We start from the raw sequence: 82,061 nt of genomic DNA, 5'->3' as shown, positions 1-82,061 counted from the left end.
GAACTGGCGCAGCAGGCCCTGCTCGGTCACGGCATAGGCCTGCCACACCTGGGCGTCGAGCAGCACGTAGAGGTAACCTTGGCGCAGGGTGCGCAACCGGCCCAGCCGGGCGGAGGTCACGTCGGCCTCGATGTCGCCTGCCGGCGGGGCGAAGGCAGTGCGCAGTGGCAGGATCGGCAGCCCGCTGCGCTGGCAGGTGGCGCAACGGCCGACCGGTATCGGGTCGTTCTCGGCCAGCAGGTTTTCGAGGTGGGAGTGCTGCTTCATGGCGCGGGGAACCCGTTCCGGCTGCTCGGGAGGCGCATGGGAGCATGCCGGGGGCGGGGGGGTGAATAGGCGTAGTTCTGAAATCCTCCGATAGGGACGCACTCAGTCTGCGCCGATCCATCCTCCCAACCAGACGTTTGTTAAGCCGTCCCGCAACCCCTGGCTCAATGTCATGCAGACACATGCCCTGCTTGCCGAGGAGAAAAGCACGAGGTTGGATAGCGAAGAATGTTCACTTCCAACCGCTGCCGACGCGCCCGCTGCACTTTTCACCACAAGGCGATTTCGTACGTCAGGTAGATACGGTAGTTGTCACGGTCGTCCGAGTAGGTCGACCGCGAGATCGCATGGCTCAGCTGCGTGCCGACCCCTTTGAAACGGCCGCTCTGCACGACGTATTTAAGGCTTGTATTGGTCTCGTGTTCCCGCGCTTCTATACCTTTGTAGGCCCCCTGCTCGCCTTTGTAGTACCGCGTCATCAGGGTCAGGCCCGGTAGGCCAAGGGCCGCAAAGTCATAGTCGTAACGGGCCATCCAGGTCTTCTCGCCGGCTTGGATGAACTTGCCGACACTGGCGTTGCTGAAGGAATAGACAGAACCGCCGTTGACGTAGGGTAACGCCGTATCACCGAACAATTTCTGATAGCCCAGGCCTAGCGCATGGCCGCCCAACCGGTAGGTGAACAGGCTGCTGAGCATGTCTGCATCGACCTTTCCGTTGTAGGCACGCCCGGCATCTGCGCTATCGAAGTAGCGTAAATCACTGGTCACGCTGCCGCTGCCTAGCTGCCATTTGTGCACGATGCCAAGAAACCCCTGGCGATAGAAGTCGCGCATCTCCCCGAAGTAGCCGGTGAGGCTCAGATTCGAGTTGGCCTTGTAGGTAGCGCCGGCGAAGTCGAAGTCGGTGCCCTCATTGCCACGGTAGCCTGACGGCGTCATGTCGACGCTGTCGGTGGAGTTGCGAGTTTTGTTCTTATCGAGATGGCCTGCATGCAGGTAGAGGTCAGTGATACCGGTGTATTCAACTTGCGTGCCGCGGAACGTTTGAGGCAGCAGCCGGCCGTCGTTGTAGACCAGTACCGGAATGCGCGTGAGCAACGTGCCGCTTTTGATCAGCGCATCGCCTACCCGCACCTTGGCTGTCAGGCCCAGGGTGGAAAACTCATCAGCGGCATGGCCGTTGTCATGCACCGGTATCAACCCGGTATCGGCATGCGCCGGGCTCGAGTCGAGCTTAAGCCCCACCAGCGCCAGGGCGTCCAGGCCAACGCCAATGGTGCCTGGGGTGAAGCCCGACTGCAGGTCCAGCAAGAAACCCTGGGCCCATTCCTTGCGGTCCTCGCCGCCGTCTCGATAGCCGTCGTTGAAGTAATAGTTGCGCAGTTCCAGCGTACCGTGGCTATCGGCGATAAAGCCGTCGGCGTGCGCTGGTATTGTGGTGGTCGATGCGAGGCTGGCACAGGAAACCAGGGAGGTCACAAACAGTTTTTGCATCACGCTGTCCTCATCGCAGTTGTTGGTTTTATGGCAGCGAAAAAAAAGCCGACAGCTACTTCAGCCCAGGCCTTGCCCTACTCTGGACGCTGGACGCCATGTCGCTTCGCGGCGGACACTAACCACTGGTGAAGCCCCTTACAACGTTATGCGCAGCGCGCATTGGGCTATGCGCGAATGGCTGTTTCAACAGGCCTGAACCCGCATCTGAAGGCAGGAATAATTGACGAATTTCAAACAGTTGGAAGCCTTCAAGGCAATCATGGAGACCGGGTCGACTATCGGTGCGGCGGCCAGGATGGAAGTGTCCCAGTCTGCCGTGAGCCGCTTGTTGGGCCAGCTTGAAGAGAGCCTCGGGGTAGCCCTTTTTCTTCGTCGAAACGGCCGGTTGACCGCCACGCCGGAAGCCGATGAACTGCTTGCCGACATCAGCGGCCTGCTCGACGGCATGCAGCGTGTGCAGCGCAGGGCCGATGATTTGCGACTGGGTCGGTCGAGCAAGACACTGCTCAAGCTCGGCGTACCGCCCAGCATGAGCCAGCAGTTGATCCCACGGCTGGTCGCGGCCTACCTGCGCGACCGCCAGAACGTGGTGGTAGAACTGCTCATCGGTGCCAATGCCTACCTGGAGCGTGCCGTGCTGGAGCGCTCGGCCGATCTGGCGCTCGTGCGGCTTCCCGTTGAGAACGACGGTCTGGACGTAACGCCGGTGCTGGAAGCCGAAGGGGTCTGTGTCATGCCGCTGGGGCACCCGCTGGCACTCAAGGAGGTCGTCGACATCACTGATCTGCGCGGCGTGCCGATGGTCATGCTGGGCCGCCAGCGCGCGTTGCGGGCAGAACTGGATCTGCTACTGCGCGGCGCTCGGGTTGCCCCTCAGGTGCATGTCGAAGTGCACTCGGTCGCGGCCGCCTGTGCGTTCGTGGCCGAGGGCACGGGTGTGGCCATCGTCAACGCATTTCTGGTCAGCCACTTCAGTGATCTGCCGATCGTCACTCGTCGTTTCGAACCAAGTTTGCCCCACGCTTTCGGCTTGATTTCACGCACTGGCCAGCCTCATTCCCGAGCTCTCGAACACTTTGCCCAGCACCTGCGCGAGCAGCTTTTGCAAGCGTCGCTGGCGTTTGAACAGGCCTTCGAAAACACCGGCAACAGGCAACAAATCGAATAGCTTTACCCGCTTTACGCATAACGTTGTACGCGCTCGGAGGTTGTCTTAAGTTCTGCTGCATCCGCCCCGGAACGGGCGGGTTACAGCCGATTCGAACCACCTCAAAAACAAAAACGAGAGCTTGCCATGTTGCCATCCGATCGCTTTCCCACAATGACCTCCAGCGCGTGTGAAGGGCCGTTGGCCCGCGCCCCTTTGTTTGCCTGCCGTTGAACCGCCCCGGCGGCCCTCGCCGCCTTGGCTCGACCTGAATCAAACATCTGCAGAGCACTTCACATGAACGAAAGCCTGAAACCTATTCTTCCTCTGGGTGCGCCGGGGGACGGCGTTGCCCCGGGCCTGATGCCCGGCCGGCACCGGCAGGTCAACCCAGCGGCCATTCTGCTGGTGATCGTTTTCCTGGCAATGGCGATGACCTACGTCGTGAGGTCTGGGGAATATCAACGTCACGGCATCATCGTCGTGCCTGGCTCGTACAAAACGCTGGAAAAAGACGCCTCGCCCGCGCAGTTGTTTTCCATTCCGGTACGCAAGGCCGATGACACCTTCGCGCAACCGGTCAGCCTGACCGAGGCGGTCATGGCCATTCCCCAAGGCATCGAAAAAAGCGTGGGGTTGATTTTCATGGTGCTGTTCACCGGTGGCATGCTCGGTGTGCTGAACCGTGGAGGAGCCATCAATGCCGGGCTGGAAAGGCTGCTGGGCGCGACCCGTGGCAATGTCTACGTACTGGTGCCCTGCCTGATGCTCGCCTTTTCGGCAGGCAGCACGTTCATGGGCATGGCCAAGGAATACATCGTGATCGTGCCGCTGATGGTGGCATTGGCCAACCGAATGGGCCTGCCCAACATCGTAGGCTTGGCGCTGGTAGTGGTGCCGTTGAAGATCGGCTACCTGGCCTCGGTTTCAAGCCCCGTGGCATTGTCCGTAGCACAACCGATCGTCGGGCTTCCAGTGTTCAGCGGGATGAGCATGCGCGTCGCCGCCTACGTGACCATGCTGCCGGTGGGTATCGCGTTCATGTTCCTGGTATTGCGCCGGTTCGGCTTCGATCGCTCGGTGGCGCATCAGTTCGAGAGCCGGCGCCTGTCGATTCGACACACACTGAACCTGATCCTGCTGGCGGCGGGTATCGTTTTTCTGATTTACGCCTCCAACACTTGGCACTGGCAGTACACGGCACTGTCGGCCTATTACCTGGCGTTGAGCGTGGTGTTCGCGGTCGTCGCGGGGCTTGGGGCCAGTGAAGGGTGCGCAGCATTCATCGAAGGGATGCAGAAGGTGCTGATCGCCGGGGTGATGATCGGGCTGGCCACCGCGGTGCAGATTGTCCTTTCCACTGGCGATGTGCTCGATACCGTGGTCGATGGCCTTGCCCACCTGATGGGCAGCCACGGGCCAATTCTTTCCGCGCTGGGCATGTTTTTCAGCCAACTACTGCTGGAGCTGCTGATCCCATCGACCTCCGGCCAGGCCGCGGTCACCATGCCGATCTTCGGCCCCCTGGCCCAGCTGTCCGGGGTCAGCCCGCAAACCAGCGTGTATGCCTTTCTGCTGGGCCATGGCTTGACCAACATGATCAGCCCAACGTCCAGCGGGCTGCTGGTCTTGCTGGCCGCGGCCCAGGTGGGCTGGGGCGCTTGGGCCCGCTTCATCTTCCCCCTGTTGTTGGTATTCCTGGCGCTATCCATTGCCCTGCTGATCACGGCCGTGGTCATCGGCTACTGACGGCGCTGTTTTCCACACTCTGTCTTTCATTCTCTGGTGCGACGGTGCTGCCTCGATCGGCACGCCTACGCCCTTTAAGGTTCCAGCATGAATACGCTTTCCGACCTGCCCCAGGTTTCCATGCGCATTTTGCGCAATGTGACAGTGCCCATGCGCGACGGCATCAACCTGGCAACCGATGTTTATCTGCCTACGGGCACGCTGGGACCGTGGCCGGTGGTGATCGAACGCACACCCTACGATAAAAGCGCCCCGTCGCGATCCGAGGTGCGGCTGGACGGCCATCATCTGTCCCGCGAAGAGATGGCCGCCACCTTCACCGGTGCGGGCTTCGCCCTGGTGTTCCAGGACTGTCGCGGGCGCTACGGTTCCGAAGGCGTGTTCACCAAATACACCAATGAAGGTGAGGACGGCTTCGACACGCTCGCCTGGATCATGCGCCAGGATTGGTGCGATGGGCGCATCGGCAGCATGGGGCTTTCCTATGCAGCGCACACGCAGCTTGCCATGGCGTGCCTGGCCCCCCCGGGCCTGGCCACGATGGTGCTCGATTCCGGGGGTTTCCATAACGCCTACCACTGCGGAGTGCGGCAGGGTGGTGCGTTCGAGCTCAAGCAGGCGACCTGGGCTTTTCGCCGAGCCAAGGAAAGCCCGGCCGCCAAAGCCGACCCGTCACTGCGTCAAGCGCTGGAAAACGAAGACATCCACCAGTGGTTCAAACGCATGCCATGGCGGCCCGGTCACTCGCCCCTCAGGCATCTGCCCGAATATGAGGCCTACTTGCTGGACCAGTGGTCGCGAGGCCGTTTTGATGATTACTGGCAACAACTGGGGATTTGCGCAGAGGCGTGGTTCGACCGTATACCCGACATCCCGGTGATGTTCATGTCCAGCTGGTATGACGCCTACGTCAGCTCGACACTGGCGAACTATCAAACCTTTCGCCAAGGTCGAACCGCCCCGCAACGGCTGATCATGGGGCCGTGGCTGCACGGTGACCGAAACGTTACCCGCAGCGGCGATGTGGAGTTCGGCCCGCACGCAGCATTCGATGGGCAACTGGCTCAAGACTGGCTCGCCTGCCGGTTGGGTTGGTTCAATCATCACCTCAAGGCGCCCCGCGCCCCTGAAAGCGCAGCGGCCGGCGTTCAGGTTTTCTTGATGGGCACAGGCAGCGGCCAGCGCAACGGCCAGGGGCACCTGGAACACGGTGGGCGCTGGTTGAGCGCAGCGCACTGGCCATTGCCCGGCAGCGTCGAATGGTCGCTGTATCTACAGCCGGAGGGTACCCTGAGCACCAACCCTCCCGCTCGGGGACAAGGCTCGTTGAGTTACCGCAGCGACCCGGATCATCCTGTGCCTACGCTCGGCGGGGCCCTGACCTCCGGTGCGCCGATCTTTGCCGGCGGTGCTTTCGATCAACGGGAAACCCCCGGTTTTTTCGGCGCTACAGGTGACGGCCGCACCCTGTCATCGCGCGCCGATGTGCTGAGCTTCCAGACCCCACCCTTGGAGCGCGACCTGGTAGTGGCAGGGCCTGTGCGCGTGGAGTTGTGGGTACAGACCGATGGCCCGGACACGGACTTCACCGCCAAATTGATTGACGTTTACCCCCCCAGCGATGACTACCCAGAGGGTTATTCCATGAACATCACCGATGGCATCTTTCGCTGCCGGTACCGGCAGTCCTGGGCCCACCCCACCTTGGTAACCCCCGGCGAACGCTTCCCGATCACCATCGAGCCGTTCGCAACCTGTAACCTTTTCAAACGAGGCCACCGCTTGCGGGTAGATATCGCCAGCAGCAACTTCCCCCGCTTCGACGTCAACCCCAACAGCGGCGAACCCGAGGGGCAGGCCTTAGCCAAGCGTGTGGCAACGAACACCGTGCACATGAGCGAAGGCAGTGCATCGCGAATAGTGCTGCGGATACTGGAAAACAGCGGCGAAAGCTGCGCGGTGCAAGGATGGCCCCTGGAGGGGCCGCAACAAAGCTTCTGATCGACATTGCACTGACCTGCCTGGCGTTCCCGTTCATGGGCCAGGCCGCCAGGCAGGCCTTCAACCGCGCGCACCTGGGGGGGCATGCACCCCGCCCCTTGAACCCATGGCATATAACTTGCGACACATTGGCATTCCCCAGCGCCGGATGCCCCATGCTCCACTCCCACCTCACCACCCTCAATGCCGTTTCATTGGTGCTCACCACCTTCCGCGAACAGGGCCTGCCCGACGACCTGTTGCTCACAGGCAGCGGTATTAGCACTGCGGACTTGAACCGTGCCGACACCCGCATCGGCACGCACCAGGAAATGCAGGTCTGCGCCAACGCTGTGGCCTTGCGCCGTGAGATTGGCCTGGAGCTGGGCCGGCGTATGCATGTGTCGGCCTATGGCCTGCTCGGTTACGCCCTGCTCACCAGTGCCACCTTCGGTGACGCTTTGCGCTTGGCGCTGCGCTACCCGGCGCTGCTGGGAACGGTGTTCGAGTTGAGCCTGGAGCACGAGGCCGAGCGCATCTGGCTCACCGCCACCGGCTACCAGGGCAACGCGCAATTGCAGGCCTTCAACGCCGAGTTCTGCCTGGTGTCGCTGAAGGTGATCTGCGACGACCTGCTCGGCCGCCCCCTGCCCCTGCTGGCCACCCGTTTCGAACATGAAGCGCCCGACTACCAGGCCCGCTATACCCACAGCTTCGCCTGCCCCTTGCAGTTCTCGGCCACCGCCAACGCTTTGGCCTTTGACCGCGCCTGGTTGGCCGAGCCTTTGCCCCTGGCAGACGCCATCACCCACCAGGCCATGGCCGAACGCTGCCGCAAGCAGAACCTGGAATTTACCGGGCGCCAGGCCTGGCTCGGGCGCATTCGCCAGTTGCTGGCCGCCCAGTTGCGCAGCGCGCCGGGCCTGGACGGGCTCGCCGCGCAAATGAACTGCTCGGCACGCACGCTGCGCCGGCACCTTCGCGAGTTGGGCTGCAGTTATCAGGAGTTGCTCGATGAGCTGCGCTTCGACCGGGCCAAGCAACTGCTCGCGAGTGGCGAGTGGCCCATCCACCGCATTGCCGACCAGCTGGGCTTTAGCGAAACCGCCAGCTTCCGCCATGCCTTCGTACGCTGGAGCGGCGTGAACCCCAGCCAGTTCCGCCCATGAACTGGCCTGCCATTTTGCGGTGCGGCCTGCTTCGAAACAGGGCGAAATCAGGACAGAGGTTTTGGCCGTATCGATCCCCTTTTGGCCGTTCCTGCCGTTTTCCGAACTTCGCCGGGCAACAACAATAAAGCGCATCCCCACGCCCACGGAGAACAAGAAATGCTGACGGTCTACTCAGACGATCATCACCTGCATCACGGCCGCTGCGAGCTGATTGGCGGGCAACTGATGCCCTGCTTCGAAATGCCCTCACGGGCCGATCACGTGCTCGCCCGCGTTCGCCAGCAAAGCCTGGGGCCGGTGCGCGAGCCAGAGGATTTCGGCCTTGAGCCGATCCGCCGGGTCCACGACGGCGCCTACCTTGAATTCTTCAAAGGCGCCTGGGCACGCTGGGCCGAGCTGGGCGAGGACGGCGACCTGCTGCCGTTCACCTGGCCGGCGCGCACTTTGCGCCAGGTAATGCCCCAGAGCCTGCATGGCCAGCTCGGCTACTACACCTTCGACGGCGGCGCCCCGGTCACCGCCGGCACATGGCAGGCTGCCTACAGCGCCGCCCAGGTGGCCCTCACCGCCCAGGCCGAAATCCAGAACGGCGCCCATAGCGCTTTCGCGCTCTGCCGGCCACCGGGGCACCACGCCGCCAGCGACCTCATGGGCGGCTACTGCTACCTCAACAACGCTGCCATCGCAGCCCAGGCTTTCCTCGACCAAGGCCGCTCCAAAGTGGCGATCCTCGACGTCGACTACCACCACGGCAATGGCACCCAGTCGATCTTCTATGAGCGCAGCGACGTGCTGTTCGCCTCGATCCATGGCGACCCGGCAGCCGAATTCCCGTTTTTTCTCGGCTATGCCGACGAGCCCGGCGAAGGTGCAGGCAAAGGCTTCAACTTCAACTACCCATTGCCCGCCGGCAGCGGCTGGGAGCGCTGGAGCGCAGCGTTGGAACAAGCCTGCGGCGAAATCGAGCGCTACGGCGCCGAGGTTGTCGTGGTGTCCCTCGGCGTCGACACCTTCAAGCAGGACCCGATCTCCCAGTTCAAGCTCGACAGCCCCGACTACCTGCGCATGGGCGAACGCATCGCCCGCCTGGGCAAGCCGACGCTGTTCGTGATGGAAGGCGGTTATGCGGTGGAAGAAATCGGCATCAATGCCGTGAACGTACTCGAAGGTTTCCAGAACGCCCAATGAGGAATCAGCAGCATGAAAAGACTCAAGCGTTTCATCGCCCCCGCCCTGTGCGCGGCCCTGCTCTGCGGCGCGGCCCAGGCTGAAGACCGCACCCTGCGGGTCTACAACTGGTTCGACTACATCACCCCCAAGGCGCTGGACGACTTCAAGGCGCAGAACAGCCAGGTCAAACTGGTGTACGACATCTTCGACACCAACGAAGCACTGGAGGCCAAGTTGCTCACCGGCAACTCCGGTTATGACGTGGTGGTGCCGTCCAACGTGTTCCTGGCCAAGCAGATCGAAGCCGGCGTGTTCCAGCCGCTGGACCGCAGCAAGCTGCCCAACTGGAACCACTTGGACCCCAAGCTGATGAAATTGCTGGAAGCCAACGACCCGGGCAACAAATTCGCTGTGCCCTACATGTATGGCACCATCTTGATCGGCTTCAACCCGGCCAAGGTCAAGGCCGTGCTAGGCGACAACGCACCGGTCGACAGCTGGGACCTGATCTTCAACGAAGAAAACATCAGCAAGCTCAAACAGTGCGGCGTCGCCCTCCTCGACTCGCCCTCGGAGATACTGCCGCTGGCACTGCAGCACCTGGGCCTGGACCCCAACAGCAACAACCCCAAGGACTATGAAAAGGCCGAGGCGCTGCTGCTCAAGATCCGCCCTTACATCACCTACTTCCACTCCTCCAAGTACATGGCCGACATCGCCAATGGAGACATCTGCGTCGCCGTGGGCTATTCCGGCAGCTTCTCCCAGGCCGCCAACCGTGCCAAAGACGCCAAGAACGGCGTGGTGGTAGACATGCGCCTGCCCAAGGAAGGCGCGCCTATCTGGTTCGACATGCTGGCGATTCCAAAGGGCGCTAAAGACCCGGAAGACGCCTACCGGTTCATCAACTACCTGCTGCAACCGCAGGTGATTGCGCCGATCAGCGATTTCGTGGGGTACCCGAACCCGAACAAAGACGCGACCGACCTGGTTGATCCGGCGATTCGGAACAACCCGAACCTGTATCCAAGTGAAGGCGCCATGAAAGGGCTCTATACCCTGCGGCCGTTGGATCAGAAGGCCGAGCGAGTAAGAACCCGGGTCTGGACGAGGATCAAGTCCGGGGCGTGAGCAACCTTCACCGGTGGCGGCGTTGATGCCAAGCGATGCACAACGCCGCCACGCAGCTCAGTGCGTGCGCCCCCGCAGCAGCTGGATCGTTCTGTCGTCGGGCCTGCCGGCATAGAATTGATCGAGCGCCTGCTGGTACAAACCCGCCTCAGGCTGGGCCTGATTGAACAGCGTCAGGCACGAACGCAGCTTCAGATCATCAGGCGAGCCGAAGATGTGAGAAGCACTCAGCTCGCTGTGCTCGAGCAACGCCTGCACACACTCCACAAGCCGCGGCCCGAGCAGGGGTGCGCCAGATAAGCGCGGGCCTCGTCCAGATCACCAATGCCGAAGCGCATCGCGGTGTCGCTCATGCCAAGCCCCTTCAGTTGCGGGAATACGTACCACATCCAGTGGGTTGCCTTGCGCCCTGCGTGTAGCTCATCCATCACCCGGCCGAACACCGGGCGCTGCGCTTCGACGAATCGAGACAGGTTGAAAGGGTCGTTCATGGTGCGAGTTCCTCATGATGGCATGGCCGAAGGGCCTGCACGCCGCGTGGCATCCAGCTGCATGGCTAATATGGACCGCCCGTTCTCGCCGATGGCTCAGCCCAACCTAGCCCGCTTGGCCTGTTGGTCCCTGGGCCTTGATTCAAACCCGAGCGGGCGATCGCTGCCCGGATGAGCGAGGCCCCTAGAGGAGCCCGCCAGGTACTGCGCGCGCAGAATAAGCCTGGAACGTTGTAAAGCTTCGGCGTGCCAAGCCGAAACACTACCAACGGAGAAACACCCATCGGCCAAGCTGGCCACCCTGAAAGCCATCATTGGTACATCAAACGTCGACCTCAAAGAACGTGCGGCCAATGGGTACTTCCCACCTTTTGAATGACTGAGGCCTGCCTTGCTTAGAAATGCCCCTTTGAGTACCAAGTTACTGCTTATCCTCGCCTTCCCTTTGCTCGGGTTTCTGGCCTTCTCCGGGATCTACGTGGCGGACAAGCGCGAAACGCTGAGTGAAATGAAGCGTGCCGTCAACGCCACCAACGCAGCGAGAAAACTGAGCGACGTGGTCACCACCATTCAGCGGGAGCGCGGCGCCAGCGGCGTGTTCCTGGGCAGCGGCGGCAAGGTCATGCAGAACAAACTACAGAGCCTGCGCCAGGAAACAGACCAGGCCGTGAGCGCGATGCGTACCCAATCGCTCGAAGGCCTGCCAGCGCCGGACAAAATGCTGCGCGCACTGGCCGATTTGGCTGATCTGCGCCGTAAAGTGGACACCTTGGCCATTAACAACATCGAGTCCGGTGCGCAGTTCACCGACCTGATAAAGAACCTGATCGGGTTCTCCTACACGCTGGAAACGAGCATCCAAGATCCTGAGATCCTGAGGGCTTTGAGTTCGCTCAACCAGTTCGCAGACATGAAGGAGCGTTCGGGCCGCGAGCGCGTATTGCTGGGCCTGGCGTTCAACCAGAACCGTTTCGATGCGCCGCTGCTGTCGCGCTTCAGCCGCAACATGGGTGAATTCTCCGGCTATTTCGAAGCCTTCCAGCGCTGGGCGCCCACCGCCTTCAAGGACAAGCTTGACGACGTGCTGCAACAACCTGCCTCGCAGGAAGTGGCCCGGTTGCAGAAGCTTGGTTTCGACACGCCCCTGGGTGAGCCGCTGAACATCAAACCTGAAGAGTGGTTTGACCTGGCAACCACCCGTATCGACATGATGGCGAAGGTCGAGGCGGAGCTGGGCCAGACTGTAGTGAGCCTGGCCGATGGGCAGCGCAGCGATGCCGAGCGCGGCCTGTACATGGCCAGCGCCACCGTGGTGCTGATGCTGATCGCGGTTTTGTGGCTGGCCTCAGTGATCATCCGCAATATTCGTGTCGCGGTGGTGGATGTAAACCGCACCTTGGTGTCCCTCGCTACCCGAGATCTGACCGCCAGGACCCGTTACACCGGCAAGGATGAGTTCGGAGAAATCGCGCGCAACCTGGATAACATGGCCGCCCAGATCAGTGAAGTGATTGCAGAGATCGGCAGCGCGACCGCCCAGGTCGCCACCGCTGCAGAGCAGTCTTCGGCTGTGGCGCTGCAAACCAGCAATAACGTAGCGCAGCAGCGCCACGGTACTGATCAGGTGGCCACCGCCATCAGCGAAATGAGTTCGACCGTAAAGGATGTGGCTCGCAGCACCACCGAAGCCGCCGGGATCTCCCAGCGGGTCAATACCAGCACGGTGCAAGGCAAGGCAGAGATCGAAAACACGATCAGCCTGATCAAGGGGCTGGAAGTGCAGGCTGAGCAAACAGCGACGATCATCGGTGAGCTCAAGGGCGAAAGTGACTCGATCTCCACGGTATTGGATGTGATCCGCGGTGTGGCCGAGCAAACCAACCTGCTGGCGTTGAACGCCGCGATCGAAGCGGCGCGCGCGGGTGAGCAAGGGCGTGGGTTCGCAGTGGTCGCTGATGAAGTGCGAAACCTTGCACAGAAAACCCAGGACTCCACCGTCAGCATTCAAAGCATGATTGCCAACCTGCAATCGGGCTCTCAGCGAGCTGCTTCGTCCATGCAGGAAACGTTGGACAAGGCTCAGGAAGGCGCGAGAAACATCGTGCGAGCAGGTGAGCTGCTCGAAGCGATCACCGACGGGATGAACACCATCAGCGACAGCAATATTCAGGTAGCCTCAGCCACTGAGCAGCAGAGCCAGGTCGCTGAAGAAATCCATCGCAGTGTCACCGACATCAATGCGCTGGTGATTCAGGTCAGCGCCGGAGCAGAGCAGACGGCAGCTACCAGCCAGGAGCTGGCGCGGCTGGCCGAGCAGCAGCAGCAGCTGGTGGGGCGTTTCAAAGTGAGCTGAGCCCCAACCAGCCAGGCGCCGTCCAGCGCGCCCCTTCAGAAGGGGTACTGGCGCGGCGTCGCCTGCACGCTGATCCAGTGGTCGGTGGTGAACGCTTCAATGGCCCAATCGCCGTTGAAGCGCCCAAGGCCCGAGTTTTTTTCACCGCCGAAGGGGGCATGGGCCTCGTCATTGACCGGGATGTCGTTGACGTGGGTCATGCCGGCCTTGATGCGTCGAGCCAAGCGCGCGCCGCGCTCCAGGTCGCCGGTGAACACCGCACTGGAGAGGCCGAGCTCGCTGTCGTTGGCCAATGCCAGCGCATGGGCTTCGTCTTCTGCCTGCTGAATGCCCACCAGCGGGCCGAAGATCTCTTCCCTGGCGATTTCCATGCTCGCCAGCACATCGGCGAACACGTGCGGGGGCATCAGCTGGCCGTTCGGTTCGCCGCCCACCACCTGGCGGGCGCCTTCTTCATGGGCGCGGCTGATTTTGTCGACCAGCCCCTGGAGTTGCCGGCGGTTGATGATCGGGCCAATGACCGTGTCTGCTTCATTGGGGTCGCCGACTTTAAGGGCGCGCACCCGCTCGGCATAGCGCTCGACGAACCGGTCGTACAACGGCCGCTCGACAATGATGCGATTGATCGCCATGCAGATCTGCCCCTGGTGCAGGAACTTGCCCATCACGGCTGCCGATACCGCTTGCTCCAGGTCGGCGTCCGCCAGCACCACGAACGGGCTGTTGCCACCCAGCTCCAGCGCCACGTGCTTGAGGTGCTTGCCACCGCTGGCAATGCGGCCGATCTGGGCGCCCACGGGGGTTGAGCCTGTGAAAGAGATGAACTTGGGAATCGGGTGCTCGACGAAGGCGTCACCGATCTCGGCGCCGGAGCCGACCACCACGCTGATCACGCCAGGCGGCACGCCGGCTTCCTCGAAAATGCGTGCGCAGAGCAACCCACCAGTAACGGGGGTATCACTGGCCGGCTTGATCACCACCGCATTGCCCAAGGCCAATGCCGGGGCAACAGAGCGTTGAGTGAGGTGCAAGGGGAAGTTCCAGGGGCTGATCACGCCTACCACCCCAAGCGGCTCGCGGTACACCCGGTTTTCCTTGCCGGGTATGTTCGAAGGCAGGATGCGGCCGTGAACCCGCGTAGGGAACGACGCTGCCTCCAGGGTGATGCCCTTGGCGGCGCCCCACTCGATCTGGGCCTTGATACGGGTAGAGCCCGACTCCTTGATGATCCACTCGACGATCTCCTCCTTACGCTCATCGAAGATCTGCGCAGCCCGCAGCAGGATACCGGCGCGCTGGGCCGGCGGCAGGTCGCGCCAGGTCTTCTGGGCAGCGGCAGCGGCTGCGTAGGCCTGGTCAAGGTCATCGCGGTTAGCCTGCTCAAGCGTAAGCAGGGTTTCACCGTTGTACGGGTTGGTGACCGTGAGCGCCTTGCCAGCGCGGCCGCCTCGCCATTGGCCGGCGAGGGGCAGCAGGTGCAGGTCGGTGTATCGATCGCGAGCAGGCGGGTTCATGAGGGCTCCTCCGAAGGTTGAATGGGTTTGACCACCGTTGGACAGAGGTAATCGGCCAAATCGCCATGGAAACGGCCAAACGGCCGGGCTCGCGCTGCAATCACTGCCGCAACAAGCGTTAAAAAGCCAACGGAGAACAACGTATTTGAGAAATATATGCAAATGCGATTAATGCTCTGTATCATCCCGGACGCATTTTTCCTCCCCCCCTCTGAAGAGCCTTTTCGATGCGTTACGCGTTGACCTCGTTGTGCGTCTTGAATCTTGTTACCCCCCTGGCCCTGGCCGATGAAGCGGCCTCGCTCGACCTGCCCACCCTGAACATCGAGGGCACTGCGCAGCGCAGTGAAGGCAGCTACCAGCAGCCGCGCAGCGCCAGCGCGACCAAGACCGAAGCGGACCTTCACGAAGTGCCGCAGTCGGTGTCGGTGGTGCCGCCCCAGGTGCTCGAAGACACCAACGTGACTCGCCTGCAGGACGCTCTCGATTACGGTGGCGGTATCGGCCGGGCCAACAACTTCGGCGGCCAGGGGCTGACCACCTACACCGTGCGCGGTTTCACCACCGGCGAGTTCTACCGCAACGGCTTTCCGGTGAACCGCGGCTACCCCAATGCCCCAGACGCCAACACCCTCGACCATATCGACATCCTGCGCGGGCCGGCGGCCACGCTCTACGGCCGCAGCGACCCCGGCGGCACCTTCAACGTGGTGACCAAGCAGCCGCAAGCCGAGCGCAAGACCACCATTGGCGGGCAAATGGACGACCAAGGCATGTACCGCGGCACCCTCGACACCACCGGGGCGGTGGGCAGCGGTAACACCTTGCTCTATCGCCTCAACGTGTTGGGGGAAGGCGGCGACTCGTTCCGCGACAACGTCGAAACCGAGCGCTACGACCTGGCGCCGGTGATCCAGTGGCAGGCCACCGACGCCACGCGTATCACCTTCGAAGGCGACTACATGCGCAACAACCACCCGCTCGACCGTGGCAACACCCACTACCCCGGGCAGGTCGGCGTGGGCAGCCGCGACACTTACGTATGGGAAAAAGGCTCGACCAACCTGTTGAACAACGACAACAACGTCAGCCAACTGCGCTTCGATCACCAACTCAACGACAACTGGAGCCTGAGCGGCGGTGTGCAGTGGCTCGACGGAACCTTGCATGGCAACGCAGTGGAGGCCAACGGTATCGCGGCCGATGGCCGGACACTGGGGCGCAATTTCAACTGGCGCAAGCTGGAGTGGAGCGATCGGGATTACCAGCTGAACCTGGCCGGCACCTTCAACACCGGCAGCATCGAGCACACGCTGCTGGCAGGGGTGGAATACGAGCAGTACGACTATCGCTCGATCATTCTTCGTTCCAGTGGTGCGCTCGGCGCTTACCCAGTCGACCTTTTCAATCCGGTGCTGGGGCAGGCGCGGCCGGCGCTCACGCGCACCACCACCCATGACCACGAGCAACTCGACAGTACGTCGGCCTATATCCAAGACCAGATGCAGCTGACCGAGCGCCTGAAATTGCTGGTGGGTGCGCGCCTCGAGCGCGACGAACACGATTACGACAACAAGCTGCCGAACAGCGTGGACTGGAACAAGAACGAAAACGCGGTGACGCCCCGTTACGGGCTGGTCTATGACCTGACACCGGCCGTCGCTGTCTATGGCAGCTATTCCCAATCGTTCAAGCCCAACACCGGCGCCTCCGCACAAGGCGCAGGTTTCGATGCCGAAGAAGGCAAATCCTACGAGTTGGGCGTGAAGTGGAAAGCGCTCGACGACCAGCTGACCGTCGACGCTGCCGTGTTCCACACACTCAAGGACAACGTGCTCACCCCAGACCCGGCCAACGTCAATTTCTCTGTTGCTGCCGGGCGCGTGCGCAGCCGTGGCTTGGACCTGAACATCGCCGGCAACATTACCCCGCAATGGCGGGTGATCGGCGGCTACTCGTACGTCGACGCCGAGGTGGTGAAGGACAACAGCCTGGCCACCGGCACGCGCCTGGCCAACATCCCGCGCAGCAGCTACAACCTGCTCAACGTCTACGAGTTTCACGAGGGCCGGCTCAACGGCCTGGGGCTGGGCCTCGGTGTGCGCCACGTCGCCGAACGTGCCGGGCAAACCGCCAACAGCACCTACAGCATGGCCGGGTACACCGTGGCCGATGTGCTCACCTTCTACCAGGTGACGCCGCAACTGAGGGTGAACCTGGACGTGAAGAACCTGTTCGACGAAGCGTACGAGGAAGGGGCGTTCAACCAGTATGCGTACCCGGGCGCGCCGCGCACGGTGCAGACCGGGTTCACCTATAGTTTCTGAGGTGGCCCAGGGGTGAACGCCGCTGTCCCACAGGCCAGAGCGCTGTACGGCTTTTTTCCCCAGCATCTGTATCTAACCCGGCGACACTGGCCCACCTAGGATCGATACCTCTACCGATCGATCCAGGAGCCCCTTATGCCCGAGCCCTCCCACCTCCTTGCCTTCGCGTTGATCTGCCTGGGGATGGCACTGACCCCCGGGCCCAACATGATCTACCTGATCTCCCGCTCGATCTGCCAAGGCCGCCGCGCCGGGCTGATCTCGTTAATCGGGGTGGGTTTGGGCTTCGTGACGTACATGCTTTGTGCGGCGCTGGGTATCACTGCGCTGCTGATGGCGGTGCCGTTCGCCTACGACGCACTGCGCCTGGCCGGCGCGGCGTATCTGCTCTACCTGGCCTGGCAAGCGCTCAAGCCCGGCGGGCGTGGGGTGTTCCAGGTGCGGCAACTGCCACCGGACAGCCCTCGCAAGCTGTTCACCATGGGGCTGGTGACCAGCCTGCTGAACCCCAAGATCGCCGTCATGTACCTTTCGCTGCTGCCGCAGTTCATCGACCCTACCGATCACGGCAGCGTGCTGTCGCAGTCGCTGGCACTGGGCTGCACGCAGATTCTGGTGAGTGTGAGCATCAACGCGCTGATCGCGGTGATGGCCGGCTCCATCGCCGTGTTCCTGGCTCGCAAGCCGCGCTGGCAGGCCGTACAGCGCGGGCTGATGAGCACGATGCTGGCAGGCTTGGCCGTGCGCATGGCCGTCGAAAGCCGCCGCTGAAGGCATAGCGTATAGTGGCGCGCACCTCGACCACGCAGGTGCCCTCATGCAACTGGAATGGCTGGAAGACTTCATCGAACTGGCGCGTACCCGCAGCCTCTCGCGCGCCGCCGAGAACCGCTGCGTCACCCACCCGGCCTTTGGCCGGCGGATTCGGGCGCTGGAGGACTGGGTCGGCACGGCGCTGATCGAGCGCCGGCAACCGGTGGCGCTCACCCCGGCCGGCTCGCTGTTTCTTGAAGCTGCGCGCCAGTCGATCGAGCTGCTGGGCGCTGCACGCGCGCAATTCCAGATTCTCGGCCAGGGGCGTGACGAACCACTGCGCATCGCCACAGGCCGGACCCTGGCCAGCGACTTCTTCCCCGACTGGTACGCAAGCCTGACCCCGCGCTTCGGCACCTTCGCCGTGTCGTTGGTCACCGGTGGTTCCCAGGAGGCGATCATGCGCCTGTCGGCGGGCGACGTGGACGTGCTGCTGATTTTCTCAAGCCCTCTGACCCAGGTACTGATCGACCCCGAGCGGGTCGATAGCCTGGCGCTGAGCGATGAGGAACTGGTACCGGTCAGTGCGCCCGGCATCGATGGCCAGCCGCGTTGGTGGCTGGGCCCGGAGCAAGCCGGCGGGCCGATTCCGTGGCTGGCCTTTTCACCGACCCTGGCGCTGCGCGGCGTGCTGGCTCGGCACCTGGCAGGGCTGAACTGGCGCCCTGCCCTGAAGATGGTCTACCAGGCCGACGCTTACGAGGCGATCCTGGAAATGGCCAAGCGCGGCACCGGGCTTGCCTGGCTGCCACGGCGGGTGGTGGCCCGGGCGCTGGCCAGCGGTGAGCTGTGCATCGCCGGCGACGCGCCGCTGCATGCGCACTTCCAGATCATGCTGCACAAGCTGAAATCCAACCGCCACGAGGCCCTGTTGCGTATCTGGGCAGGCCTGGGCAGCGCACCAACTCAGGGCATCTGAACACGGCACTGCCGCCGGGGGCCGGCAGGGGCTCCCACTCTTGAAGGCGCGTGCCGCCTCGGCCCGGTGTTGTGCCGAATCGGCAATTGCCTGGCGCGCCTGCGCTGGGGCACGGTGTGCGGCACAAAGCCAACACGCCGCGCCGCAGCGCAGGCGAAAGACCGGGGATACGCCATGACCAGCCACACGCTCGATGCGCCCGCCACTGGGCGGCGCAACCCTTGGAAGGAGATCGTCGCCGCCAGCTTCGGCAACGCTCTGGAGTTCTATGACCTGCTGATCTATGGCTACTTTGCCGTGGTCATCGGCCGCCTGTTCTTCCCTGCAGATAACGAAACCACCTCGCTGCTGCTCAGCGTCGGCTCCTTCGGCGTGTCATTCCTGATGCGGCCGCTGGGCGCCATGGTGCTGGGCGCCTACGCCGACCGCGCCGGCCGCAAGGCCTCGCTGACGCTGTCGATCGGCCTGATGATGATCGGTACCGCGATGATCACCTTCGTGCCCAGCTACCAGAGCATCGGCCTGGCTGCACCGGCGCTGATCCTGGTGGCGCGCATGCTCCAGGGGTTTTCCACCGGCGGCGAGTTCGGTGCCGCTACCGCGTTCATGGTCGAGCACAGTGGCAGCGATCGGCGCGGTTTCTTCGCCAGCTGGCAGCTCTCAACCCAAGGCCTGGCAACCGTGCTGGCGGCCGGGGTCAGCGCATTGCTCAGCGCGACGCTCAGCGATGCCCAGCTCAATGAGTGGGGCTGGCGGGTGGCATTCGGCCTGGGGCTGCTGATCGGCCCGGTGGGGTTGTACATTCGTGCGCAGATCGATGAAACCCCGGAATTTCGTGCCGAAGCCGCCCAAGGCCGCACCGAACGCACGCCGCTGCGCGAAGTGCTGGTACAGGCCCCGGGCCGCCTGCTGCTGGCCATCGGCGTGGTTGCCGGCGCTACCGCCTTCAACTACGTGCACAAGCTGTACATGCCCACCTACGCCATCAAGCAGCTGCAGATCCCGGCTACCTCTTCGTTTCTCGGTGCACTGGTGACAGGCGTTTCGTTGATGGTGCTGGCCCCGGTATTCGGCGGTCTGTCGGACCGCTACGGGCGCTTTCGCGTGCTGACCCTGGCGATGCTGGCGATCGGGTTGTCGTCCTGGCCGCTGTTTCTGTGGCTCAACCAGAGCCCCACGGTCGGCACCCTGCTGATGGTGCAGGCACTGGTGGGCATGCTCATCGCGGCGAGCCTAGGGCCGATCCCGGCAATGCTCTCGGACATATTCCCCACCCGGGTGCGCGGCACGGGCCTGGCCCTTAGCTACAACTTTTCGGTCACGCTGTTCGGCGGTTTCGCGCCGCTGATCGTGACCTGGCTGATCGACGCCAGCGGCAACCGCATGGCCCCCAGCGGCTACGTGATCGCCACCGCGAGCATCAGCCTGGCGGCCGTGCTACTGCTCGGCCGGCGCATGCGCCACGCCACTCACTGAATTCCTTTGCCACGCCCTTTATTGGCCACCTGCCGGAGACCTTCCATGAGCGCATCCTCACACCCTCGCCACCGCCTGGCACCCTACCCGGTGCAAGTCGCGTTCCCAGACATCACGCGTTGGCGCCAAGGCACCGACGGCGTGGACTACCTGCACCGTTTCGACAGCGGCGAGCCTGGCCCGCACGTGATGATCAGCGCACTGGTGCACGGCAACGAAGTCAGCGGTGCGCTGGCGCTCGACACCCTGCTCAGCGCTGGGCTGCGCCCACGCCGCGGGCAATTGAGCCTGGTGTTCGTCAACGTGCAGGCCTATGCCGCGTTCAACCCCGAAGACGCCGACGCCACACGGTTTCTCGATGAAGACCTGAACCGCGTATGGCTCGACCCCCGCCTGGACGGCACCGAGCACAGCCGCGAACTGGCCCGTGCCCGCGAGCTGCGGCCGTGGGTGCGCCAGGCCGACCTGTTGCTGGACATTCACTCCATGCACGAAGCCAGCGCCCCGCTGATGATGTGCGGGCCAACGGCCAAGGGCCGCGCCCTGGCTGCACGCCTCGGCGCACCGGCCACGGTGATCGTCGACGCCGGGCACGCCAATGGCAGGCGCTTGCGCGACTATGGCGACTTCGCCGATGAAGCCAGCCCGCGCAACGCCTTGCTGGTCGAAACCGGCCAGCACTTTGCCGCGCACAGCGAGGCGGTGGCGATGGACACCGCGCTGCGCTTTCTGCTGATGGCTGGCACTGTGGATGAGCAGGACGTGGCGCACTGGCCGCTATTGCCGCTGCCGGCCACCCAACGGTTCCTGGAAGTCACCCAGCCGGTGGTGGCGCGTACCGAGGACTTCCGTTTCGTCGAGGACTTCAAGGGGCTGGAAACCATCGAAAAGGCCGGCACCGTGATCGCCTACGACGGCGGCCAGCCGGTGGTGACGCCGCATGACCATTGCGTGCTCATCCAGCCCTCGCTGCGCCAACTGGCGCCGGGGGTAACCGTGGTGCGGTTGGCTCGGGAAGTTGCCCAAGCGTGAACCTTACTGCGCTTTCAGATAAGCCAGGATATCGGCCACCTTCTGCTCATCGGTCAGCCCCCAGAAGTACATCTTGGTACCCGGCACCACCTTGTCGGGGGCGGCCAGATAGGCCTTGAGCCGTGCTTCGTCCCAGGTGAACCCGGCCGCTTTCATTTGCGCCGAGTAGCTGTAGTCGGGCAAGGCACCGGCGTGGCGGCCGATGATGCCGTTGAGCTGCGGGCCGAAGCTGTTGCGCGCATCCGGGCCTGCCTTGTGGCAGCCGCCGCAAGTGCGGGTGAACAGCTTCTGCCCGTTTTCGACGTTGCCCGGGCCTGCGCTGCCGCCACCTTGGCCGCAGCCGCTGATCAATAACAGGCAAAGAATCAGAGCACGCTTCACGGCATCTCCAGAGCTGAGGCGGACGGGTTGTGGCCGAAGCAGCGTTTGTATTCACGGCTGAACTGCGAGGCGCTCTGATACCCCACCCGCAAGGCAACTTGGGCCACGCCCTCGCCGGCCATCAGGTACTGTTGCGCCTTGACCAGGCGCAGGCGCTTCCAATACTGCAGCGGCGTCACGCCAGCATGGCGCTTGAACTGCGCGTGAAAGGCCGACACGCTCAGGTGCGCCTGGCGGGCCAGGCTCTCGACGTTCAGCGGCTGGGCAAAATGCCGGTGCAGGTGGTTCAGCGGCCCGGCCAACCGGGCAAAGGGCCCGCGCTGTTCGACCAACGCCCGCAGCGCACTGCCCTGTGGGCCGCGCAAGGCCGCGAAAATCACTTCCCGCAGCCGGGCCTGGCCCAGCGCCTCGCGTTCGGGGGGGTGGTGCAGGCAACGCAGCAGCCGCTCGACTGCCTCGCGCATGGGCGCATCCAGCGGCGCACTGGCCATGCTCTGCGGCGTTTGCCGCTCATTCGGGCCGCTGACATCCGGGCCCAAGGCCTGTACCAGCTCGGACAGCAACGCCAGGTCGACCGCAATGGCCACGCCCAGCAGGGGCTGATCGGGGGTGGCGAAGGTCTCGTATTCGAACGGCACCGGCAGCGCCTGCACCAGGTAATGGCCGGCGCCGTATTCAAGGGTACGCTCGCCCAGGTAGGCGAACTTGCTGCCCTGGGCGATCACCATCAGGCTGGGGTCGTAGATCTGCGGCGAGCGAGCAACGTTCTGGTGGGCCACCACCACTTGCACTTCGGCCATGGCGGTGGGCAGAAAACCATTGCGCAGCGCCAGCGGGCGCAGCAGTTCGATCAGGGTATCTTCGGCGGGCATGGGCAGGGCAAGGCAACACACAGGGCGCCCATGATCGCAAAAAATGTCGTTGCCGTGGAGTTTTCAGCATGCCGGGCACAGTTTTCGCCATCGCCGCGCCGCCGTCTCGGCGGCACACTGCGTGCCCTGTTCAGCTTGCTTACGGAGCCCTAGATGCGCCCTACTCACGGCTATGCCGCCCTCTCCCCTACCACCCCTTTGGTGCCGTTCAGTTTCGAACGCCGCGCCCTGCGCGCCGACGACGTGGCCATCGACATCCTCTACTGCGGGGTGTGTCACTCCGACATCCACCAGGCGCGCAACGAATGGGGCATCGCCAATTACCCGCTGGTGCCAGGCCACGAGATCGTCGGCCGGGTCAGCGCGGTGGGCAGCCAGGTCACCGGCTTCAAGGTGGGCGATGCCGTGGGGGTAGGCTGCATGGTCGATGCCTGCCGCCAGTGCCCGGCGTGCGCGGCCGACCAGCAGCAATACTGCGATGAAGGCCCGACCATGACCTACACCAGTTACGACCGCCACGACGGCACCCTGACCCAGGGTGGCTACAGCGACCACATCGTGGTCAGCGATGCGTTCGTGGTGAAAATGCCCGACGGCCTGGACCTGGCGGCCGCTGCGCCCCTGCTGTGTGCCGGCATCACCACCTGGTCGCCGCTGCGCCGCCACGGCGTAGGTGCAGGCCACAAGGTCGGCGTGCTGGGCATGGGCGGCCTGGGCCACATGGGCATCAAGTTCGCCAAGGCCCTCGGCGCCCAGGTCACTGTGTTCACCCGCTCGGCCAGCAAGATCGACGAGGCCCTGCGCCTGGGCGCCGACGCGGTGGTGTTGTCCAGCGAGCCGGAGCAGATGGCTGCCGTAGCCGGGCACTTCGATTTTCTGCTCGACACCATCCCGGTGCAGCACGACCTCAACCCCTACCTGGAAACTCTGCGCTTCGGCGGCACCCACATCCTGGTGGGCCTGATCGAGCCGATCGAGCCGGCTATCCACGCCGCCAACCTGATCGGCAAGCGCCGCGCGGTGGTGGGCTCGTTGATCGGTGGCATCGGCGAAACGCAGGAGATGCTCGACTACTGCGCCGAACACGCGATCGTGTGCGACATCGAGACCCTGGCCCTCAAAGACATCAACCAAGCGTTCGAGCGCACGCTCAAGGGTGATGTGCGGTACCGGTTCGTGATCGACATGCAGGCATGAGGCTCGGGCGCGGCCAGCGGCCCGCCGCACAGGTGATCCGGCATGGCCACCCTGCCCCATAAAAAAACCGGCGCCATCACTGGCGCCGGTTTTTTTCAGCCAAGCCCGATCAGCGGGTTTCGGCCACTTTCAGGTCGTCTTGGGGAGCGGTCAGCTCCAGCGGGGCGCCGCCGGAATCCAGTTCGCTCTTGAGCTTGGCTTCGTCCAGCTCGCCGACCCACTTGGCAACCACCAGGGTGGCGACCGCGTTACCGACCAGGTTGGTCAGGGCGCGGGCTTCGGACATGAAGCGGTCGATGCCCAGGATCAGCGCCATGCCGGCGACCGGCAGGTGGCCGACGGCCGAGAGGGTGGCAGCCAGCACGATGAAGCCGCTGCCGGTCACCCCTGCAGCGCCTTTCGAAGACAGCAGCAGCACCGCCAGCAGGGTCAGCTGGTGCCAGATGTCCATGTGCGCGTTGGTAGCCTGGGCGATGAACACGGCAGCCATGGTCAGGTAGATCGAGGTGCCGTCGAGGTTGAAGGAGTAGCCGGTAGGAATCACCAAGCCAACCACCGACTTGTTGGCGCCAGCGCGCTCCATCTTGGCCAGCAGGCGTGGCAGGGCCGATTCCGAGGAGGAGGTGCCCAGTACGATCAGCAGCTCTTCACGGATGTAGCGCACCACTTTCAGAACGCTGAAGCCATGTGCACGGCAGATCGCGCCCAGCACCAGCACCACGAACAGTACGCAGGTGATGTAGAAGCAGGCCATCAGCTGGCCCAGCTGCACCAGCGAACCGACGCCGTAGGCGCCAATGGTGAACGCCATGGCACCCAGCGCGCCCAGCGGCGCGAGCTTCATGATCATGTTGATGATGTTGAACATGGCATGGGCGAAGCGATCGATCAGGTCCAGCACCGGTTTGCCATAGGCACCCAGGCGGTGCAGGGCGAAGCCGAACAGCACCGAGAACATCAGCACCTGCAGCACGTCGCCTTTGGCGAAGGCGCTGTAGATGGTGTCGGGGATGATGCCGAGGATGAAGCCGATCACGCTCTGGTCGTTACCCTGAGCTACATAGCCGGCAATCTTGGAGGCGTCGAGGGTGGCAGGGTCGATGTTCATGCCGGCGCCTGGCTGAACCAGGTTGACCACGACCAGGCCGATGATCAGCGACAGTGTGGAAACGATTTCGAAATACAGCAGTGCGTAACCGCCGGTCTTGCCGACCGATTTCATGCTCTGCATGCCCGCGATGCCGCTGACGACCGTGCAGAAGATGATGGGGGCGATGACCATCTTGATCAGTTTGATGAAACCGTCGCCCAGGGGCTTGAGGGCTTTACCGGCATCAGGATAGTAGTGGCCGATCAGGACACCGATGATGATCGCGAGGATCACCTGGAAATACAGCGATTTGTACAGAGGCTGACGAGTCGTCATAGCAGTTTCCTCAAGCGCATCGTCTGGCAATCCATTACCAAACGCTCACGACACCTTGGATTTGTAGTTGTTTGGGGGCCGGCCACGCGGCGGGCTGCCAAATGCTTCGCAAAGCGCGTGCCAGTTCGTGTGATAAGGCTTTTGGCTAGCATTGGCGGGCGGTGCAAGCGCCGGGCGGGAAAAGTAGTCGAGCAGAAATGGCGAAATTCCGCCAAGCAGGCCTAGGGAGTGGTTCTGCGTGGCGGATTTTCGCCACCTGCCGGGCCTATGCCAAGCGCAGGCGAATGTGAAACGCCGCACCACCCAAGGGCGAGTCGTCCAGCACCAGCTGGGCGTCGTAGCTGTCGATGATGTCCTTGACCACCGCCAGGCCAATGCCTTGGCCAGGGTGCTGGGTGTCGAGGCGCTCACCTCTGCGCAGAATCCGCTCACGCTGGGTGGCCGGTACACCTGGGCCATCGTCTTCCACGCTCAGTACACGCCAGCCGGCTTCATCGTGCAGGCTCACCCGCACCTGGCTGACGCACAGGCGATAGGCGTTTTCCAGAAGGTTGCCCAGCAACTCCAGCAAGGCGCCCTCCTCCATGGGCACCCAGCCTGGTTCGGCCAGCGCCGTGCTGACAGCCACCGGCTTGTCGCGGTAGACCTTGGCCAGCGTCGCGCAGAGGCTTTCCAGGAGCGGCTGCAGTATCGCGCGGTGTTGCACCAGGCCGCTCTTGCGCAGGCTGGCGCGCTGCAATTGGTAGCCGATCTGCTGGCTCATGCGCTCGATCTGCTGTTGCAGGATCAGCGCCTGGTCCAGCTCATGCTGGGCGAGGTTCTCGCTCACCCCCTGCAAGACGGCCAGTGGCGTCTTCAGGCTGTGCGCCAGGTCACCCAGCGAATCGCGGTAGCGCCCGCGCTGCTCGCGCTCGCTGCGCAGCAAGCGGTTGAGCGAACGGGTCAGGCGCAACAACTCACGTGGGTGGTCGTCCGACAGCCCTTCGCGGCGCCCGGCCTCCACGTCATCGAGCTCAACGCTCATGCGCCTGAGTGATCGCAAGGCCCAGGTAAGGCCGCCCCAGAGCAGCAGCAACAGCGCCAGCAGCGCTGCGCCAAAGCCCAGGTAGAAGTGTTCGCGCAGGTTGCGCAGGGTGTTCTGGTAATCGTCCACCGATTGCAGCGCCACGAAGCTGTAGGCGGCGCTTTGCCCACCGAGCAGCTGCACTTCGACGTCGTAGATCCAGTACTCGCGGCCATCGTCGCCGTAGGCGCGCGAGAACACGTTGCCCTGCCCATCGTAGCGGGGCGTGTACTCCACATGCTGCTCGGTGGCGGCGCGTGACCGCCAGACCAGCTTGCCATGACGGTCATAGATGTAGCCCAGCAGGCGCCCGTCCGGCAGGTTGAAGCGCTCATCAGGCAGCAAGGCCGGCATGCGTAACTGGCCGCCTTCGACCCGCGCCGAGGAAATCAGGGTAGTCACGTCCGAGGCCAGGCGCTGCTCGATCGCCTCGCGCAAGGCCAGGCTCACCGCACTTTGCAGCGCTGGCAACAGGCCCACCATGAACAGCACCGCCAGCAGCGCTGCGGCCAGCATCAAGCGCAGGCGCAGCGAGCGCATCATCGGCAGCGCTCGGTGAACAGGTAGCCCAGGCCACGCACGGTGTCGATGGGGCGAAAGCCTGGCTCGGCTTCCAGCTTGCGTCGGATACGCCCCACCAGCACCTCGATCACGTTAGGGTCGCGCTCTTCATCGCCGGGGTAGAGCTGCTCCATCAGCCGCTCCTTGGCCACTACCTGTTGGTGGTGGCGCATCAGGTATTCGAGAATCCGGTATTCGAATGCGGTCAGGCCCAGCGGCTGCTCGTTGAGGCTGGCCTGCTTGCGCCCCAAATCCAGTTGCAGCGGGCCTGCTGTGATGCTGGCCTGGGTGAAGCCACTGGAGCGGCGCAGCAGCGCGTGCAAGCGCGCTTCGAGCTCCTCGTATTGAAAGGGTTTGACCACGTAGTCATCGGCGCCGGCAGCCAGGCCTTCGACCTTGTCTTGCCAGTTGCCACGGGCGGTCAGGATCAGGATCGGGAAGCTCTTGCCCGTCGAACGCAACTGGCGGATCAGGTCCAGCCCGCCCATGCCGGGCAAGCCCAGGTCAATCACCGCAAGGTCGTGGTTGAACTGCTCAGCCTGGTACAGCGCCTCTTCGGCGTTGGCCACCGCTTCCACCACGTGGCCGCTTTCGGCCAGGCGCGTACGCAGGTGATGGCGCAGCAAGGCTTCGTCTTCAACCACCAGAATCTTCATGCATTCCCCTTGTACGAACGGCCACCCACCGGGCAGGCGGTGCCGGTGGGCGGCGGGCGTGGTTCAGAACTGGTAGTTGGCCGAAAGGTAAGGCTGGGCAGAGCTGTTCATGCGGGCCGAACCTAGCTTGTCACCGTCCTGGTCGAAGTCGACCTTGGCGTTGGTGCGCAGGTAGCGGTAGCCCGCCTCTAGCGACACATTCTGAGACACCTGCTGGAGGATACCGGCCTGCGCGCCGACCGCATAGCCAACCCCGCTGTCGTGGTCGAAACCGGCTGACTTCTGCGTCAGTTCCGTGACACCCAGGGTGCCACCGCCAAACAGCTTGGTGCCACTGGCCACCGGGTAGAAGACGTCATAGCTGCCGAGCAGGTTTTGCTGGCGCAACTTCAGGCCCTGATGGTCACCGGCGTTGTACTCGTAGGTTGCGTAGTAACGGCCTTGCTCGTTTTGCTGGCCTGCGCGCAGGCCCCAAGTGTTTTCGTGCTTGATCACGCCATTGGTGTCAGGGTTGCCGAGGCTGGCGTCCAGCGCGTTGGACTTGTCCAGTTGGTCGCTGGTCTGGCCGTAGGTGACGCCGGCGAAGTTGCGGGTGTCGGCATGGGCCAGGGTTGACGCACCGAAAAAAGCAGTGGCGATCAGCAGGCTTTGCAGGGCTTTCATGTGGCGCTCCTTATCGGGCAGTGCCCGTGGTGGGGATGGGCTCAGGTTATGAGCCTGGCCCTGAACGCCCCCTGAACCCTCCCTGAACCTGCGCTGAACCGCCCGCCGATCACACCGCAACAGCCCTCACAGCGCCTCGAAAGCCCGCCGCAGACGCGCCAGCCCCTCGTCGATGGCAGCAAGATCGGGGGCAGCGAACGACAGGCGCAACGCCTGCGGGTCTGGCTCGTCACCGAAGAACGCCTGGCCCGGCACGAAAATCACGTTGTGCGCCACCGCCTGGCTGAACAGCGCACTGGCCTGCACGCCACCGGTGCAGCGCCCCCAGACGAACATACCGCCCTGCGGGGCCGTCATTTCGAACTGCCCGCCCAACCCGGCCAGCCCCGCCAGCATGCGCTCGGCCTTGGCCTGGTAGCCGGCCACCAGCTGCGGCAGGTGCCGCTCAAGGCTGCCGGCGGCCAAGTACTCGGCGGCGATACGCTGCGCCCAAGGCGAGGTGCACAGGTCGACGGTCTGTTTGGCAATGGTGCAGCGCTGGCGCACGGGCAAGGGCGCCACCATCCACCCAACGCGCAGCCCGGGCGCGACGATCTTGGACAGGCTCGACAGGTGCACTACCCGCCCCGCTGCACCGGGCACCCGGTGTTGCAACGCCAGCAACGACGGCACCGGCTCGCCGGCGAAGCGCAGCGCGCCGTAGGGGTCGTCTTCGATGATCAGAAAGTCGTGCTCGGCCGCCAGAGAAAGCAGTGCCAGGCGCCGCGCCAGGGGCAGGCAGGCACCGGTGGGGTTGGCAAAATTCGGTACGCAATAGAGAAAGCGAAAACGCCCGCGCGGCTGGCCGGCCAGTTGATCACCCAGGGCGTCGGTGGCAAGGCCTTCGCCATCGGTGGGCACGCCCACCGCTTGCACGCCTGCAAGGCGCAGCGCCTGCAGGGTAGCCGGGTAGGTGGGGCGCTCCACCAGCACCTGGTCGCCAGGGCTGAGCAGCACCTTGATCAGCAGGTCCAGGCCCTGTTGGGAGCCAGTGGTCACCATGAGTTCGTCCAGCGCCACCTCGGCGCCACGCCGTTGCATCAGCGCCTGCAGCTGCTCGCGCAGCGCGGGCAGGCCTTCGGTGGCAGCGTATTGGAGGCAGTCTACCGGCGCCTGGCGCAGTGCACGTTCGCTTGCTTCTGCAAGGCCCTCCCGATCGAACAGGGCCGGTGGCGGATAGCCGCCAGCGAAGGAAATCATGCCGGGTTGCGAGAGGTACTTGAACAGTTCACGGATGGCGGAGCCGCTCGGCGCCTCGAAGGCAGGGGCGAAGCGGTAGGCGGGTAATTCGGCCATGAGGGCGGGCTCGTCGGTAGCTCGAAGAGCAGGCAGTATCCGAGCCGGCTGCGATGTGCCACAAGCGAGCATTACTCCCGACGTCATGCCTGCGCGGCATGACGTCGAGTGGCAGGTTACTCAATCACGCCGCAAGCGAAACGAGCGCCGCCACCGCCTAGCGGTGCCGGGTGGTCGGCGTGGTTGTCGCCGCCGACGTGAACCATCAAGGCATGGCCTTTGAGGTCGGCCAAGTGCTTGATCTTCGGCGCGAGCACCGGCTGATCAGCCTTGCCATCGGCGGTGAAGATCAACGGTGGCAGGTCGCCGCGGTGGCCCGCATCGTCCCATGGGAAGCTGTGCTTGCCAGTGTTGGCCGGGTCCCAGTGGCCGCCGGCAGCGCCGGCTGGCACTGGCTTGCCGTCAGCCTCGGTCGGCGCGCAGCTGCCGTTGGCATGTACATGGAAACCGTGCACGCCTGGCGCGACGCCCTCCAGGGCGGGGGTGAAGACCACCCCGTAAGGGCTTTCGGAGAGCGTAACGCTGCCGATGCTTTTACCTTCGCCTTGGGCGGTGGCTTGCTTGAGTTCAACCTTCAATGTGTCGGCGGCGGTCGCGGCCTGTGCCGCGCCGCTTGCCGCCAGGACCAGCGAAAGGGCAATCCAGCTTTTCATCGTGTTCAGCCTTGTTCCAGAGAGGGGCCTTGGCAGCTTAGCCCATCAGCGGCAACACCACTGCGCCAACGTCCAGCCCAAGGGCAGGCGCGGGATCAGCGTGGCCTGGTAGGCATGGTAGAGGTCGGGTTTGCCCGGCCACAGGCGCCCGGCCGGTTCGTTGGCCGGTGAGAGCTCGTGGCGCCAGCTGCCGTGTTGGCGGTCGATCAGGTGCTGGTCGATGAAGTCCCAGAACGTGCGGTACCAGCGCTCATACTCGGGCTTGCCGCTGCGCTGCAAAAGGCTGGCCGACGCAGCGCAGGCCTCGGCCATCACCCAGTGCAGGCGCTCGCGCACCACCGGGAGGCCGCTGCTGCTGACGGTGTACACAATCCCCGGGAGCCCATCGACCGCCCAGCCGCAGCTCAACGCGTGGTCGAACAGCGCTGCGGCGTCATCGGCCAGCCAGGCCGGTGCGCTCATGCCCCGGCGTTGGCGCGCACCTTCAAGCTCCAGCAGCAGGCGTGCCCATTCGAAAGCGTGGCCCGGGGTCAGGCCGTAAGGGCGAAACGGGTGCTCCGGCTGGTCGCGGTTATAGTCGGGCAGCGGCTGCCAGTTAAGGTCGAAATGCTCGATCACACCCTGCGCGGCATGGCCGTGCACCAGGCGTTGGGCGATGGCCAGGGCCCGGTCGAGCCAGCGCGGGTCATTGAGTGCCCCGGCCAACGCCAGGCAGGCTTCGACACCGTGCATATTGCTGTTGGCACCGCGGTAGGGTTCCTGCTCGCTCCAGTCCTGGCTGAACGCTTCGCGCAAGGCTTGCTCATCACCCGACCAGAAATGCGTTTCAAATACCTGCGCCGCCGCACTGAGCAGCTCAGCGGCGTCAAGGCGTTCAGCCACCGCTGCGGAGCTGGCCGCCAGGCATACGAAAGCGTGCACATAGCATTGCTTGGCGTATCCGCCCCCCTCGCACCGGGCGCTGGTGAACCAGCCGCCATGCTGCGAATCGCGCAACGCGCCGGCCAGCGCGGCGACGCCGTGGTCGACCAGCTCGCCGAAGCCGGGCAAACCTTGCAGGTGCGCCAGGGCGAAGCAGTGGGTCATGCGCGCCGTGAAGGTCGTGTCGGGCACGGCATCGGCCGCGAGCCTGCCGTGCTCATCGAGCGAACCGAAGCCGCCAGGCATGCGCGCAGCGCGGGCAAAGCCAAGCAAACGGTTGCCTTCTTCTTCGAGCCAACGGTGGTGGGCGGGCTTGAGCAGCCAGCTGCGAGCAGGCAGGTGCTGGAGGTGGGCCAAGGGCATGGGGCGTTTCCTTGTTGTTGTGATGGCCGCACCTTAGCCGGTAGGCGGGCCGCCGCCAACTGAAACGTTTTAGGGGCTGCAACGCTGGGCGACGTGACAGCTGCGTTCAGCGCACAGGCGGCTGGCTGCGCGGCATTACCCGCTGAAGGGCAGCGCCAGGGTGAGCCGGCCTCGCGCTGAGAAACGCGGTGCCGCTGCTGCTCAGGGTTTGTTGTAGGGTGGGTATTCACTGCCGGGCGCGCGACGGTCAGCCTCGGGGTCGGGCTTGCCTTCGGGCACCTCGGCGGGGCCTTCAGGGTCGGTCTGCGGGTCTTGAAGGTCAGGCGACTCCGGGTCGTGAGCCGGGGTGCGTTCATCCGGGGCATCGCCCGGCAGGTCGTTGCGAGAATGCGGCTGTTCGGGATGTTGGGCCATGGGCTCTCTCCTGTCTGTAAGGGTGCAATGGGTCTGGCACTGCGCGCCGTCGCTGCGTTCTCCCGGGCCGATCAGCGGCTGTCGGTGGGGTAAAATTCGCCTTCCAGCCCCTGAGCGGCCACGCGCTCGCGCACCTGCTGCTCGGCGCGCTCAATAGCGCCTTTGTCGCCCGGCTGCGCCAGGCGCACCCACAGGCGGCGCACGTTCTGCTCATGGGTGCCTTCGCTGAGCATGTCGTGGCTGACCACCGGCCTGCCCCGCCATAGGCAGAACTGCCCGGCACCATCGATAGGCGCGTGGGGGCCGCCGGGGCTAGTGACCCACAGCTCCAGCGCGCCACGCAGGTCGGCGCCTGAGAGTTCGGGTTCTTCGAGGATGACGTCCATCGCTGCGCTCCAGTAAACAGTGGCTGTACAGGATCGGACCACCCCTGCCTCATGCCTGTTCACACGCCGTTTCTCACAAGCCCGCGCAGGCGTTACACTTCTACCCCACTTTTTTCGACAGCGCGTTGCGCGACACTTAGGGGCTCGAAGATGACTCACAAGATTTACGTCGATGGCCAGGAAGGCACCACCGGCCTACGCCTGCTCGATTACCTGAGCAAACGTGACGACATCGAGCTGCTGCGCATCGACGACGCCAAGCGCAAAGACCCTGTCGAACGCGGCCGCCTGCTCAACGCGGCCGACCTGGCCTTTCTCTGCCTGCCCGACGCGGCCTCGCGCGAGGCGGTGAGCCTGCTGGAAAACCCCGACACCTGCGTGATCGACGCCAGTACGGCCTTTCGCACTGACCCAGCCTGGGTCTACGGCCTGCCCGAGCTCGCCCCCGGCCAGCGTGAGAAATTGCGCGCCAGCAAGCGCATCGCCAACCCCGGCTGCCACGCCACCGCGTTCATCCTGCTGGTGCGCCCGCTGGTAGACGCCGGCCTGCTGCCGGCCAGTGCGTTGCTCAGCGCCACTTCCATCACCGGCTACAGTGGCGGCGGCAAGCAGATGATCGCCGACTACCAGGCCGGTGGCGCAGCCCTGCACAGCCCGCGCCCCTATGCCCTTGGCCAGCAGCACAAGCACTTGCCGGAAATGCGTGTGCAGGCGGGCCTGGAGAACGTGCCAGTCTTCAGCCCGATCGTGGGCAATTTCCTCAAGGGCCTGGCGGTGAGCATCCCCCTGCACCGCTCGCAGCTTGCCAACGGTGCGACCCCGCAGGCGTTGCAAGCGGCACTGGCCAAGCACTATGCCGGTGAGCAGTTCATCCGCGTAATGCCGTGGGCCGACGACGCTACCAACCTTGACGGCGGTTTCTTCGACGTGCAGGGCTGCAACGACACCAACCGTGCCGACCTTTTCGTGTTCGGCAATGAAGAGCGCATCACCCTCGCCTGCCGCCTCGACAACCTGGGCAAGGGCGCTGCCGGGGCCGCCGTGCAGTGCATGAACGTGCACCTCGGGGCGGCTGAGGCAGAAGGCCTCTGAATTTCAAGCGGCGAGCTTCACACTCCAATAAAAAAGCAGATGTGCCCCAATACACACATCTGCTTTTGAAGTTGCAGCCTGAAGCTTGCCGCTAATGGCCCTGCTCAACCTTCAGCCAAACAGCCAGTAGCCGAGCAATGCCGCTACCGCTATGGCCAGCACCGGCCGGGCGATGCGATAACCCTTGGGGTGCTTGCGCTTGAACTGCTTGACCTTGCCACTGAAGCCGTCGCTGAAACGCTTGCTCCAGGCATAAGCCTGGTTGATGCCGCCGACCCGCTCATCATCGAGGTTCTGCGGCGCCGTGGCGCGGCCGAGAAAAGCGCTGACGCTGCGGTTGATCCGGCTCATCAGCGGGCTCGACAGCGGCCGCTCCACGTCGCAAAACAGGATCACGCGGGTGTGCTCGGTTTCGTTCTTGACCCAGTGCACGTAGGTTTCGTCGAACATCACGTCATCGCCGTCCCGCCAAGCGTACGGCTGGCCGTCTACGTAGATGCGGCAGGCGTCGGAGTTGGGCGTGGCCAGGCCCAGGTGATAGCGCAGTGAGCCTGCGAAGGGGTCGCGATGCGGGTTGAGGTGGCTACCACCGGGCAACAGCGCGAACATTGCGCCCTTGACGTTGGGGATCGAGTTCACCAGCTCTACGGTGCGCGGGCACAGCGCTTCGGCCGACGGCAGCGCCTTGTCGTACCATTTGAGGTAAAAGCGCTTCCAGCCTTTCTTGAAGAACGAGCCAAAGCCTGCGTCGTTGTTTTTTTCCGCGGCGCGGATGTACCCCTCGTCGAACAAGCGCATGGCTTCCTCGCGGATGTCTTGCCAGTTGTGCTTGAGCACATCGAGCTCGGGAAAGCGCGAGCGGTCCAGGTATGGCTTGGAGGGCACCCCGGAGAACAGATACATCAGGCTGTTATAAGGTGCGAACAGCGCCGAATGGTTGACGAACTGGCGCAAAACCGGCAACCGCGCCTTGCCGCGCAGGTGCACGTACAGGGTGGGCACGATAAACAGCGCCAGCACCAGGACCTTGGCGGCGAACGAAAGGGTCATGCGGGGCTCCTTGGGATAGGCAGGGCGGCATCATAAACCTGAAACCGCCCCTTGGCACCCCGTCAACCCCCGTTACTGTTGCCCGATGTCAGTGTTTTCACCTGCGCTTCAGGCTTGCAGTTCCTGCTCGGTGAACAGGTCGCTGAACAGCATGCTGGAAAGGTAGCGCTCGCCGGAGTCCGGCAGGATTACCACAATGGTCTTGCCCTGCATCTCCGGCTTCTGCGCCAGGCGTACTGCGGCCACCATCGCCGCGCCACAGGAAATCCCGCACAGGATGCCTTCCTCGCGCATCAGGCGCAGCGCCATGGCCTTGGCGTCTTCATCGGTAACCTGTTCGACGCGGTCGACCAGCGACAGGTCGAGGTTACCCGGCACGAACCCGGCACCGATGCCCTGGATCTTGTGGGGGGCCGGCTTGATTTCTTCGCCGGCCATCGCCTGGCTGATCACGGGCGAGCCGGTCGGCTCCACCGCCACTGAGAGGATGGCCTTGCCCTCGGTGTGCTTGATGTAGCGCGAAACACCGGTGATGGTGCCACCAGTGCCCACCCCGGCCACCAGCACGTCCACAGCGCCATCGGTGTCGCGCCAGATTTCAGGGCCAGTGGTTTTCTCATGGATGGCCGGGTTGGCCGGGTTGTCGAACTGCGACGGCATGAAGTACTGCTCGCTGTCGGCGGCCAGCTCCTGAGCCTTTTCGATCGCACCCTTCATGCCCTTGGCGGGCTCGGTGAGCACCAGCTCGGCGCCCAGCGCCTTGAGCACCTTGCGCCGCTCCAGGCTCATGGACGCCGGCATGGTCAACAGCAGTTTGTAGCCACGCGCGGCCGCTACGAACGCCAGGCCAATGCCGGTGTTGCCGGAAGTGGGCTCGACGATGGTCATGCCCGGCTTGAGTTTGCCGCGGCTTTCGGCGTCCCAGATCATGTTCGCGCCAATGCGGCACTTGACCGAATAGCCGGGGTTGCGCCCTTCGATCTTGGCCAGGATCGTGACCCCGCGTGGGGCGATACGGTTGATCTGCACCAGCGGCGTGTTGCCGATGGAGTGGGCGTTGTCGGCGTGGATGCGGCTCATGGAGGGGTCCTTGTGCGTGAGCGGTTCAGGGCAGAAGGTTAAGCCCGGGCTGGCGCGGGCGTCCAGTGATCAGAACGTCTGACTGCCCACGCAGTCCATTGATCCACCCCCCCGAGAAATGCCCGATGAAACGCCGCTACCGCTGGCCGCTGTGGATCGTACTGGGCCTGGCCGCCCTGCTTCTGGTGCTGCACTTGGCCCTACCGTCGCTGGTGCGTGATTACCTCAACCGAAAGCTTGCCGACATGGGCGAATATTCAGGCCACGTTGAGCGTGTGGAGCTCGCACTGTGGCGCGGCGCCTACCGCATCGAGGGCCTGAACATCGTCAAGCGCGACGGCCGGGTGCCGGTGCCGCTGCTCAATGCGCCCGGTATCGACCTCTCGGTCAGTTGGGGCGCGTTGTGGCACCAGCATGCCGTGGTAGCTGAAGTGACCTTCGAGAAACCGGAGCTGAACTTCGTCGACGGCGGCAAGGGCAACAAGCAGGCAAGCCAGACCGGCTCGGGCACCGATTGGCGGCAGCAACTGGAGAAGATCGCGCCTTTTACGCTCAACGAGGTTCGGGTCAATGACGGCACGGTGACCTTCCGTAACTTCAACTCCAAACCGCCGGTTGATCTGAAGGCGGAGCAGGTCAACGCCAGCCTGTACAACCTGACCAATATCGAAAACCCGGAGGGCGCGCGCGATGCCCGCTTCGAAGGCAAGGCGAAGCTGTTCGGCGAGGCACCGATGGACACCCGGGCCACCTTCGACCCGCTGAACAATTTCGAGGATTTCGAGTTTCGCCTGCGCGTCACAGGCATCGAACTGCGCCGGCTCAATGACTTTGCCGGGGCCTATGGCAAATTCGACTTCAACGCGGGCAGTGGCGATCTGGTGATCGAGGCCGAGGCCAAGAAGGGCCAGGTACAGGGCTACATCAAACCGTTGTTGCGCGACGTGGACGTATTCAATTGGCAGCAGGATGTTGAAGACCAGAACAAGAGCGTGTTCCGCTCGATCTGGGAGGCCCTGGTGGGCGCCTCGGAAACCGTGCTCAAGAACCAGCAGCGAAATCAGTTCGCCACCCGCGTGCCGCTGTCGGGCAACGTACACCAGCAGAATGTCGGCGCTTTCCAGGCCTTTCTAGAGATTCTGCGCAACGGTTTCATCCAGGCGTTCAACGCCCGCTACGAAAAATCACCGCCTTCGCCTTGAGCGGCAGGCGGCGCTATGATCGGTTCTTTTGTGCACGAGGCAGCCCCATGAAATTCGAAGGCACCGACCGCTATGTGGCCAGCGACGACCTGAAGCTTGCGGTGAACGCGGCGATAACTCTGCAGCGCCCGCTGCTGGTCAAGGGCGAGCCAGGCACCGGCAAGACGCTGCTGGCCGAAGAGCTGGCCGAGTCGTTGGGCTGCCGGCTGATCACCTGGCACGTGAAATCCACCACCAAGGCCCAGCAGGGGCTGTATGAGTACGATGCCGTCAGCCGCCTGCGGGATTCGCAATTGGGCGTGGACCGCGTGCATGAGGTGCGCAACTACCTCAAGAAGGGCAAGCTCTGGGAAGCGTTCGAGGCCGACGAGCGCGTGGTGCTGCTGATCGATGAAATCGACAAGGCCGACATCGAATTTCCCAATGACCTGCTCCAGGAACTGGACCGCATGGAGTTCTACGTCTATGAGACCGACGAGACCATCCGCGCGCGGCACCGGCCAATCATCATCATCACCTCCAACAACGAAAAGGAATTGCCCGACGCGTTCCTGCGCCGCTGTTTCTTCCACTACATCACCTTCCCTGACCGCGCGACCCTGCAGCGCATCGTCGACGTGCACTACCCCGGTATTCGGCAATCGCTGGTCAACGAGGCGCTGGAAGTGTTCTTCGACCTGCGCAAGGTGCCCGGCCTGAAGAAAAAGCCCTCCACCTCGGAGCTGGTCGACTGGCTCAAGCTGCTGATGGCCGACGACATCGGCGACAGCGTGCTGCGCGAGCGCAACCCGACCAAGGCTATTCCGCCGTTGGCCGGGGCTTTGGTTAAAAACGAACAGGACGTGCAGTTGCTCGAGCGCCTGGCGTTCATGAGCCGGCGCGCCGGGCGCTAACGGGGGCACTGGCATGCTGCTCGATTTTTTCAGCGCCCTGCGAGGCAGCGGTGTTCCCGTGTCGATCCGCGAATGGCTCGACCTGCACGGCGCGCTGGAGCGCAACCTGGCCGAGATGGACATGGACGCGTTCTATTTCCTCGCACGCACCTTGCTGGTCAAGGACGAGCGCCATTTCGACACCTTCGACCGCACCTTCAGTGCCTACTTCAGCGGCTTGCAGGCGGTAGCCGAGGCTTTGGAGGGCGCGATCCCCGATGACTGGCTGCGCAAGACCTTCGAGCGCTCACTTACAGCCGAAGAGCGCGCGCAGTTGCAGGGCCTGGGTGGGCTCGACAAATTGATCGAAGCCTTCCGCCAGCGGCTGGAAGAACAGAAGGGCCGCCACGCCGGCGGCAACAAATGGATCGGCACCGGCGGCACCAGCCCCTTCGGCTCAGGTGGCTATCACCCCGAAGGCATCCGGGTAGGCGATGCCGGCGAGCGCCAGGGCAAGGCAGTGAAAGTATGGGACCAGCGCCAGTACCGCGACCTGGACGACCAGGTCGAGCTGGGCACGCGCAACATCAAGCTGGCGCTGCGCCGCCTGCGCAGGTTCGCCCGCCAGGGCGCGGCCGAAGAGCTGGACCTGAGCGGCACCATCGAAAGCACCGCGCGCGACGGCGGCTTGCTGAACATCCAACTGCGCCCGGAACGGCGCAACACCATCAAGCTGCTGTTGCTGCTCGACATCGGCGGCTCGATGGATGCCCACGTGCGGGTGTGCGAGGAACTGTTTTCAGCCTGCCGCAGCGAGTTCAAGCACTTCGAGCATTTCTACTTCCACAACTGCCCCTACGAAACCCTGTGGAAGCACAACCTGCGCCGCCACAGCGAACGCATCAGCACCTTCGACCTGCTGCACACCTACGGCTCGGACTACAAAGTCGTGTTCGTCGGCGACGCGGCCATGGCCCCTTACGAGATCACCCAGGCCGGCGGCAGCGTCGAACACTGGAACGAAGAACCCGGCGCGGTGTGGCTCCATCGGCTGGCCGCGCACTTCGGCAAGCTGATCTGGCTGAACCCCTATCCGGTCGACGCCTGGCAGTACAGCACTTCCAACGCGCTGGTGCGGGAGCTCATCCAGGAGCGGATGTTCCCCATGACGCTGGCGGGGCTGGAGGATGGAATCCGCTGCTTGGGGCGTTAGGCGTCGTCTTCCACGCAATACGCCCGCAAGCAGTGCCCATCCGGGTCAAACGCGCACACGGTATAGCCGAAATCGACCTCGCTGGGAGGCTGCACGATGCGCAGGCCCAGCGCCTGCCATTGTTGGTGCACCTTCAGCACCGCCGCGCGGTCTTCGACCGTAAAGCCCAACTCGCTGCCGCCGCTGCCCTGCCCCGCCGGGCTGGCGGCCGGGCGATGCCACAGGCCGATCTTGAGGCCGCTGGGCAGGATGAACAGGACGAAACCGGGTGAAGCCTCCACAGGCTCCATATCCAGAATGCTGCGGTAGAGCGTGGTGCTGCGCGGGATATCTTCGACGTAGAACACATTGAGGTTGGGCAGGTTCATACAGGCTCCTTGAACCAGGCGGCCCCGGCGCGCCTCTCGCGCCGTGGTGGCCGGCCAGTTCAGGTAGCTTGCACGGTGCCAGTGTCAGTTTTCGGCAGCAGCCGATTCGAGCTCGATGCCCTGCTCGCGCGCCCACTGATTCAACAACTGCCGCCGAGCGGTGGGGTAGCTGCTTGCCTGCAGCGCGACTGCCAACAGCCGGTCGGCCCGAAAGTGCCGCGTGGCCTGGCGCAGCTCGCACCAGGCCACCAGCAGGCGTGCTTGCTCCATGTAGCCCAGCGCGAAAGGCCAGAGCAGGCGCTGAGTTTGATTGCCGGCCTCGTCCTGGTAGGTGACCAGCACCTTGCGCTGGGTCCGGATGGCCTCGCGCAGCACCGGCAGGTGCTCGCTGCCTTGGCGTTCGCCCCCTGTGGGCGGACCGATCAGCAGGGTGCAGCTGTCCAGCTCATGGCGCAGGCCAGGCGGCAGTACAGCGCGGATCCGCGCAAGGGCGTTGCGGGCGTCACTGGCGTGGCCAGGGTCGGTGCTGCGGGTTACCCAGCGCATGCCCAGCATCAGGGCTTCGAGCTCGCCGCTGCTGAACATCAGCGGTGGTAACTCGAAGCCGGGGCGCAACACGTAGCCCAGGCCTGCCGCACCGTCGATCTGCGCGCCCTGTGCGCGCAGGCTGGCGATGTCGCGGTACAGCGAGCGCAGGCTCACGTTGAGCTCCTCGGCCAGGGCCTGGCCGCTGACCGGGTAACGGTGGCGGCGCAGGCATTGAAGGAGTTCGAGCAGGCGTTCGGCGCGAGACATGCTGGGGGCTTTGGGTAAGTTTGGGGGCGGAAGATTGTGCCACATCCGCCGCGCGGCAAGCGGCGCGACCTGGACACTTAGCCGCTCACTTGCGCGCCCACACACCCACCGCCTGGGTATCGACCGCCTTGGGTAGCACGCCTTCCTTGAAGAATGCGTCGGCGATCTTCTGCTGTTCTCCCAGATCAGTGAGCGCCACGGGCTGCACGTCATAGGTGCGGCGGGCATTGGCCTGCTGCACGGTATCGGCATCGATGCTGCCCCAGAGCGGGCCGAGGACTTCGGCGGCGTCGGCGGGGTGCGCCTTGATCCATTTCCCGGTGTGCTGCAAGGCATCGAACACTGCCTGAAGCGCCTGCGGATGCGCCTTGGCGTAGGCGCTGGAAACCAGGTAGTACCGTTGGTAGCTCGCCAGGCCCTCACCGTCGGCCAGCACCCGTGCGCGCTGCTGGCGCTCGGCACTGGCCACGTAGGGGTCCCAGGTGACCCAGGCGTCCACATTGCCATTTTCGAAGGCGGCGCGGCCATCGGCAGGGGTCAGGTAAGCCGGCTGAATGTCGTGAAAACCCAAACCGGCCTTCTGCAACGCAGCGATGAGCAGGTAATGGCTGCCAGCGGCCCTGGTCAGCGCAACGCGCTTGCCTTTGAGGTCCGCCAAGGTTCGAAGCGCAGAGTTGTGCGGCACCAAGATCGCCTGGGCGGTCGGAGACGGCGTTTCACGGGCGAAATAGGTGATGTGCGCACCGGCCGCCTGCGCAAACACAGGCACCGTATCGGCCACGTCCGCCGTGAGGTCGATGTTGTCGACGTTCAGCGATTCAAGCAGCGGCAGGCCACTGGAGAATTCATGCCAGCTCAGTTCAATGCCCTGCTTGGCCAACGCTCGGTCGAGGGTGCCTTGGGCCTTGAGCACGGTGAACAAAGTGGAAGATTTCTGGTAGCCAATGCGCAGGGTATCGGCTTGGGTGGTGAGAGACAGTAGAGCCAGGGTTGCTAGCAGGGTTCGGCGCATTGGGGCGTTCCTGGAGGCGTTGGGATGATTGCAGAGTGTCGCGTGGCAAGCCGCCCCTCCCACAGTTCGGGAGGGAGTGGCCTAGGGGGCAGCCTGCAGCGTGAACGAGTTGTCGAAGGTCGGCGCCACGTCAAGCTTCTGGGGTATCAAGCCACTGCTGTGATAGAAGTCAGCCGTGCTTTGCTGGTCGCGGGCGGTGGCTTCGTCCAGGCCCTGCCACTGCAGTTTGCGCCGCTCGAATTGCAGCCGGGCCACTGGCTCAGGGAAGCCGATGAGCTTGGCCAACACCTGCGAATACTCGCCCAGGTGCTCGTAGGCCCACACCTGGGAGCGCGCCAGGCGTTGCAGGTAGTCCTGCAGGGCCGCACGCCGAGCAGGGTCGGCCAGAGCGTCGTCGGTGGCCGCCAAAAACGTGTTGCCCGCCGAAAGGCCACGGCCGTTGACCAGTACGCGAGCCTTGTCGACCTGCTCGGCCAGGGTGGTATAGGGCTCCCAGGTTGCCCAGGCGTCCACTGAGCCGTTCGCCAAGGCGACCTTGGCGTCGACCGGGCCGAGGAAGCGGAACTGCACGTCTTTGTCGTTCAGCCCCACCGAGGCGAGCGCCTTCAGCGCAATGTAGTGGCCGATCGAGCCTCGTCCAGTGGCGATGCGCTTGCCCTTGAGATCGGCAGCACTTTGAAGTGGGGAGCCTTGTGGCACGAGCACTGCCGTGCCCCACGGGTCGGACTTGTCGACAGCGATGGCCTTGACCCGGGCGCCGGCGGCGAGCACGAACAGCAGCGGTGCATCGCCGATGATGCCGGCGTCAACGGCGCCTGCATTGAGCGCTTCCCCCAGGGGGGCGGCGGCAGGAAATTCAAACCACTGAATGTCGTAGCCCAGGCCATCCAGCGCACCGGCGGCCTCCAGCTGCGAACGCATGCCGCCCTTCTGGTCGGCCAAGCGCAGCGTCACGCGCTCGGCAGCCAACGCCTGCCCAGCCACCAGGCCCAGCAGCGCCAGCGCTGCCCACCACCGGCGCAGCCTAAGCCCGGTCATACCGCCACCGCCGTGCGCGCCTGCTCGCGGGCGGCCACCTTCGCCCGGGTGAGCGGGATCAGTTCGCGCCCATACTCGATCGCGTCGTTGAGCGGGTCGAAGCCGCGGATCAGGATATTGCGCACACCCAGGTCGTAATAGGCCAGCAAGGCGTCAGACACCTGCTCCGGCGTGCCCACCAACGCCGTGGAATTGTGACCGCCCCCCACCAGCCGCGCGATGCCCGTCCACAGGCAACTGTCGAGCCGGTCGCCTTGGGCCACGGCGTGCAGCAAGCGCTGCGCGCCGACGCTTTGAGGCTTGGCCTTAGGGTAGGCTGCCTGGCCCTGGCGGTCGCTGGCTTTGGCCAGGATCGCTTCGGCCTTGGCCCAGGCCTGCGCTTCGGTGGCCGCGATGATGGGCCGAAACGACACGCTGAACTCCACTTCACGCTGATGGCGGCGTGCCTGCGCACGCACCGCTTCGAGGGCCTGGGCAGCCTGCGCCAAAGGTTCGCCCCAGAGCATGAACACGTCGGCTTGCTTGCCAGCCACGCTCAACGCGGCGTCGGAAGCCCCACCGAAGTAGATCGGCAGGTGTGGGCGCTGTAGCGGTTTGATCGAGGAAAACCCCTGCTCTACTTGGTAGTGCTTGCCGTGATAGTCGAACGGCGCCTCAGCAGCCCAGCTCAGTTTGAGCAGGTCGATGAATTCATCGGTGCGGGCGTAGCGTTCGTCGTGGCCGAGGGTGTCGCCGTCCTTGCGCTGGTCGGCATCGTTGCCGCCGCTGATGATATGCACCGCCAGGCGCCCATCCAGCAGGTGCTCAAGCGTGGCCAGCTTGCGTGCCGCCACGGTAGGGGCCACGAAGCCGGGGCGGTGCGCCAGGAGAAATGTGAGCCTGTCGGTGGCAAGGCCGGCTGTGGCGGCCACCAGAAAGCCGTCGGGCTGGTCGGACCAGTAGCCCACCAACACGCGGTCGAACCCTGCCTGCTCATGGGCCTGGGCAAAGCGGGTGATGTAGGCCTTGTCGAAGATCGGGCCGCTCGGTGGGAGGATTTCCGAGCTGAGGCGATGGCCGATCATGCCGAGAAACTGAATGCTCATGGGAGGCTCCGTTAGAATCGAAACGCCTTTCGCGGCGATTTTTTAGAAGCTAACGCGAACCCCATCACTATGGAAATTCATTTTTGGCATATCTTAATATGCGTAAAACGCATTTTATTTGGCGCTAGATAATCTGAATTGCGCATATTAGCTTATGACTAATTTGCATTTACCGAATAACCCAGCCCTTTGCTACCGTGAGTGCAGACCCTACCGGAGCCCTGCCCTTGCCCGCCCAGCCTAACTTCGCTCGCCTACGCCAGTTCATCGGCGAATTGGCAAGCCTGATCGACACTCCTGCTACCGAGGCTTCTCTGTTGAGCCAAGCCCGCCCGTTGCTCGCCGAATTGGTTCGCCAGGACGACTGGCTGCCCGATGATTTCGCCCAGCCCCACCCCGAGCGCTACCAGCAGTTCCTGCTGCATGCCGATGCGCGCCAGCGCTTTTCAGTGGTCAGTTTCGTGTGGGGCCCCGGCCAGCGCACCCCGGTGCACGACCACCGGGTATGGGGCCTGATCGGGATGCTGCGCGGCGCCGAAGATTCCCAGGGCTTTGCCTTCGACCCCGCGGGCCGGCTGCGACCTCAGGGTGCGCCGGTGCGGCTGCAGCCCGGTGATGTCGAAGCGGTATCGCCGCAGCTAGGCGACATCCACCAGGTCAGCAATGCCTTCAACGACCGCACCTCGATCAGCATCCATGTTTACGGCGCCAACATCGGCGCTGTCACACGCGCCGTGTATGGCCCAGAAGGCCAGGAGAAGCCTTTCATCTCAGGCTATTCGAACACCCACTTGCCCAATATCTGGGACCTGTCCAGAGAGCCTCTCGCATGAACCACCCTACCCGCAGCTACAACGAAATCCGCAGTGCATTGCTGGCCAGGCACGAGCTGGCCCTGCTCGATGTGCGCGAAGAAGACCCCTACGCCCAAGGCCACCCCCTGTTCGCCGCCAACGTGCCGCTGTCCAAGCTGGAGCTGGAGGTGTTCGCCCGCGTTCCGCGGCGCGATACCCAGGTCACCGTCTACGACGACGGCGAGGGGTTGGCCGAGCAAGCGGCTGAGCGGTTGAAGGGGTGGGGCTACACCGACGTCGCTGTGCTCGAAGGTGGCCTGGCCGGCTGGCGTGGCGCCGGCGGTGAGTTGTTCATCGACGTGAACGTGCCGAGCAAAGCTTTCGGCGAACTGGTAGAAGCCGAGCGCCATACCCCGTCCCTCGGCGCCGAACAGGTGAAGGCGCTGCTCGACAGCCAGGCCGATGTGGTGGTGCTCGACGCGCGCCGCTTCGACGAATACCAGACCATGAGCATTCCCCAGGGCGTGAGCGTGCCGGGCGCGGAGCTGGTGCTGCGGGTCGGGGAACTGGCGCCGGACCCTGCCACCCGGGTGATCGTCAACTGTGCCGGGCGCACTCGCAGCATCATCGGCACCCAATCGCTGGTGAACGCTGGCATTCCTAACCCGGTGTCGGCGCTGCGCAACGGGACCATCGGCTGGACCCTGGCCGGGCAAACCCTGGAGCACGGCCAGGCCCGGCATTTCGGGCCCGTGACCGAAACCACTCGCGCGGTGGCCTCGGCGAAGGCCCGGGCCGTGGCGGACCGCGCCGGGGTGGCGCGTGCCAATCCCGAGGTGCTGCGGCGATGGCAGGCCGAAGCGGGCCGAACCACCTACCTGTTCGACGTGCGCACGCCACACGAGTACGAAGCCGGCCACCTGCCCGGTGCAAGAGGGGTGCCTGGCGGCCAACTGGTGCAGGAAACCGATCACGTGGCCAGTGTGCGGGGTGCGCGCATCGTTCTGGTAGACGACGAGGGCGTGCGAGCCAACATGAGTGCCTCATGGCTGGCGCAAATGGGCTGGGAGGTGGCCGTGCTGGATGAGCCAGGGGCGTTCAGCGAAACCGGCCCCTGGAGCGCACCGCGCCCGGCCGCCCCCGCTTCGGAGCGGATTGCGCCTGAGACGCTGCGCAACTGGCTAGCCGAAGGCGGCACCCAGGTGCTGGACTTCACCGCCAGTGCCAACCACATCAAAGGCCATGTACCGGGCGCGGCCTGGGTGCTGCGCAGCCAATTGGCCCACGCCCTCAATAGGCTGCCAGCTGCGCAGCGCTATGTGCTCACCTGCGGCACCAGCCTGCTGGCTGGCTATGCGGTGAACGAGGTAGAGGCGATGACCGGCAAGCCGGTGTTCGTGCTGGACGGCGGCAACGCCGCCTGGGCCGCTGCCGGGTTGGGCCTGGAAACCGGCGACGCGCACCTTGCGGCCCCGCGCATCGACCGCTACCGCCGCCCCTACGAAGGCACCGACGCACCGCGCCAGGCGATGCAGGCGTACCTGGATTGGGAGTTCGGGCTGGTCGCGCAATTGGGCCGCGACGGCACCCACGGCTTCAACGTGATCTGACCGGTCACTGGCCGGCCTGCTCATCGCGCGGGCGGTAGAACACGAAGCTGTCGGTTCGGGCGGTGCGCACCATCTTGGCGAACACCGCCGGCGCCACGCTGTGGTCATGAAAGAACTGCGCACCGTGGGTCCGGTCGGGCAACTGGCGGTTGAGGGCCTTGCGGGCGATGTCCTTTGCCAAGGTATAGCGGTCGTCTTCTTTTGCCTGGTCGGGTCGGCCATCGCACCACCAGGAAAATTGGCAGCCCTTGCGTTCCGAGCCTTGCTTGACCACACCGCACACCGAGTCGGGGAAGTCTGGCTGGCCGAGGCGGTTCATCACCACATTGGCCACATCGGCCATGTCCTGGGCACTGCCGCCCTTGGCCTCCCAATAGATCGAACGGGCCATGCAGGTGAGCGCATCGTCCATGGGGGCGGCGCCGGTTGGGTCTACGGCTTGGGCCTCTTTCGGTGTGATGGCTTGTGCCGCCGGTGCCGGGCTGGCTTGTGGGTTCTCGACCGCTTGCTGTTCGAGTTTCTCGGCTTTCTCAGTGGCGACCGCAGCGGGCGTTTGCGCCCAGGTCAGGGGGGCTGTGATACACGATAACAGGGCAAGCAGCATGATGGATTTGCGCATGATCGAACCTTCTACCGGGTTTTTTGATCCTGTTCGCGCCGTGTCGGCCAGCCTGGTCCTAGGCTCGTTGGGTCGGGGGACTTGTGCGGTACGCAATTGACCGCCGCGCCATGGAAACATTCCCATGCCGGCTGGGCAAAACCCTTGCCCGGCGCTATGGTCAAGGCACAACAACGGCCCCCAAGGAGCGTCCCCTCACATGCCCCCCATCCGCCTCGGGCTTGCCGGCTACGGCAAGATCGCGCAAGACCAGCATCTGCCCGCCATCGCCGGCAACCCCGCCTTCGAGCTGGTGGCCATCGCCACCCACGGCCAGGGACACCCTGAACTCCCTACCTTCGGCTCCCTTGCAGAGCTGCTGGAAACAGGCCCGGCGGTGGACGCCATCGCGTTCTGCACTCCACCCCAGGGCCGCTATGGGCTGGTGCAACAAGCCGTCGCGGCCGGAAAACACGTGCTGGTCGAGAAACCGCCCTGCGCCAGCCTCGGCGAGGCCATGGCCCTGGCGGCCAGTGCCGAACGCAGCGGCCTGGCCGGGCTGTTTGCCTGGCACTCGCGCTTCGCCCCCGGCGTGGCGCTGGCCCGTGATTGGCTGGCGGGCATGCGGCTTGAGCAGGTGCACATCCAGTGGAAAGAGCAGGTGCGCAAATGGCACCCCGGCCAGGACTGGATCTGGCAGCCCGGTGGGCTGGGGGTATTCGACCCGGGCATCAATGCCTTGTCGATCGTCACTGCGCTGCTGCCGGCACCGATGTTGCTGGAGCACGCTGAACGGGTGGTCCCCGCCGATCGGCAGGCGCCCATTTCCGCCACCCTGCGCCTGCGTGCCGGCAATGTGGCGGTTGCCGCCGAATTCGATTTCGATCATCAGGGCGACGATGAGCTCTGGAGCATCGAGTTGCGCTGCGTTGAAGGCACGCTGCGCCTGGACAACGGCGGCGCAGTGGCACAGGTGGACGGGGTGCGCCAGCGGCTTGCCGACGAAGGTGAGTACACCTTGGTGTACAGGCATTTCGCGCGGTTGATTGAGCAGCGCCAGCGCGACATGGATGTGGAGCCGCTACGGATCGTGGCCGACGCGTTTCTCGCAGGCCAAGCTAGGCAGGGGCCCGAGTTCGCGTGGTGATCAACGGCCTGGGCACCCGCTCACAGCACGCGGTCGCTTAACGGCAGCCACAGGCTGATGCGCGTGCCCTGCCCTTCTTCGGTGGCGATGCTCAGGCCGCCACCCGATTGCAGCGCCAACCCTTGTACCATCGGCAGGCCGAGGCCGGTGCCCTTGCCGACCCCTTTGGTGGTGAAGAATGGGTCCAGGCAGTGCTCCAACACCGCCTGGCTCATGCCACTGCCGCTGTCGATGACCTTCAAGCGTGCGTAGGTGCCTGCCGCCAGGCCACTGACCTCACCGTCTTCCACCTGGGCCAGGCTGCCGGTAATGCGCAGGCAGCCCTCGCCTTGCATTGCATCTCGGGCATTGACCGCAAGGTTCAGAATCGCCAGCTCCAATTGCTGCGGGTCGATCCACACCGCAGGCAGGCTCGGGTCGATATCGACGTGCACGTCCATGCGCGTACCCAGCGAGCGCCGGATAAGCTCATGAATATCCGCCACCAGCTTCTGCAACATCACCGCCCGGGGTTGCAAGGTCTGCCGCCGCGCAAAGCTGAGCAATCGCCCCACCAACACCCGCGCCCGTTCAGCCGCTTGCAAGGCGCAGCTCACCAAGTGCGCGCTACGTTCATCCGGGCTGCGCCGGCCGATCAACTCCAGTGACGTCATGATGGGCGTCAGCAGGTTGTTGAAGTCATGGGCCAACCCACCGGTGAGCTGGCCGACGACCTCCATCTTGCGTGCCTCGTGCAACTGCGCCAATGTCGCCTCGCGCTCGGCCAGGGCGGCGGCGATGCGCGCTTCCAGGCTTTCGTTGAGCTCACGCATGCGGATTTCCGACAGCACCCGCTGGGTCGTTTCGGTGACGATGCACAGCACGCCGCCCACGCTGCCATCGGGCTCGCGTACAGCCGAATAGGACACGTCGAACCACACCGTTTCACCCGCACCGTGGCGCTCGATGTAGAACGGCCGGTCTTTGGCGGTGAAGGTCTCTCCGGTCTCGTACACCCCCTGCAGCAATGGATGCAGGTCGTCCCAGAGCTCGGCCCAATACTCGATCGCCGGGCGGCCCAGCGCATGAGGGTGCTTGGCGCCGATGGTCGGGGCATAGGCATCGTTGTAGAGCGCCACGAACTCTGGCCCCCAGAAGATCACGATCTGCGCCTGAGCAGGCAAAGCGGTGGCCAGCAGCGTTTTCAACCCAGGAGACCAGGCCGTCAGCGGCCCCAGGGGCGTTCGAGCCGGGTCGAGCCCTTGCAGCAGTTGGCCGACTGCGCCGCCGTTCTGCAGAAAGTACGCAGGGCTCAGCCGCTTTTTGGGGTCGAGATGGCTGGAGAGAAGATCCATGGCAGTGGCAAGGCTACGTCATCATCCCCCGCACGATGCAGGGGCAGGTCGAGCTTAAGAAAGCTTGGCACGGGGTTAGGTTCCGTCGATAAGGCTAAAGCAGGCGTCATTTAGACGATGCGCAGGTGTCACTTGTGCCAGTTGCCCTGATTGTTGTGCGCGTCGACCGGCGCAACAGGGACGCGCGCTGGCCAGCCCTATACTGGCCCGCCCCGCGTTTATGGGGCTACTGCCTAGAAGGAGAACTACCGTGGATCTGAGACGTACGCTGGCCGCCACTCTGGTGTGCACGGGGCTGCTGCTGAGCGGTTGCGGCAATGGCGACAACACTGCCAAACCTGCCGGCGAGAAACAGCAGCAGCAGACGCGCCAGCAGCAGACCGAAATCGAGAAATACAATGCCTACGTCGACGCGGCGAACACCGGCCCGGCTTTCTCCGATGTACTGCAGACCTACGAAAAATACATCCCCGCTCAACTGGCGTCGGGCAAGCCTCTGGATGACTACTACAGCGTCAGCGACACCGCCATCTCGCGGCAACTCACCCTGCTGAACAAGGCCATGGCGATCCCTTACGACATGCCTGAGCTGGATGCGCCAGCCAAGGCCATGGTCAAGGCCCTGAGCGACCTGCAGCCGATCCAGGCGCAACTGGGCCCCTACGCCGACTCCAAGGGTTACCTGGCCGACGGCGGCCAGAAGGCACGCGAAATGCAGCCAGCCTTCATCGATGCGATGCACGCGGTGATCGCCGCCCAGGAGCAGTTCTACGACGGGTTGCGCAAACGTGACGAGATCAACACCCAGGCTGCCTTCGACAATGCTGAAAAGGACACCGCCGAGTATTACCGCGCCGGCATCGTGCTGACCGCCAAGAAGGCCATGCGCAGCGGCCGCGACTTCTTCAACGCGCAGGGCAGCGAAGCGTCGGCAAAGGCCTTCGAGCAGGACATCAATGCGGCCGCCGACATGGTGCAGAAGTGGGATGCCAAAGTGCGTGCCAAGCAGCCTCAGGGCTGCGACTCGGCGCTTTCACCGATGAACCAGTTCATCGGCGACGCACGCTCGTCGATCCAGCATGCGCGCCGTGGCGACTACAAGAACGCCAGCCCGGCCGGTGCCTACTTCAGCACGCAAAAGCGTGATGCCGAAGGCTTCCAGCAAGACTACGCCAACCTGATCAATGCCCTGAACCGCGACGACTGCCGCTTCTGAGCCCTGGCCTTTCAGCGCCCGCTGCAGCCTTGAGCGCAGCGGGCGCGCGGGCTCATTCGCGCACGTGGCGCTGGTGCATCTCGCGCTGCTCCTGGCGCTCCTTGGCCTCTATGCTCAAGGTCGCGGTGGGGCGAATGAGCAGGCGGCGCAGGCCAATCGGCTCGCCCGTCTCCCGGCACCAGCCGTATTCGCCGCGGGCCAGGCGCTCGAGGGCGTCGTCGATCTTGTCCAGCAGCTTCTTTTCCCGTTCGAGCATGCGCAATTGCCAACGGCGCTGCTCCTCGACACTGCCCACATCCGAAGGATCAGCCTGCGGCTGATAGTCGCGCAGGCCTTCAAGCTCGCCGTCGATGCGCGCCTGCAGCTCCCCGCGCTGGGCCATCAGCAGGTCGCGGAAAAACTGCTGCTGAACGCCATCCATGTAGGCATCGGCAGGCTGGGCGAGCAGTTCCTGTTCAGTCATTGCCGGCTCCGCTGGCGGCGAAGGGATCTTCGAAGCGCATCCAGCCATTGGGCTTGAGCGCCATCTCCGCGTCGGTGAGCAGGCAGCCGTCAAGCATGGCGGTCAGGTGTTGCGGGTCCATGCCGATGCCGATCAGCACCAGCTCCTGGCGCGCATCGCCCGTGCCTTCGTGCCAGTTCCTGTCGATGGCCGCCCGCGTCTCGGCCTCCTCGGGCCAGCGCTCCTTGGGCACCGCCGCCCACCAGTAGCCGGCACGGCCGTGCCGGGCGACGGCGCCAGCTTGTGACCAGTTCCAGGCGAACGCCGGTGTGCTCGCGAGCCAGAAGTAACCCTTGGAGCGGATCACCCCGCTCCACTCCCGGCCTACCACCTGGTGAAAGCGCTTGGGGTGAAAGGGCCGCCGCGCCCGGTAGACGAAACTGCTGATGCCGTACGCCTCGGTTTCAGGTACATGCTCACCGCGCAGCTCGGCCAGCCAACCGGGGGCACTGGCAGCCTGCTCGAAATCGAACAGCCCCGTGCCCAGTACGTGCTCCAGCGGCACTTGCCCAAACTGCGCCTGGACAATGCGCGCGCGCGGGTTGAGGCCACGAAGAATCCCGACCAGTTGGTCGCGCTGCGCTGCATCGATCAGGTCAAGCTTGTTCAGTACGATCACGTCGCAGAACTCCACCTGGTCCACCAACAGGTCGACCACGGTGCGAGTATCTTGCTCGCCCATGGACTGGCCGCGCGCCTGGATGCTGTCGCGCGAGACATAGTCATTGAGAAAATTGAAGCCATCGACCACGGTCACCAGCGTGTCGAGCCGCGCATGGTCGGACAGGCTGCTGCCGTCTTCGCCGGTGAAGGTGAAGGTTTCGGCCACCGGCAGCGGCTCGGAGATGCCGGTGGACTCGATCACCAATTGATCGAAGCGCCCGGCACGGGCCAAGCGCTCGACTTCCAACAGCAGGTCTTCGCGCAGGGTGCAGCAAATGCAGCCGTTGCTCATTTCCACGAGCTTTTCATCGGTGCGCGATAACTGTGCGCCGCCGTCGCGGACCAGCGAGGCGTCGATGTTGACCTCGGACATGTCGTTAACGATCACCGCCACCCGGCGGCCTTCGCGGTTGTTGAGGATATGGTTGAGCAACGTGGTCTTGCCGGCGCCCAGAAAGCCTGAAAGCACGGTGACGGGTAAAGCGCGAGCTGCGCTAGCAGGGTTCATGGGTGCGACTCCGACGGGCAGTGAGATCAAGCTTTTTAATGTTATATTATAACAATATGATCACTGGCAAGGTGGCCGAGGCTGCGCGACCGAGGCAGTACCGGCTCGTTTTCTGCTCACCTTCGAGTTCATCGAAAGGCACTGGCTGATCACTGGGCACCATTGATCAGCCAAGGTGTGAGCGGGCGCGGCGACCGGCACTAAAAGCGCTACGGTCTCTTTCGCCCCGGGCCAACTATCGGCACAATGCGTGTCTTTTTTTTGGCTGGCCGCGCCGGAGGCCTTGAAATGCTCAAGACGCCCTATTACCTGATCGACAAACAGAAGCTGCTCAAGAACCTCGAGAAGATCGCCTACGTGCGGGAAAACTCCGGGGCCAAGGCCTTGCTGGCGCTCAAGTGCTTCGCGACCTGGTCGGTGTTCGACCTGATGCAGCAGTACATGGACGGCACCACCTCCTCCTCGCTCTACGAGCTCAAGCTCGGCCGCCAGAAGTTCGAAGGCGAAACCCATGCCTACAGCGTGGCCTGGGCCGACGATGAAATCGGCGAGATGCTGGAGAACTGCGACAAGATCATCTTCAACTCTATCGGCCAGCTGCAACGCTTTGCCCAAGCCAGCGAAGGCAAGGTGCGCGGCCTGCGGGTGAACCCGCAAGTCAGCTCCTCGGACTACCTGCTGGCCGACCCGGCGCGCCCCTTCAGCCGCCTGGGCGAATGGGACCCGGCCAAGATCGAGGCAGTCATCGGCCAGGTCTCCGGCTTCATGTTCCACAACAATTGCGAAAACGGCGACTTCGGCCTGTTCGACCAGATGCTGGGCACCATCGAAGAGCGCTTCGGGCACCTGCTGCACCAAGTGAGCTGGGTGAGCCTGGGCGGCGGCATTCACTTTACCGGCGAGGGCTACGCGCTCGATGCATTCTGTGCGCGCTTGAAGGCTTTCTCGGAGAAGTTCGGCGTGCAGGTGTACTTGGAGCCGGGAGAGGCTGCGATCACTCAGAGCGCTTCGCTGGAAGTGACCGTGCTCGACACCCTCTACAACGGCAAGCACCTGGCGGTGGTCGATAGCTCCATCGAGGCGCACATGCTCGACCTGTTGATCTACCGCCTCGACGCCAAGATGGCCCCCAACGACGGCGAGCACACCTACATGGTGTGCGGCAAATCGTGCCTGGCCGGCGACATTTTTGGCGAATACCGCTTCGATCGCCCACTGGCAATCGGCGACCGGCTCTCGTTCGTGGACGCTGCCGGCTACACCATGGTCAAGAAGAACTGGTTCAACGGCCTGAAAATGCCGTCCATCGTTGTGAAACAACTCGATGGCAGTATCGAACTGGTACGCGAATTCGGTTTCGACGATTACCTGAGCAGCTTGTCGTAAGTGGGGTGGCAAGCGCTGAACGCCGCAGGGCCTTCAGCGCTGCGCCCAGCTTAGGCGCCTCGTCGCCCGGCAAGCCGGCCTTCCCTAGCTGTTGCATTTCAATCCAGAGCCCATCGGCCTCATGCAAGGAGACACAGAGAAATTGAAGAAGAACGTTCTTATCATTGGTGCAGGAGGTGTCGCCAAGGTGGTGGCCCACAAGTGCGCGCAGCACAACGACGAGCTAGGTCGTATCGCTATCGCGTCACGGAACATCTCCAAATGCCAGGCCATCATCGACAGCGTCAAGGCCAAGGGTAGCCTCAAGCAACCGGCCGAGATCCACGCCTTCGCGCTGAACGCCCTCGACATCGAGGCCACCAAGGCGCTGATCCGCGAAACCGAATCGCAGATCGTGATCAACGTTGGCTCCGCCTTCTTGAACATGTCGGTGCTGCGCGCTTGCATCGATACCGGCGCCGCCTACCTGGACACCGCCATTCACGAAGAACCCGGCAAGATCTGCGAAACACCGCCCTGGTACGGCAACTACGAGTGGAAACACCTCCAAGAGTGCCAGCAGAAGAACGTCACCGCCATTCTTGGCGTGGGTTTCGACCCGGGCGTTGTCAATGCGTACGCCGCATTGGCGCAACAACAGTATTTCGACCGCATTGACTCGATCGACATCCTCGACGTCAATGCCGGCTCCCACGGCAAGTACTTCGCCACCAACTTCGACCCGGAAATCAACTTTCGCGAGTTCACCGGGCAGGTGTGGAGCTGGCAGAACAGCCAGTGGACCAGCAACAGCATGTTCGAAGTCAAGCGCACCGACGACCTGCCGGTGGTAGGCGAGCAAAGCCTGTACCTGACCGGCCATGACGAAGTGCACTCGATCTCCAAGAACCTCGACGTGCCCAACGTGCGCTTCTGGATGAGCTTCGGCGAGCACTACATCAACGTGTTCACCGTGCTCAAGAACCTGGGCCTGCTGTCCGAGCAGCCGGTCAAAACAGCCGAAGGCCTGGAAGTGGTGCCGCTGAAGGTGGTCAAGGCCGTGCTCCCCGACCCCGCTTCGCTGGCGCCGGGCTACACCGGCAAGACCTGCATCGGCGATCTGGTCAAGGGCACCAAAGGTGGCCAGCCGCGCGAGCTGTTCATCTACAACGTGGCCGACCATGAACAAGCCTACGCCGAGACCGATAGCCAGGGCATTTCCTACACCGCTGGCGTGCCACCTGTGGCCGCAGCGCTGCTGGTCGCCCGCGGCGTTTGGGATGTGCAACGCATGGCCAACGTCGAGGAGCTGCCGGCCGAGCCGTTCCTGGAAGCACTGGACGTAATGGGCTTGCCGACTCGCATCAAGGACGAGCACGGCGACCGCGCCTGGAACGCCAAGTAAGCTGCGCCCCCAGCACCGAACTGCACACCGACGTGCGGTTCGGTGCTAATCCCTGAGCCACTTGTTCAGGATCGCCTCGATCGTGCCATCGGCACGCAGGCGGGCCAGTGCCGCTCGAAAGCGATCGACCGTTTCCGGCGGCGTCCCACGGCTGAATGCCAGGCTCAGCCCCTCGTCGCGCGACAGCTCCGGCAGCGCCAGGCTCTTGACCAGCACCTTGTCCGGGTCGTCCCCATTCTTGCGCACCAGGTACACTGCGTTGAGCTCATTGGAGATCCACAGCTCCACGTGATCGACCTTGAGCTTGCGGTAGTTGTATTCATACTTGCTGGTAGCTTGCAGCTCGGAGCCAGGCTTGAAGCCTTTGCCGATCAAGTATTGCTCGCCGACATCTTCATGAACCGTTGCGATCTGATGCCCACGGGCGTCGGCCAGGTTGTCGAGCCTGACGGGGCGGTCGGCGAGGCTATACAGGTACCACCGGGTGGGGGCAAGGGCGCCGACCCACTGAAACAGCGGCTCACGCTCAGCCGTGCGGGCGATTGAGTAGATCAGCACATTGGGCACGTTCAATGCCATGTCATAGGCCCGCGCCCAGGGCAACACTTCGATGCGCGCACTGGCGCCCGCCTCGCGCATCACCGCCTGCACGATCTCGGTGGACAGCCCAGTGACCCTGCCATCGCTGCTCATCATGTTGTACGGCGGTAGCTCTTCGGTGACCACTCTCAACGCAGGAGCCGCCAGGCATTGGCCCGTTGCCGCAACCAGTGCCAGCCACCCCCACAGCCCAAAGCGAGCGATTCGCATGGCACCATCCTGTCCCGTGAAATATTTGCCAAGTGTAGGCGCAGGTGGCGGCGGCGTCAGCTGTCGGCTGCCCAGCAACGGGCGCCTTCACCGGCGGCGGGCGCCTCGCTGACAGCAACGTCAACGCCAGGCGTAGGACACCCCTACGAACACGCCGCGCCCTTCACCCGGGAACGAACGGGCAACGTCTGCGCCCTTGTCGTCATAACCGGGGCTGACCGTTGCGGCGTAGCGCTCGTTGGTGAGGTTGCGCAGGTCGACCCAGCCGCTCCAGGCCTGCCGGGGCGAGGCGTAGCCTAGCCGAGCGCCGTAGAGCGCATAGGCACGGGTGTAATAGGAGTTGGCGTAGTCCACCGCGCGTCGCCCGGCACGCTCGGTGTTGACCGCTGCGTACCACCCCTCGGGCAGGCTGTAGCGCAGCTCGGCCTGGTAGTACTGGCGTGGGATGCCGGGCAAGGCGTTGCTGCCGAAGCGGCCATCGTCGCGGTAGTGGAAATCGCTGTAGGTGAAGGCTTGGGTCAGCGCCAGCTTGCCGGCCGCGCCGCCCTCCCACAGCGGCGTCTCCAGGCCCAGCTCTACGCCCTGGTGCACCGTGGGGCTGGCGTTTACCTCAGCCACCACTTGTGAGGTGGTGGGCGTGGCGGCTTGGGTCTCGACGCTCAACAGCTCGTGGCGCACTTCAGAGCGGTACACCGCTGCGCTCCAGGCGCCCAGCGGGCTATCACCCCGGCCGCCGACCTCAAGAGTGGTGGCGCTCTGGTTCTTCAGGTCGATGCCCTGCCGTGCCAGCCCGCGGGCCGGGCCGCTGGTGAAGTACCGATTCGAGCTCCACAGCAGCGACCAGGCATGGGGCGGCTCCACGGAGCGGCTGAGGTTGCCGTACAGCTCAAGGCCTGGGCTGAGCTGCCAACGCAAGCCCAGGCGCGCGGCGTAGTCCCAGGCGTGCTGGCTGACCGAACCGCCGCCCTGGGGGTAGGTCACGTCCGATTGGCGCCGGGTGTAGATCGCCGCGATGCCGCTGGTCAGCCACAGGTCGTCGGCCAACTGCAGCTCGTTGCCCAAGTGCAGCACGCTGTCCGAACCCAGGTAGCTGTAGTGGCGCGTGGTGGTGCCGGGCGCATAGCCAGCCGTATTGCCCGCCGGGGTGCGCACGTATTCGGAAGCGCCACTGTTGGGCATCGCCTGGGTGGTGCGCAGGCCCAGGGTGGTCTGGCTGGTGCGGCCTGCGAATTCATCGTCACGCACGTAGTTGAGCACACCGCTGACGTCGGTGTAGGCCACCTTGATGCGGTTGGTGCCCTCGCGCAGGTCCATGGGGTAGTCATGGTAGGCAAGGCCCGCTTCCAGGCGTTGGTTATCGGCGAAACGCCAAGTGGTCTTGTTGGCAAGCCATGTGCTGCCCGGCTCGATGCGCTTGGCATCGCGGGCCAGGTAGCCGGCGTTGGCAACGTGGGGGTTGTGCTCGATTTGCGCACGGGTCAGGTTGCCAGGCATGTCGTTGTCGGTTTCGCGGTAGCGAAAATAGAACCGGGTCTCCAGCTCTGGGCTGAAGCGATAGCCGAAGTTGGCGGCCACACCCTGCCCGCTGCCGCCGCTGTGCTCGCGCTCGCCGTCGCTGGCCGAGTCGGTGAGGCTGACAAAGTAATCGGCATCGCCCAGCACTTGCCCGGAGCTGATCTCGCGTTTGGCGTACCCCTTGCTCCCGGCCTCGTAATGAACGCCCAACAGCGGGGCATCCAGGCCGGTGCGGCTGATGTAGTTCACCGCCCCACCCAGGGCCAAAGCACCGCGGTCGAAGCCGTTGGCGCCGCGCAGCACTTCAACGCCGCTGGCCCACAACGGCTCCTTGAGCTCGTAGGGGGTGCCGCCAGGGCCGGTCAGCGGCAGGCCATCAAAGGTTTCGTACAGCCCCGAGGCGTGTGCGCCGGGGCCGCGGTTCAAGCCCGAGCCACGGATCGACAGCTTGATGCCTTCGTTGTTGGTGGCCTGGGCATACACGCCCGGTTGCAAGCGAAACACGTCGGCGTTGGTGCTGCTGCGGCCCTCGCCGACCTGCTGCAGGTCCACATAGTTACTCGCCCCCGGCAGGCGATGCAGGGCCTCCCGTGCACGGCTGGCCTGCTCTTCATTCGGGGCCAGCCCTGCGGCTGTGACCTCGACGCTGCCCAGCTCCAGCGCGTCATCGTCGGCCAACGCCGCGCCACTTAAAACCAGCGCCGCGCCGTAACCCAGGCAGGAAAGCGCCCGGCGGGCGAACGGGGGAGCGAGCGAAAACATGCGGAACATCCTGAACTGAAGCTGCGAAACGGGCGCGCAGGGCTGCCGCGGTTACACAGGGTACGAAGATCGAAGGCGGGGCTAAGCCCGTGGGTGGCGGGGGTTGGAAGCCTGGCGTGCGCGTAAAGTCACGCCAGGGGTGGCACGCCCGGGCGAACCCGGGCGGCCAGGCAGGCACAACTCAGTGGCTGGCCGGCAGTGCGTAGGCGATCACATAGTCACCCCGGTCAGGCGACTGGCGACCGCCACCTGCGGTGACCACGATGTACTGCTTGCCGGTTTTCGGCGATACGTAGGTCATCGGGCCGCCCTGGCTGCCGACGGGCAAGCGTTGTTTCCACAGCTCGTCACCGTTGGCGGTGTTGTAGGCGCGCAGGTAGTAGTCCTGGGTGCCGGCGATGAACACCAGGCCGCCCTGGGTCGACAAGGTGCCGCCCAAGGTCGGCATGCCGATCGGCATGGGCATGTGCATCTTGATGCCCATCGGCCCCTGATCTTCGACGGTGCCCACCGGCACCTGCCAGGCAATGCTGCGGGTATGCAGGTCGATGGCCGATAGGGTGCCGAACGGCGGCGCCTGGCACGGAATGCCGGCGATGGACAGGAAGCGGTTCTTGTTCACCGCGTATGGAGTGCCCTTGAGCGGCACCGCGCCCATGCCGGTGTTGATCGATTCACCGCCGGAGGCCGCCTTGGCGTCCTTCTGCTGCGGGACCATCTTGATCCACAGGCCCAGGCGCATGTCATTGGCAAACAGGTAGCCGTGCACCGGGTCGAACGACAGGCCACCCCAGTTCATGCCCCCCAGCGAGCCGGGAAAGCTGAGCGAGGTGTCGGTGCCCGGTGCGGTGTACAGGCCGTCGTAACGCATCTGTTTGAAGGCGATGCGGCACAGCATCTGGTCGAAGGGCGTGGCGCCCCACATGTCCGACTCAGTCAGGGTCTGGTTGCCCAGCTGGGGCATGCCCACCGAGCGCGGCTGGGTGGGCGAATAAGGCTCGCCGGGGATGTTGGCTGCCTTGACCGGGACTTCATCGACCTGGGTCAGCGGCTTGCCGGTCTTGCGGTCGAGCACGTAGAGCTGCCCGGCCTTGGTGCCAATGATCACTGCCGGTACGTTCTGGCCGTTGACCGGGAAGTCCACCAGGCTCGGCTGCATGGGCAGGTCGAAGTCCCAGAGGTCGTTGTGCACGGTCTGGTACACCCACTTCTCTTCACCGGTGCTGGCGTTGAGCGCTAGCACCGAGGCACCGTACTTGTGGTTCAAGGCGGTGCGCTCGACGCCATAGATATCGGTGGACGAGCTGCCCATGGGCAGGAACACGGTATTCATCGCCGCATCGTAAGACATCGGCGCCCAGCTGTTGGGGGTGCTGCGCACGTAGGTCTGGCCCTCTGCAGGCGCTTTCTTGTCCTCGGGGTTGCCCGGGTCGAACGCCCAACGCATCGCACCGGTGATCACGTCGAAGCCGCGGATCACACCGCCGGGCATGTCGGTCTGCACGTTGTCAGCCACGCGGCCGCCAACCACGACGGTGGTGCCGGCCATCAACGGTGCCGAAGAAAGTTGGTAGTAGGAGTCCGGAACGGTGCCCAGGCCGGCCTTGAGGTCGACGACGCCGTTATGGCCGAAGCCTTGGCAGAACTCGCCGGTGTCGGCGTCAACCGCGATCAAGCGGGCGTCGATGGTGTTGGTCAACAGGCGGCGTTGGCAATTGGCACCGGCTGGCAGGCTGACTGGGATCACCGGCGTATTACCGGCTTCCGAGGTGCTGGCGGTGGGCTGGGTGGCGTCGAAGTACGCCAGGCCCCGGCAGCGTTGCCACACCTTGGACTGGGCATTGATTTCGTTCTTCCACAGCTGTTTGCCGGTGTCGGCGTCCAGCGCGATGACATTGTTGTGCGGGGTGCAGATGAACACTTTGTCGCCCACCTGCAGCGGGGTAAGCTGGTCTTCGGCCCCGTTCCCGTCGCTGAGGGCTACATCGCCGGTGTGGTAGGTCCAGGCGGTGACCAGCGAGCCGACGTTGCTGCGGTTGATCTGGTCGAGCGCCGCGAAGCGGCTGCCGCCTTCGTCGTTGCCATAATGCGCCCAGTCTTTCTGGGCCTTGGCAGGGTCGACCTGAGTCAGGCCAGGGCCTGCGCCAGTGACCGGCGCATGCGGTTTGAACATGCCCCACGCCCCCCCAGCCAACGCCACCGCCAGCAACGCTGCCAGGCCGTAACCACCGGCGCCGGCAGCCAGCCCGTTGCGACGCCGCAAGCTGGGGTAGGCCAGCGCCACGACAAGGCTGAGCACACCCGGTGCGAACAGGCGCGAGACCTGTGGCCAGAACTCAAGGCCCGCATCGGCCAGCGCCCAGATCACCGACAGCACCATCACCAGAGCGAACAGCCAGGCCCCGAACAAGCGCTGGCGGAACAACGAAAGTGAAGCGATCAGCATGCCTACGCCGGCAAGGGCGAAGTACCAGCTGCCGCCAAGCGTAACGAGATAGCCGCCCAGGGCGGTGTAGAGCAAGCCAAACACCAGCACACCGAGCGCCGCCAGCCAGATCGGCCAGCGGCGGCCGGTGGCCTGCGTACGTGAGTCAGTCATGTTGCATCGATCCTGCGATGGGAAATTCGGAAGGTCGCGTGCCCGTGCAGCGGTTGCCGGAGGGGGCACGCTCAAAATGTAACAATTAGTTAGTTCATAAAGGATACCGAAAATCCCACAGGGGTGCGACAACCTGTCCTACTCAAGGAAGGGAATTGACTGTTGCTCGAATCGCAACAATCGGCAGGAAGACAGGCGGGGCGACATGGCGCCCCGCCTCGGGGGAGTTACGCGAACAGGTTGCGGACGTTGTTCATCGCATCGTCGGCGAAGGCCTGCAGAAACGCCTGGAACCCTGGGCGATCGGCTTCGGTGCCGGTATAGGGCTCGCCGATGATGGTCCAGGTGGCGCGGCTCTGGCCTTGGCCTGCTGGCTCGACCTGCATGGCGGCCCACAGGTTACCGATGTTGAGCGAGGTGTAGATCAGCGACCAGGTCATGTGCATCGCCGCGTCGTCGCGGCTGTTGAGCTGCTCGATCACCACATTGCCGTCCTTGAACAGCTTCTTGCGCACCGAGCGCACGCCAGTGCCGGTCATTTCGATGTGCGACAGCGCCGGGATAAACACCGGGAAGCCGGCGAAGTTACCCACGATGTTCCACACCTTCGCCGGCTCTGCATTGACCAGCACCGAGGCAACTACCGGCACGCCGGTGGGGTTGGCAATCAGGGTATCGGGTTCGAACGTTTGCATCAGAAGCTCCTTGTGACGTTCAGATGAAGTCGATTTCTTTGAGGTATTGGCAACCACGGCGCAGCAGGCCGTGGTTCTTTTCCGGGTACTGGGTACCCATGGTTTCCACGCCACGGCGGGCGTTGTCGTGCTGAATGTGCGAGATGTCGCCGATGTCTTCCTCGAAACCGTTGAGGTAAAAGCCGACCACGCCGAACAGCGCGTTGTCGCTCCCGATCGCCCCCAGGCGCTGTTGCCACTGGCTCACAGGCACCCAGCTGAACTCGTGCCCTGCCTCGCGAAAAGCCTGCACGTAGTTTTCCCAGCTCAGGGGCTGCGGGTTATGGAGGTTGAACACCGCCTGGCGGCGTTGGAAACGGCTGGCGTGGAAGGCAATGAAGCGGGCCAGGAAGTCCACGGGCATCAGGTCGAAATTGAGCGACAGTTGCGGCACTTCGCGCAGCTGCAGCGACCCTTTGAGCATCAGCATCAAGCGGTTCTGGTGCGGCTGGCAGACGCCGGTGCGGGTGCTGAAGGTTATGTTGCCGGGCCGGTAGAGATTGACCCATACCCCCTGCTCGCAGGCTGCCCATAGCACCCGCTCGGCCACCCACTTGGACAGGTTGTAGCCATTGCGGATGTAGATCGGCGGCGTCGGCGCCGGCGGCGCTTCCAGCACCCGGCCGTCATCGTCGACTGCGCTGGCGGCCGACAGTGTGGAAATAAAGTTGAAGATCTTCTTGGTGCGGCCTTCGCACAGCTTCAGGCACTCCAGCACCGGGGCCACGTTGTCTTTGACCAGCGACTCGTAGTCGAGCACATGGTTGACGTTGGCCGCGTTGTAGATCAGCGCACCGTAGTGAGCGTCGAGCTCGGCCCAGGTAGCGACGTCCAGGCCCAGCCTTGGCTGGCTGATATCGGCCTCGATCACCCGCACACGAGCCATGTCCAGATGTTCCAGGCGGTTGTCGCGCAAGGCCTGGGCAAAGCGCTGCGCGGCACTCTGGCCAGCGCTGCCACGCACCAGGCAGGCCACTTCCGTAGTGCCCAGCTCCAGCAATGCCTGCACCAGGTGCACCCCGAGAAAGCCATTGGCGCCGGTGACGATCACTTTATGCACATCGCCCAGCCGCTCTGGCCCAAGCACCTGGAGGTCAGGGCAATAGGCGGCATCTTCGAGCGCGCGCGGGCTTACCCGGGCCGAGGCCGGTTCATCCTGAGCCAGCAGCTCGGCCAGGTTGCGGATGGTCGGCAGCTCGATGAAGCGATTGATCGACACACCCTTGCCGAACGCCTCGCGCAACGCCATCAGCATCTGCGACAGCAAGATCGAATGCCCACCCAGGTTGAAAAAGCTTTCCTGCACGTCCAGGTCAGCCGGGGCCATGTCCAACAGGCCTGCCCAAATGGCCGCAACGCGGCGTTCAAGCTCGTTGGCAGGCCCCTGAACAGCGCTGGCGTCACGCTCCTGCAACGGCAGCGCTGCCAAGGCATGGCGGTCGAGCTTGCCGTTGGGGGTCGCTGGCAACTGTTCGAGCAGGCGCCAGTGGGCGGGGCGCATGTAATCAGGTAACTGCGCTTGCGCCCAGGCCTTCAGCGCCTGGGTGGCTTCATCCGGTTCCAGCGCGCGCGGCTGGGCGAAAAACGCCAGGATGCGCCGCTGGCCATCGATGGTGATCGCCAGCTGATTGAACAGGCCACTGCCACGCAGTACCTGCTCGATTTCCTCTGGCTCGACGCGGAAGCCGCGAATTTTCACCTGATTGTCACGCCGGCCGACGATCTCGATGCCCCGCGTGCCCCAGCGTGCCAGGTCACCGGTGCGGTAGAGCCGCCCCGGCAGCCAGGCCGGCGCCTGGATGTAGCGCTGGGCGGTCGCCTCCGGTGCATTGAGGTAGCCCAGGCCCACGCCGGGCCCGGCGATGTGCAGCTCCCCGACCTCGCCCTCGCCTACCGGCAGGCCCTGTTCATCGAGCAAAACCACTTGCGTGTTGGCGATCGGCTGCCCCAGCAACCGATTGGAGTCGCCCGAAGCGAATCGATGAGAGGTGGCAAGCACCGTGGTTTCAGTCGGGCCGTAGATGTTATGCAGGTGGGTGTGCGGTGCAAGTGCCTCCACCACGTGGGGCTCGCACACATCACCGCCGGTGATCACATGGGCCATGCCGAAAAGCGTCTGCAACGGCAGGATGCTCAACAGCGCAGGCGGTAGAAAGCCATGGCTGACCCGTGCCTGCTGGATCAACGCGCCCAGTTGGGTGGGGTCACGGCGCTGGTCTTCGCTGGGCACCACCAGGCAGGCCCCCACCATCAGCGTGGGGAAGATGTCCAGCATCGAGGCGTCGAAACTGACGGTCGAAAACTGCAGCGCATGGCTGTCGGCATCCAGGCCCACGTGGCCGATGTACCAGGCGCAGAAGTGGCTGAGGTTGGCGTCGGAGAGCTGCACCCCTTTCGGCTCGCCCGTAGTGCCGGAGGTGTAGATGGTCACACAGGGCTGTTCAGCCCGGCGTGGCGCACGCAGCAGGCTCTGGCGTGGCGCAAGGGCTTCGCGTTGCTGGCCCGCTATACCTTGGTGCATGAACGGAAGCCGGCTGACGTCCAGTACTGGGCAGGCTGGCTCGCACCCTTGCTCGCCGGCATGGATCAACACGCACGCCTGCGCATTGGTCAGGATCTGCAACCTGCGCTCCAGCGGATGAGCAGGGTCCAGTGGCAAGTAGGTGGCCCCGCTGCCAAGCACAGCCAGGATGGCCGCGTATAAGTGCAGGCCCTTGGGCAATGCGATGGCGACTACCGGCGGTGTTGCACTGTCGCTGAGCAGCAGGGGGGCCAGGCGCTCCTGAATCACCAGGCTGGCGGCGTGCAATTGCGCGTAGCTGACCGCGCGGTCTTCGAGCAACAACGCGGTGCGCTCTGCGTGGGCAAGCAGGCTCTCGCTCAGCACGGAGACAAAACCGGCTTGCGCCTGCGCCAGCAGTGCAGGCCGAGCGGTGGCATTGTGCACGTGCTGCCACGCCGCCTGCTCCAGCCAGGCGAGGGGCTGGCCGGCCAATTCGGCCACCGTGCCATGGCAGGTGAAATACTCGTCGCTGCGCGAGAAACCACTGACGTGGTCGGCGCAAGCTTCGGCCAATTGCGCCGTGGCACGCGCACTCAGGTCTGCGCCATTGCCGGACGCTTCAGCGCCCACCTCGACGCGCTCCAACCGCCGCCACTGGCCAGGCAGCGCCACCCCGACCTCCAACGCCACGCCTTGGTCGCTGCTCCAGCCGGCCTCGGCGAATACTCGAAGGGTCAGGCGCGGCACGTTCGCTGGGCAGTTGACACCCCCTGCCCCCTCGTCGATCAGCAGGTCGTGCTCATCGAGCAGCGCTGACCCGCCAGCCGGCAACCACACCACCTGATGGCCGTACTCCTCCAACAGGGCCGCGACAGTTTGCAAAGCACGGCTGCTGCCAAGCAGGCCGATACTGAGATTTTTCATTTCTCGCTCCTCCGGCTCAAGGCAACCAGGCAGCCAGCGCTGCCTCCATGCTGGGGTCGTCCAGCATCGTGCTGGCACGGAAGAACCGCACAATGTTGCCTACCAGCGGGTGTTGGGCAGTGATAGGAAACGCCAGGCTCTCGACCTCTTCGCGCAAGGCCGCACGCACAGCCGGGCTGACATCCAGGTGGTCGATCAGGGTGAAGTCGAACTGCTTCTGAATGTCGTTGCTCAGGTATTCGCTGAGAAACACCGGCATGATCGAAGCGATCACCTGCCGGTCGGGGGCGGGCGCACTTTGCCACCAGGCTTTGGTGAGCCGTGCCCAGAAACTGGAGTGGCGGCCCTCATCGGCCAGGTGATCGGCCATCAGGCCTTTGACCGATTGCTTGACCGAGTCATCTTTGGAAAACGCCGCGACGTCGTTGGTGAGCGTGTTTTCCGCCACTGACACGCAGATCAGCTCCACGGCTGCCTTCAGGTGCTCCGGGGCCAATGCGATCGCCTTGGGAATCGAGCGGCTGAGCTCGATTTCCTGGGGCAGCGGGATCGGCTCAATGCCGGTCAGCGCGATGGTTTGCTGCATGTAGTCCATTGCCACCAAGGCGTGATAGTCCTCATCGACCACCACGGTCATGGCGTCGTAACGGCAGGCGAACGGAAAGCGGATATCGAAGCGGTCCTTGGCAATGCTGCGCGCAGTACGGTCGACAATCTCGGTTTCGAAGATCACCACGTCGTTGATGAACTTGTAGAGGCTCTGTACCAGCGCAAAAGCTTGCAAGTGCGGGCACTCGCGCAAGAACGTCGCGCTGACCACCAGCGGTTGGCGGCTCACCGGGTACATCAACTTGCCGTCATCTTCGACAGCCCGCCGAGGGCGCGTTCGAATGGTCGCGCGCTTTTCCCAAACATCGGCGAAAGATTGGTAGTCCAGTGCATTCATGAACCGGCTCCTTCAATAGTAATGAACTTCGAAGAGCAAGCAACCGCGCTCCGAATGAAAGGGCCCATGTTCGGTATTGGCAGCTCGAAAGAAGTAATCACCTGGGCCATAAGTTTTGGCGGCCCGCCCCGGTGCGGCCACTTCGGTTTGATCGCCTTCGATCAAATAAACCTCTTCGTGATAATCATGGGTGTAAATCTCACGCGTGCCGCCACCGGGATGAAAACGTACCAGCCGAGTGCGGATACCGGTGCGAGTGGCGGAGTCGAGGCTGTCCTTGAAAACGGTCAGGCTGATATCACGCTCCGACGGGACGGCCTGCCACTGGGCCAGGGCCTGTTCAATGACCTCGAACTTCATGCCACGCACTCCGCTTGTACAACTTCCAGTTGCTCGCGCAATGCATCCCATAGCGCGGTGCGGCTGGTGATCGCCGCGCGCGCGGCGCTGTAGACTTCGGCCTGGCGGCCTGCGTCGCCCCGTACCAGGCGCGCCAGCAGGTTCTCGGCTGCAGGGCCGTGGTCATCGGAGTCGACATCGATATGACGCTGCAGGTAGTAACGGAAGGTCGGCGCATGGTCGCCGGTGATGTTCCAGTCATCGAGGATCTGCTGGAACATCGCCGGGATCACACTTTCGCGGCCATGCAGAAAGGCCGCAGCCACTTCGTGCGGCTGCCCGTTCAGGGCCACTTCCAGGGTTTCGCCAACGAAGCGGGCCGCTGAAGCCGGCGCCTGGCAGTGTTGCAGTGCCTGGCTCACCGTGCGCCCTTCGCGCATCATGGCGATGAAGTGCTCGATGCAATCGGTGCTCGCACCGATCTCACGCATGGCGTCCAGGTAGAGCTCGAAATGGCTGTAGTGGCCACCGGTAAGCTTCAGGTCAGACTCTTCACCCAGCACAATTTCGTTGATCAGGTGGGCCGATGCCGGGTCTACCGGGGGCAACCAGGGCAGCTCGACGCAGGTGAGCTCGCGTTGCAGGCGCTTGGTCAAGGTCATGAAATCCCATACGGCGAAAACGTGGGTTTCCATAAACGCACGCAGGCCCTCAAGCGTGCGGATTTCCCCGAATACCGGGTGTTGGCCCAATTGGCGTTTGCGGGTTTCAAGTTCAACTTGTTGACGGTCCATTTGCACTTATCCCTCATCCGAAAGTGCCGTGCTATTGATCGAGCGGGCAGGCACGGGCCACGGCTGATGCACGGCGGGCTGAATAGTTATAGTCCCCTGGGAAGCTGAAATATTTCAAAACATATCCAGAGCGAGCGAAACCGTAACCGGCAGCGGCAAACTTCGTCAACACCCCGAACGAAAAGTTATGGATGTTTACATCTTATAATAAACAACGCAGCACGGGCGAAGTCCTTTCGGAGTTCGCCCTTATTCACCTATGGATCAAACGTAAACGTCAACTTACAAACATGAAATCCATTCCCTTTTTATGAACCATTACGCACCTCATGAAGGTTTGGAAGTTCGCATCAATACTGTGGCCACTGCACAACCGATCAACGCCATACAGGCGAGCCAGAACGCATCGGAATAAGCCATCAGGTAGGCTTCGCGGCGGATCGTGCCGGCCAGCTGCGACAGTGCCATCTGGCCGTCAGGCAGCCAGCTGTGCAGCGGGGCCCCCAGGCGGGCCTGCACGCTCTGTGAGAACACCGTTACGCTCTCGCCGATGCGCTCCGAATGCATGCGCTCACGGATCGACACCACCTGTGCCAGCAAGGCGGTGCCGACCGCCCCACCCAGGTTGCGCAGCATCGAGAACACCGCTGAAGCGGAGCCGGCCTGGGCTTTGTCCAGGCCGGCAACCGCCAGCACCGACAACGCGACCATGATGAAGGGCTGGCCAATACCCCGAACCACCGTCGAAGGGATGATCACGTTCGCGGCGCTGTCGCCGTCCAGGTGAGCGCCCAGCCAGCACCCCAGGGCCATGATCAGAAAGCCGGTGCTGACCATGATCTTGGGGCTCGTCCAGCGCATCAGCCTCGGCATCAGGGGGGCCAGCAACAGTTGCACCATGCCGTAGGCAATCAGGCTGATACCGATCTCGCGGGCGTTGTAGTGCTGCAGCTGCGAGAGGTAGTTCGGGACCAGAAACACCAGGCCGAAGGTCGCCCCCCCAAAGATGAACATGGCCACGCTCGCCACGCCGAAGTTGTAGTTACCCAGCAGCCTGAGATTGATGAACGAGCGCGCCCCCCACACCTGGGTAGCCACGAACACGGCGATGCCAATGACCGAGGCCACGGTTGCCCAGACGATGAAGCTGGAGCCGAACCAGTCAAGCCGCCCCCCCTCTTCCAGCACGATCTGCAAGCCGCCCAGCCCCACTACCATGCCGGTGATACCCAGCCAGTCACCCCGGCGCAGCATCGACAACTGCATGGGCTTGGCATCGATCGACCAGGCAATGGCCGCCAGCAGCGCAATGCCGGGGACCAACTGCAGGTAAAAGATGCCGCGCCACGACCATGCATCGGTGAGCCAGCCGCCAATCGACGGCCCTGCGGCTTGGGCCACGCTGTTGGCCAGGCTGAACAGCGCCATGCCCATGGGCATTTTCGAGGCAGGCAGCTCGGTGATGATCAACTGGAACGACAGCGGGATCAGCACCGCCCCCGCCGCCCCCTGGATCACGCGGATGGTGATCATCACCGGCAGGTTCGGCGCCAGCGAACAGGCCACCGAGGCGATCAGAAACACGAGTGAACCCAGGCCCATGACCTTGCGCAGCGAGAACACCTGCACCAGCCAGGCGGTGAGCGGGATCATGATGATCTCGGCCACCAGGTAGGCCGTGGAGATCCATGAGCCCTCTTCGAACGTCGCCCCCAGCGAGCCTTCCATCTCGGGCAGCGCGGCGCTGGTCACGTGCACGTTCATGCCCGCCATGAAGCAGCCGAACAAGCCCCCGAGCACGGCCACCCACGCTTTGGCCGATACTTTCTGCTCGCTCATGGCTGGGCCCGCACGTGGGTATCGACGGTGGCGACCACCGACATGCCCGGGCGCACTGTCGGTTCACCGGCCTGCGGTGGGTCCAGCCGGATGCGCACGGGAAACCGCTGGACGATCTTGGTGAAGTTGCCCGTGGCGTTGTCTGGCGGCAGCAAGGCGAACAGTGCCCCTGAGCCGGGCGCGAAGCTGTCCACATGGCCATGCACCTCAAGGCCGGGGTAGCTGTCCACCGACAGGCTGACCGGTTGCCCGATGCGCAGATGCTCAAGCTGGGTTTCCTTGAAGTTTGCAACCACGTAGGCCTGCTCCAGCGGCACCACCGCCAGCAGCGGTTGGCCAGCGACCACGTACTGGCCTGGCCGCACTTTGCGTTGCCCGACCATGCCATCGAACGGCGCGCGCACCACGGTGTCTTCCAGGTTCTGGGTGGCGATCAGCGTTTGTGCTTGGGCCTCGGCCAGGCTCGCAGACGCCTGGGCGGCCTGAGCTTGTGCGCGTTGTACCTTCGCTTGCGCCAGCTGCAGCAACTGTTGTTGCTCGAGCAACGCAGCGCGGGCCCCCTGAACTGCCGCGCGGGCCTGCAGGGCTGCGGCTCGGGTGGTTTCAAGGCGCTGAGGCGTGGCCGCCTGGTCACGCACCAGGCCTTGATAGCGGGCCAGGTCCAATTGCGCTCGCTGGCTCTCCGCACGAGCGGCATCGAGCTGGGACTGCGCCCGTTCGATCGCAGGTTGCTGGCGCCGCACTTCGGCCTGGGCCACCTGCGCTTCGGCATGCGCGGCATCGACCGCAGCCTTGGCTTGGGCCTGGCGCGCGTTTGCCTGGTCCAGCCGCGCCTGGTAGTCACGGGCCTGCAAGCGCAGCAGCACCTGGCCGGCCTTGACAGGCTGGTTATCCTCTACTCGCACTTGGTCGACATAGCCTTGCACCCTGGCACTGGCGGCCATCCAATCGGCCTGCACATAGGCATCGTCGGTGCTTTCATGAAAGCGCCCTACCAGCCACCACCACCCTCCCACCACCAGCAGCGCTGCCAGGCATGCGCCGCCGGCACCGGTGATGCGCCGGCGCGCGCGGCGCTTGGCGAGCATGGCCTGCAACTGCTCGGCATGGGCTTGTTCGTCCACTGCGATGTTCATGGTCGGTTTCCTGTACGCGAATCATCCACGGGTGCCTGCCATCCCCCTCCGAGGGCCTGAAACAGGGCAATTTCACTGTGCGCCTGGCGTTGCCGGGCGGTGATCTGGCGCAGCCGCGCGGCGATCAGCTCGCGTTGAGCATCCAGCCGCTGCAGGCCGTCCAGCGCACCGGCGCGGTAGCTGCTGTCGGCCAGGGCGAAGGCGCGCTCGTTCTGCTCCAGGGCCTGGCCCAACCAGAGGCCGCGCTGGCGCTCGCCGTCGTAGCGGGCCAGTGCCTGGCGCACGTCGGTCAGCGCGCCCTGGACGCTGCGGCGCCAGGCCGCCTCGCTGGCCATACGCTGGGCGTCGGCTGCGTCGACGCGGGCCTGGTTGGCGCGGCGATTGGGGAATTGCCAACTGATCAGCGGGCCTACCCCGAACATCACCGACTGGCTCTCACCCAACCCGTGCCAGGTATGGCTGGAAGCACTGAGCGATGCCCCGAACACCACTTTGGGATACAGGTCGGCCTGCACGTTTCGAAGTGTCCAGGAAGAGGCCAGCGCCTCGCGCTCGGCTTGGCGAACATCCGGGCGGCGCTTGAGCAATTGCCAGGCATCGCCGGCCGGCAGCGGGCCGGCGAGACGCGGAATATGCTGGCAGGCCTGCAATTGCAGCGGCTGCTCGGCCTGCCCACCGAGCAGCGCCAACTGTGCAGCCGCCAGCTTCTGCCGAGCCTGCAGCCAGGGCAGCTGCGCCCGGGTCTTGCGGGCCAGGGCTTGCAGGCGGGCGCTGTCCAGCTCCGTCGCCACGCCCCCTTCGCGCTGGCGCTCGGTCAGGCGCAGGCTGTCATCCAGGCTGGCCAGTGAGGCTTGGGTCTGCTCGATCTGCTCGCCGTAGGCACACAGGTCCAGCCACGCCAGGCTGGTTTGTGCCGCCACCACAAGGCGCAGCTGGTCACGCGCTGCCGCAGCCGCCTCGGCGTGGGCCTGGGCGGCCTGGATGGCGGCGCGCACCTGGCCGAACAGGTCGAGCTGCCAACTCAGGCCTGCGGCGGGCGTCCATTGCCACTGCGAAGGGGCCGAGGTGCCTCTGGCCTGGGCCAGGGTTTGATCGTCGGCGGTGCGCCCATATTGCGCCGCCAGTTCAAGATCGGTCTGTGGCCCCTGGGCCGCCTGGGCTTGCCGCAGCCCGGCCATCACGGCGGCCAGCCGTGCGTCGGCCTGGGCCAGGTCCTGGTTGTTGGCCAGCGCCTGGCGCACCCACCGGTCTAGCGCAGGGTCCTGATACAACGCCCACCACCGATCCGGCAGCGGCTGCTCGCCAACGCCAGCAGGCAGCGCGGCGAGCGCCAGGTCAGCGGGTGTGGCGGGTGCGGTGGGTGGCTTCGGCGCCTGCCCCTGGCAGGCACAGAGCGCAGCCAGGCTCAGGTAGGTGAAGGTGTGTTTGAGGAAAAGTCGTGCCATTGCCTGTTCACATGGTTTTGCCTTGTGATCAGGCTACGGAGAATGGCGGTTGAGCTCTCTCGCAAGACAGACAACCTGCCTTGCGAGGCGGACAACTTCCCATGGCCGCGGTTCAGCTTGCACACGCCCAAGGGTTGCGACATTCCCGCGGGCTGTAGCCGAGGGTGCGCTTGAACGTGGTCGCGAACGCGCTGGGGCTTTGATAACCGTGCTCCAGCGCCACCCGCAACACCGACTCGCCACGCACCAAACACTGGGCGCTGAGCACCATCCGTGCGCGGGTGCGCCATTCCCCGAAAGACATGCCCAGCTCGCGCTGGAACAACCTGGCCAAGGTGCGCGAGCTCATGTTGAGCCGCTCGCCACACTGCTCCAGGGTCAACTCCTGCCCCGGCGCCTCCAGCACCGCGGTGCACAGCCCTTGCAGGCGTGGGTCTGCCGGCATGGGCACATGGGAATGCACTTGCCGCGCGGCATTGAGCTCATGGCCGATCAGGCCCAACAGATGCTGCTGCCGCGCCGGGATCGAGCCGGCATCCGGGCTGGACGCTGCCACGATCAAGTGGCGCAGCAGCGCACTGACTTCGATCACCCGGCAACGGCCCGGCAGCGCAACCTCAACCCCCGGCGGCACCAGCAGCGTACGCATGCTCACCGCACCGGCCATGCGCACCTGGTGCCCGACCTGCGCCGGCACCCACAGCGCATGGCCGGTAGGGATTGCCCAGTCACCCTGCTCCGTGCCCACCAGCATCATGCCCTCGCTGGCGTGGATCAGCTGCGCGTGGGCATGGCAATGCCAGCCAACTTGCTCGCCTGGCGGGTAATCTGCAATCAAGGCTTTCATCGGCCTAGCCTCAGGCGGATACGCCGGCGCCTACCGGCTGCGCCAGCAGGCCCAGGCGAGTGGCACGGTTGACGGCGCTGACCAGCGCGCCCAGCGAAGCCTGGACGATGTTGTGATCGCGCCCGGCACCGAACAGCAGCCGGTTACCCACGCGAATCTCCACATAGGCCATGGCTTCGGCAGCAGCGCCGTCGCGGATGGCATGCTCGTGGTAATCGGCGATATCCAGCTCCAGGCCCTGGGCCTTGAGCGCGTTCACCAAGGCCGCCAGCGGCCCGTTGCCTTCGCCCAGCAACACGTACTGCTGCCCGGCCTGGCGCAGGCGGCCTTTGACCCAGGTGGTGCCGCCTTCGCTGCCGGTAGCCACCTCTTCCAGCGACCATGGCGCTGCCGCGCGCAGGTAGTGCTCGTTGAAGCACTCCAGAATCATCTGGCTGGAGATTTCCCGGCCGGTCTGGTCAGCCACCTCTTGCACCAGCGTGCTGAACTCCATCTGCAAGCGGCGCGGCAAGGCAATGCCGTGTTTTTCCAGCAGAAACGCCACGCCGCCCTTGCCGGACTGGCTGTTCACTCGAATGACCGCTTCGTAGCTGCGGCCCATGTCGGCCGGGTCGATCGGCAGGTAGGGGACTTCCCAGTAGCCCTGCGGGTCGGCCTGGCGCGCAGCGAAGCCTTTCTTGATTGCGTCTTGGTGCGAGCCGGAAAACGCCGTGAACACCAGTTCACCGGCATAGGGATGGCGGGGGTGGGTCGGCAGCTGATTGCAGTACTCGACCTCGCGCTGCACGTGCACGATGTCGGAAAAGTCCAGGCCTGGATGAATGCCGCTGGTGTAGAGGTTCATGGCCAGGGTGAGGATATCGACGTTGCCGGTGCGCTCACCGTTGCCGAACAAGGTGCCCTCGACCCGCTGCGCGCCGGCCAGGCACGCTTGCTCGGCAGTGGCCACGCCTGTGCCGCGGTCGTTGTGCGGGTGCACGCTGATGACCACGTTGGCCGGGCGGCTGAAGTGCCGGCAGAACCACTCGATCTGGTCGGCGAACACGTTGGCAGTGGCCACTTCCACGGTGGTTGGCAGGTTCAGGATCATGGGCCGTGCCGGGGTAGGCTCAAACACCTCAGTGACCGCTTCGCACACCTGCAAGGCAAATTCAGGCTCAGTGAAGCAGAAGGTCTCCGGCGAGTACTGATACGTCCACTGGGTTTGCGGATAGCTGTCCATCAGTGCCTTGATCTTGCGTGTGGCCTGGGTAGCGATCTCGATGCAGCCGGCTTCATCGACCTTGAACACCACGCGGCGAAATACCGGGGCGGTCGCGTTGTACACGTGCACGATGGCACGGGGCACGCCCTTGAGCGCTTCGAAGGTGCGTTCGATCAGGTCGTCACGGGCCTGGGTCATCACCTGGATGGTCACATCGTCCGGGATGGCGCCGGTTTCGATCAGCTCGCGCACATAGTCGTAGTCGGTCTGGGAGGCTGCAGGGAAGCCGACTTCGATCTGTTTGAAACCCACCTTGACCAGCAAGTCGAAGAAGCGCCGCTTGCGCTCGGCGTTCATGGGTTCGATCAGCGCCTGGTTGCCGTCACGCATGTCGACGCTGCACCAGGTGGGCGGCACCTGCTGCACCTTCGATGGCCATTGGCGGTCTGGCAGGTCGACGGTGGCGAAGTGGCGGTATTTGCGGGAAGGGTCCTGGAGCATCATGGTCGCGTTCTCCTTGAGTGTGGCCGGCCACGCACAGCAGCAGGCAGGCTTTACAGTTTAGGATCCATGTCGCGACACTCAATTGCGTTGTTTGCAGCGCAGATGAACAGTTTGGAAGATTTTCTCTAATTTCTGAAAAATCTAGCAATAAAATAGGGGCTATTCAAAGAGAATAGCCATTGAGCAAGGCACGCGTCCGCTGGGCTGCCTGCGCAAGGCGCTCACCGCCGCCCAGGCCGGGTTGAGGAACCTCTGCACTCAAACGCACCTGTGCAGGCAGCACCTGAAGCAGCGCGCGCAAGGGCAAGCCACCCTCGCCAGGCGGCAACCGGCCTTCCCTGGCCTCCTGAATGATCGCTTCTTCCGGCGGGGCTTTGGCCGGCGCGTCGCACAGCTGCACGTCATGCAGCCAGCGGGCTGGCACCCGCGCCAGCTCTTCAACGGTATTGCCAGCCCGGAACAGGTGCAACGCATCGACCAGGATGCCGCCATTGCCCTGCCCTGCCGCTTCCACGACCGCCAATGCCTGGCCCAGGTTGCCCACGACCCGCCAGCGCATGAACTCCAGGTTCACAACCATACCCAGTGGCGCGGCCAGCTCGCACACCGAGGCGAACCGCGAGGCCAGGCGCCCGCCGTCGGGGTCATCGCCTGAGACAGTCAGGCTGCGGGCACCCAGCAAGGCGCCGGTTTCCAGCATCCAAGGCAGATCGGTCAAGTCGACCTCGGGGGTGAGGGCGATGAACTCGATGTCACTCACCACCACCCCTTCGCCGTCGAGTACCTGACGCAACTGCCCAAACGCCGCGCTCGCCGGCCGCAGCGGGTAGGCGAGCCCGCCCGGCACAGCCGGGTGCAGGCGCAACCCCACCGCATCGAAGCCAGCTCGCGCCGCCTGGCGGGCCAGCTCGAGCGGCGGCAGTTCCAAGGCCGTGAGGTGGGCGACGCCGAGCCGTTTCAATAGGTCGCCCTCCCACCGCTCAGGTCGAACACGAAGCCGGTGGTAAAGCTGCACTCGGGGCCGGCGATCCAGGTGACCATGTTGGCGATCTCCTCGATCTGCAGGAAGCGCCCCATGGGAATCTTGGCCTTGCTGGCGGCGATGTGTTCGGCGGTCATCTCGGCCATCAAGTCGGTCTCCACCATCGCCGGGGCCACGCAGTTGAGCAGCACCCCGTCCTGGGCGAGCTCCTTGGCCGCCGCCTTGGTGAAGGCGATCACCCCGGCCTTGGCAGCCGAATAGCCGCTGATGTACTGCACCCCGTCCTTGCCGGCCATGGAGGCTACATTGACGATGCGCCCGTAGCCGTGCTCGCGCATGTGCGGGATGACCGTGCGGCAGCCGTAGAACACGCCGTTGAGGTCAACGGCCATAACCTGGTCCCACGCTTGGGGCGGGTATTCCCAGCAAGGGGTAACCGGCCCATTGATGCCGGCGTTGTTGACCAGGATCTGCACCTGGCCCACCTGCGCCAGCGCCTGTGCAAAGGCCGCCTCCACCGAGGCCAGGCTGGCTACGTTCACCGCTTGGCGCAGCACCGGCTCGAACCCTGCCTGCTCGGCAGCCCAATGGTCGACGTTCAGGTCCCAGATGATCACCTGGGCACCGGCGGTGTGCAGCCGGCGGGCGATGCCCAGGCCGATGCCGCGCATGCCGCCGGTGACGATGGCCGTCTGGCCTTGAAGTGTAGTGCTCATGCCGAAGGCTCCTTCGAATCAGGCATTGTCGATAGCGGGCAGGCGCGCCAGGTCACGCACCATGAACAGGTAGCACAGGGCGCCGAGCACAGTGATCGCGGCCACGAAGGCCAGCGCCCACACGAACGAGCCGGTGGCGCTGACGATCAGCCCGATGGTGAGCGGCGTCACGATGCCGGCAGCGTTGGCGAAGAGGTTGAACACCCCGCCAGACAGCCCCAGCATGCCTTTGGGTGCGATATCCGAAACGATCATCCAGGCCAGCGCTGACATCCCTTGGGCGAAATACGCCACGCAGAGGATCGCAATCACCAGGGCATCGGACTGCACATAGTTGGCCAGCACGATCACCGAGGCGGTGAGCAGGCCGGTGATCACTGGCAACTTGCGCGCCACATTGAGTGAGTAGCCGCGGCGCAACAAGGCGTCGGACAACCAGCCACCGAACAGCGTGCCTACCGAGGCAGCAATGAACGGCAGCACCGCTACCCAACCCACCTTAAGCCAGGGCATGTGCCGCTCGGTTACCAGGTAGGTAGGGAACCAGGTGAGGAAGAACACGTTGGTGGAGTTGCAGGCGAATTGGCCCAGGCAGATGCCCAGCATGTTGCGGTGCTTGAGCAGCGCAGGGATCTGCGACCAAGCGAAACGCGTGGCCTGCTGGCCACCGTCGACCACCCCGCCGCCCTCACGGATGTAGTCGAGCTCTGCCTGGTTGGCGCTGCGCGACTGGTGCGGCTCATGGTACTTGGCCCACCACAGCAGGCCGTAAAGGATGCCCACCGCACCCACCCCCATCAGCAGCACGCGCCAGCCGTAGGCATGCAACACCCAGAACAGCAACGGCGAGAGAAACGCCAGGCCTACGTATTCGGCGAAGGTATAGATCCCGGTGGCGCGGGCCCGCTCGCTCTGCGGAAACCAGGTGGCCACCACCCGGCTGTTGGTAGGAAAGCACGGCGCCTCGGCCGCCCCCACTGCCAGGCGCATGCCCAACAGCGATGCGAAACCCTGGGCCAGGCCCTGCAGGCCGGTGAACAAAGACCACAAGGTCAGGGCGAGCCAGTAGGTGAGCTTGGTGCCGAGGCGGTCGATGAGGATGCCACCCGGGATTTGCGAAGCGGCGTAGGTCCAGGAGAAGGCCGAGAAGATGATGCCCATCATCGCCGCGTTCAGCGCCAGGTCGCTGCTGATAGCCGGCGCGGCGATGCCCATTACGCTGCGGTCCAGGTAATTGATCAGGGTGCCACCGGAAACCAGCGCCAGGATCATGAAACGGGTGCGGCTGCGTTGCGCCTGTTCGGCAGGTGTGGCGAGCAGGCTAGGCTCGGTGCTCATGGGTAGGGTCCTTTTATTGTTATGGGTGCTGCGGCGGTCAATCGGGGAAGCCAAACAGCTGCAGGGGTGTGCTCCACATCACTTGGCGCCGCGTGCCAGGGTCAGGCAGCCAACGCTCGGCCAACTTCAGCAGCGGGCCGTAATCGATGCGCGAGGCCGAGCGAATGAACGGCCAGTCCGAGCCCCACAGGCAGCGCTCGGCACCGAAATGCTCAAGCAGTGCATCAACATAGGGGCCGGCCTGGGTTTCAAGATGATCGACAGCGGCAAACTTCTGCATGCCGGAGAGCTTGACCCAGGTACGCCCGCCCACCGCCAGGCGCAGCAACGCCTGGAAGCCAGCCTGGCCAACGCCAGCCTCGGCCGCCGGCCTGCCGCAGTGGTCGATCAGCACCCGGCCGGGGGTTGCCTGAAGCAAAGGCAGAAGGTCGAGCAGTTGATCACCCTGGACCTGCACCTGCGCGATCAAACCGACCTCGGCCAGGCGGCCCAGCAACGGGGCGGCCGTGGCCATCGACGCCACGCCTTCGAGTGCCGGGTTGAAGGCGATACCCACCACCCCTTGAGTTTGCAAGGCGGCCAGTGCTTCCAGTGACGTGCCATGGGCTACGACCGCTACTCCTTTGAAACGCCCCCGGCCATGGGCGAGCGCGTGCAGCAGGCAACGGTTATCCAGCCCGTAGCCACTGTTGGGGCCAACCAGCAGCGCATGGCGCACCCGATAAGCCTCCAGCACCCGCTCGAACTGCGCCCGGGAGGCCACTTCCTGGCCGCTCGGGGCGTAGGGCGTATCGGGGGCGTAAGGGAACTGCTCTGGGTCGAACAAGTGGCTATGGCAGTCGATCTTGGGCTCGTCGAAGATGCTCATCGGCGCAGGCCTTTTGTTATTGTGGCGTGCATCCACCTTACGACGCTGCGCGCTCAGGCGCCCATACCTGTATGGCGAACACCATAACCCAAGGTTAAGGACACCCATGCCCAACTCCGATTCGACCCAGTGGGCCTTCAAGCTGCGGCACATGGAAGTGTTTCGCGCGGTGATGCTCACCGGCTCGGTGAGCGCGGCAGCCAAGCTTCTGTACGTATCGCAACCGGCGGTCAGCAAGCTGCTGCAGTATGTCGAAGGCCGGTTGGGCTATCGCCTGTTCCAGCGCATCAACAACCGCCTGGTGCCCACGGCCGAAGCACACACGCTCTACCGTGAAGTGGAGCGGGTTTACCAGGCCGCGCAGGCAGTCAATGATTGCGCCCGCGCCTTGGCCGAGCACCCTGGGCGGCAGCTGCGGGTGTGTTGCAGCGCGTCGTTGTCGACGGTGCTCATTCCCCATGCGCTGGCGGCCTTGAAACAGCAATGGCCGGGGCTGGACATCCAGTGGCAAACCACCTTGATCAGCGATATGCCGGCGCAGTTGCTCGGAAAACGGGTTGACCTCGCGGTAGCGGCCTTGCCGGTGCATCACGAGCACCTGCACTCGCAGGCCTTCATGCGAGGGCGGATGGTCGCGGTGCTGCCACCTGGGCACCCCTGGGCGAGCGAGCCCAACCTGAGCCTGCAGAGCCTGGCACAAGCGCCGCTGGTGCTGTTTCGCCCCGACATGCCCTTTGGCCGCTTGCTGGCCGGCCATTTCGACCGCCGAGGCCTTGCCTGGCGCTCGGTGCTGGACTTCACCAACGCCGGGGAAGGCGTAGCGCTGGTGCGCCACGGCCTGGGCCTTAGCATCATCGACGAGTTCGTCGCCCAGGACAGCGGCCTGGCCATCGTGCCGCTGGCCGAGGACATCAGCTTCGACATCAGTTTCGTCTATTCACGTTTCGAACCGTTGCCGGAGGCAGCGCGGCAGATGATGCAGGTGCTGCTGGCCGAAGCGCAGCGATTGGGGCGGGCCATCGAAGGGTTCGAGATGCCGGCGGGATGAGCGCCGCCCTTGGCCTAGGCGGGCAGGCACTCGACGGTGAGATGCCGGATTTCATGCACCGGTGCCAGGCGTTGGCGAATGCGCTCAGTGCTGCTGGCGCCGGCGACACTGACGATCGCTGCGTGCGCCTGTGGGCCAAGCCGCCAGACGTGCAAATCAGTGATGCTCACGCCTTCTTCGCCGGCGATGAGCGCGCGAATCTCGCTCGCCAACTGCTCGTCTGCGCGGTCCAGCAGCACGGCTGCGCTGGTTTGCATCAATACCCATGCCCAACGGGCGATCACCAGCGCCCCCACCAGGCCCATCAGTGGGTCCAGCCACACCCAGCCCAGGTAGCGCCCGGCCAGCAACGCGACGATGGCTAACACGGAGGTCAGTGCATCGGCCAATACATGGACGTAAGCCGAACGCAGGTTGTTATCACCGTGATCGGCCGGGCCATGGTGGTGACCGTGGTCATGGTCATGGTCATGGTCATGGTCATGGTCATGGTCATGGTCATGGTCGTGAGAATGCCCATGGCCGAGCAGCAGTGCGCTGGCGATGTTGACCAACAGCCCCAGCACGGCAATCCAGGTCGCTGTACCGAAGGCGACAGCGGTCGGCGCCAGCAGCCGCCCTACTGACTCCACCGCAATACCCAATGCGACCAGGCCCAGCACCAGCGCCGAAGCAAACCCTGCCAGGTCACCGACCTTGCCGGTGCCAAAACTGTATTTGCCATCGCGGGCATGGCGCCGAGCATAGGCATAGGCTGCTGCGGCGATCCCCAGCGCACCGGCGTGGGTCGCCATGTGCAAGCCATCAGCCAATAGGGCCATGGAGCCGGTTATGTAGCCTGCGGCGATTTCGCCGATCATCATTACGACGGTGAGCAGCACGACCCACCGGGTGCGGCGGGCGTTTTCGTCGTGGTGGGTGCCCAGGAATTGGTGGTCGTGGACGGTAGACATGGGAAGCCTCGGCTGGTCGCATACCCCCTACGGGTATACGAAGGCCAGACTTTTACATACCCCCCACCCCTATTGCAAGCCAGCGCTGGGCGATCCGCCGACCGGCCTGCAAGCGCTGCGGCACGCGGGCCACCGCGTTACCGCGATGACGGCCACCTATGCGGTGGTTATAGTTATCGGCGGCTTTGGCTGTGACGGCTGTCGTCAAACCTTGAACCGCGCCACGCCTTGGTTCAACTCTGCCGCCAGCCGCGCCAGCTCGCCGCTGGAAACGCTGATCTGAGTCACACCCTGAGCCGACTGCACCGAGAGATCACGGATGTTGACGATGTTGCGGTCCACTTCGCGCGCCACTTGCGCCTGCTGCTCGGCGGCGCTGGCAATGACCAGGTTGCGCTCGGAGATCTGTGAGATCGAAGCGGTGATCTCGCTCAGCGCGGTACCGGCCGCCAGGGCCTTTTCCAGGGTTTGCCCGGCCAGTTTGCTCGAGTTCGTCATTGAGGCCAGCGCCTGGCTGGAGCCGCCGCGCATGGCGGTGATCATCTGGTCGATCTCCAGCGTCGACTGCTGGGTACGGTGCGCCAGTGCGCGCACTTCATCGGCGACGACCGCAAACCCTCGGCCAGACTCGCCCGCCCGCGCGGCTTCGATAGCCGCGTTGAGCGCCAGCAGGTTGGTCTGCTCGGCAATGGCACGGATCACGTCCAGCACCTTGCCGATATCCTGAGACTGCGTAGCCAGGCTCTCGACCTGCTCGAAGGTGATTTGCACGTCGCCGCTGAGCGCCTGGATCGCGGTGACGGTCTCCTCCACTCGCACCCGGCCCAATTGCGCCGACTCGCTTGATTGGCTGGAGGCTTCGGAGGTGGAGACGGCATTGCGTGCTACCTCCTCCACAGCAGACGTCATCTGGTTGATCGCCGTGGCTGCTTGCTCGATTTCATCGTTCTGTTGATTTACGCCGCGGCTGGAATCGCGGGTGACGCCATCGAGCTGGCCGGCGGAGCTTGCCAACTGCCCGGCCGAATCGCGAATCAGCTGCAAGGTACCGCGCAGGCTCTGCTGCATCGCAGCAAGGGCGCGGAACAGGCGCGTGACTTCATCGTCGCCGTGGGCTGGCAAAGGCTGGGTCAGGTCACCGGCGGCAATGGTTTCGGCAGCCTTGACTGCTTCGCCCAGGGGGCGAACGATACTGCGGGTAAGCCACAGCGCCAGCACCACCGTGGCCAGCGCCGCCAGCAATACGAACGCAGCCACTACGGTCAGAGACCGGGAGTACTGCGCGCCGGAGGCGACGCCTTCTGCATCGATGCGCTGGTTGTAGAAGTCGGATAACGCCGCCAACTGATTGCCGGAATCGTCCACCACCTTTTTCATGTCCACCAGCAGCAGCGCATTGAGCGCTTCGCGCTGGCCTTGATCGGCCAGTTGGAAAGAACGCGCCAAGTTGCTCTGGTACTGCCCCAGCGTGGCCTTGAACGGCTCGTAGAGCTTGCGCTCCTCTGGGGTATCAAGGAAACCGTCCAGCAGCTTGAGCTTCTCATTGAGGAACTGCGTGCGTGCGTCCATCTGCGATTTGTAGGTGGAGGCGTTCTTCGGATCAGGGTCCAGCGCCAGGCGCAAGGAAATGGTGCGGATGCGCAACATCGCTTCGCGAATGTCAGCCACCACCCGCATGCTGGGCACCCAGTGGGTCTCGACCGTCACCTCGCTCTGGCGAATCGTCGACATCTGCAATAGCGCGAAGCCGCCCAGCACGGCGACCAACAGGGCAATCAGGGTAAAGCCCAGGCCCGCACGGCGGGCGATGGAGAGGTGGCGCAGGTGCATGAACAGGCCCTCGGTGCATGGTTATTCTTATGGTGCGCACGCAAAGTTGTCGTACGACTTATCACCGCCTATCGGCTGAGGGGAGCCGTTCTTTAAGCCTGTTTTCGGAATATTTATGGATCTGCGGTATCCGGTAGAGCGCCGGTCTATCGACCAACGGTGGTTAGACATTTTCGCCTAACGCCGATAGCCTGAAATAAAGAGACCGTTCTGTCATAGCTTCGCAATATGCGGGAGGCCACCATGGACAACATCTATGTACTGATCGAGCACGGGCAGGAGCAAGGCGAAGCCTACCTGCTGGGCTGGTTCGACAGCGAAGCCACTGCCCAGGAGGCTGCGGTGAAGATGGAATGGGAGGCTTACCGTGAGGCGCTCAAGCATGAGCGGTTCTGGAGCGAAGAACCCCTGCCGCCTGACCAGGCAGAGCGCAAGCGCTTTTGGGTCAAGGCGTTGCCGCGGTTTCCGTATGCGGAGGTGCCGCGGGGGGCGGGGGTGCATTAACCCAGCAAGAAGTCGTAGTCCTGCGCAGACACGTAATCGGCAAGCCGGCGCCCTGTCAGGTCGCGGCGCTCGATGTCAGCACCCTGACCTACCAGCCAGCGAAAGAATGTTGAATCGCGCACCTTGAGTGCATGATCCTTGGCATACATCAGTACCGTCGTGCCTTTGGCGTTGCTCGCATTGATGTCTGCACCGGCCTCCAGCAACGCCCGCGCGGTCCGCTCAAAGCCGTTGTAGCAGGCGATCATGAGCAAGGTCCACCCAATCGCATTGCGGTCATCGACACTGCACAAACCCAGCAGGGTTTCTGGTACATCGGCCAATTCCCGTGTTTGCGCAGCTGCGAACACCTCGCTCTGCCGATCCCGAAACAATCGAATGTTGTAATCGATGGTGGCGTACTCGGCATACGCTCCGGTATCCAGCACCAAGCTGCCGGCTTTATGGCTGGAACGGGTGTTGGTTATCCGGCAGTTCACGAAACGCTCGCCTTCGACCGAAGGCAACTGATAGTTCCTGAAGGCATAGGCACGCACCTGCCGTGACACTTGCCATGCGGTTTGCACAAGATCGACCTTCAGACGGCTGAAGTCGATGGACTGCCGGGAGTAATAGGTCGACTGTTCAGCCGCCTGCGGGTATGGCGACACTGCGCCCTCCACCAGCGCCTGCACCTGTTCATCGAACAGCAGGCAACTGGCCTCGATGCACTTGAGGTACAGATCCTTGGCACTATGCCACTCGGTCAACTTGAAGGTGCGCTGGGCGATCAGCTCGCCGGTGTCGATGCCGGCATCGATCACATGAAGCGAAACCCCGGCCTCCCGATCACCGTTGAGAACGGGCCAGATTGCGGTGTACATGCCTTTGTAGCGCGGCAGCAGGGAAAAATGAATGTTGTAGCAGCGCGCTTGGCGAAACCGCTCGGGGCGCACGATCTTGTCGAATTCCAACGAGAGAAAGAGCGTGGCCTGGTCATAGGCCTGAGCGAGGGTGATTACAGGGATGCCCAGGGTTTCAGCGTGCCGCTTTAACGACCGC

At 64.2% G+C, this 82,061-nt stretch carries 69 protein-coding genes and 3 pseudogenes (1 of these 72 only partly in view); 26 read left to right on the top strand and 46 right to left on the bottom strand.

Features of this window, described 5'->3' with window-relative positions:
* A partial coding sequence (locus F474_RS10160) for a toxin VasX (protein WP_133244996.1) occupies positions 1-267 on the bottom strand: 267 nt, incomplete at its 3' end.
* Between the two features lie 269 nt (positions 268-536).
* Complete coding sequence (locus tag F474_RS10155; protein WP_097085272.1) at positions 537-1,763, bottom strand: OprD family porin; 1,227 nt, start codon at positions 1,761-1,763, stop codon at positions 537-539.
* Positions 1,764-1,986: 223 nt separating this feature from the next.
* On the opposite strand from F474_RS10155, the gene F474_RS10150 reads away from it, so the two are divergent.
* The 6 genes from F474_RS10150 to F474_RS10125 all read left to right on the top strand — a co-directional run bounded on the left by F474_RS10150 (position 1,987) and on the right by F474_RS10125 (position 10,115).
* Positions 1,987-2,934, top strand: a complete 948-nt coding sequence (locus F474_RS10150; RefSeq protein ID WP_256577750.1) for a LysR family transcriptional regulator — start codon at positions 1,987-1,989, stop codon at positions 2,932-2,934.
* 342 nt (positions 2,935-3,276) lie between these two features.
* On the top strand, positions 3,277-4,662 hold the full coding sequence (locus tag F474_RS10145; RefSeq protein ID WP_097085596.1) for a YfcC family protein: 1,386 nt from the start codon (positions 3,277-3,279) through the stop codon (positions 4,660-4,662).
* Positions 4,663-4,782: 120 nt separating this feature from the next.
* The gene (locus F474_RS10140) at positions 4,783-6,663 is read left to right on the top strand and encodes a CocE/NonD family hydrolase (protein ID WP_097085597.1); all 1,881 of its coding nucleotides are present in this window, start codon (positions 4,783-4,785) and stop codon (positions 6,661-6,663) included.
* 155 nt (positions 6,664-6,818) lie between these two features.
* A complete protein-coding gene (locus F474_RS10135) occupies positions 6,819-7,811 on the top strand; it encodes an AraC family transcriptional regulator (RefSeq protein ID WP_097085598.1) in 993 nt (330 codons plus the stop codon).
* A 159-nt stretch (positions 7,812-7,970) separates the two neighbouring features.
* Entirely contained in the window at positions 7,971-9,002 is a 1,032-nt protein-coding gene (locus F474_RS10130) for a histone deacetylase family protein (RefSeq protein ID WP_097085273.1), read from the top strand.
* 12 nt (positions 9,003-9,014) lie between these two features.
* Positions 9,015-10,115 (top strand): polyamine ABC transporter substrate-binding protein, encoded by a 1,101-nt coding sequence (locus tag F474_RS10125; RefSeq protein WP_097085274.1) that lies wholly within the window; start codon positions 9,015-9,017, stop codon positions 10,113-10,115.
* Positions 10,116-10,172: 57 nt separating this feature from the next.
* On the opposite strand, the pseudogene F474_RS10120 reads toward F474_RS10125, so the two are convergent.
* Positions 10,173-10,606 (bottom strand): annotated as a pseudogene (locus tag F474_RS10120) (DUF1810 domain-containing protein).
* Between the two features lie 508 nt (positions 10,607-11,114).
* On the opposite strand from F474_RS10120, the pseudogene F474_RS23245 reads away from it, so the two are divergent.
* Together F474_RS23245 and F474_RS23240 are read left to right on the top strand one after the other, a co-directional pair.
* A pseudogene (locus F474_RS23245) lies at positions 11,115-12,098 on the top strand (nitrate- and nitrite sensing domain-containing protein); the annotation flags it as partial.
* Complete coding sequence (locus F474_RS23240; RefSeq protein WP_371916147.1) at positions 12,093-12,959, top strand: methyl-accepting chemotaxis protein; 867 nt, start codon at positions 12,093-12,095, stop codon at positions 12,957-12,959. The pseudogene F474_RS23245 and the gene F474_RS23240, both read left to right, overlap by 6 nt.
* 35 nt (positions 12,960-12,994) lie before the next feature.
* Here F474_RS23240 and F474_RS10110 read toward each other — a convergent pair whose 3' ends face one another.
* Positions 12,995-14,473: an aldehyde dehydrogenase family protein gene (locus F474_RS10110; protein ID WP_097085276.1), complete on the bottom strand. Its 1,479-nt coding sequence runs from the start codon at positions 14,471-14,473 to the stop codon at positions 12,995-12,997.
* A gap of 227 nt (positions 14,474-14,700) precedes the next feature.
* Between F474_RS10110 and F474_RS10105 the strand changes: the two genes are divergently transcribed.
* The 5 genes from F474_RS10105 to F474_RS22805 all read left to right on the top strand — a co-directional run bounded on the left by F474_RS10105 (position 14,701) and on the right by F474_RS22805 (position 21,040).
* Positions 14,701-16,800 carry a TonB-dependent siderophore receptor gene (locus F474_RS10105; RefSeq protein ID WP_097085277.1) on the top strand — a complete coding sequence of 700 codons (2,100 nt, stop codon included), beginning with the start codon at positions 14,701-14,703 and terminating at the stop codon, positions 16,798-16,800.
* A 135-nt stretch (positions 16,801-16,935) separates the two neighbouring features.
* Positions 16,936-17,571: a LysE family translocator gene (locus F474_RS10100; RefSeq protein WP_097085278.1), complete on the top strand. Its 636-nt coding sequence runs from the start codon at positions 16,936-16,938 to the stop codon at positions 17,569-17,571.
* A 46-nt stretch (positions 17,572-17,617) separates the two neighbouring features.
* Entirely contained in the window at positions 17,618-18,532 is a 915-nt protein-coding gene (locus F474_RS10095; protein WP_097085279.1) for a LysR family transcriptional regulator, read from the top strand.
* A gap of 174 nt (positions 18,533-18,706) precedes the next feature.
* On the top strand, positions 18,707-20,008 hold the full coding sequence (locus F474_RS22810) for an MFS transporter (protein WP_097085280.1): 1,302 nt from the start codon (positions 18,707-18,709) through the stop codon (positions 20,006-20,008).
* A gap of 45 nt (positions 20,009-20,053) precedes the next feature.
* Positions 20,054-21,040 carry a succinylglutamate desuccinylase/aspartoacylase family protein gene (locus F474_RS22805; protein ID WP_097085281.1) on the top strand — a complete coding sequence of 329 codons (987 nt, stop codon included), beginning with the start codon at positions 20,054-20,056 and terminating at the stop codon, positions 21,038-21,040.
* Between the two features lie 3 nt (positions 21,041-21,043).
* On the opposite strand, the gene F474_RS10080 is transcribed toward F474_RS22805, so the two are convergent.
* Positions 21,044-21,421, bottom strand: a complete 378-nt coding sequence (locus F474_RS10080) for a cytochrome c family protein (protein ID WP_097085282.1) — start codon at positions 21,419-21,421, stop codon at positions 21,044-21,046.
* Positions 21,418-22,293, bottom strand: coding sequence for an AraC family transcriptional regulator (locus F474_RS10075; protein WP_097085283.1), 876 nt, complete (start codon positions 22,291-22,293; stop codon positions 21,418-21,420). Before F474_RS10075 ends, F474_RS10080 begins: the two co-directional genes overlap by 4 nt.
* 153 nt (positions 22,294-22,446) lie before the next feature.
* Here F474_RS10075 and F474_RS10070 point away from each other — a divergent pair, with 153 nt between their 5' ends.
* Positions 22,447-23,490 (top strand): NAD(P)-dependent alcohol dehydrogenase, encoded by a 1,044-nt coding sequence (locus F474_RS10070; RefSeq protein WP_097085284.1) that lies wholly within the window; start codon positions 22,447-22,449, stop codon positions 23,488-23,490.
* Positions 23,491-23,599: 109 nt separating this feature from the next.
* Here the strand turns inward: F474_RS10070 and F474_RS10065 are convergent, their stop codons facing one another.
* The 9 genes from F474_RS10065 to F474_RS10025 all read right to left on the bottom strand — a co-directional run bounded on the left by F474_RS10065 (position 23,600) and on the right by F474_RS10025 (position 31,931).
* Complete coding sequence (locus F474_RS10065) at positions 23,600-24,916, bottom strand: dicarboxylate/amino acid:cation symporter (RefSeq protein ID WP_097085285.1); 1,317 nt, start codon at positions 24,914-24,916, stop codon at positions 23,600-23,602.
* A gap of 265 nt (positions 24,917-25,181) precedes the next feature.
* Positions 25,182-26,522: an ATP-binding protein gene (locus F474_RS10060; protein ID WP_097085286.1), complete on the bottom strand. Its 1,341-nt coding sequence runs from the start codon at positions 26,520-26,522 to the stop codon at positions 25,182-25,184.
* Positions 26,519-27,196 (bottom strand): response regulator, encoded by a 678-nt coding sequence (locus F474_RS10055; RefSeq protein WP_097085287.1) that lies wholly within the window; start codon positions 27,194-27,196, stop codon positions 26,519-26,521. The genes F474_RS10060 and F474_RS10055 overlap by 4 nt, the downstream gene beginning before the upstream one ends.
* Positions 27,197-27,259: 63 nt before the next feature.
* Positions 27,260-27,859 (bottom strand): outer membrane beta-barrel protein, encoded by a 600-nt coding sequence (locus F474_RS10050; protein WP_097085288.1) that lies wholly within the window; start codon positions 27,857-27,859, stop codon positions 27,260-27,262.
* A gap of 126 nt (positions 27,860-27,985) precedes the next feature.
* The gene (locus F474_RS10045; RefSeq protein ID WP_097085289.1) at positions 27,986-29,194 is read right to left on the bottom strand and encodes a PLP-dependent aminotransferase family protein; all 1,209 of its coding nucleotides are present in this window, start codon (positions 29,192-29,194) and stop codon (positions 27,986-27,988) included.
* Between the two features lie 116 nt (positions 29,195-29,310).
* On the bottom strand, positions 29,311-29,847 hold the full coding sequence (sodC, locus tag F474_RS10040) for a superoxide dismutase family protein (protein WP_097085290.1): 537 nt from the start codon (positions 29,845-29,847) through the stop codon (positions 29,311-29,313).
* 45 nt (positions 29,848-29,892) lie between these two features.
* Positions 29,893-31,131, bottom strand: coding sequence for an AGE family epimerase/isomerase (locus tag F474_RS10035; RefSeq protein WP_097085291.1), 1,239 nt, complete (start codon positions 31,129-31,131; stop codon positions 29,893-29,895).
* A gap of 201 nt (positions 31,132-31,332) precedes the next feature.
* Positions 31,333-31,545, bottom strand: coding sequence for a hypothetical protein (locus tag F474_RS10030; RefSeq protein WP_097085292.1), 213 nt, complete (start codon positions 31,543-31,545; stop codon positions 31,333-31,335).
* Positions 31,546-31,616: 71 nt separating this feature from the next.
* Positions 31,617-31,931 (bottom strand): hypothetical protein, encoded by a 315-nt coding sequence (locus tag F474_RS10025; protein ID WP_097085293.1) that lies wholly within the window; start codon positions 31,929-31,931, stop codon positions 31,617-31,619.
* Between the two features lie 150 nt (positions 31,932-32,081).
* On the opposite strand from F474_RS10025, the gene argC reads away from it, so the two are divergent.
* Positions 32,082-33,023: an N-acetyl-gamma-glutamyl-phosphate reductase gene (gene argC, locus F474_RS10020; protein ID WP_097085294.1), complete on the top strand. Its 942-nt coding sequence runs from the start codon at positions 32,082-32,084 to the stop codon at positions 33,021-33,023.
* A gap of 111 nt (positions 33,024-33,134) precedes the next feature.
* On the opposite strand, the gene F474_RS10015 is transcribed toward argC, so the two are convergent.
* Complete coding sequence (locus F474_RS10015; RefSeq protein ID WP_097085295.1) at positions 33,135-34,073, bottom strand: aspartyl/asparaginyl beta-hydroxylase domain-containing protein; 939 nt, start codon at positions 34,071-34,073, stop codon at positions 33,135-33,137.
* A 108-nt stretch (positions 34,074-34,181) separates the two neighbouring features.
* Complete coding sequence (cysK, locus tag F474_RS10010; protein ID WP_097085296.1) at positions 34,182-35,153, bottom strand: cysteine synthase A; 972 nt, start codon at positions 35,151-35,153, stop codon at positions 34,182-34,184.
* Between the two features lie 125 nt (positions 35,154-35,278).
* On the opposite strand from cysK, the gene F474_RS10005 reads away from it, so the two are divergent.
* The 3 genes from F474_RS10005 to F474_RS09995 are packed head-to-tail and all read left to right on the top strand — an operon-like array spanning position 35,279 to position 38,440.
* A complete protein-coding gene (locus tag F474_RS10005; RefSeq protein WP_097085297.1) occupies positions 35,279-36,355 on the top strand; it encodes a DUF748 domain-containing protein in 1,077 nt (358 codons plus the stop codon).
* 47 nt (positions 36,356-36,402) lie between these two features.
* Positions 36,403-37,248: a MoxR family ATPase gene (locus F474_RS10000; protein ID WP_097085298.1), complete on the top strand. Its 846-nt coding sequence runs from the start codon at positions 36,403-36,405 to the stop codon at positions 37,246-37,248.
* Positions 37,249-37,261: 13 nt separating this feature from the next.
* A complete protein-coding gene (locus tag F474_RS09995; RefSeq protein WP_097085299.1) occupies positions 37,262-38,440 on the top strand; it encodes a VWA domain-containing protein in 1,179 nt (392 codons plus the stop codon).
* Here the strand turns inward: F474_RS09995 and F474_RS09990 are convergent.
* The 5 genes from F474_RS09990 to F474_RS09970 form a co-directional block, all read right to left on the bottom strand.
* Positions 38,437-38,808: a VOC family protein gene (locus tag F474_RS09990; RefSeq protein WP_097085300.1), complete on the bottom strand. Its 372-nt coding sequence runs from the start codon at positions 38,806-38,808 to the stop codon at positions 38,437-38,439. The genes F474_RS09995 and F474_RS09990 overlap by 4 nt on opposite strands.
* A gap of 84 nt (positions 38,809-38,892) precedes the next feature.
* Positions 38,893-39,603 (bottom strand): YafY family protein, encoded by a 711-nt coding sequence (locus tag F474_RS09985; RefSeq protein WP_097085301.1) that lies wholly within the window; start codon positions 39,601-39,603, stop codon positions 38,893-38,895.
* An 85-nt stretch (positions 39,604-39,688) separates the two neighbouring features.
* A complete protein-coding gene (locus tag F474_RS09980) occupies positions 39,689-40,615 on the bottom strand; it encodes an aliphatic sulfonate ABC transporter substrate-binding protein (RefSeq protein ID WP_097085302.1) in 927 nt (308 codons plus the stop codon).
* Positions 40,616-40,696: 81 nt separating this feature from the next.
* The gene (locus F474_RS09975; RefSeq protein ID WP_097085303.1) at positions 40,697-41,653 is read right to left on the bottom strand and encodes an ABC transporter substrate-binding protein; all 957 of its coding nucleotides are present in this window, start codon (positions 41,651-41,653) and stop codon (positions 40,697-40,699) included.
* On the bottom strand, positions 41,650-42,738 hold the full coding sequence (locus F474_RS09970) for an LLM class flavin-dependent oxidoreductase (RefSeq protein ID WP_097085304.1): 1,089 nt from the start codon (positions 42,736-42,738) through the stop codon (positions 41,650-41,652). The genes F474_RS09975 and F474_RS09970 overlap by 4 nt, the downstream gene beginning before the upstream one ends.
* Before the next feature lie 227 nt (positions 42,739-42,965).
* On the opposite strand from F474_RS09970, the gene F474_RS09965 reads away from it, so the two are divergent.
* Both F474_RS09965 and F474_RS09960 read left to right on the top strand, forming a co-directional pair.
* The gene (locus tag F474_RS09965) at positions 42,966-43,571 is read left to right on the top strand and encodes a cysteine dioxygenase (protein WP_097085305.1); all 606 of its coding nucleotides are present in this window, start codon (positions 42,966-42,968) and stop codon (positions 43,569-43,571) included.
* Positions 43,568-45,142: a rhodanese-related sulfurtransferase gene (locus F474_RS09960; RefSeq protein ID WP_097085306.1), complete on the top strand. Its 1,575-nt coding sequence runs from the start codon at positions 43,568-43,570 to the stop codon at positions 45,140-45,142. The genes F474_RS09965 and F474_RS09960 overlap by 4 nt, the downstream gene beginning before the upstream one ends.
* 4 nt (positions 45,143-45,146) lie before the next feature.
* On the opposite strand, the gene F474_RS09955 is transcribed toward F474_RS09960, so the two are convergent.
* The gene (locus F474_RS09955) at positions 45,147-45,761 is read right to left on the bottom strand and encodes a cell wall hydrolase (RefSeq protein WP_097085307.1); all 615 of its coding nucleotides are present in this window, start codon (positions 45,759-45,761) and stop codon (positions 45,147-45,149) included.
* Between the two features lie 199 nt (positions 45,762-45,960).
* Here F474_RS09955 and F474_RS09950 point away from each other — a divergent pair, with 199 nt between their 5' ends.
* Positions 45,961-46,887, top strand: coding sequence for a Gfo/Idh/MocA family protein (locus F474_RS09950; RefSeq protein WP_097085308.1), 927 nt, complete (start codon positions 45,961-45,963; stop codon positions 46,885-46,887).
* A 35-nt stretch (positions 46,888-46,922) separates the two neighbouring features.
* Here the strand turns inward: F474_RS09950 and F474_RS09945 are convergent.
* A pseudogene (locus tag F474_RS09945) lies at positions 46,923-48,221 on the bottom strand (nitrogen regulation protein NR(II)); the annotation flags it as partial.
* 250 nt (positions 48,222-48,471) lie between these two features.
* Here F474_RS09945 and F474_RS09940 point away from each other — a divergent pair.
* On the top strand, positions 48,472-49,437 hold the full coding sequence (locus tag F474_RS09940; protein WP_165830294.1) for a DUF3829 domain-containing protein: 966 nt from the start codon (positions 48,472-48,474) through the stop codon (positions 49,435-49,437).
* A gap of 52 nt (positions 49,438-49,489) precedes the next feature.
* Here F474_RS09940 and dksA read toward each other — a convergent pair whose 3' ends face one another.
* Both dksA and zigA read right to left on the bottom strand, forming a co-directional pair.
* A complete protein-coding gene (gene dksA, locus F474_RS09935) occupies positions 49,490-49,900 on the bottom strand; it encodes an RNA polymerase-binding protein DksA (RefSeq protein WP_097085311.1) in 411 nt (136 codons plus the stop codon).
* Positions 49,893-51,110 carry a zinc metallochaperone GTPase ZigA gene (zigA, locus tag F474_RS09930; RefSeq protein ID WP_097085312.1) on the bottom strand — a complete coding sequence of 406 codons (1,218 nt, stop codon included), beginning with the start codon at positions 51,108-51,110 and terminating at the stop codon, positions 49,893-49,895. Before zigA ends, dksA begins: the two co-directional genes overlap by 8 nt.
* Positions 51,111-51,398: 288 nt before the next feature.
* Here zigA and F474_RS09925 point away from each other — a divergent pair, with 288 nt between their 5' ends.
* Both F474_RS09925 and F474_RS09920 read left to right on the top strand, forming a co-directional pair.
* Positions 51,399-52,496, top strand: coding sequence for a carboxynorspermidine decarboxylase (locus F474_RS09925; RefSeq protein WP_097085313.1), 1,098 nt, complete (start codon positions 51,399-51,401; stop codon positions 52,494-52,496).
* A 142-nt stretch (positions 52,497-52,638) separates the two neighbouring features.
* Positions 52,639-53,880, top strand: a complete 1,242-nt coding sequence (locus F474_RS09920) for a saccharopine dehydrogenase family protein (protein ID WP_097085314.1) — start codon at positions 52,639-52,641, stop codon at positions 53,878-53,880.
* A gap of 45 nt (positions 53,881-53,925) precedes the next feature.
* Here the strand turns inward: F474_RS09920 and F474_RS09915 are convergent, their stop codons facing one another.
* From F474_RS09915 to F474_RS09835, 17 genes are all read right to left on the bottom strand, one after another.
* Positions 53,926-54,690 carry an ABC transporter substrate-binding protein gene (locus tag F474_RS09915; protein WP_097085315.1) on the bottom strand — a complete coding sequence of 255 codons (765 nt, stop codon included), beginning with the start codon at positions 54,688-54,690 and terminating at the stop codon, positions 53,926-53,928.
* A 120-nt stretch (positions 54,691-54,810) separates the two neighbouring features.
* Complete coding sequence (locus F474_RS09910; RefSeq protein ID WP_097085316.1) at positions 54,811-56,967, bottom strand: TonB-dependent receptor domain-containing protein; 2,157 nt, start codon at positions 56,965-56,967, stop codon at positions 54,811-54,813.
* A 181-nt stretch (positions 56,968-57,148) separates the two neighbouring features.
* Positions 57,149-59,566, bottom strand: a complete 2,418-nt coding sequence (locus F474_RS09905; protein WP_097085317.1) for a glucose/quinate/shikimate family membrane-bound PQQ-dependent dehydrogenase — start codon at positions 59,564-59,566, stop codon at positions 57,149-57,151.
* 227 nt (positions 59,567-59,793) lie between these two features.
* Positions 59,794-60,261 carry an SRPBCC family protein gene (locus F474_RS09900; RefSeq protein ID WP_097085318.1) on the bottom strand — a complete coding sequence of 156 codons (468 nt, stop codon included), beginning with the start codon at positions 60,259-60,261 and terminating at the stop codon, positions 59,794-59,796.
* A 19-nt stretch (positions 60,262-60,280) separates the two neighbouring features.
* Positions 60,281-63,727, bottom strand: coding sequence for an amino acid adenylation domain-containing protein (locus F474_RS09895; protein WP_097085319.1), 3,447 nt, complete (start codon positions 63,725-63,727; stop codon positions 60,281-60,283).
* Positions 63,728-63,743: 16 nt separating this feature from the next.
* Positions 63,744-64,673, bottom strand: coding sequence for a diiron oxygenase (locus tag F474_RS09890; protein ID WP_097085320.1), 930 nt, complete (start codon positions 64,671-64,673; stop codon positions 63,744-63,746).
* A gap of 12 nt (positions 64,674-64,685) precedes the next feature.
* Positions 64,686-65,033 (bottom strand): DUF4437 domain-containing protein, encoded by a 348-nt coding sequence (locus F474_RS09885; RefSeq protein WP_097085321.1) that lies wholly within the window; start codon positions 65,031-65,033, stop codon positions 64,686-64,688.
* Entirely contained in the window at positions 65,030-65,806 is a 777-nt protein-coding gene (locus F474_RS09880; protein WP_097085322.1) for a DUF3050 domain-containing protein, read from the bottom strand. Before F474_RS09880 ends, F474_RS09885 begins: the two co-directional genes overlap by 4 nt.
* A 327-nt stretch (positions 65,807-66,133) precedes the next feature.
* Positions 66,134-67,645: an MDR family MFS transporter gene (locus tag F474_RS09875; protein ID WP_097085323.1), complete on the bottom strand. Its 1,512-nt coding sequence runs from the start codon at positions 67,643-67,645 to the stop codon at positions 66,134-66,136.
* Positions 67,642-68,781, bottom strand: coding sequence for an HlyD family secretion protein (locus F474_RS09870; protein WP_097085324.1), 1,140 nt, complete (start codon positions 68,779-68,781; stop codon positions 67,642-67,644). The genes F474_RS09875 and F474_RS09870 overlap by 4 nt, the downstream gene beginning before the upstream one ends.
* Positions 68,778-70,226 carry an efflux transporter outer membrane subunit gene (locus F474_RS09865; protein WP_097085325.1) on the bottom strand — a complete coding sequence of 483 codons (1,449 nt, stop codon included), beginning with the start codon at positions 70,224-70,226 and terminating at the stop codon, positions 68,778-68,780. The genes F474_RS09870 and F474_RS09865 overlap by 4 nt, the downstream gene beginning before the upstream one ends.
* 112 nt (positions 70,227-70,338) lie before the next feature.
* A complete protein-coding gene (locus tag F474_RS09860) occupies positions 70,339-71,073 on the bottom strand; it encodes a helix-turn-helix transcriptional regulator (RefSeq protein ID WP_097085326.1) in 735 nt (244 codons plus the stop codon).
* A 10-nt stretch (positions 71,074-71,083) separates the two neighbouring features.
* On the bottom strand, positions 71,084-72,781 hold the full coding sequence (gene leuA, locus F474_RS09855) for a 2-isopropylmalate synthase (RefSeq protein WP_097085327.1): 1,698 nt from the start codon (positions 72,779-72,781) through the stop codon (positions 71,084-71,086).
* Between the two features lie 163 nt (positions 72,782-72,944).
* Positions 72,945-73,742: a sugar phosphate isomerase/epimerase gene (locus F474_RS09850; RefSeq protein ID WP_097085328.1), complete on the bottom strand. Its 798-nt coding sequence runs from the start codon at positions 73,740-73,742 to the stop codon at positions 72,945-72,947.
* A complete protein-coding gene (locus F474_RS09845) occupies positions 73,739-74,479 on the bottom strand; it encodes an SDR family NAD(P)-dependent oxidoreductase (RefSeq protein WP_097085329.1) in 741 nt (246 codons plus the stop codon). The genes F474_RS09850 and F474_RS09845 overlap by 4 nt, the downstream gene beginning before the upstream one ends.
* A gap of 18 nt (positions 74,480-74,497) precedes the next feature.
* Positions 74,498-75,817, bottom strand: coding sequence for an MFS transporter (locus F474_RS09840; protein WP_097085330.1), 1,320 nt, complete (start codon positions 75,815-75,817; stop codon positions 74,498-74,500).
* A gap of 37 nt (positions 75,818-75,854) precedes the next feature.
* The gene (locus F474_RS09835; protein WP_097085331.1) at positions 75,855-76,685 is read right to left on the bottom strand and encodes an amidohydrolase; all 831 of its coding nucleotides are present in this window, start codon (positions 76,683-76,685) and stop codon (positions 75,855-75,857) included.
* 106 nt (positions 76,686-76,791) lie between these two features.
* Here F474_RS09835 and F474_RS09830 point away from each other — a divergent pair, with 106 nt between their 5' ends.
* Positions 76,792-77,733, top strand: coding sequence for a LysR family transcriptional regulator (locus F474_RS09830; RefSeq protein WP_097085332.1), 942 nt, complete (start codon positions 76,792-76,794; stop codon positions 77,731-77,733).
* A 14-nt stretch (positions 77,734-77,747) separates the two neighbouring features.
* Here the strand turns inward: F474_RS09830 and dmeF are convergent, their stop codons facing one another.
* Positions 77,748-78,686, bottom strand: coding sequence for a CDF family Co(II)/Ni(II) efflux transporter DmeF (dmeF, locus tag F474_RS09825; protein ID WP_097085333.1), 939 nt, complete (start codon positions 78,684-78,686; stop codon positions 77,748-77,750).
* 204 nt (positions 78,687-78,890) lie between these two features.
* Positions 78,891-80,516, bottom strand: a complete 1,626-nt coding sequence (locus F474_RS09820; RefSeq protein ID WP_097085334.1) for a methyl-accepting chemotaxis protein — start codon at positions 80,514-80,516, stop codon at positions 78,891-78,893.
* 243 nt (positions 80,517-80,759) lie between these two features.
* Between F474_RS09820 and F474_RS09815 the strand changes: the two genes are divergently transcribed.
* A complete protein-coding gene (locus tag F474_RS09815; RefSeq protein ID WP_097085599.1) occupies positions 80,760-81,020 on the top strand; it encodes a hypothetical protein in 261 nt (86 codons plus the stop codon).
* Here the strand turns inward: F474_RS09815 and F474_RS09810 are convergent.
* Positions 81,017-82,061, bottom strand: the 3' portion of a protein-coding gene (locus F474_RS09810; protein ID WP_097085335.1) for a formyltransferase family protein. 125 nt of this gene lie beyond the right edge of the window; 1,045 of the gene's 1,170 nt are visible here — the last part of the coding sequence; the start codon falls outside the window, past its right edge; it ends in the stop codon at positions 81,017-81,019. The two genes, F474_RS09815 and F474_RS09810, sit on opposite strands and share 4 nt — an antisense overlap.

The organism is Pseudomonas sp. URIL14HWK12:I12 (assembly GCF_003097135.1).
Lineage (GTDB): Bacteria > Pseudomonadota > Gammaproteobacteria > Pseudomonadales > Pseudomonadaceae > Aquipseudomonas.
Note: the sequence above shows the minus strand (reverse complement) of the source record. Positions and strands in the feature narration are given on the sequence as shown.

Coding starts and splice junctions, on each gene's coding strand:
- F474_RS10000 (WP_097085298.1), top strand. CDS start 36,403: ATGAAATTCGAAGGCACCGACCGCTATGTGGCCAGCGACGACCTGAAG.
- F474_RS10050 (WP_097085288.1), bottom strand. CDS start 27,859: ATGAAAGCCCTGCAAAGCCTGCTGATCGCCACTGCTTTTTTCGGTGCG.
- F474_RS09955 (WP_097085307.1), bottom strand. CDS start 45,761: ATGCGCAAATCCATCATGCTGCTTGCCCTGTTATCGTGTATCACAGCC.
- F474_RS10125 (WP_097085274.1), top strand. CDS start 9,015: ATGAAAAGACTCAAGCGTTTCATCGCCCCCGCCCTGTGCGCGGCCCTG.
- F474_RS09860 (WP_097085326.1), bottom strand. CDS start 71,073: ATGAAAGCCTTGATTGCAGATTACCCGCCAGGCGAGCAAGTTGGCTGG.
- F474_RS09830 (WP_097085332.1), top strand. CDS start 76,792: ATGCCCAACTCCGATTCGACCCAGTGGGCCTTCAAGCTGCGGCACATG.
- F474_RS09835 (WP_097085331.1), bottom strand. CDS start 76,685: ATGAGCATCTTCGACGAGCCCAAGATCGACTGCCATAGCCACTTGTTC.
- F474_RS10070 (WP_097085284.1), top strand. CDS start 22,447: ATGCGCCCTACTCACGGCTATGCCGCCCTCTCCCCTACCACCCCTTTG.
- F474_RS09885 (WP_097085321.1), bottom strand. CDS start 65,033: ATGAAGTTCGAGGTCATTGAACAGGCCCTGGCCCAGTGGCAGGCCGTC.
- F474_RS22805 (WP_097085281.1), top strand. CDS start 20,054: ATGAGCGCATCCTCACACCCTCGCCACCGCCTGGCACCCTACCCGGTG.
- F474_RS09845 (WP_097085329.1), bottom strand. CDS start 74,479: ATGAGCACTACACTTCAAGGCCAGACGGCCATCGTCACCGGCGGCATG.
- F474_RS10135 (WP_097085598.1), top strand. CDS start 6,819: ATGCTCCACTCCCACCTCACCACCCTCAATGCCGTTTCATTGGTGCTC.
- F474_RS10095 (WP_097085279.1), top strand. CDS start 17,618: ATGCAACTGGAATGGCTGGAAGACTTCATCGAACTGGCGCGTACCCGC.
- F474_RS09895 (WP_097085319.1), bottom strand. CDS start 63,727: ATGAAAAATCTCAGTATCGGCCTGCTTGGCAGCAGCCGTGCTTTGCAA.
- F474_RS09950 (WP_097085308.1), top strand. CDS start 45,961: ATGCCCCCCATCCGCCTCGGGCTTGCCGGCTACGGCAAGATCGCGCAA.
- F474_RS09980 (WP_097085302.1), bottom strand. CDS start 40,615: ATGCGCCGAACCCTGCTAGCAACCCTGGCTCTACTGTCTCTCACCACC.
- F474_RS23240 (WP_371916147.1), top strand. CDS start 12,093: ATGGCCGCCCAGATCAGTGAAGTGATTGCAGAGATCGGCAGCGCGACC.
- F474_RS22810 (WP_097085280.1), top strand. CDS start 18,707: ATGACCAGCCACACGCTCGATGCGCCCGCCACTGGGCGGCGCAACCCT.
- F474_RS09985 (WP_097085301.1), bottom strand. CDS start 39,603: ATGTCTCGCGCCGAACGCCTGCTCGAACTCCTTCAATGCCTGCGCCGC.
- F474_RS10045 (WP_097085289.1), bottom strand. CDS start 29,194: ATGGCCGAATTACCCGCCTACCGCTTCGCCCCTGCCTTCGAGGCGCCG.
- F474_RS10055 (WP_097085287.1), bottom strand. CDS start 27,196: ATGAAGATTCTGGTGGTTGAAGACGAAGCCTTGCTGCGCCATCACCTG.
- F474_RS09815 (WP_097085599.1), top strand. CDS start 80,760: ATGGACAACATCTATGTACTGATCGAGCACGGGCAGGAGCAAGGCGAA.
- F474_RS09990 (WP_097085300.1), bottom strand. CDS start 38,808: ATGAACCTGCCCAACCTCAATGTGTTCTACGTCGAAGATATCCCGCGC.
- F474_RS10145 (WP_097085596.1), top strand. CDS start 3,277: ATGCCCGGCCGGCACCGGCAGGTCAACCCAGCGGCCATTCTGCTGGTG.
- F474_RS09905 (WP_097085317.1), bottom strand. CDS start 59,566: ATGACTGACTCACGTACGCAGGCCACCGGCCGCCGCTGGCCGATCTGG.
- F474_RS10005 (WP_097085297.1), top strand. CDS start 35,279: ATGAAACGCCGCTACCGCTGGCCGCTGTGGATCGTACTGGGCCTGGCC.
- F474_RS09910 (WP_097085316.1), bottom strand. CDS start 56,967: ATGTTTTCGCTCGCTCCCCCGTTCGCCCGCCGGGCGCTTTCCTGCCTG.
- F474_RS10025 (WP_097085293.1), bottom strand. CDS start 31,931: ATGGACGTCATCCTCGAAGAACCCGAACTCTCAGGCGCCGACCTGCGT.
- F474_RS10130 (WP_097085273.1), top strand. CDS start 7,971: ATGCTGACGGTCTACTCAGACGATCATCACCTGCATCACGGCCGCTGC.
- dksA (WP_097085311.1), bottom strand. CDS start 49,900: ATGACTGAACAGGAACTGCTCGCCCAGCCTGCCGATGCCTACATGGAT.
- F474_RS10060 (WP_097085286.1), bottom strand. CDS start 26,522: ATGATGCGCTCGCTGCGCCTGCGCTTGATGCTGGCCGCAGCGCTGCTG.
- F474_RS10105 (WP_097085277.1), top strand. CDS start 14,701: ATGCGTTACGCGTTGACCTCGTTGTGCGTCTTGAATCTTGTTACCCCC.
- F474_RS09820 (WP_097085334.1), bottom strand. CDS start 80,516: ATGCACCTGCGCCACCTCTCCATCGCCCGCCGTGCGGGCCTGGGCTTT.
- F474_RS09960 (WP_097085306.1), top strand. CDS start 43,568: ATGAACCACCCTACCCGCAGCTACAACGAAATCCGCAGTGCATTGCTG.
- argC (WP_097085294.1), top strand. CDS start 32,082: ATGACTCACAAGATTTACGTCGATGGCCAGGAAGGCACCACCGGCCTA.
- F474_RS10140 (WP_097085597.1), top strand. CDS start 4,783: ATGCGCATTTTGCGCAATGTGACAGTGCCCATGCGCGACGGCATCAAC.
- F474_RS10110 (WP_097085276.1), bottom strand. CDS start 14,473: ATGAACCCGCCTGCTCGCGATCGATACACCGACCTGCACCTGCTGCCC.
- F474_RS10100 (WP_097085278.1), top strand. CDS start 16,936: ATGCCCGAGCCCTCCCACCTCCTTGCCTTCGCGTTGATCTGCCTGGGG.
- F474_RS09995 (WP_097085299.1), top strand. CDS start 37,262: ATGCTGCTCGATTTTTTCAGCGCCCTGCGAGGCAGCGGTGTTCCCGTG.
- F474_RS09865 (WP_097085325.1), bottom strand. CDS start 70,226: ATGGCACGACTTTTCCTCAAACACACCTTCACCTACCTGAGCCTGGCT.
- zigA (WP_097085312.1), bottom strand. CDS start 51,110: ATGAACCCTGCTAGCGCAGCTCGCGCTTTACCCGTCACCGTGCTTTCA.
- F474_RS09915 (WP_097085315.1), bottom strand. CDS start 54,690: ATGCGAATCGCTCGCTTTGGGCTGTGGGGGTGGCTGGCACTGGTTGCG.
- dmeF (WP_097085333.1), bottom strand. CDS start 78,686: ATGTCTACCGTCCACGACCACCAATTCCTGGGCACCCACCACGACGAA.
- F474_RS09975 (WP_097085303.1), bottom strand. CDS start 41,653: ATGACCGGGCTTAGGCTGCGCCGGTGGTGGGCAGCGCTGGCGCTGCTG.
- F474_RS10075 (WP_097085283.1), bottom strand. CDS start 22,293: ATGCCCGCCGAAGATACCCTGATCGAACTGCTGCGCCCGCTGGCGCTG.
- leuA (WP_097085327.1), bottom strand. CDS start 72,781: ATGATGCTCCAGGACCCTTCCCGCAAATACCGCCACTTCGCCACCGTC.
- sodC (WP_097085290.1), bottom strand. CDS start 29,847: ATGAAAAGCTGGATTGCCCTTTCGCTGGTCCTGGCGGCAAGCGGCGCG.
- F474_RS10015 (WP_097085295.1), bottom strand. CDS start 34,073: ATGACCCTTTCGTTCGCCGCCAAGGTCCTGGTGCTGGCGCTGTTTATC.
- cysK (WP_097085296.1), bottom strand. CDS start 35,153: ATGAGCCGCATCCACGCCGACAACGCCCACTCCATCGGCAACACGCCG.
- F474_RS09880 (WP_097085322.1), bottom strand. CDS start 65,806: ATGGACCGTCAACAAGTTGAACTTGAAACCCGCAAACGCCAATTGGGC.
- F474_RS09870 (WP_097085324.1), bottom strand. CDS start 68,781: ATGAACATCGCAGTGGACGAACAAGCCCATGCCGAGCAGTTGCAGGCC.
- F474_RS10155 (WP_097085272.1), bottom strand. CDS start 1,763: ATGCAAAAACTGTTTGTGACCTCCCTGGTTTCCTGTGCCAGCCTCGCA.
- F474_RS09890 (WP_097085320.1), bottom strand. CDS start 64,673: ATGAATGCACTGGACTACCAATCTTTCGCCGATGTTTGGGAAAAGCGC.
- F474_RS09840 (WP_097085330.1), bottom strand. CDS start 75,817: ATGAGCACCGAGCCTAGCCTGCTCGCCACACCTGCCGAACAGGCGCAA.
- F474_RS10065 (WP_097085285.1), bottom strand. CDS start 24,916: ATGACGACTCGTCAGCCTCTGTACAAATCGCTGTATTTCCAGGTGATC.
- F474_RS09925 (WP_097085313.1), top strand. CDS start 51,399: ATGCTCAAGACGCCCTATTACCTGATCGACAAACAGAAGCTGCTCAAG.
- F474_RS09900 (WP_097085318.1), bottom strand. CDS start 60,261: ATGCAAACGTTCGAACCCGATACCCTGATTGCCAACCCCACCGGCGTG.
- F474_RS10030 (WP_097085292.1), bottom strand. CDS start 31,545: ATGGCCCAACATCCCGAACAGCCGCATTCTCGCAACGACCTGCCGGGC.
- F474_RS10035 (WP_097085291.1), bottom strand. CDS start 31,131: ATGCCCTTGGCCCACCTCCAGCACCTGCCTGCTCGCAGCTGGCTGCTC.
- F474_RS09970 (WP_097085304.1), bottom strand. CDS start 42,738: ATGAGCATTCAGTTTCTCGGCATGATCGGCCATCGCCTCAGCTCGGAA.
- F474_RS09875 (WP_097085323.1), bottom strand. CDS start 67,645: ATGAGCGAGCAGAAAGTATCGGCCAAAGCGTGGGTGGCCGTGCTCGGG.